Genomic DNA, 115,343 nt, shown 5'->3' on the forward strand with positions numbered 1-115,343 from the left:
CGCATTGTGAGTTCGTTTGTATCGATAAGATTTATATTAAAGTTCAGGGGCAGTAAAAATATCTTTATCGGACTATTGATAAACATGGTGTTTCCATATGATGCTTAAGGTGTCATCGAGCCATTTGTGGTAATTGCGTGCTTCTTCGTTTGAGTTATGAACAGAGAAAATAAAACCAGGATATCCACCAAATGCTGGTGGAGGTGGTAAAAGATGATTGGTTTCAAAGAAAATGATAGTTCTGGCGGTTTGAGGATGCTGTGCAACCTTATCTAGACCTAAAAATCCAGAAAACCGTCCATGACCACGAAGAGGAATAATATAATTTGCCGCCACTTTTTCAGCTGGGAGTATATCGGGAAGGTCTGGGGTTTGTTCAGCTAAAGCGGCATTCATACATAGTTTTGCAAATGAAATCCCTGTACCTTGCTCAACAATAAAATGGGAGACACCCGATCCACCTATACGAGCGCCAATCTCAATGATATAAGGTAAATTATGAGCATCTAGGCGTAGCTCTACATGGGCAGCACCTATATTTATACCAAGAGCTTTAACTCCAGAGCATGCAGCCTCACATAAAGCAATAATTAAAGGATCATCTATATCACAGCGTTGACGATAAATTGTTTCTTCAAACCATGGTCCCTCAGGCTGTCCCTTGTCTCCAACGGCCAGAACGTGTACACCTGCTGTATCAACAAAGCATTCTACGACAAACTCTTTTCCTGGCAAATACTGTTCTACGACTAAACCTACAGGTTTACTTTTATCATTAAAACGTGCCATGTCTTTATGCTGAACATTCCATACGGCTTTAATGAGATCAGGAAGTTCGGCGGAATTTTTAGCTAACATTACGCCTGTACTTGCCCATCCAGAGACGGGTTTAATAACGAGTGGATAATCCAAGGCTTGTGTTTGTGATAGGTCTTCTGGATGATCTATATAAAAGAATCCTGGTGTTCTTAAGCCTGCTTTAGCGAAAGCTTGACGCATGAGATATTTATTTCTGGTTAATGCTGCTACTTCTGGTTCAATACTTGGAGTATTGATTTTTTTTGCAGCCAAAGCTGTCCATAGGATGGCTTCTTCGCGAAGGGTCATAACCCCAGAAATATTGCGTTCTTTTGCTCCCGTTGCAAAAGTGTCTAGAGCTGCCTCTGGGTTATCAAAAACAGGAAGTTGCCAAGTTGAAGTTACTGCTGCAGGGTGTTGAGAGGGAACGCTTTCAGCGGTATCATAGATCATTACTAATTCGATATTAGCTGCTTGTGCTGCTTCAAATATAAATGGTAATTTTGCATTGCGCTGGCAAATTAACGCGAGTTTTTTCATTTTGTTTCCTCATTAAATTTGGAGTTTTGAGAATGGCGTTTATGTTGCCATGTAGATACCTTTGATGCATCTATAAATAAGAGTGTCATCCCTATAACAACTACAATCATAGCAATTATTTTGATCATATTGAGAGAAGGGCTCGAGCCGATTATCCATTCACATGCAATCACTGCAAAAGGGGATAATACGCCGATAGTGTTGGCGTATAATACGCCTCCTTCGGCTAAAACTTTTTGATATAATACGTAAACTGGTGCCGAGCAAACAGTTCCTAAAATCAATATTTTAAATATATCTTCTAACTTAAGATAGAAGAGTGGGGCAGGATCAAAAATAAATAATGGCATAAATGATGCTGCAGAAATTGTCGTGATCCAAGCCAGTGAGGTGAGCAAAGGTAGATTTTTAAGATAACGTTTAGACAATAAGCCATAAGCAGAGTAAGAAAGTGCTGCTGTTAAGGCAAGCACTACTCCTATCAGGTTATAATATCCACCTTCTCCACTATTTATATTGAATACTACAGCTGCTACACTGACAATTATCACTCCACTAAGCTTCAGCCATGAGAATTTAAGGACATTTGTCAATGCACCTAATATATAAGTAATTCCTGGAATAGTAGCGAGCACCATGGTTAAATCACTGGCTTTGAGTGATTTTAATGCACCAAAACTGCATACAAAATACAGCGAAAATCCTAACACTGAGAGAATTAAAAAAGAAGGTATCATGGAAAGCAATGGTAGGGATCTGAAAACAGCTTTCTCACGAAATATTGCAATCAGCCATAAGGTGGCAGCGGTGGCAAACAACCTAAGTCCAACCGCATGCATGACGGGTATATTGCTAACCAAATTCTTAGATAATAACCAACTTATGGAAAACAATGCTAGAATGGCAAAAGTAAATAATAATAATCGTCCTTTTATAAAACTCAATGATTTAATCCTCTAATCACTCGCTGTGCATAAGATGATGTTGAAAAATTAAATCGTGACTTTGAGGTCTGTGGTTTTCCAAGATTATTTTGGATATAATCTTTAGCTCCTGCCAAATAAGCGTCATCATCTAATGCTTCAAGTGCTTCTATATCTGCTATCATCAATATTATTACTTTTTCAAGACGCTCCAAATCAAATTGAAGATAACCTTGATTTGTTCCGCATCAATATTTCAAAAAGCAAGATCCCTGTAGCAGCATCGAATGTCATATGCTGATCAGAATCTTTTGGATAACGAAATATGCGTTCTAATAGGATAAATTCAGTTATTTCTTTCCAAAATTTTGGATGATTTTGTAGCATAATACGCACTGTAATTAAATCAACTTTAGTTTCTTCTAGAAGACCTGTAAACCAATTTAATTTTATATACAGATTTTTATCCAATGGCCGCGGTCCGGTATGATGTGCATAGTCATGATAATAGCCCCACAAACAGCAAGCATCGAAAATGTCTTCTTTAGATAAGTTACGACTATGCAATTGACCGAACAGGAATTTACTATCTCGACCGAGTAAACGTTCAGCTTCCACAATTGTTTGCTTGTTGTAAATATCAAAGAATTTACTGAAAAAAAACAAAGCAAATGCTTGCTTTGTTTTTTTTTGAGCAGCCGCTACAGATTCTGGGAATAGAACAATGCAATTGCCTTCTAAAAAACCTCTTGATGCTATTCCCATTTTTATACATTGAAAAGGTGATACATAATTATTTGTATATTTTGAGGCGTCAGCAAGATAGGCCGTTTCATGACGATATCCTGTAACTAATTCCAGCCGGAATCCTTCTGGATCAGGTCCATTTGTTGCACGCATTGGAGCCAAGAAAAACAAGGGAGCATCTGGTAATGGGGCTTTGAAAGCAGCCAAAGTGTTATCAAATTTAGGAGGGGTCGTTAAACCGCTGATTATCCACTGATGAAGATCATCAGAAATGGTCGCTAAAAGTTTTGGAGATAATCCGTCAAGAATATTGGCATGGTGGTTCAGCAGAGTGATCAATTCATTGATCATATTATTATCTGCTGAAGTTGGTTCTTTAATGCTCCCATCTCGTTCTTGGCGCATACGGAATTTGTCAACCAAGTTAACAATGGAAAGAAGCGCTTCAGATTTTTTCATGATTAGTTGACTTTAGCGAGTGGAGCAAAAAGGCCATTGGCACTTGTCCAAAATTTTCAACAATATTCAGCCTATAGCGATTTGCCGCAACCGATGTTGTGATACAAGAATCTTGCTTTTTCAGCCTTACAAAGAACGGCTGCATCAGCATTGCTGTTGGCAAATACTTTGTCATATTGATGAGCTACCAGAGATTGTGGGGCAGGATGAGTCGCTACGGTTTTAATTTCATCAATGTTATTGCGTTTAGCTAAAACCATAGAGTGAGTAGGCATGATAAAGCTGTCAAATAATTGCATATCATCTAAACGGGTAAATATGAGTGTATGCAAATCAGGGTAAGTAGTACGGCTTAGGAGATACCTATCTTTTTTTTGAGCAAGTTCATTAAATGCTTCTTCAAGAGTTGCGTATAAGATAATACGGGATCTCGAGTCAGTGGACAAAATATTTTTATTGTGATTGTTAAGCCACCATTATTCTGCAGTTGCACAGTTAGTATCTGCAGGGCCAAGTGTATAGATAAAAGTATTATTTTCAGATTGCATGATCTCTATTCTTTATAATTATGTGCCTAAATTTAAACTAGTGTAATATGTAGAGTATATAAAGAACAATGCGTTAAGTAATTTAGTGCTTTATAAAATCATGTATATGTGAAAGAAAATTTACGATAAATTTTGTCTTGTCATTATTCTATCATGCCGTAAAACATCGTCGTTTAGGGGAGTGATTGAGCAGGAAAAATTCTATGCAGGGTATTTATTGGATATGTTAGAGAATTATTGGAATGGTTAAGCGAAGGTGAATGACACGTAAACCGTACTGCTCTATCATTTTTTGGATGAGCAGCGTTTTTGAATCTATTCATATTGATAATACTATTGTAGATGAATAATAAGCAAATTGGTAAGGCGTGAACATCTTTGCTATAAAATTCAATATATTTAATTGCTTAATTAAGATCATACTTTTAAAAATTGTTTTACTATTATGATTGTATTGAATATATAAAAGGCAATCATCATTGTCTTGTTTGTAAAAGAAACATGAAATATAACTCTTAAATTAGAGTGGGGGGTGGTAAGGTCTTTTTTCTTCTTTGGAATCGTTAAGAAGGTCAGATTAAACCTTATTGAAGCTACAGAACCTAAAAAAACAGTCGTTTTTTTGAAAAGATCAGAGGTAAACAATATGCGTGAGATTTTGGATCGTTTTGATATACCATTGAATAAGAAGAGTTCTGTTCAAAAGATTCAAAATCTTTCATGCCAATCACACCCAAAACGGTTTTATAAGCAAGTGAAGATCGCTTGTGAGGAGGTCGGCTTTACGATTTTGTTGGATGAACGTCCCGTAAAAACGCCCGCAAGGCGTCATTTTCATGTGCCAACAGAAGTGTTTGCTGAATATGTTGCTCAGGAATTTGAGAACCAAAAGCACGTTGTTGATCCTGCAAAAATGCCGATGACGCGTTTGGTTAATACTGTTATTGATGGTATCGCTGATGATATGCAGGTGGTTTTTGAAGATTTATTGCGTTTCGTTGCATGTGATATGATCTTTTATCGTGCACAGACACCTAAAGAGTTGGTGCAAAAACAATCTGAGCAATGGGATCCTTTATTAGATTGGGCAGAAAAAAAACTGGGTGCAAGGTTTTATTTGACAGAAGGGCTGATGCATGTGGAACAATCACCAGAAGCACTTCAAGCTGTGAGTCATTATTTACGTAGCGTTGAGTCTGCTTATATGCTTGCTGCACTTCATATGATGACAACCTTAACGGGATCTGCTCTCATTGCTCTTGCTGTTGCTGCGGGAAACATTGATGCTGATCATGCTTGGTCTATTGCCCATTTAGATGAAGATTGGATGATGGAGCAATGGGGAATAGATAAAGAAACAATGGTACGTCGTGCTCATAAAAAAGTTGAATTTAAGGCTGCTGCTACAATTGTTACAACTTGTTTATAGGGGAAAATCTTTTATTTACGTGCATTCTTTTGGCTCAGAGTATTTTTGTGACTTTTTGAGGATTGGTTTTTACTTTATCAAGTCCAGGAAATAGTTCATTGGTTATGGTTAAGAGCGCTTCGTCATTACCACGGATAAAATACCATTGGTTATCGTGAAGTAGGGCAATAATTTCAGTTTGAATAGAGCATTTTTTTCCAGCATTTGTTGTGGTTACAAGCTCCACGGGTATAACAAAATAAGGGGTACCATTATCAAGGGTACCTTCACGTTTTTGTTTTTGATCAATGTTGATCGTTTCAATCTTGTAACTTTCTGCCAACCGTTCTATTTGGCTTTTCATGATTTGTAGAAATTGTGATTGATTAAGATTTTTTTTGGCGGTTAAGCGGTTGATGACTTGGGGAGGAATAGCATTTAAGATGGCATTTGCATCGGCATTTTTAAGTGCTTTACTATAAGCAGATGTTGCTTTCTCAAGAGTTGTAAGTTTTTGGTTGGTTATTGTATGTGCTTTAGTTGTTGATGTGATAAAGACAATGCATAAAAGAACGGGAACGAGAAAACAAATTCGCGGCATTAGAAACCTTTGTTAATTCATTTGAAGAGATTCAACACATTATAAAGGAAAAGCGGACGAGCAAAAAGCCTCTTGCGCTTTTGCATGAGAAGAATATCCACAAAAATGGAGGCTTTTGCCTCCATTTTAAAAATCAAAAGAATGCGTATTGATTGTTTAAACAGAATAGTACATATCAAATTCAACAGGATGGGGTGTTGTTTCGTAACGCAAGACTTCTTGCATCTTTACTTGAATGAAGGAATTAATCTGATCATCATCAAAAACGTCGCCAGCTTTAAGAAAGCCACGATCTTTGTCAAGTGCTTCAAGCGCTTCACGCAGACTTCCTGAAACAGTAGGGATTTCTTTAAGTTCCTTTAAGGGAAGATCATAAAGATCTTTATCCATAGCATGTCCGGGATGAATTTTGTTTTTGATGCCATCAAGACCAGCCATTAAAAGGGCTGCAAATGCCAAATAGGGATTTGCTGTTGGGTCTGGAAAACGCACTTCTACGCGTTTTGAATTTGGTGAGGAGCTCATAGGAATACGGCAAGATGCAGAACGATTACGTGCTGAATAGGCAAGAAGAACAGGAGCTTCATAACCAGGAACCAAACGTTTATAGGAGTTTGTGGATGGGTTTGTAAAAGCATTGATTGCTTTTGCGTGCTTAATAACACCACCGATAAAAAACAGACAGGTTTCTGATAGTCCGGCATATTCATTTCCTGCAAAAATGGGTTTGCCATCTTTCCAAATGGAAATGTGGACATGCATTCCAGAGCCGTTATCACCAAAAACTGGTTTTGGCATGAAGGTTGCTGTTTTCCCATAACTATTTGCTATTTGATGTACAACATATTTAAAAATTTGCATCTTGTCAGCCTCGCGAACAAGTGTATCAAAACGAATACCCAATTCATGTTGGCCTGCTGCTACTTCGTGATGGTGTTTTTCGACCTGTACGCCCATATCCTTGAGTGCTGTGAGCATTTCAGAACGCATATCTTGGCAGGAATCAATTGGCGGAACAGGAAGGTAGCCTCCCTTTATTCGTGGGCGATGCCCTAGATTTCCTGTTTCATATTCCGTATCATCATTGGAGGGAAGTTCACTTGAATCGAGTTTAAACCCTGTGTTGTAAGGGTCCGTTTTATAGCGCACATCATCAAAGATAAAAAACTCTGCTTCTGGACCTACATTGATTGTATCTCCAATGCCTAAAGATTTCATATAAACCTCAGCCCTTTTGGCGATAGAACGAGGATCTCTACGATAAAATTCACCAGAAACAGGATCAAGTACATCACAAAATATGACCAAAGTAGATTGAGCAAAAAAAGGATCAATGTGTGCTGTTTCTGGATCTGGCATTAAAACCATGTCAGATTCATTAATTGTTTTCCAACCAGCAATTGAAGAACCATCAAACATGACACCATCACTAAAAGTATCTTCGCTGATCTCTGCGATATCCATTGTAATGTGATGCAATTTTCCTCGTGGATCAGTAAAACGTAAATCAACAAAACGGATTTCGTTGTCTGTAATCTGTTTGATAATATCTGATGCGGTTGTCATATTCAATTTCCTTAATGTGGCGTTGAGGTGGATAAAAAAGTGAATTTTCTCGTTATTTATTAAAGGGCATCGATACCGGTTTCGTCCGTGCCTATACGAATTGCATCATCAATGGAAAAGACAAATATTTTTCCATCTCCTATATGTTTGGTTTGAGCTGCTTTACGTATTGCATCAACAGTTTGTTCCAGTTTTTCATCGGACACAACAATTTCAATCTTTACTTTAGGTAGAAAGTCAACAACATATTTCGTACCACGATAAAGTTCTGTATGTTCCCTTTGACGACCAAAACCTTTCGCTTCTGTTACTGTAATACCATGTAACCCAATTTTTTGAAGCGCTTCTTTCACTTCATCAAGTTTGAAAGGTTTTATAATGGCTTCAATTTTTTTCATGCTGAAATTATCTCCAACGTTATTTTGTCTTTTTAGACTGCATCACATTATATTGACAACTGTAAGATGTCCAACAGATACTTTGTGCACAAAAAGTCGCAAATAATGACACTCTAAGCTCTGTTAGGAGAGTTTCTTTTGTAGAATACAGCCAAATACTGTTTTTTGGGAAAAAACCTTACAATTCTTTTACAATAATTCAAATTATACAATAAAAGAGTTTTGTTTCTTTTTTTTTAGATAACACATTTACTAATAAGGATAATTAGACATTTTCCACATTAAATGAGAAACTCTAATAGCGTAGGATTTTCTCATTTTAGATCTTTTTGTCGTCAATCAATCAAAACAATACCTTTATATATCATAAATAGTACGAGTGTGTGGGTAACAACATTTGAAAAAAGAAATAAAATGTTTTTTATGAAAGCTTTCGATAACTAAAGGCTTTACAATATTAGGGAGTAGGGGAGATAAATATTGGAAAAGAGTGTGATGTTGCTGATTATGCTTCTTCATAAACGTAAAAATGGTGGTGTACAATAAATGAGTTTATCATTATAGCATTCATAGCTGCTGTTGTGAAATGGGCTTGGGAGCATTGAGAAATGTTTCTTTAAAACAGATGTGTGAATTGGCAATGCAAATATATTCCGTTTGGGGCGTTTTGTCCCTTCGTGAGGAATATGATCCCATTAAGGAACGCGATGAATAAAAGCGTGAAGCAATGGCAATCTTCATTATAAGATATTGCCGCGGATTCCTTTGAAATCATAAAGATAAATTAAGAAGTGATGTAAAGATAGGAACTTATTTATACCTTTAAAACTTCGTATTTTTCCCAGTTTAGGCTGTCTGGTCGTTTCAGGTATAAACAAAACAGAGAATAAATATGCAATTATGCGCGCATTCTTATTTGGCAATACGACAACTGAAACAGCTTATAAAGCGCTAAATTGTTTTTAGTCTTTGCTTCAAACGTGTTGCACTACTGGAATTAGGTGTTGGTTTACAGGTAATAGTAAAAGTACAGGCTTTGTTAGTATGCTGTATTTTACAATAAAAAGCGTTTCTAAGAATTGGAATTATAGAGAGATGGGCGTAGTAAAACATCTTTTAGAAATTTTCCCGTATAGGAAGCGGGAACCTTAATGATGTCTTCAGGGCGTCCAATTGCAACAATTTCACCACCGCGATCTCCACCTTCTGGTCCTAAATCAATAATCCAGTCGGCTGTCTTTATAACATCAAGGTTATGTTCAATGACTATAACTGTGTTGCCTTGCTCGACTAGTTCGTGAAGCACTTCAAGAAGTTTGGAAATATCATGAAAATGTAAACCTGTTGTCGGTTCATCCAAAATATAGAGTGTACGTCCCGTTGTTTTACGAGAAAGTTCTTTCGCAAGTTTTACACGTTGTGCTTCCCCACCAGAAAGTGTGGTTGCTTGCTGTCCTACTTTTATGTAACCCAATCCTACTTTAATGAGAGTTTCCATTTTATTATGAATAGCGGGAATAGCTTGGAAAAATTCTTCTGCCTTTTCAATTGTCATATCCAAAATATCGGCTATAGACTGTCCTTTGAATTTTATTTCTAGTGTTTCTCGGTTATAGCGTTTTCCTTTACAGACATCGCAAGTAACATAGACATCAGGTAAAAAGTGCATTTCAATTTTGATGACTCCGTCGCCTTGGCATGCTTCGCACCGTCCTCCTTTAACATTAAATGAAAAACGCCCAGCTTTGTAACCGCGGGCTTTTGATTCTGGAAGATCAGCAAACCACTCACGAATCGGTGTAAAAGCACCTGTATAGGTTGCGGGATTAGAGCGTGGGGTGCGTCCAATAGGGGACTGGTTGATATCAATGACTTTATCAAGAAATTCTAATCCTTCAATTTTGTCATAGCTGGCAGGGCTGTGATGAGAGCCCATGATATGATGTGATGCTGCTTTGAAAAGCGTTTCAATAAGAAATGTTGATTTTCCTCCTCCAGAAACACCAGTTATGCATGTGAAGGTTCCAAGAGGAATATTCGCATTGATATTTTTGAGGTTATTGCCTTTGGCGCCAATGATTTTAAGTGTTTTCGTTTTTGATATTTTGCGTCGCTTTGTCGGCATTTTAACAGCCATTTTTCCTGAAAGGTATTGGCCTGTGAGAGAGGCTGAATTTTCTATAATTTCCTGCGGTGTCCCTTGCGCTATGATTTCTCCACCATGAACGCCTGCGGCAGGCCCCATATCAACAACATAGTCTGCTGTGAGAATAGCATCTTCATCATGTTCAACAACAATAACTGTATTGCCAAGATTGCGCAAATGACGCAGCATTTCCAAAAGGCGTTCATTATCGCGTTGGTGTAAACCGATAGATGGTTCATCTAAAATATAAAGAACACCTGTAAGACCAGAACCAATTTGGGATGCCAACCGAATGCGTTGGCTTTCTCCCCCTGAAAGCGTTCCTGAATTTCGAGACAAGGTAAGATATTCCAATCCTACATGATTTAAAAAAGCCAAGCGTTCACGAATTTCTTTTAAAATACGTACGGCGATATTACGTTGTTTTTCTGTGAGATATTGATGAACATTGGCAAACCAATCATCTGCCTTTAGAATAGAAAGATCTGATATTTGCCCAATATGCATTCCGTTTATTTTTACAGCAAGTGCCTCTGGTTTTAAACGATAACCGTGACAAGCTGGGCAGGGCGAAGAAGACATATAACGTTCGATTTCTTCTCGAGACCAAGCAGAATCGGTTTCTTTCCAGCGTCTCTCCATATTAGGGATGATTCCTTCAAAGGGTTGGGTCATTTTATGCGAACCAGAATTATTTTTATAGATAAAAGAAATTTCATCTCTTTTTGTACCGTAGAGAATAGCCTGTTGTGCTTCACTAGAGAGTTCACACCATTGATCTGTGAGTTTGAAACCGTAAGCTTTTCCTAATGCTTCTAAGGTTTGACTATAATAAAGTGAATCCGATTTAGCCCAAGGAGCAATGGCTCCATTCTTTAGGGTAAGGTTTTTATTTGGCACAATTTTTAGTGGATCCATTGCCTTTTTGATACCCAATCCATCGCAGAGAGGACAGGCCCCAAAAGGATTATTGAACGAAAAAAGGCGTGGTTCAATTTCAGGAATAGAGAAACCCGATACTGGGCAGGAAAACTTTTCTGAAAAAATGAGCCGTTTGTGTGTATCATTTTTTGATTTATGAGCAGATTCCTTTGTCGTTTCTTTTTGTGCTAAGGGTTGGTCTGCCATTTCAGCTATGGCAAGCCCATTTGCTAGCTGTAAACAGGTTTCTATACTATCAGCCAAGCGAGAGGTGATATCCTTCTGTACAACAATGCGGTCTACCACGACATCGATGTCGTGTTTATATTTTTTATCAAGAGGTGGAATATCAGCGATTTCATAGAATTTTCCATCAACTTTAGCGCGTTGAAATCCTCTTTTTAAAAGTTCTGTTAGCTCTTTTTTATATTCTCCCTTTCGTCCTCGCACTAAGGGTGCCATAATAAAAATTCGTGTTCCTTCTGGTAAGGACATAATTTGATCCACCATTTGACTTACTGTCTGGCTTTCAATAGGAAGTCCTGTTGCAGGAGAATGAGGAATACCAATACGTGCAAAGAGAAGACGCATGTAATCGTGGATTTCAGTAACGGTACCTACCGTTGAACGAGGGTTGCGACTGGTTGTTTTTTGTTCAATGGAGATAGCTGGAGAGAGACCGTCTATGCGGTCGACATCGGGTTTTTGCATGACTTCCAAAAATTGGCGTGCATAGGCTGAAAGGCTTTCGACATAGCGACGTTGTCCTTCAGCGTAAATTGTATCAAACGCTAAAGATGATTTCCCTGATCCAGAAAGTCCTGTTATAACAATGAGTTTGTCACGAGGCAGATCAAGATCAATATTTTTAAGGTTATGCTCACGTGCACCGCGAATGGAGATATATTTTTGATGAGTCATACTTTATCCTTGGCATATGTGGCAAAAATTGAGCACCTAAAATGGAATAAAACTGTTTTTTTAGAATTACAATGTGTTTAACTGCTTTAATGCAAAAGGAAGGTATAAGTTTTGTGAAAAAAATACAAATGAGCAGCTTTTTATTCTCTCGTGGTGGAATAAACTATGTGTTTTTATCATCTTTTGGTATAATTACACTCAATACAGTATTGAGAAAGGATAGCATACCCATATTGATGGTCAATTGCGACATGTAAATTGAAGGTCAAGATGGTTATAACTGTTATAGAACAGAGTACTTTACGAATTAAAATTTTGGAGTTTATACGATGGCTGGTAGCCTTAATAAAGTTATTTTGATTGGTAATCTTGGTGCCGATCCTGAAATCCGCCGTTTGAATTCTGGTGATCAAGTGGCAAATCTGCGTATTGCTACTTCAGAAAGTTGGCGCGATCGGAATACAAATGAGCGAAAAGAACGCACTGAGTGGCATAGTATTGTTATTTTTAATGAAAACCTTGTCAAAGTTGCAGAGCAATATTTAAAAAAAGGCAGCAAAATTTATATTGAGGGGCAGTTACAGACACGAAAATGGCAAGATCAAAATGGAAATGACCGTTATACAACAGAGATTGTTTTGCAAAAGTACCGTGGCGAATTACAAATGCTTGATGGGCGGGGAGCTGCGAGCGGGGAGCAAGGAGCAAGTCAAGGGGGGAGTTATAGTGGTGGCTTTGCCGATAGTCACTCAAATCAGAGAAATACTTTTGGTCAAAATAATAATCAATTGGGAGAAAGTTTTTCACACAAATTAGATGATGATGTCCCTTTTTAAGAGTCTTTAAATTGCAGTATTATGATCATTTTATGGTTTGCTTGTTTCAGATTTTTGAAGTTTAGCGAAGTGAAAATTGTTAATTATTATTGGTAATTTAAAATATAAATTAATAACATCTTGAAAAATATTGTTAAATTTCTTTTTTGTCATGGGAGAGAAATTAGCATTTTGGTGTATTTTTCGCTATAAATAAAGTGAAATGATTCTTTTTTGAAAGTTTTGAAATTGTGACCGATCTTACTCCACACCCAGAACGTGATGTGCTAACCGGTATTGAACCAATCAGTATTATTGATGAAATGCAACGCTCCTATCTCGATTATGCGATGAGCGTGATTGTTTCACGTGCACTCCCTGATGTCCGTGATGGTCTTAAGCCTGTTCATCGACGTATCCTTCATGCTATGAATGAGATGGGGCTTTCTTTTAATAAGTCGTATCGTAAATCTGCTGGTGTTGTTGGTGAGGTTATGGGGAAATTTCATCCCCATGGTGATGCTTCAATTTACGATGCATTAGTGCGTATGGCGCAGGACTTTTCTTTAAGAAATCCATTAATTGATGGTCAGGGAAATTTTGGTTCCGTTGATGGTGATCCACCTGCGGCCATGCGCTATACTGAGTGTCGTTTAGAAAAAGTTTCAGAAGAACTTTTAGCTGATATTGATAAAGATACTGTTGATTTTCAGGATAATTATGATGGGCGTGAGCGTGAACCGGTTGTCTTGCCAGCGCGTTTTCCCAATCTTTTGGTTAATGGATCAGGGGGGATTGCTGTGGGAATGGCAACCAATATTCCTCCCCATAATTTTGGTGAAGTCGTTGATGGTTGTATCGCTTTGATTGATAATCCCGATATCACACTCGATAAAATAATTGAAATTATTCCTGGTCCGGATTTTCCTACAGGGGGCATTATCCTCGGACATTCTGGTGTTCGTGCAGCTTATGAAACAGGGCGTGGCTCAATCATTATGCGTGCTAAAGTTGAGATCGAAGAGATTCGCAGTGGTCGACAAGCAATTATTGTGAGTGAGATCCCTTATCAAGTTAATAAGGCAACGATGATTGAGAAAATGGCCGAATTGGTGCGCGATAAACGCATTGAAGGAATCTCTGATTTGCGTGACGAATCTGATCGTGATGGATATCGGGTCGTTATTGAGCTGAAGAAAGATGTTGTTGCGGAAGTTGTTTTAAACCAATTATATCGGTATACGCCGCTGCAAACTTCCTTTGGTTGTAATATGGTTGCTTTGAATGGGGGAAAACCCGAACAGATGACGTTGCTTGATATGCTTCGTGCATTTGTTTCTTTTCGGGAAGAAGTTGTCAGTCGGCGAACAAAATATCTTTTGCGTAAAGCGCGTGAGCGAGCACATGTTTTGGTTGGTCTTGCCCTTGCTGTTGCCAATATTGATGAAATTATAGCGCTTATTCGCAAAGCTCCTGATCCGCAGACAGCACGTGCACAGTTAATGGAGCGACGCTGGCCAGCGATGGATGTTGCGCCTTTGATTAAACTTATTGATGATCCTCGTCATATTATTCATGAGGATGGTACTTATAATCTCTCTGAAGAACAGGCGCGTGCTATTTTAGAATTGCGTTTGCAACGATTGACAGCCCTTGGGCGTGATGAAATTGCTGATGAATTGAATAAAATTGGCGTGGATATCGCTGACTATCTTGAGATCTTGGCATCACGCGTGCGGATTATGTGTATTGTTAAGGATGAGTTGAGTGCTCTTCGTGAGGAGTTTGCAACGCCGCGACGTACCGTATTTGGCTTTGGTAGCGCTGAGATGGAGAGTGAAGATCTGATCGCGCCAGAGGATATGGTGGTAACGGTAAGCCATAGTGGTTATATTAAGCGTGTGCCTCTTAATACCTATCGTGCACAGCGACGTGGTGGTAAGGGGCGTTCTGGTATGTCCACGAAGGATGAGGATTTTGTAACGCGGTTGTTTGTTGCCAATACGCATACTCCGGTTCTTTTCTTTTCATCACGTGGGATTGTTTATAAGGAAAAAGTTTGGCGACTGCCGCTGGGGACACCCCAATCGCGTGGGCGGGCTTTGATCAATATGCTTCCCTTACAACAAGGTGAGCGTATTACAACGATTATGCCTTTGCCTGAAGATGAAGCGAGCTGGAGTGCATTAGATATTATGTTTGCGACAACACGTGGAACTGTGCGTCGTAATAAATTATCAGATTTCGTTCAGGTTAATCGTAATGGTAAAATTGCGATGAAACTTGATGAAGAAGATGAAATTCTTTCTGTTGAAACCTGTACAGAACATGATGATGTTGTTCTAACAACAGCCAATGGACAATGTATCCGTTTTCCAGTTGTTGATGTTCGGGTCTTTGCTGGGCGTAATTCTGTGGGAGTTCGTGGTATCAATTTAGCTAAAGGCGATAAAGTCATTTCGATGACAATTTTAGAGCATGTCGAGGCGACGTCCATTGAGCGTTCTGCTTATATTAAACGTGTAATGAATGAACGGCGTGCTTCTGGTGCAGATGCTGATGTTGAAGATGTTATAACTCTTGATGAAGAAGATGGGGGTGCTGAAACAGAGTTAACAGATGAACGTTATGCAGAACTTCATGCACGTGAACAAATGCTTTTGACAGTGAGTGAGTTTGGTTATGGTAAACGTTCTTCTTCCTATGAGTTCCGGATTTCGGGACGTGGCGGAAAGGGGATTCGCGCAACAGATCCATCTAAAACAGCTGAAATTGGTAAATTAGTAGCGGCTTTTCCGGTGAAGGCGCAAGATCAAATTATGTTGGTATCAGATGGGGGGCAGCTTATTCGTGTCCCTGTTGAGGGAATTCGTACTGCTGGGCGCTCAACTAAGGGAGTCACAATTTTTAATACAGCCAAAGGTGAAAGAGTCGTATCGGTTGAACGTATTTCTGAACCTGAAGATGATACGAGTTCATTAGATGATGAAGGTGAGAAGCATTCTGATACAGTTGATATGAGCGAAGAAAAATAATTTTTAAGAGGAAGGAGTAAAGTCATGAAAATTGCTCTTTACGCGGGTTCTTTTGATCCTCTTACAAATGGTCATCTTGATGTTTTGAAAGGGTGTTTTGTGTTAGCTGATAAGGTGGTCGTCGCTATAGGGATACAGGCTGACAAAAAAACACTTTTTAGCTTCGAAGAGCGTGTTGATTTCATTACGCAGGTCGGGAAAGACTTGTTTGGTGCAGATTCTAATCGATTGCAGGTTCTTTCATTTAGCAACCTTCTCATTGAGAAGGCGCGTGAAGTTGGTGCTTCATTTCTCATTCGTGGATTGCGTGATGGTACTGATCTTGATTATGAAATGCAAATGGCCGGGATGAATGGCGTTATGGCTCCTGAATTGCAAACTGTTTTTTTGCCGGCAAGTGTTTCTGGGCGTGCGATAACTTCTACATTGGTACGCCAAATTGCCTCTATGGGAGGTGATGTGACACCATTTGTACCGCCCAATGTTGCACAAGCTTTGAGCTCGAAATTCCAATCTTTTAGGGGAGAATAATTGTGTCTCGTAGAATTTTTGCTGTTTTGATATGTGTGTTTTGTTTTTTTTCATTGTCCGCTGTCGCTGGTAATCCTAGACCAGCAAGCGATGCAAGCCTTCTTGTTTTATCTCTCAAAGATGGTGATGTCATTATTCGTCTGTGTCCTGATTTGGCGCCAAAACATGTTGCGCAAATCAAAAGATTAACAGAGGAGGGGGCCTATAATAATGTTGTGTTTCATCGCGTTATTCCTAATTTCATGGCACAAACTGGTGATGTAGAATTTGGAAAAAAAGGCAGTAGAGATTTTGATTTGAAACGCGTTGGTATGGGTGGCTCAAATTATCCCAATATACCGGCAGAGTTTTCAAAGCAGCCGTTTAAGCGTGGTACAGTTGGGATGGCACGGTCACAAGATCCGGATTCCGCGAATTCTCAATTCTTCATTTGTTTTGATGATGCTGCTTTTTTAAACGGTCAGTATACGGTTGTTGGAGAGGTTATAAAGGGGATGGATGTTGTTGATAAAATAAAAAAAGGTACGACAAGTAATAATGGATCTGTAAAAAATCCTGATGTTATTAATGCTGCTACTTTACAAGTTGAGAAATGAATCAAGGGAGCTTTCCATATGGCAGAGAATAAAAATCCAGAAAATACTTTAATTCTTGAAACAACAAAGGGCAGAGTTGTTATTGAGCTTTTTGCTGATTTAGCACCTTGTCATGTTGCACGTATTAAAGAATTGGTACGTGAAGGTGCTTATGATAATGTTATTTTCCATCGCGTTATTGATGGTTTTATGGCGCAAACAGGGGATGTGCAATTTGGAAAGAAGGATAGTGAAAAATTCAATTTATCACGTGCGGGTATGGGGGGGGCAGAAAAACCAAATTTAACAGCAGAGTTTTCAAATCTTTCTCATAAGCGTGGTACAGTTTCTATGGCACGGAGTCAGAATCCAAATTCTGCTAACTCTCAGTTTTTTATTTGTTTTGCAGATGCTCCGTGGCTTGATCGTCAATATTCCATATGGGGGCAGGTTGTTGAAGGTATGGAAAATGTTGATAAAATTAAACGTGGTGAACCTGTTTCAGATCCAGATTCAATTACCAAAGCCATTATTGCTGCGGATGCAAAATAGTATAAACTATACTGATTTTAATTGTAAGTTTCTAAGAAAAAAATACTCTTTTCTGATCAATAAAGGCACACAAAACTCTTTTGTAGTATCACGCTTACCTTTTATAATTTCGAGCTAAGCATTGTCCATATATTTCCTTCAATCGGATCTTCCTTAAGAATATAACGCAAAAGATTTGTACAAACACCTGTCAGAATAAGAAAACGCAAAGTCTGTTGTATTATGGTTGTTGTTTGGCAAAGTGTTTTATAAAAAATTTGGCATTTCTCTTCCATCCATTGTCGGTCTTAATGGTTTTATGATGTTACTTTCCTGAGAGAGAGTGTGCTTTTGTTTCTGCTTGTAAATCAACATCCAATCCTAATGCAGAAGCATGTTTGAAACACATATTAAGACGGATAAGAGCTTTACTCGCTCATCCAGTTTTCTTAGTAAGGTGGAAAACAAGCATTTATATATATTGGCGTAATCTTTAAAATAAGAAGACAGTTTAATCTTAGAAGAATATAATAAAGGCGCAGAAGTGAAACAAATGGCAAGTCTTGCCATCTCCTTTTTAATTCAGCTTTACTTTTTTAAAAGTATCTAATGCAATATCTTTTAAATAATGAAGATTATGCATGGACTTACGCTTTTATTTTTCTCGTTTTTTTATAGAGGAACGCTCCAAACGGAATACACTTGTGTTGCATATTTACGTGTTTTTTTAAGAAGCATTTCTCAGTACATATCAACATTCACTTCCACGATGACATTCATGGCATGTATAGTTTTAAAGCTATAAATAGTATAAAATATTATGCACCACCATCTTTAAAGCTTGTGAAGGAGCAAACGGGTACCATCATACGCTTTTTCAGCCTCTAATGTTACGATAGAGCTTTTGGTATTTGAGAATCTTTACAAAAAGCATTTTTAGTTTTTTAAAGTATTTTTATTTACACGTTAATTTCTTTTGTGAATTATCTCCAATGCCAAGAGCTATCTCAATATTGTGAGTGGATAAATGATTATGTTCATTTGCACTTTTATTAAGCGTGAGGATCGCTGTGCCCAGTAGATGAAAAATTTTTATCTGTAAAAGTTAAAGAATATTGTGAGCTGTACAATGCGTTCAAAATTTTCTTTTATGGGTACAAAGTTACTGCTTATGGAAGTATGTGAAGATGAAATTATTGTGATAATAATTTTGCAGTTCTGTTAAGGATAAGCGTAGGTATTTTGAGGTATGATATTATAAGGATTTTACTATTTTTCTAGAGTTAGATTATCACTTTTATTATGGTGATTTCTTAACAAGAAATGTTCTTTTATCTCGTTTAATTTTTGATGCTGGTTACAATATTGAGCGAATCAAAAATTAATTCATAAAGCTTATGACAATGCGCGTAAGGGGATATCTTTTTTCTTTCTATAGAGATATGCATTGATGGAATCAAAAAGACGAGAGTTATGATAAAGACATTTCATTATAGAAAAATTGCTCAAGATGGGTATGCACGTCGAGGAGAAATTATAACGGGGCGAGGATGTGTTCGTACACCCGCATTTATGCCTGTTGGGACGGCAGGAACTGTTAAGGCTATGTATATGGATCAAATTCGTGATCTTGGTGCAGATATCATTTTGGGGAATACTTATCATTTAATGTTACGTCCAGGAGCTGAACGTGTTGCGCGTTTGGGAGGATTACATGAATTTTCACGCTGGAGCGGACCTATTTTAACCGATTCTGGTGGATTTCAGGTTATGTCATTGGCGGGAATCCGTAAAATTACTGAACAAGGTGTGATTTTTCGCTCTTACATTAATGGAGCTTACTATGAAATGAGTCCAGAGCGTTCTATCGAAATTCAAGGACTTCTTGGTGCGGATATCCAGATGCAGTTGGATCAATGTATTGCATTACCAGCAACTGAAAAAGAAATGGAAGAAGCTATGGAACTTTCATTGCGGTGGGCGCTGCGTTGTAAAACAGCTTTTGGAGATCAGCCAGATAAAGCATTGTTTGGGATTGTTCAAGGTGGTGATAATATGAAACTGCGTGAACGTTCTGCTCAAGCATTAAAAGAAATGGATTTAAAAGGTTACGCTATTGGAGGGCTTGCTGTTGGTGAGCCGCAGAGTGTTATGACAGCAGTATTGGATACTACTTGTCCGATTTTACCAGAGGATAAACCACGCTATCTTATGGGAGTAGGGACACCTGATGATATTTTACAAAGTGTTGCACGTGGTGTTGATATGTTTGATTGTGTTATGCCAACGCGTGCAGGACGTCATGGTTTAGCTTTTACCCGCTTTGGTAGAATTAATTTGCGTAATGCGCGTTATGCAGAAGATCCACATCCTCTTGATCCACAGTCACTTTGTCCAGCAGCACATGATTATAGTTGTGCTTATTTGCATCATTTGATCAAATCTGGTGAATCTCTTGGGGGGATGTTGTTGACTTGGAATAATCTTTTTTATTATCAACAACTTATGCAGGGAATTCGTGATGCCATTGAGGAAGGCTGTTATGCTGATTTTTGCGCTGAAACGCGTGCTCTATGGGCACAAGGACGCTAAAATATTAATCGTAATATAACGCCTCATTTTTTTATTGAATTTATTCTCGCACTTACAAATTTAGTTAAAAATATGAAATTAGAAACATCTTCCAAAATTATAAAATTTCACTATCTTAAAATATAACAGTGCGGTTTTATAAGGGCACATATTCTGTTTCTAATTACTATATAAAAACAGAAACTGTTACTCCGGTACGCGCTACCTGATCCGGAGAAAAACAGTTTTTCTGTTTCTGATGACTGTTTACAGCAACAATGTTAATGAGGCGTTAGCGAACTCTTAAAGAAGTATGAAAATTGTATTTTTATGAGATATTTTGTGTTTTTTATTATTAAAGGTAAATAATGGATTATATACAATCGAACAGATAAATTTTTAGAAAATTAAAATAAAACTAAAATAAGATTACATATTTAAAATGTTATAATTTTATATTGTTATTATTTTTATATATTAAAATAAATATTATTTACATAGATTTATATAATATTATTAATATTGTAAAACTAAAAATTTATAGTTTTAATGTAATAAAAATTAAATATTAATCACAATAATTATCATATATTATAAAATATCAATATATATATTGAAACAAAACTTATTATATTTGTTTTCTGCTTTGTTTATAGAATTTATATGAAAATAATCATAATATATTTACGTGAATATTTTAATTTACAGATAGTGAGTTAGATATCTGATGCGATTCCTCTGTGAGGGAGGGGGAAAGATGCCTAAAAGAGGATATTTAATAAATCTAGAAACCAAGCACTATTATCATGAGAATTTTTTAAAGACTCTATAATAATTTATAAGAATGGCCTAAAGTTGAAATTATAGCTTATCGATTTGGGGGATCTGCATTTAGGTAGCAAAAATAAAGCAACAATAATTGGGGGAGAAGTTTTATCTTTGTATCAAGATAATGATGAGATATTGTTCACTTGTTTGAAATGCATTATTCAGCAAATTTTAGAATTATTTATAGGGTATAGTATATCGTTGTAAAATAAAGTTTTCACTGTAAAATTTCAACGGCTGAAAAGAGGAGACAAAGTTTATTATCTGGTATATCTGATAGAAATAGGTGAATGTGAATACGTCTATGACCTTGAGGTTTTCAAAGATTTTCCATTAAAGAATCTTACTTAAAACTCCATAAAATGCTTTATATATAAAAATATTTCTAAAACTTTATTGGGGACTATTGGGCATGCGTATAACAATGTTTTGAATTTTTGTTTGTGTGTATTACAGATATTTACAGTTAAAACTCCTATCCAGAAGTGATGATATGAGGGATTCTTATCAACAAAAGGTTCTTGCATTGGGAATTGATTCGAGAATACGACGTTTAATAATTTTAGCTCTTGCCGTGGGCAGTTTTGCTATTGGTACTGCAGAGTTTGTTGCAATGGGGCTACTGCCAGAGATGGCACGAAGTTCCTATGTTGATATTCCTACCGCTGGTCAATATATTTCTGCTTATGCATTAGGAGTTGTGATTGGAGCACCTCTTTTAGCTGTGGCAACAGCTCAGGTATCACGCAAAACTGTTTTGATAGGCTTGATGCTTTTTTATGCCTTAGCAAATATTGCTAGTGCCTTTGTTTCTGATTTTAGCATATTAGTAGTATTACGCTTTCTCAGTGGACTTCCCCATGGAATCTATTTTGGACTTGCGGCTATGGTTGCCTCTTCAATGGTAGAAATGAAAGAACGTTCTAAAGCTGTTGGATATGTTATGCTTGGCTTAACAATTGCAACCGTTTTGGGAGCACCCAGTGCTACTTGGATTGGTCAACTTATTGGTTGGCAGATTGCTTTTGTCCTTGTGGGGATGATCGCTTTATTATGTTGTTTGCTTATTTGGAATTTTTTTCCTTGTGATTCAAGTTTTCCAAAAACGAATCCTTTGCAAGAAATGGGTGCATTAAAGCAAAAGCAGGTGTGGCTTCTTTTGTTGATGGTGTCGGTGGGAGCGTCAGGATTATTTTCTGTTTTCACTTATATCAAGCCAACATTAATGCATATTTCTGGTGTTTCACTTGAGTTGGTACCATTTATTATGCCGTTAGTTGGATTGGGAATGGTGGTAGGAAATCTCTTGGGGCCTAAATTAGCCGTTAAAATTGGTATTTCGCCGATGATATTTTTTTCTATGCTTTGGAGCGTATTTGTTTTTTTTATTTTTTTATTTTTATCCTATGCTCCGTTAACAGCGGCAATAGGATGCTTTTTTGTTGGAACTTCTTTTGCTGCTATGCCTTCTATACAAACAAAAATTATGGATGTTGCACTACAGGGACAGATTTTGGCAGGAGCATTAATGCAGTCTGCTTTTAATATTGCCAACGCTCTTGGTGCAGAATCTGGAGCATTAGTTTTAAAATTGGGTTATAGTTATGAATATACAGCTGTTTTAGGAAGTGTTCTAACTTTGTGTGGATTAATGGTTTTTTGCGTCTCATGGTATATGGAGAAGCATGCTTAATGTTTTTCATTTTTAAAATGAAGAAGGTATTTTTATGTTTATTTAATTATTGGAATGTCCTGTTGGATTTTTTAACATGCAGTAAGAAATGCGCAGCGCTAATGGAATAGCAAAACAAAATAAAAAACCAATGAGCACTACAAGAAGAGTTTTTGCTGCTAAGATCATTCCTATTGTTCCTCCAGGATTAAAGAGTCCGGCAAGATTGGTGATAACTCCGGCTAGAGTTGCACTCAATGCAGCTGAAAATAGTTGTACGGAGGTAAGGGATTCACTGGCACGGAGAGCATCTTCATCATTTGTACATTGTAAAATTCGTGTGAGCAAATGTGGCCATGCTATGCCTGCACTGATTCCAATAGAAAATAGTGCTAAGCAAATAATAAAAATATATTCAAGCGTGGAAACTTCTGTTGGTATGAGCCATAAAAGAATCGCTATACCTAACAGTTTTAATAGGGGTGAGTATATAATGATGTTGCGAATTTTTTTTGTGGAGACAGCAGCACTTGAGAGGGCTCCACACGTCCACCCTAGGCTCATAAGTGTTGCTATATAACCGGCTATAAGTGGAGCTTGTCCATGAAGTTCTTGAAGAAAAAGTGGTAAATAAAGTTCTATACTGTACACGACTGTTGTCATAACGAGTATTAATGCGTAAACAGGAAAAATTTCAGAAGAGAAAGAAAAGGATTTGCGCGGCAACATAGGATGAAAGCTATATGATTCGATTTTTGCTAAAACAAAGAGAAGACTAAGTCCAATAACTAATCCGCAAATTTTTGCCATTGTTGTGTCCATAGCTCCTCCAACAGAGATGATAAAAATCAATAAGGTGAGTGTGAGAAGCTGGAGAAGAGGAAGGGGGGATGTTGGAACATAGTTTTCATTCTTTTTGGGTAAAATTTTAAAGGCTATGAGTGAGAAGAATATAGCTAATGCGCCAATGATCCAAAAGGATGCTCTCCATAGGCCATAATATACAGAAATTCCTCCGATTGCTGGTCCTAACAAGGTTGATATTCCCCACATTCCAGAGATAACACTTAATGCGTGTGACCATAAAGATGGGCTGAAAACAATACGTACCATGGAATAGGATAGAGATAACAAAGAACCACTTCCCAATCCTTGAATAAAGCGTCCTATTAAAAATAATGGCATAGATGAAGAAATGCTGCACAGGAAAGTGCCTAGGGTAAAGATAAGACCAGAGATAACATAAGCGTTGCGAGGACCTAATTTCCCTAATATTTTTGTTGCAAGTGAAGTACCAAGGAGTGAAGCTGTAATAAAGACAGTCGCCACCCAAGAATAATATTCATTGCCAATATGATTTATAAGGGAAGGTAAAATAGTAATAACAATATAAACATTGGTAGCGTGTAATATAACACCACCTGTAAACGTTAAAAAGCAAAGACCATTTTTACCCAATAAAAGCTCAGACCAGCTCTGTTGTTTCACTGTTTTTTGCTATTTAATAAAAATTTATCCTCTTTTTACTTATAAGGTACTTCTTTGAATTTGCCAAGAGAAATTCAAAGCTCTGTTTAGAGCTTTGAATTTTAATTTAATTAATAACTTAATTGCCCATTGCTTTTTTGAGATTCTCATCAATTTTATCGAGGAAACCTGTTGTAGAAAGCCATTTTTGTTTAGGCCCAATCAAAAGTGCGAGATCTTTAGTCATAAAACCTTCTTCGACGGTTTTAATACAAACTTCTTCCAATGTCGTGGAAAAGTTTTTTAATTTCTCATTGTTATCTAGTTTAGCACGGTGCGCCAGTCCACGTGTCCATGCGAAAATAGATGCAATAGAATTTGTTGATGTTTCTTCGCCTCTTTGATGCTGACGGTAATGGCGTGTTACGGTGCCGTGTGCAGCCTCTGCTTCAACAATTTTACCATCAGGTGTCATGAGAACAGAAGTCATGAGACCAAGAGAACCAAAGCCTTGGGCAACAATATCAGATTGGACATCACCATCATAGTTTTTACATGCCCATACGTATCCACCTGACCACTTTAATGCAGAAGCAACCATATCATCAATAAGACGGTGTTCGTAATATAATTTACGGTTTTCAAATTCAGTTTTAAATTCCATATCGAATATTTCTTGAAAGATATCTTTAAAACGACCATCGTAAGCTTTTAGAATGGTATTTTTTGTTGAAAGATAAACTGGAACATTCCGTTGTAGTCCATAATTAAAGGATGCGCGGGCAAAATCACGAATTGACTCATCAAGGTTATACATAGCCATGGCAACCCCTGCGCTTGGAGCATCAAAAACATCATGTTCAATAACTTGATTGTCATCACCTACAAATTTAATACTTAATTTCCCTTTTCCTGGAAATTTAAAATCTGTTGCCTTGTATTGATCGCCAAAAGCGTGACGTCCTATAATAATTGGCTTTGTCCAGTTAGGAATAAGGCGAGGGACATTTTTACAGATAATGGGTTCGCGAAAAATGACTCCTCCTAAAATATTGCGGATTGTACCATTAGGTGATTTCCACATTTTTTTTAGGTTAAATTCTTTAACGCGTGCCTCATCAGGTGTGATGGTTGCGCATTTTATACCAACCCCATATTCTTTTATAGCATTGGCAGAATCGATTGTTACTTGATCATTGGTTGCATCACGATTTTCGACGGAAAGATCATAATATTTTAGATCAATGTCGAGGTAGGGATGGATTAATTTATCTTTGATATATTTCCAGATGATGCGGGTCATCTCATCCCCATCAAGTTCAACAACGGGGTTTTCTACTTTGATCTTTACCATTAGAAATCCTTTTTCTTTTAAGCGATACTACTTATATAACACTTTCAACTTTATAATGAAAAGTAAAAACAAGGGAAAAAAGCATTCAAATATGAGCTTTTAGAATATATTATCAATAGAGTGTAAAATTTTGTTGGAGGGTTTAATCCTTGAAAAGAAGTGATGTGTTTATAAATCTATAAGTATTCTATGATTGATGAAGAATCTGTTTAATAGATAAGGTAGTTAGATCACCGAGGGACGGGGATTATGCGTTTTTATTATCAGAGATTCCATTTAATAAATTGATCGTATTCTGAATTATAGTTTCTTGATTTGTTGTGTGAGGTGAATAAGCATCTATTTTTTATATTGCTATTTCAACTCTAAGATTACGGTTTGTTTATTTATAAAAAGTTTAATGTGATAACAAAGGCACTGTAATTAGAAATGCTTCATATAAAATGCGTTTGGGATAAACTTCAGTTTTGAAGGTTGGAAAAAACGTATAAATGATGCGGCTGGTTTAATTTAAAAATTAACAGCATACGCAAGAATATGACTTATAAAATTACCGTATCGCGAGCTAGAATACTCTAACTCTTATATTTTATAGATTCTTATTGTTATAACTGTGCGCAGTAAAGCACTATCCTCGAAATGCAACAAAGAAATTAATCACCTAATGATTCTTGTATCCTTTTTACAAAGAGATTCCTTTTAATTTACGAAGAAATTCCTTTTAAAATCTTGTTCTCTCGTTTTTATTTATGCATCCCTCATTTTTAAAAACACAAATAAAATGAATATATTACACATAGAAAAAAGGAGGATGGTACGCCCAAGGGGAATCGAACCCCTGTTTCCGCCGTGAAAGGGCGATGTCCTAACCGCTAGACGATGGGCGCAAACCAATGATGAGGCTTATAGAGAGGATCTTTTTACTTCGCAAGCCCTCTGTGTCATTTTTTTTGAAAAAAGTGTGTTTTATTGAATAATTTTTGAGAAACTCTTGTTTGAATCATCTTATTTTCTAAGATTTTTTGTAGAAAAAATGTAAAGTTATCATCATTGATAGAAAGTTTTGATGTGGGTATCATCTCAGCAAATGATATTTGCATTTATTTTCAGTTTGAAAAGTAGGCAAAAATGATCAAAACAGCATTTTAAATGTATTTATTTTTTACATATTTTATCGTTTGTTATCTTTGTTGTCACATGAGAATATTATTTAACTTGCTTGAAAGAGCCTTTATACGGAAGATTTCTCATTTGAGCTTATCATAAAGCAAAAACTGTATAATTTATAAAGTAGAAATACAATATTTATTACCAAATAAACAAATAATACCAATCATACAAAAGTTTTTTTATGAATAATCCATAGATTACTTACAATTTAACAAAATATAAATAGATATCTGTATAATAAAAATGAAAATATTAAATCAATTTTTATAGAATATATTAAAAATATTTTTTATATTTACTTTTACATGTCTGTAAGAAATTTAAGATTAAAAACCCTTCATTTGCTCTTTTATATATTGAGAAGGTTCTTGATTTGAAAATGAATTAGCGTGGATAAAGGGTAGATTGAGTTTTTTTTCATTTCAATTCGCTAGTTTTTTAAAGAGGTGGCAATAAGTTGAGATAAAATATTCAAATTTTGAAACTTTATTCTCTATATTTATAATATTTCAGAATTATGGTGTGCGCATATTAAGTTTTGTTTTTTACTTTAATGTAAGGTTCTATTTTGATATATGAGTGCGTTAAGATTTTGCATTAAAGATTTATATTTAAAGCTATGGAATGGTAGGAAGAAATGTGTTATTATGTACTGATCTACTTTATTTTATCCATTCTCTTAATTTATCATATAAAAGAATGTTTTTTGTTCCATACTTGTTGATTTAGAAGAGATGTTTTATTCTTTCTTACTAAGTCTTCAATATTCTTTAACTTGTTATTGATTATTTTTTAGAACTTTTCTTTATGGAAACTTGCATTTATCAGTTTTACAGATTTTCATTCTGAATTAAATATTTTATAAAGATTCTGAAATCTTTGAAGACAATAAATATTATATTTTTAGGAATGTTGATTGAACAAGCGGGGATAATTCTATTGGAAAAAATGAAGTGAATAGAGCGGGGTATTTCTTTTGTTCTTATGGATGTAAATATTCTTTGTGTTGATTGGCACATCATTTAAACGATTTTTCAATGAAGATAGGGATCAGTGGTTAATAATGGCAGAAGCTTTAAAAGTTGGTGTTGCGGGACTTGGTACGGTTGGTACTTCAGTTGTTCGAGCTCTATGTGAAAAAGCGAATAGTTTAGCTTGTCAATGTGGGCGATTCATCAAAGTTGTTGCTGTTAGTGCGCGCGATAAAGGCCGCAATCGTGGACTTGATCTCAGTGATATAAAATGGTTTGATTCACCTGTGGAGTTGGCTGCTTCTGATGAGATTGATGTTTTTGTAGAGTTAATTGGTGGTGAATTGGATGTGGTGTATACCGCTGTTAAGAGAGCGCTTGAGGCGGGACATCATGTTGTAACAGCCAATAAAGCTCTTCTTGCTCGACATGGAGTAGAGCTGGCTATAATTGCAGAAAAAAAAGGTGTTTTTCTTCATTTTGAAGCAGCTGTTGCAGGGGGGATTCCTGTCATCAAAGCGATGAGAGAATCACTTGTTAGTAATCGCATATCGCGAATTTATGGTATTCTCAATGGAACCTGTAATTATATATTAACACGCATGTTTACGGAAGGTCTTTCATTTAAAGATTGTTTAGCAGATGCACAGAGACTTGGGTATGCTGAAGCAGATCCAACTTTTGATATTGAGGGAAATGATACTGCTCATAAATTAGCTTTGTTGACAAGCTTGGCATTTGGAACAGCTATTTCGTTAGATGATGTTTATGTTGAAGGAATTCATAATATTTCGCAAATTGATATTCGAGCAGCTGATGAATTGGGGTATCGGATTAAGCTTTTAGGGGTTGCATTAAAAACGGATTCTGGAATAGAGCAACGCGTTCATCCAACAATGGTACCAGCATCCTCAATGATTGCACAGATAAATGGTGTAACCAATGCTCTTTCTATTCAAAGTGATTTATTAGGTGAATTACTGTTTTCTGGTCCTGGCGCTGGAGGAAAGGCAACAGCATCAGCCGTTATTGGTGATTTGGCTGATATAGCAAAAGCGCGTTCTGGTTTTCAGTATGCACCTGTTTTAAGACGTCCAGCATTAGAACTTGCTCCTCATAAAAAAGCACGTATTTCGCATCATGCAGGTGGTTATTTTATTCGTTTAAATGTTCATGATCGTACTGGTGTTTTTGCCGCGGTCGCAAGGCATATGGCTGATAATCACATCTCATTGGAGTCGATTGTTCAAAGATCTTTTGTAGAAGATCAAATTGAAAAAACAATTATTTTAATTACGCATGAAACAACAGAGGTGAATGTACGACAGGCACTTGCAGAAATTGAAAAAGATGGACATCTTGTTGCAAAATCTCAATTTATTCGTATTGAACCTATGGCAAAGAATTGATAACTTTCTTGATAATAAAAACGCACGCTTGAGTTCTTTTATCTCTTGTGAAAAATTTTCATCTTTGCCAAAAAACTTTATTCTTAGTATTTAATAAGGACTCATATTTTTCTGGTATTCATTCGGTAGGATTTTTTCATATGCCCACAACTCAGAAGATTTTAAATGGACTTGATCGTATTTTGACGCTTGAATTGGTACGTGTTACTGAACGTGCTGCTGTTGCTGCTGCACGCTGGCGCGGACGTGGCGATGAAAAGGCAGCGGATCAGGCTGCTGTAGATGCAATGCGGCAAGAACTTAATCGATTGCCTATTGATGGTACAGTGGTGATTGGTGAAGGTGAGCGGGATGAAGCGCCTATGCTTTATATTGGAGAAAAAGTGGGTCTTCAAAGTGGATTGGCGATCGATATTGCACTTGATCCACTAGAGGGTACAACACTTTGTGCTAAAAATATTGCTAATTCTTTGGCAGTAGTTGCAATTGCTGAAAAGGGTAATCTCCTTTACGCTCCTGATGTTTATATGAACAAAATTGCTATTGGTCCTGGTTATCCAAAGGGAATAGTCGATATAGATGCTTCTCCTACCGATAATATACATGCTCTTGCGAAGGCTAAAGGAGTGGCTGTTAATCAGATTGTTGTTTGTATTATGGATAGACCTCGTCATGAAAAATTGGTTGATGAAGTACGAGCGACAGGGGCGTCGATTCGCTTGATTGGGGATGGAGATGTGGCTGCTGTTATTGATACAACTGATCCAGAAGAAACAGGTATTGATATCTATATGGGGATTGGTGGAGCACCTGAAGGTGTTTTAGCTTCTGCTGCTTTGCGCTGCATTGGAGGACAGATGCAAGGTCGTTTGCTGCTTGATACAGAAGAGAAAATTGCTCGTGCAGCTAAAATGGGGATTAGTGATCCCAATAAGGTTTATACAATGGAAGAAATGGCAAAGGGTGATGTTTTGTTTTCAGCAACAGGGGTGACAGATGGTAATATGCTTTCTGGTGTTAAATTTACACCTCACTACATTCAAACGGAAACTCTCGTAATGCGCGCCCATACGGGTACAGTTCGTAATATTAAAGCACAGCATAGAGATCATTCAAAATTTGATTAATGTTTTCTTTTTTTGTCACTAAAAATAAAAGGAGTTTTTTTAGGAAATACGCTCCCATGAAGCTACTTTCATGGAAGCGTTTATAGATATGGGAATACCCTTAATATTATGAGAGTTGCACAGAATGCACCCAGCCATTTTTATCTTCTATGTTCCCTTTTTGAATGCCAACCAATTGTTTACGAAGCTGCTTTGTGACTTCTCCAACTGTTTCATTTCCAATAATAAATTCTCCTCCTTTATATCTAAAACGACCAATTGATGTGACAACGGCAGCTGTACCACAAGCAAAGGATTCTTTAAGGTGTCCACTCTTTGCATCTTCTTGAAGCGCTGCAAAAGAATAAGGACGCTCTTCTATTTTTAATCCCATTTGTTTTGCCAACTCTAAGAGTGAATGACGTGTTATTCCTGGAAGGATAGTTCCATTAAGTGGGGGGGTTACAAGTGTATTATTGTCCATAATAAAGCAGACATTCATACCACCAAGTTCTTCAATCCATTTATGTTCAATCATATCAAGAAAGAGTACTTGGCTACAATTGTTTTCAGTTGCACTTTTTTGTGCAAGTAAGCTTGCTGCATAGTTTCCACCACATTTGGCAGCCCCTGTTCCTCTTGGACCGGCACGACTATAATCTGTTTCAATCCAGACGCTGACAGATTTTTCTTCTCCTTTGAAATAGGATTCAACTGGAGAGGCTATGATACAAAAAAGATATTCTTGAGAAGGGCGGACTCCCAAAAAGTTTTCATTGCCAAACATAAATGGACGGATATAGAGGCTAGCGTTGGGCTGATCAGAAACCCATTTTTGATCAATCTTTACTAATTGATGAACGGCATCCAGAAAAATATCTTTTGGCAATTCTGGCATAGCTAAACGCCTCGCTGATTCTATAAAGCGTTGTGCATTGGCATCAGGACGGAAGAGCAAGATGCGCCCATCTTTTGCACGATATGCTTTTAAACCCTCAAAAATTTCCTGTCCGTAATGTAAAACGGTACTTGCAGGGTTAATTTCTAAAGCTTTGTATTGAGAGATGATAGCATTGTGCCAGCCTTTGTCTTCAGTCCATTGAATAGTACACATGTGGTCTGTAAAAAATTGACCAAAACCGGGACTTTTTAAAATTTCTTCATATTTTTCTTCTGACAGAGGAGATGGGTGCTTTTCTATTTTAAAGGGAAGCGATGATATGGGAGATTTCATAAAAAACCTTTTGAGTATGTTTCATTTTTATTAATAAAAATAATGAAATATTTTGATTATAACTCTATTATTAACAAAACCTTTGTGTCAATGTTTTATTATAGAATACAAAGGGGTTTATTATAGAATTCAAAGGCTAGGGTAGGGTAGATATTTTAATTCTATCCTCGCCTCTTTTTCTCAACTTTATGAAGTAAGCTGGAACTTTTGTCTATAATTATCGTTTTCTCATAATAAGTATCTGAATAATTTCATATATGCATATTTTCTAGAAATTTAAAGGTAAGGGAATTGAGAAAAGGAATCCACTATGATTGAGAAAAATTATCACACATATGAAGAACGTATGGCCGCAGAAAGAAAAGGTCGTGAACAACGTGTTTCAATCGCTAAGGGTATTTTTGCTATTCTTCTTGCGATGGTTATTATCTGGTTTATTTTTGGTTTTTTAGGATCTTTTTTTGCAAAATCTCCTGAACATAGTTCGCGTTATAATACTCCAGAAACAAGCCAAAGTGTAACAACGCCAAAAAAAGATTTAAATTCACTTCCTCCTGTACCTTATACCTATAAGGGTACGGAGTGATTTTTTCATAAATATAATCTTTTAGATAGGGCGAAAATCGACGTAGATTAAGGAATAAAGTCAGCACAAAGACATAAAAAGATTGGAACGATTTTAATTTCTGAAGTTTTTGATAAGTAATTAAATGGTATGAAAATAAATCATGCAACGGTTTTAACAACCGTTGCATGTTTGGTTTAGCGTGTGATGAAGCAGCTTCCACCAGAACTTTTAATGGATTCACAAAGGATTATGGCTTCATTACGGTCTTGCGCTTGAATCCGAACACGGTAATAAGTACCTTTTCCTGGTATAAAAGCGGATTGAATATTTAAAGAACGGGTGCCGATAAGGAATCCAAATTTAGATTTCATATTTTTTAAAGAATTTCTAGCGAGCTCATGCGTTGGTTGAGATGCAAGTTGTACGTAATAACTTTCTGAATTTTGTGCTGCGACTCTGTTTGGTGATGTGGAGCGAGACGCGGCTGGTGTTTCAACTTGTGTATTTCTTTCTGCATGAGAAGGAATAGGGATAAATTTTTCTTCAATATTTGAGCTAGAATTATTTTCTGCAATTATTTTATCAATATTATTTTTGAGATCATGATCTCTTTCTTGGTCGTTTATATCAGAATCATGCGACGAAACAAGGGACGAATCTTGAAGTTCATTAGAAGCTTGATCAATGCTTTCTTCAGATTGAGCAGCAGTTTTGCTGTTTGTTTGATGCGCGGGGGCTAGTGTAACTGTACCATCTTGATTGACAATAACAGTTTGTACTTCTCGCATTGGAATAGTATGGTTTATGGCTTCTGTGACTGCAACTTCAACATCAGATTCATTTAAAGACGAGGAGGAAACGTTTGAAGATTCTTCAGGGTTTAATTCTTTTAAATTTTCAGGTTGTTCAGAGTTATCAATAAGAAATTGTTGTGTATTTTCTTGTTTCTCATTTTGTTCAGTTGTTTGTTTATAGATATCTAAATTATGTGCAACATCATTTTTCGTTTCAGTTGTTTCTGGTTTGAATTTAAAAGGCGTATTATCAGCGTGGATAATGACCGTTTCTTCATTTTTTTGTGATGGCATAAAAAAGTGAGAATAACCTGCAAACCCAATTCCTATTAAAATAAGTATAAAAAAACCTTTAATGAAAGTTTTACCAAAAATAAAACTTTTTAAGGGAGGAGGAGCTGATGGATGCGTGGGAACCTCATCTGAGCTTGTGTATGATGAATTCTCGCTAAAAGAGGGGAAATTATATTCCATATTGGCAGAAGAAGAATAGTCGGAATTTTGTTCTTTAGAGTTTATATAAACACCTTCTTTTGAATTTTGCATAGACTGATGAAAAACTTCACTAAAAACTTCATTCTTCTGTTGTTTTTGAGAAAAATTATCTGTTGGAACATTTCCTACATTGAGTACATCAGCAAATTCTTCTTCTAAACCACCATTAGTTGGCACATCATATTCTGGCGCTTCATACGGGACTTCTGGAACCATAATAGGACCAGTTTTTTCTACGATTTCCTCTGAAAATTTATAAGTATCAACATTGGGAGGGGGAGTATCTCTGTGCGTATAGTTATGGGCAAAAAAGCCATCCGTTTGTTTTATATTTAAAGAGGGTGATGAGGAAAGAAACTCATCTAAATTATTTTCATTATATGAAATTTTTCTATTTGGGTTAGAGGCACCTTCGGCATTATTGATGTATTGGGCTCGAGCCTCATCATATATCGGAACTTTTTCGCTATAAGTTTCTTGTTGTGAGGGGGGGGCTTCAAAAAAATGGGGATAATTGGTTGTATGATCTTCTTGTGAAGCCCCCTTTAAATAAGATTGTCTATCAACTGGTGGAGAATCTAAAGGTGAGGAGAAGGTACTTGTTGTTTGATTTATTGCAGTGTTTTGTCTTTCTGACACAAGATTAGAAGATGAGAAAAACTCATTTTCCTCTGTAGAAGAGGAGGCATCAGGATAATCTTTTTTAATCCAATTTTCTTGATCAGCTGAAATTTTATAGGGATGGTTTATAGAAGTGTCATAGAGGTTTGGATTGTCATCATAAGTTTTTTGTATATTCGTAGTCTCAGGTTGTTGTGAATTTATTTGTGAAAAACGATTGGTTTGTTCAACATCTTCTGGCATCTCTCTCTTATTTTCGTGCCTTTCAGATTTATCAAAAAAGAAATTTTCTGATTCTGATTGTGACATAAGATTACTTTTTTCAAGAAAAGGATCAGCACTGGTTGCTGTTGTTTTCTGTTGATGTGATTGATTCTTTGGGATTGGTAATGGAGAAAGCTCATCTAAAATTTGTTCTTCATCATGACTGCTAGGTGAAGAATATTTCTCTTCAGATAAATTATTTTGTTTTGAATGGTTGAAAGAAGCAGCTTGTGCAATATTTGAGGCTGTTGCGTTGCTGGTTGCATACAAGTCCCATTGTTTTTTTTGATCATCAAACGGTAAGTCATGTGCTAAATTATTTTCAAGTTCCTCTTCTAGAAAGGACAAATCAAAATCATCATCATGAGATGATATTTCGGGGTGAGATGTTGATCGATCTGTTTTTAAAGAAGATTGCTCATTTTGGTTTCCGCTTTGTTTGTGCGGATTAAAAATGCGCGTAAGCCTTTCTAAAGGATCATGGTGTTCATGATCGTGTTTTGTTTCGTGTAGATTTTTGCGATCGTTATCGCTCATAGCTTTTCTCACATGGTGGTTTGCACTTACGTGCAATCAATGGTTGATTTTGATTTGTTATATTAAAATTATAAATTTTCCCCCTCTCATGCAATGATACATGAAAAAGTTTATCAATAGAGTACCTATTGTATGTATTTATAGAACTTTTTCAACGCATTTCTATGGGTGCTTCGACTCCTATGATGGTAAGCCCTGATGATAAAATATTGATAACAGCTTGTATCAATCCTAATCTTGCAAAGGATAACTCTTTATCATCAGGTTGAATAAAGCGTAAATTGAGATTTTCACTCCCTTTATTCCAATGGGTGTGAAAATTGGAGGCAAGGTCATAAAGATAAAACGCTAATCGATGCGGTTCCTTATGAACTACGGCCTGTTCAATGATACGTGGATATTCAGAAAGTTTGCGTATTAACAATATTTCATGGTCATCTGTTAATCGATGAAGATGGGCAATCAATGTATCATTTGAAAAGCTTTTAATATGAAGCGCTTCTTGTGCTTGACGAAAGACTGAGTGACAACGTGCACTTGCATATTGTACGTAAAAGATGGGGTTATCTTTTGATTGTTCTGTTACTTTTGCAAAATCAAAATCAAGAGGTGCTTCACACTTACGGTATAGCATCATAAAACGCACAGGATCACGCCCAACCTCTTCGACAACATCCCGTAGAGTGACAAAAGATCCTGCTCTTTTTGACATGCGTACAGGATGACCGTTGCGAAAAAGTTTTACCAATTGACACAAGAAGACACTTAATTTAGCCTTATCCCCAGAAATTGCTTTTGCCATTGCCTCCAGCCGCTTTACATAGCCAGCATGGTCTGCGCCTAGAATATAAATCATTTCATCAAAATGACGATTAAATTTATCCCGAAAATAAGCAACATCAGCAGCAAAATAAGTGTAAGAACCGTCAGATTTGACTAAAACACGGTCTTGGTCATCACCGACATTTGTTGAACGGAACAAAGTTTGTTCGCTTGGTTCCCAGTCTTCTGTATTTTGTCCCTTGGGAGGGGGGAGTTTTCCTTTGTAGATATAACCATTTAAAGTGAGGTCGTTGATGGTGTTACGAATGGCGCGTGCATTATCAGCATAAAGCATTCGCTCAGAGAAAAAGATATCATGATAAATATTAAGAGCAGCCAAATCTTCGCGAATCATGGACATCATTGCATGAATTGCACGTTCTTTCACAAGAGATAAGGCTTCATCTTTATCCATCGTGAGGAGTTGGTCACCAAACTCTTGAGCAAGCGATTGACCCAATGGTATCAAGTATTCTCCAGGATAGAGTCCTTCTGGAATTTCATTAATTTTTTGCCCAAGAGCCTCACGATAGCGCAATAGTACAGAATGGGCGAGGACTTCGATTTGTTGACCAGCATCATTGATATAATATTCTTTTGTAATGTTATAGCCCGTAAATTGCAGCAAATTGGAGAGAACATCCCCAACAACCGCTCCGCGGCAGTGTCCTACATGCATTGGTCCTGTCGGATTTGCTGAGACATATTCAACATTGATGCGTTTTCCTTGTCCCATTGGAATACGACCATAAGAAGTGCCTAATTCAAGCATGGATTTTATAGCATCTTGCCAAAATAATTTTGTAAGCTTTATGTTTATAAAACCAGGACCGGCAACATCTATATTTTCGATAGAGGGATCATTTTTAAGAAGTTCTATGATTTTATCTGCAAGTGCACGTGGATTGATTCCAATAGATTTTGCAAGCACCATAGCAGCATTGGTTGATAAATGACCATGGGAGGAATCACGTGGAGGATCAACAGTGATTTTTGATAAATCTAGATCTTCTCCATTTTTTCCTTTTAGATCAGATAATTCAATTGATCTCTTAATTTTTTTTTCGAAGTTTTTAAAGATATTCATATTTAGCTTCCATGATGATGCCAAAAGCCATTAAACGAAATTATCTGTATGGTCAAATAAACGGTGATATTCACGTAGAGCGTAGTGATCTGTCATGCCTGAAAGAAAGTCAGCAATCAAACGTGCTAACTCTTGATTTTTTAAGTGCACTGTTTTGCTCTGCCAACTTTCAGGCATTGTATTTGGATTTTCATAATAACAATTGAATAATTTTTGTACAATGCATTTTGCTGCATTGCGACGACTAAGAACTTGTTCATGATAGTAAAGATTTTTAAATAAAAAGTTTTTTAGTTCTTTTTCATAAACGGTCATTGTTGGTGAAAAGGTGACAATAGTTTGTTTTGCTTGGTGAATATCGTTTATGCTTGTTGGTTTGATGCGTGCTAAATTTTTTTGTGACTGTTTGATAACATCTTCAACCATGGTTGTTATTTGTCTTCGTACAAGTGTGTAACCGCGACGCGTTTGGTCGAGATGGGGATGCTCATCTGTTATATCTTTTAATATTGCTGCTGTTAGTGAAACATGTTCAAATTGATCGAGTGTTAAAAATTGCGAACGTAGACCATCATCAATATCATGCGCATTGTATGCGATATCATCTGCAATAGCAGCACATTGCGCTTCTAGTCCTGCAAAACAATCGAGTGCAAGGTCTTGCTTTGCATTGTATTGTAAAATATCGATAGGAACCTCCTTATTCTTCGCGTGGGGACCTAAAAGGGGACCATTGTGCTTTACAAGTCCTTCGAGGGTTTCCCATGTAAGGTTAAGTCCATCAAAATTTGCATAGCGCTGTTCTAGTTTTGTTACAATGCGTAATGCTTGTGCATTATGATCAAAGCCGCCATAATGTACCATGGCTTCATTAAGAGCATCTTCTCCAGCATGGCCAAAGGGTGTGTGTCCAAAGTCGTGAACAAGAGCAATGGCTTCGGCAAGGTCTTCATCAAGACACAGGGCACGGGCTAATGTTCTTGCAATTTGAGAAACCTCTATGGAATGGGTTAGGCGAGTACGGTAATGATCGCTTTCATCAGCAATAAACACTTGCGTTTTATGTTTAAGACGTCGAAATGCATTAGAATGGATAATACGATCTCTATCTCGTTGAAAAGGTGAGCGTGTGGTGCTCATCGTTTCATGGTATAACCGACCACGGCTTGTTTGTGGATGAGCACTGTACACTGCTCGAGATTGGTAATTGAAGTTGATATTGCCTATATCCATTGCAAGCTGCCCATTATCATCTTAAAATCGAGAGTGGTTTATGACAAATAAACTGATCTTTGAGTGTGGGATACTCTTTCTTGATGGTTTAATGCAAGGATATATAAAATGAATGTGAAAATTTCAGATGTTGCTGCTAAAAAAATTGCACAGATACTTTTGCGTGAACCCGATAAAATAGCATTACGTATTTCTGTTGAAGGTGGTGGGTGTTCTGGTTTTTCTTATAAATATGACTTGGTTTCTGAAATGTGTGAAGATGACCTCGTTCTCAAAAAAGACGGGGCAGTTGTGTTTATTGATTTACTATCACTTCCTTTCATGGAAGGAGCTGAGATTGATTTTGTTGATGATCTTATGGGGCAGTCTTTTCAAATCCACAATCCCAATGCTGTTTCATCATGTGGTTGTGGTGTAAGTTTCTCAATTTAAAATGATGGCTGTGTGATATTGTTTCTTGAAAAAAAGATCATGTTGGTCAACAATGCAAAAATGGGTATTCTTATAAAAATAGTGCACCGATGTATATGGTTGTGCGTGGTGCTTGCTTTATTGACTTGGAGCCACTGTGCTTTTTCTGAAGCAGGAGAAGGGCAAGATCAGCAGCAGGGACAATCAAGGAGTTTTATTGTAAAGACTCAAGAGCAGGAAAACGAAAATTTAGCATCTCAAACACAACTCATTTTGAATGCTCGATTAACAAATAGTCATCCGGATATTGAAAAAGGGCTTGTCTGGCGGGTTTATGCCCCTATTCTAGGGATTGATAATAAATTACCATTAGTGGCAACCTATAAGGGGGGAAGTGCACGTTTTGATCTCGAACCAGGAAGTTATCTTGTTCATGTCTCATTTGGTCATATGAGTGCTGTGCGCCATATTCGTTTAGAAAATGGGCAGAGTCTTGTAAAAAACTTTAATCTTGAGGCTGGTGGTGTCATTTTAAATGCAACACTGCTCAATGGCGTAATGAATGAAAAGGAACTCCGTTTTACCATTTATGAGGATGAAAAAGAAAATGATGATACGGGAGTGATTATATCAAATGTTAAACCCCAATCAGTTGTGCGTTTAAAAGCTGGCCGCTACCATGTTGCTTCCCATTATGGTTCCATTAATGCGACGGCTCGTTCGGATATTCAAGTGGATGCTGGTAAAATAACAGAAGTTACTCTTGAACATCAGGCCGCTCAGATTGTCTTAAAACTGGTACGGCAAGAAGGAGGGGAAGCGCTTGCAGATACAAGTTGGTCTCTTGCCAATGATTCTGGTGATATCGTTTATGAAACAGTTGGTGCGTATGTTTCACTCGTGTTAGCGGAGGGAGAGTATATTGCAATTGCTAAAAATAAAGATAAAATCTATCAGAAAGTTTTTTCAGTCGTTTCTGGTCATGATGAAGATATAAGTGTGGTGGCGAATGAACAAAATATGCAACAAATTGATGAAGATGTGGATTGATTGTTGTTCATGGGGGGAAGCTATGATGAAAGACGGGGTATGAATTTTGATTGAAATTTCAACAGTTGGTGTGTTTTTTGCTGGGGCACTCTCTTTTTTGTCACCATGCGTTTTGCCATTAGTTCCTCCTTATTTGTGCTATATGGCAGGGGTTGGTATTGATGATTTTCGTTCAGAAAAGCCTGATGAGAAAGTCTTTATACGGTGGGCTTTACTGTCTTCTGTTATTGCTTTTGTTCTTGGGTTTACGACTGTTTTTGTTGCTTTAGGTGCCAGTGCTAGCACAATTGGGAAATTCATCGGTTATTATCGTGATTGGTTTGCTCTTGCTGCTGGAATTGTCATTATTATTTTTGGTTTAAATTTTTTGGGGATTTTCAAAATCGCTTTTTTATTTCGTGAAGCGCGTTTTCAGACCAAAAAAACACCTGCTGGTCCTTTAGGCGCGTATGTTATCGGTTTAGCTTTTGCTTTTGGTTGGACACCGTGTATTGGCCCTATTTTAGGTCCTATTATAACGCTTGCTGGAACAAAAGAAACTGTGGGAGAGGGAGCTGTTCTCTTAGCGGTTTATGCATTAGGTCTTGCTATTCCTTTTATGTTAGCAGCTTTATTTTCGAGCAGTTTTATGCGATTTTTAGGAGCTTTTCGTATTCATTTAGGAAAAGTTGAAAAAATTATTGGTGTTTTTCTTATTCTTACAGGGATTTTGTTTTTAACAGGTTCTATGCAGGATCTTTCATTTTGGCTTTTAGAACATTATCCTTCGTTGAGTTATATTGAAGATATTCGTTGGCACAATATTATGAATTTTTTTGGATTTTCTCGTTAGTCTTATGTGTTTTTATGGTTAGAAGTTGTCTTTCTATTGTTCTTGCCGCAGGTGAGGGGACGCGCATGAAATCGTCTCTGCCTAAGGTACTTCATAAAATTGCTGGATTGCCTCTTATATGCCATGTTCTAAAACAAATAGAATTGGCAGGCTCTTCACAATTAGCAGTTGTTGTGGGATTTGGTGCTAAGGAGGTTACGCACGTTGTTCAGTCATTTGTAAAAGATGTAATGATTTTTGAACAAAAAGAGCGTTTAGGAACAGCTCATGCTGTTTTGTCTGCTCGTTCAGCTTTGCAAAAGGAAGTGGATGATGTTCTCATTGTTTTTGGGGATACTCCTCTCATTCAGCAAGATTCATTGCACCAAATGCGTGCACAGCTTGCTGATGGAGCAGATGTTGTTTTTGCAGGTTTTCATACCAAAAATCCAACAGGTTATGGGCGTCTTCTCGAGAAAAATGGTCAATTAATTGCAATTTTAGAAGAAAAAGACGCTAGCGATGAAGAAAAAAAGATTTCTTTTTGTAACGGTGGAATACTCGCTATGCGTGGAAAACATGCACTTTCTCTTTTAGAGAAAGTTGGTAATAACAATGTGAAAAAAGAATATTACTTAACAGATATTGCTTCTCTTGCAACACGCAAAGGATTAGATGTGCGTGTTGTTGAAGTTCCTTTTGAAGATATTGTAGGAATTAACAATGGTCTTGAGCTTTCTGAGGCTGATTCTTTGTGGCAAAAACGTAAAGCGCGCGATTTAATGTTATCGGGTGTTACACTCTTAAAGCCAGAAACACTCTATTTTTCTTATGATACAGAAATTGAACCAGGAGTGGTGATAGAACCAAATGTTTATTTTGGGTTAAGCGTAAAAGTACAATCTGGTGCGGTTATTCATGCATTTAGTTATCTCGAAGGTGCTGTGGTTGGTAGAGATGCACAGATTGGTCCCTATGCACGTTTGCGTCCTGGAACAGAGTTGGCGAAGTCCGTAAAGATTGGAAATTTTTGTGAAGTCAAACAAGCTAAGGTAGGAGAATCTTCTAAAATCAATCATTTAAGTTATATTGGTGATGCTGAAATTGGTGCATATACCAATATTGGAGCCGGTACAATTACTTGCAATTATGATGGATTTAACAAATATAAAACCGTGATTGGTGATCATGCTTTTGTTGGGTCTAATACGGCACTTGTTTCCCCATTGATAATAGGGGATGGCTCTTATGTTGCTTCAGGAAGTGTTATTACTGAAAATATTCCTATGAACAGTATGGCTTTTGGGCGTGCACGACAGGTTATAAAAGAGGGCTATGCGACAAAATTTCGAGAGCGCTTGTTAGAAAATAAACAGAAAAAATGATTATTTTCAGCTTATTCTTTTGTTTCGTGTTAATCTAATGATGGATGGGAGGTTTATTCTTAAAGATTGCCGTACTCCATGTTTGAATTATTTTTATTATTTATAGTTTTAAATAAAGGCTGTTGGATTGTTTTATAAGATTTAAATCTTAAGATGTGGGTTGGAGCTTTTTAATGTGTGGAATTATTGGAATTCTTGGAAAGAGGTGTGTTTCGTCCTCTTTGGTTGAGGGGTTAAAACGTCTTGAATATAGAGGGTATGATTCATCTGGGGTGGCAACGGTCCATAATGGGCATCTTTATCGTGTACGTGCTGAGGGGAAGCTTGTTCATTTAGAAGAAAAATTAAAAAAAACACCTCTGGAGGGAAATTTAGGGATTGGTCATACCCGTTGGGCTACGCATGGAATTGCTGTTGAACGCAATGCGCATCCCCATGTGACTGAAAAGCTTGCGATTGTTCATAATGGTATTATTGAAAACTTTGTAGAACTGCAAAAGGAACTCATAGAGGATGGTTGTATCTTTGAAACAGAGACGGATACGGAAGTTATTGCACATTTAATAACGCGTGCATTAAAAGATGGTCTTTCTCCGCAAGAAGCCATACGCACCAGTTGGAAAAGGCTGCAGGGGGCTTTTGCTATTGCTCTTATTTTCGAAGGTGAAGATAACCTTATGATTGCGGCTTGTTCTGGTCCACCTCTGGCAATTGGTTATGGAAAAGATGAATTTTTTGTGGGGTCAGATGCGATTGCTTTGGCACCATTCGTTGATTATATTAGCTATATGGAAGATGGGGATTGGGCTGTTCTCACACGGGAGGGTGTTACAATTTATGATGCTAATAACCAACCGGTAAAACGTCCTGTGACGACATTACTTGAAGGGGCTTTATTGATTTCTAAGGGTAATCATCGTCATTTTATGCACAAGGAAATGTTTGAACAACCTGAAGTGATTTCTCATAATTTGGCGCATTATCTTGATCTTGGAAATTATGTCGTTCGACCCCTTGAGAATTTGATTGATTGGAAAAATATTCATCGTCTCCTTTTTGCGAGTTGTGGAACGGCGTATTATTCAACCTTAGTTGCGCGCTATTGGTTTGAGAAATTTGCCGCTTTAAGTGTTGATAATGATGTTGCTTCGGAGTTTCGTTATCGTGAACCTCCTATAACGTCTGATGTGTTATCGCTGTTTGTTTCTCAATCTGGTGAGACAGCTGATACATTGGCTTCTTTGCGTTATTGTCGTGAGCGGGGTGTAAAAACAGCAACAATTGTGAATGTAGAGCAATCAACAATGGCAAGGGAGGCTGATTTTATTCTCCCAACACTTGCCGGACCGGAAATAGGTGTTGCTTCAACAAAAGCTTTTACCTGTCAATTGGCAACGCTTGCTTCACTAGCACTTAGTGCTGCTAAACAACGTGGCTATCTTTCGGCTCAAATGGAAAAGAAACTGGTTCAACAGTTGGCAGAAGTTCCACGTATTTTAAATGAGGTCTTAAAACTAGAGAGCAAAATTGAATGTATTTGTCGTGATTTGGTAAATGCAAAAAGTGTTCTTTATCTAGGACGTGGAACTTCTTATCCGATTGCTTTGGAGGGAGCCCTTAAACTGAAAGAGCTTTCTTATATTCATGCTGAAGGTTATGCGGCAGGTGAATTAAAGCATGGACCAATTGCTCTGGTGGATGAGACAATACCCGTTATTGTTGTTGCACCGTATGATCGGTGGTTTGAAAAAACTTTTTCTAATATGCAAGAAGTGGTAGCGCGTAATGGTCGTATTATTTTAATAACCGATAAAAAAGGAGCAGAAGTAGCTTGTCTTAAGACTTTATCAACGATCACTTTGCCAGATGTTCCAGAATTTATTTCTCCTATTATTTATGCACTCCCTGTTCAGTTAATCGCTTATCATACGGCTGTTTTATTAGGAACAGATGTTGATCAACCCCGTAATTTAGCAAAATCAGTCACGGTTGAATAAAAGTATATTTCTGAATCTTTTGGAGAATAATCAAGTGTAAGAAATTGATTTATAATGAAACTTATTTTTTCATTTTTCTCTGTTGAACGAGAATACTGAAGAAAAGTTTTTTCTTTCTAAATCCTTTACGATAAAACGAAAAATATTTTCTTACCTGTCAAAAAATAGATCAGTTATGTGAATATAATGGTAAAAAAGACGCAATATTGCTTCTACTGTTTCAATGCAAGAATGATTCAGATTGAGAGAGAAGATAGTGCTGTTGATTTGTTATTCGTTCATGAAGCATAAAGATGCTAAGAGACTGCGTAGATCATTTATGGGTAATTCTAAGAGAGAAAACCATATTTGAACAGAGAGGTATTTAAGTTTTTTATTAGAGGGTCTTTTGTTATCCTGCTCGTAAGAGGCGTGCAGCATCGTTGTGTCCGAAAAGATAAAGGAGCAACCGTAAAGCTTGTCCTTGCTCAGAAGAAAGATGAGGATCGCGTTGTAAAAATAAACGAGCATCTTTTCTTGCCATTGACAAAAGATCGCTATGAACTGCAAGGTTTGCTATATGAAATTCAGGGACTCCGGATTGTTTTGTACCTAAAAGTTCTCCTTCGCCTCGTAGGCGCCAATCTTCTTCAGCAATTTCAAAACCATCTTCTGTATTGCGGATAATATTAAGGCGTGTTGCTGCTGTTTTAGTCAGTGGATCTTTATAGAGCAAAATGCAGGAAGATTTTTTATCGCCTCGTCCTACACGTCCACGTAATTGGTGCAATTGTGAAAGGCCAAAATGTTCCGCGTGTTCGATGATAATGATCGAAGCATCTGGAATATCTACTCCCACTTCAATGACGGTGGTTGCAACTAAAATACGTGTATTTCCACATTTAAAAGATGCCATAGCGGCTTCTTTTTCTGCTGTAGACATTTTTCCATGGATCATACCAACGTGTGCTCCAAAGCGCTCATGGAGAAATGCAAAGCGGTTTTCAATTGAAGTGAGATCAAGAGCTGTCGATTCTTCTACTAAAGGACAAATCCAATAGAGTTTTTCTCCTTTTTCTAATGCAATTGCGATTCTCTCTATAAGCTCATGAAGACGTTTCAAAGAAAGCGTTGCTGTTGTAATGGGTTGTCGTCCCATTGGTTTTTCGGTAATTTTAGAGACATCCATATCACCAAAAGCTGTTAAGACGAGTGTGCGCGGAATGGGTGTGGCGGTCATAACCAGCATATCAGCTTTATTGCCTTTTTCTGTAAGAGCGATACGTTGATGGACACCAAAACGGTGTTGTTCATCGATAATGGTTAAAGCGAGATTATTATAAGTAACGCTGTTTTGTATGAGAGCATGGGTTCCGATGACAATAGAAACTTGACCTGACAGAATATCATTCACGATATTTGTCCTCAACTTCCCTTTTTCTCGTCCTGTTAAAAGGGTTGTTTGTAATCCGACCTTTTCGGCAAGAGGAGCGATGGTGGCAAAATGTTGCCTGGCAAGCACTTCGGTTGGTGCCATTAAAGCTGATTGTCCTGAATTTTCAGCAATTTGTGCCATTGCCATCAATGCAACAACAGTTTTTCCTGCGCCTACATCACCTTGAAGTAGTCTTAGCATCGGTTCTGGTGAAGCAAGATCATTTGCGATATCTTCTACTGCTTTTTTTTGTCCGGTTGTGAGTTGAAAGGGGAGGATATTGAGCAATTTTTTAGTATAAATTCCTGTTGATGGTCGAGAAGTGCCAACAAGAGATTTAGTTTTCAAACGCACGAGTCCTAGTGCCAATTGACAAGCGAGCAATTCATCATAGGCAAGACGTTTGCGTGCTGTACTTTCTAAGGATAGATCGTCGGGGTTAATGGGCGCATGGATACGGCGTAAAGCAACAGAAAAAGAAGGAAAATTTTGCTGCTTTTTTACATTTTCATCTATCCATTCTGGGAGGAGTGGAACAAAATCAAGAGCGTTTTGTATGGCGCGTCTTAGTGTCTTTGCAGTTAGTCCTGCAGTAGAGGGATAGACAGGTTCGATGAGAGGTATCTGATTTGATTGTTCGCTCGGGGCAATATAGTCTGGATGCGCCATTGAAAGCTGTCCATTAAACCATTCAACTTTTCCTGATATAATGACTTTTTTTCCTTCGGGGAGTTGTTTTTTTAGCCAAAGAGGTTGAGCATGAAAAAAGACTAAATTTATTTTTCCTGTGTGATCATGGGCAATAACTCGATAGGGAATTCGGTTGTGACCACGGGGTGGTGATTGATGTTGATCGATGATAATTTCGAGCGTAACAGTATCTCCTTCTTTTGCACAAGCAATGTTGGGACGCATTCTGCGGTCTATAACGGAATGGGGCATTAATTGAAGAAGGTCAATAAGGGTTGCTTCTCGTTGTGTAGGATTAACATCTAAGAGTTTGGTCAATAAACCATAGACTTTAGGTGTAATACCAGAAAGAGTTCGAATAGAATTAAAAAGAGGGGTAAGAAGACTTGGAGGCATGAGCAAACTTAACCTGCCCTTTTTGTTTTTTCTAGACCTTTAGAAGAGCTTTTTGGGGATAAAGTCATAAAGAGGAGGTTGCTTTATTTACACATTGAACTTTAGGAAGAAAAATACAATTAAAGGGTCAAAAATTAAAGTGCTTAGATGAGATATATTGTTTTTCTTTTTATTTTAGGTGTTTATTTGCTGTGAATAGAAGCATTTTCTTGATAGAACTCTCTTATAAATATTAATAAAATTGGGATATTTCTCCTATGTATGATGATGAATTTATAGCTTTAAAGTTATGATAAACAGAAGTTTTTTCTTTTATAAGGGGTGCTGTTTAGCATTGATTTTGTAGTGGGAAATTGTGAGAGTGGTAAAAAATAAAATGCAAGAGAACAAAAATTCTCTTCCTCGCTTTATTCATTTGAGAGTGCATTCAGCTTATTCCTTGCTCGAGGGGGCTTTAAAAATCCCCCAAATTATTCAACAGGCGATTTCAGATCATGCACCAGCGGTTGCTATTACCGATACCAATAATTTATTTGGTGCTTTGGAATTTTCACAGCATTGTCTTTCTCATGGGGTCCAACCTATTATTGGTTGTCAGCTTACTGTTGACTTTCGTGATGAAAATGATCATTCACGTTTGGCTAAATGGCGTAATTCTTCTGATTTCTGCTCTATTGTTCTTTTGGCTGCTAGCAAAACCGGTTATGCTCATTTGGTTCGTCTTGTTAGCCGTGCTTATCTTGATAAATGTGATACTGATCCTCCTCATATTAAAGCTGATTGGTTGTCAGAACACAGTGAAGGAATAATCGCTTTAACGGGAGGAAAGGGAGGACCTATTAATCTTTCTTTGGCAGAAGAGAAAAAAGAACATGCTGTTGAGCGCTTAATTTATTTGAAAAAATCTTTTGCTGATCGTCTTTATGTGGAGTTACAACGGCATGGCTCTTATGATCAGAGAGTAGAAGCTGATCTTATTGAATTGGCTTATGCGCATGAAATTCCTCTTGTTGCAACAAATGAAGCTTTTTTTCTGAAGAGAGAAGGATATGAAGCCCATGATGCGCTGATGGCTGTTTCAGAAGGACAAATCGTCTCTAATCCAGATCGCAAACGTGTGACGCCAGATCATTATTTGAAGTCACAAGATGAAATGGTTACACTGTTTTCTGATCTTCCAGAAGCTTTGGAAAATAGTGTTGAAATTGCATTGCGTTGTCATATTGCCACGCCTCTTCGAAAACCGATATTGCCTCGTTTTATAGAACAATCTGCTAATTCAGAAAATACTTTAGAAATAGAAGATAGTGAGTTGTTAAATCAAGCTAAAGCTGGTTTGAAGATGCGGCTTGAAACAATAGGGTTGGCTGAAGGGTATACGATTGCAGATTATGAACAGCGGCTTGATTATGAAATTTCAGTTATTACGCGTATGCAATTTTCTGGATATTTTCTTATCGTTTCAGATTTCATAAAATGGGCAAAGGTTCATGATATTCCCGTTGGACCAGGACGGGGTTCTGGTGCTGGTTCACTTGTTGCTTATGCATTGACGATTACTGATGTTGATCCCTTACGGTTTTCTCTTCTCTTTGAACGTTTTCTCAACCCAGATCGTGTTTCGATGCCAGATTTTGATATCGACTTTTGTCAAGAGCGGCGCGAAGAAGTTATTCAATATGTTCAAAAAAAATATGGACGTGATCAAGTTGCTCAAATTATTACCTTTGGTAAGTTACAGGCGCGTGCAGTTTTGCGTGATGTGGGGCGTGTTTTAGAAGTTCCTTATCGTCAGGTGGATTATCTTACAAAATTAATTCCTGCCACGCCAGGAAGTCAGGTAGAATTGGCTGATGCTATTAAGGATGAACCTAAATTTGAAGAGGAAAAGAAAAAAGATCCCGTTGTTGGCCGCGCATTAGATATAGCACTTCAGTTGGAGGGACTTTATCGTCATGCTTCAACTCATGCTGCTGGGATTGTTATCGGAGATCGTCCACTTTGGGAGCTTGTCCCGATGTATCGTGATCCTCGTTCTGATATGCCTGTTACACAATTTAACATGAAATATGTGGAACAGGCGGGGCTGGTAAAATTTGATTTTCTTGGATTAAAAACGCTTACTGTTTTGAAAATGGCAGTCGATTTTGTTGCCAGAAAGGGGATTAAAATAGATTTATCAAATATTCCTCTGAATGATGAAGCAACCTACGCTATGATGGCACGTGGTGAAACGGTTGGTGTGTTTCAGGTGGAAAGTTCTGGTATGCGCAAGGCGTTGATTGGAATGAAGCCAGACCGTATTGAAGATATTATTGCGCTGGTCGCACTTTATCGTCCAGGTCCAATGGAGAATATTCCAACCTATAATGCACGCAAACATGGGGAAGAGGAAATTGCTTCTATTCATCCTAAAATAGATCATCTGATCAAAGAAACACAAGGTGTGATTGTTTATCAAGAACAGGTGATGCAGATTGCTCAGGTTCTTGCTGGTTATTCGCTTGGAGAAGCTGATTTATTACGTCGTGCTATGGGGAAAAAAATTCATGCTGAAATGCAAAAACAGCGTACGCGTTTTGTCAATGGAGCTGTTGCAGGTGGCGTGGATAAAGATCAAGCTGATATTATCTTTGATCTTTTAGCAAAATTTGCCGATTATGGTTTTAATAAATCGCATGCTGCTGCTTATGCAATTGTTTCTTACCAAACGGCTTATATGAAAGCAAACTATCCCGTTGAGTTTTTAGCTGCTTCAATGACATATGATATGACGAATACAGATAAGCTCAATGATTTTCGGCGTGAAGCATTAAGGTTGGGTATTGAAGTTATTGCACCTTCTATACAAACATCTCATCGTGTTTTTGAGGTTGGTGATAACTGTATTTATTATTCTCTTGCTGCCATTAAAGGTGTGGGAGAAACTGTTGTAGATCATATTGTTTCTTGTCGTGGGAATAAGATTTTTAAGGATTTGGAAGATTTTTGTGCGCGTGTTGATCCTCGTATTGTTAATAAGCGTGCGATGGAAAGTTTAGTTTGTGCTGGTGCTTTTGATTGTTTTAACATTGCACGTGAGGTTTTATTAGCCAATCTTGGAACCCTTCATGCGCGTGCACTTCGTATTCTCGATGACAATTCTAGCGGGCAGGTTGATATATTTGGAATGGCAGGCGGATTAAAAGAACCATTGATTTTATCGCAAACAACCCCTTGGTTGCCGGCTGAGAAACTTTATCGAGAATTTCAAGCTATAGGTTTTTACTTTTCTGCGCATCCTTTGGAGGAGTATCAAGCTATTCTAAACAAAAAACGCATTCAGACTTGGGGTAATTTTGCCAATGCCGTTAAAGGGGGAGCAACGGCTGCACGGCTTGCTGGAACTGTTGTGGCAAAAAACGTGCGCAAAACAAAATCTGGTAAAAAAATGGGAATTATTCATTTTTCTGATACAAGTGGACAATATGAAGCAGTTCTCTTTTCTGAGGCACTCTCGGATTATGAAGAGATGCTAGAACCCGGAAAATCTTTTATTATTACGGTGAGCGCAGAAAATCGTTCTGAAGGAGTTAGTTTGCGAATTGAAACAATTCAGTCTTTGGAAAATGAATCATTACAACAGCATAAAATGATGCGTCTCTTTATAAAAACAGTTGATATGCTTCCACAAATTGAACAAAACTTAAATCTTGGGGGGAATGGAGAGGTGGGGCTTATTTTAATTCAAGAGGATGGATTGCGAGAAGTCGAAATTGCGCTTCCTAAGCGATATAAGGTAAATTCACATGTCGCAAATGCTATGAAATTAATTCAGGGTGTTGTTGATGTAGAATTGAGTTAAAGAAAGATTAAAGATGGGAGCTGATTTTGAGTGGTGTTTTTGCTTTTAGGAGAGCTAAAAATTGAGCTTTTAAAATCGGATTGTAGGTTTCGAAAAATATTGCTTTTATTTGAGTAAATTATGATATTTTTTTAGTGTCATAAAATTAAAAAAAATCTCGTTCTTTCGTAATATTCAAAGTGTCGGAAGGATTTTATAAGTTTTTATCATTATTTTTTATAGAATTCATCGCATCATACATGTAAAGCCAATTGAGATCTGACATAATGCTCTCTGGTGTACGAATTTTCATCATGAGATTGCGTGCAATTGCTATGGGACCGGTTGCATGATAGGCTAATCTATTGAAATCTCCGCGTTTTTTTACTGCTGCAATACGGGGTGTGCGTGTTGTTTCGTAAAGCGAAAGTGCTTTCGTTAATGAAAAATCTTTCAATGAAAGTGCTTTTGCTAATGTGGCAGCATCTTCGATTGCCATAGCGGCACCCTGTGCTGCAAAAGGTAAGGTAGCATGTGCGCAATCGCCAACAAATACTTGTCTCTCTAAACCGATAAAACGATTTTGTTTCATTTGAAAGAGTGGCCAATAACTCCATTCATCAATATGATCGAAAATTTGTAAGATTTTTGAATTCCAATCTTTAAAAAGAGATTTGAGTTTTTCTTTATTTCCTTTATGGGCCCATCCTTCTTTTGAATTTTCTCCATGCGTAATGGCGACAAAATTAAAAATTTTTTCTGATGATTGAATGGGGTAGACAACAAGATGATTTTTTGGTCCCATCCAAGCCGTAATTGTCTTCATATTTTGCAATGAAGAACGAAAGTTTTGAGGAAGATTATCAAATGTTGTTGTTGCACGCCAAGCAATAAAGCCACTAAAATTTGCTTTTTCATGAAAAGGAGATTGTTGCCGTAATGTTGACCAAACGCCATCACATCCGATCAGGAGGGGCGTTGAATGAAGCTGTTCTGTTGCCGTATCTGTTTTTATTGTCGTGATTTTAATGTTGGTTGCAGATTGGGTAGAAGATACAATCGTTTCGCCTGCTTTGTATTTGATCAAAGGATTTTCAATCACTGCATTATATAAAATTTTTTGTAAAGCCGCGCGGTGAATCGTCATATAAGGGGCTTTCCAATATTTTTCTGTTAGATTAATAAGATGAGCCCGTAGATGTATTTTTAAAGATAATCCATCTTTTAACTCAAGAAAATATGGGATTGTCGCGACTTCAGAGAGTTTGTTAAGAAGTTTCCAGCGAGCAAGAATAGATGTTGCATTTGGTGTCAGTTGAATACCAGCGCCTATCGTTTCAAGTTGCTTACACTTTTCTATAATGGTGCTTGCAATTCCTTTATGAGCGAGTGCTAAAGCAGTGCTTAAACCAGCAATTCCTCCTCCAACGATGATGGGTGATTGTTCCACAAATGATTTCATATTAAACAAGCAGAATGAAAAGAGGGGTTATTAAGAAAGCCAAAAAACGCAATTATAATAGCTTTTCTGGATTATATAAGCATCCTGTTGGGTTTGTTTGATCGTATGATAGCGAGGGAACATAACGATAAAGGGTTGAGCAGTAAGGGCAAATTTTCTCATCTGCTGTTCCCATGTCGATAAAGATATGAGGATGATCGAATGGTTGTGTAGCGCCTACACACATAAATTCTTTCACACCAATTTCGATTGTTTTATATCCAAGGTCATTTTGGAAATGAGGAATATTGTGATCAGCCATGGCATACAAACTCCAGAATAAATTTTCTCATCAGCTATGATTGGGCTCTTCTATTTTATAGGCGTGAGTTTGTAATAAAGCGTATAATAATGCAAGATGCTTTTTAAGACAAATTTCTCTTCTTTTATGCTATATTAGAATAGTTGTCTTAGCTTTTAGTGCTTTGCGCATAGCAATAATTCCAAGTATTTTTAAATATTAAATGGAAAAATGATGAGGGAAGTTAAGCATTGATATATTATTATGATGATAACATATTATCAAATGTTATGTGAGATATTTCGTCAAGGATTTTAGAAAATATAAAAGAAAATTATTTAGGATATATGGAACAGAGGGTGGTAAATAAAATTTCTATATCGAATATAACAATGAAAAATCCGGTACGGTTTATTAATCGAGAGTTTTCATGGCTACAATTTAATAATCGTGTTTTGATGGAAGCGGCTAATTCGAAACATCCTTTATTAGAACGTCTACAATTTCTTTCTATTTCAGCTGCAAATCTTGATGAGTTTTTTATGGTTCGTGTTGCAGGACTAGCAGCTCAAATTCGTGCTCGCGTTACAGCGTGCAGTGCAGATGGGCACACTCCACAGGAACAACTTGATATTGTATTAGCTGAGATTTTAAAGCTGCAGGCTCACCAACTACGAGAATTGAATGTTTTACGTGATGAATTAAAAAAGAATGATATTGAAATTATTTGTTCTGATGATCTTTCAGAAATTGAAAAATTATGGCTTGAAAAATATTTTCTTGAGACAATTTTTCCTGTTTTAAAACCTTTGCCTGTTGATTCTACTCATCCTTTTCCATTTATTCCTAATTTAGGGCTTTCTATTGCGCTTCAATTGTCTGGAGAAACTGATCAGAACTCACACACAGTGTTGTTGTCTATTTCAATGCTTTTAAGGCGTTTTATTCTTCTTCCTCAAGAAGGCAATCATTTTCGTTTTATTGCATCTGAAGATGTTATTTGCCTTTTTATTAAACATGTATTTCCTAACTATGAGGTTAAAGGAATTGGTACATTTAGAGTAATCCGAGATAGCGATATTGAAGTAGAAGAAGAAGCTGAGGATCTTGTTCACTTTTTTGAAATTGCTCTTAAAAGGCGGCGCCGTGGGCAGGTTATTCGAGTTGAGTTTGACGCAAAAATGCCAGAGAGTTTACGTCAATTTATAGCGAATAGTCTCGCTGTTCCTGATAATTGTATTAATGTTCTTGATGGATTTTTAGCGCTTAATACGGTATCAGAAATTGTTTCTATTCCTCGTGATGATCTCAAATTTATTCCTTATATTTCTCGTGTTCCAGAATGTATTCGTAAACATAAAGGGGATTGTTTTGCGGCTATTCGTGAAAATGATATTGTGATTCATCACCCCTATGAGACATTTGATGTTGTTGTCCAATTTTTACGTCAAGCTGCTTGCGATCCTGATGTTGTGGAAATCAAACAAACACTTTATCGTACATCAAATGATAGTCCAATTGTTGGCGCTTTGATTGAAGCAGCTGAACAGGGAAAGTCTGTGACTGCTTTGGTAGAACTTAAAGCACGTTTTGATGAGGAAGCAAATATTCGTTGGGCCCGAGATCTTGAATGTGCTGGGGTTCAAGTTATTTTTGGTTTTATTGCATTAAAAACGCATGCTAAGATGTCATTGGTTGTGAGACGTGAGGGAAAACGTCTTTGCTCTTATGTTCATCTTGGGACAGGAAATTATCATCCCATTAACGCTAAAACTTATACCGATCTTTCTTTTTTTTCCACAGATGATGATATCGCTCATGATGTTGCGTTATTGTTCAATTATATTGCGCAATATGAGCGTCCAAATGAAACAATGAAGATTGCTTTTTCACCCTTAACATTGCGTGGTCGTATCTTAGAGCATATTGAGGAAGAAATTGTTTACGCACAACAGGGAAGGTTTGCTGCTATTTGGATGAAAGTTAATGCATTGGTAGATCCTGAAATTATTGATGCTTTATATCGTGCTAGTCAAGCAGGGGTGCAAATTGATTTGGTTGTGCGGGGGATATGTTGTTTACGTCCTGGTATTCTAGGAATTTCGGATAATATTCGTGTAAAATCAATTGTCGGGCGTTTTCTTGAACATAGTCGCATTTTTTGTTTTGGGAATGGTCAAGATTTGCCTAATGAAAATGCAATCGTTTACTTAGGCTCTGCTGATATGATGCCTCGTAATCTGGACTATCGTATTGAAATATTGGTTCCAGTTTTTAATAAAATAGTCCGTCAAAAAATTCTTTTACAGATTATGTTAGCTAATATCATTGATAATCAACAAAGCTTTGATATACTTAAGGATGGAACATCAAAACGTATTACACCGCAGATAGGTGAAAGTCTATTTAATGCGCAGGAGTATTTTATGGCCAATACAAGTTTTGCGGGGGAAAATGAGTCTTTTGAGTCTTCTGTTTCGCGCTTGGTTGCGTTGCATCGGCAACAAGCCGAAATACATAAAGACTGAAATCCAATGACATATAGAGATGCTCAAGGTCGGTTAAAAGGGTGTAAGCCTGTTGCTGTTATTGACATTGGCTCAAATTCTGTTCGGTTGGTTATTTATGAGGGGCTTGTTCGATCACCAACAGTTTTGTTTAATGAAAAGATTCTTTGTGGTCTCGGTCATGGTGTGGCAAAAACGGGATTTTTAGAAGAAAAATCGATGAAAATGGCGTTGCAAACACTGAAACGGTTTCGTACGCTTTGTCGACAGATTGGGGCAGATGAGGTCTATACTTTAGCAACAGCAGCAGCACGAGATGCACAGAATGGCGTAGCATTTATTCAGCATGCTGAAGATATTTTGCAAAATAAAATATATCTTCTTTCAGGAAGTGAAGAAGCTATGTATTCAGCATATGGAGTTGTGTCTACTTTTTATCAACCAAAAGGTATTTCTGGGGATCTTGGTGGTGGAAGTCTTGAGCTGATTGATATTGATCATTCTGATGTTGGTGAAGGGATAACTCTTCCGTTGGGTGGTTTAAGGCTACAGTATATGTCAAATAATGATAGTGCTGTAGCTACAAAAATTGTACATGAGCAATTTTATAAATCGTCTGTTGTTCGTACTCGTAAAGGTATAGCACGTTATTTTTATGCAGTAGGGGGGACATGGCGTAATTTGGCAAAACTCCATATGGCAATGAAACACTATCGGCTCCCTGTTATGCATGGCTATGAAGTTGATGCCGTTGAAATGGAGAACTTTTTACGTCTTGTAGCACGTGGCAATATTGATAATATGAGAGGGATTGCAGCGGTTTCTCAGAATCGTCGAAAACTTTTATCTTATGGGGCAATAGTTCTTATTGAACTCATTCAGTGTATGGAGTTTGAAAAGATAATCTTTTCTGGTGCTGGCGTTCGTGAAGGTTTTCTTTATTCACGTTTGCCGCAGGCGATTCGGCTTTCAGATCCTCTCATTGCAGCATGCACAGAAATGGCTATTTTACGGGCACGTTCACCAAAACAAGCAGAAGAACTCATTGATTTTACGACGAATGCTTTTGAAGTTTTTGGAATTTCAGAAACTGAAAATGAATGCCGTTATCGTCAAGCCGCTTGTCTTCTTGCAGATATTGGTTGGCGTATACATCCAGATTATCGAGGCAATGAAGCAGCAAATCAAATAGCTTTAGGATCTTATCCAGGAATTTCTCATGAAGGGCGCCTTTATGCAGCGCTTGCTGTTTTTTTTCGCAATACGAGTTTATTGGTTGATAAAGAATCTCTTCCCATTTTTCAATTAGCAACTCAAAATATAATTGAAAAAGCACGTATTCTTGGCGAAACTATGCGTATTGCTCATCTTTTTAGTGCTTCTGTTGCAGGAATTTTACCTCATTTATTGTGGCATAAAAAAGCAGATCATATTATCCTGCAGATCCCAAAGAATTACGCTGGGTTATTAGGAGAACGTCCTCTTGGACGATTACAGAAGTTATCAAAAATAATAAAACAACCTCTCGCTTTTGAAATTTTTTGATTTTTTTCTAATTTATTCGTGTTTTATGTCTTATAATAGGGCCATTGACAAGGGATAAACTAGGCAATCTATCATCACGAGCTGGACAATAGGACTTGTTCCATAACGCCCAAGCCAGACTCCATGCAAGGCATTTGTAATGCCCTGAGCATTCATAAAAGAAAACATAATTTTTTATTCTGTTATTTGCGTCACAGGATGGATTTTTCACTTCATAAGCTTCATGTGAAAATGAAAAGCCTTGTCCATTTTTACGTGAAAAGGTTTTCTTTTATGCTGCGTCGTTATAACGTTTCTGTTTAGCTTGCTCGATTATCTTGATAAGATTCGATTGTAACCAACGCGATAAAAAACAAAACTTTAAAGGTTTTGGAAGAGATCCATTGGTTACATGACGGCGGAATGTTGAAATACTCATATGAAACAGTTTTGCACTTTCACGGTCTGGCAAAAGAATATCATTTCAGTCATTATAAAATCCTTCCACTATAAAAAATAAAAATAAATCATAACTATTTATTAACCATGATTTTTGAATCCTTTGAAATGTGTTTAATCTATAAAAAAAACAGCGCTTTATAATATAATTTCTTATGTAAAACTTTATGAGTCTTATTGAGATGGAATGAGAGAAACTTACGATATTCGGGGGCTAATTTAAATATAAATAACGCTAGATTATCTTTATAAATAAATATATTGCCTTTGTTAGGTATTTTAGTTGTTATGCTGGATCGTTTTTGATTGTTAGATTGCAATCTCGGTAGTTTTTTTTAATACGATATGGTGACGTGAGGCATTATATCTTTGTTTGTTCCGATTGCTAGGCTACTATTTTTGTAATGAATACGCTTTTATTATCAGAGCTTTTTCTTTTTAAAACTTTTAAATGAGGAGCTGTCTGTTTTTTTAGATTTTCTTAATAAGATTGCTATTTGATTGATCTAATAAAGATTTATCTGTCATTTTTAATAAGAGTTTACTATTCAAGTTTTTAACTTTGTCAGAAGTAGGTTTTATTTATCCTATTTGCGTTGGCCTATAGGGCATACCAATTGATGTAGATTATATGTATCATAATGGATTTTTAAAATAAAAATGTAAATTAAAGCTGTTTTGTGCTTATTTTTCCATCGTTAAAGTAAAATCCTATCTGGCCCTTTAGCAGTTGTTCGGCTTTTTGACCAAATATTTCATAGCGCCAGCCATTCATAGCGGGAATATTTTTCTTTATTCCTCCATTGGCAATTTTTTCTAAATCATTAGATGTTGCAATAATTTTAGGGGCAATGCTGTTTTCATTTGCAACAATTTTTAATAACACTTTGAGTAGATCGATAACAGCGGCCGTCGTATCATTGAGTGGATTATGTTTAGGAATGGGGGGTAAAGTAGAAAGATCCACCTCTAATCCTTCGTGGACAGCTTTGATTAATGATTGAGAAATTGAGAGTTTATCCCAGTTCTTATTAAGACTGCGCAACCGCTTTAATGCAGATTCATCTTTTGGTTGTTGGGTTGCTATTTCTATAAGACATTCATCTTTTATGATATGACGACGTGGCATATTGTATTTTCGTGCTTCACGTTCCCGCCAAGCTGCTATCTTTTGTAATACAGCAAGTTCACGTGGCTTTTTAATTTTTCCTTTCACTTTTTTCCATGCTTCATCTTCTGGCATATCATAGGTTTTAGGATTTAAAAGGATTGTTATTTCATCGTCCATCCAGTGAGCACGTTGATTTTTTTCTAACCTTTTTTTCAATAACAGGTAAACATCTCTTAAGTAAGTTACATCGGCAAGTGCATAGAGCAGTTGTTTTTCAGACAAAGGGCGGTAACTCCAGTCTGTAAAGCGGGAGGATTTATCAAGATGATGCCCCGTGCAGCGTTGTACAATTTGATCATAGGAGATAGAATCACCAAATCCACAAATTGATCCTGCTATTTGCGTATCAAAGAGAGGGGAAGGAATAACACCTCCAAGATGATAAATTGTTTCAATATCTTGGCGCGCAGCATGAAAAACTTTTACAACTTTTTTATCGATCATAAGGTCAAAAAAAGGTTGTAAATCAATATCTGGTGCTATGGGATCAATCAAAACTGTGACATCTGGTGATGCGAGCTGGATTAAACACAGTTGAGGCCAAAAAGTTGTTTCGCGGATAAACTCAGTATCGACTGTTACAAAATCAGAGGTACGTAGAGCGTTAAGTGCAATTTCAAGATCTGTTGTTTGTGTAATAAGATTCATCATTTTATTATAATTCGATAAATTAAATTTGTGCTTTATTGACTTTATTTTTGAGTTTTTATTCTCATATCTTGACAAATGGTTATTAAAAAGCGTTTGTAGCGCATGTGAATATTATAATCAAAGGCAAAAAACATGCACCGTTATCGCAGTCATCATTGTGCGGCTCTTCGTAGATGTGATGTAGGAACACAAGTTCGTCTTTCGGGGTGGGTTCATCGTGTTCGTGATCATGGAGGGATTCTTTTTGTGGATTTACGTGATCATTTTGGAATCACACAAATTGTTGCTGATCCTGCTTCACCAGCTTTTAAAGTTATTGAAAAAGTGCGTTCTGAATGGGTTATTCGTGTGGATGGGGAGGTGTGTGCACGTTCTGATGAGGTTATTAATGCAACGCTTCCAACAGGTGAGATTGAAATTTTTGCACAAGAGGTAGAAATTCTTTCGAAATCTGATGAGCTTCCTTTACCGATTTTTGGTGAGCCTGATTATCCAGAAGATATTCGATTAAAATATCGTTTTCTTGATTTGCGTCGGGAGACTATGCACAAAAATATCATGCGTCGGACTGAAATTATTGCGGCTATGAGACGGGCTATGCAAAATAATGGTTTTACGGAATTTACGACGCCACTTTTGACAGCTTCATCGCCGGAAGGAGCGCGTGATTTTTTGGTTCCAAGTCGTGTTCATCAGGGAAAATTTTATGCGTTACCGCAAGCGCCACAGCAATATAAACAATTGTTGATGATGTCAGGTTTTGATCGTTATTTTCAGATTGCTCCATGTTTTAGAGATGAAGATCCAAGGGCCGACCGTCTTCCTGGTGAATTTTATCAATTAGATGTTGAAATGAGTTTTGTTGAGCAAGAAGATGTTTTAGCAACTATGGAACCTATTATGCGTTCTATTTTTGAAGAATTTGCAGATGGAAAGACTGTGACACAAAGCTTTCCTCGCATTTCCTATGATGAAGCAATACAAAAATATGGTTCTGATAAGCCTGATCTACGTAATCCGATCATTATGGAAGATGTTTCTCAGCATTTTTATAATTCTGGTTTCAAAGTCTTTGCTCAAATTTTAGCGAATGATGAGAATGCTCAAGTGTGGGCTATTCCAGCTAAAACGGGTGGAAGTCGTGCTTTTTGTGATCGTATGAATGTATGGGCACAAGGTGAGGGGCAACCAGGGCTCGGTTATATTTTTTGGCGTGAAGAAGAAGGAAAATTTGAAGGAGCAGGGCCTATCGCCAAAAATATTGGTGAACAGAGGACTGAAGCAATCCGTATACAGCTTGGGCTTGAAAGTGGGGATGCCTGTTTTTTTGTAGCTGGCGATCCAAAAAAGTTTTCATCTTTTGCCGGAGCCGCACGCACAAGGGTAGGAGAAGAATTAGATCTTCTTGATAGAGATAGTTTCTCTTTGGCGTGGATTGTTGATTTTCCATTTTTTGAATGGAATGAAGATGAAAAAAAGATTGATTTTGGACATAATCCTTTTTCTATGCCTCAAGGGGGAGAAAATGCCCTTGCCTGTCAAGATCCTCTTACTATTAAAGCTTTTCAATATGATCTTGTTTGCAATGGTTATGAAATTGCATCAGGTGGAATTCGTAATCACTTACCAGAAATGATGCTTAAAGTTTTTGAACTTGTAGGACTTTCTAAGGAAGTTGTGAAAGATCGTTTCGGTGGTCTTTATCGTGCATTCCATTATGGGGCTCCACCACATGGTGGTATGGCTGCAGGAATTGACCGCATCATTATGCTGTTGCAAGGTGTTAAAAATTTGCGTGAAGTTGCTTTATTTCCTATGAATCAACAGGCGCTTGATCTTTTGATGAGTGCTCCGTCTGATGTTTCTCCTACACAATTACGTGATTTAGGAATCCGCATGGCTCCTACTCACAAAAATAGCTCATAAAGTTGATAATGGATTGTTTTCATCTTTTCTACGTAGAGTGAAGTTTTGATGCCTTTCAAGAGCTATCGGTGTGTGTGGTTGTTTGTGAAATTTAGATAGGTAAAAACGCTAGTGTGTTGATTCTTTACGAGGCATTTTTATTCCTTGTTTCTATAGTGGCTCTTCCACTTGTGATAGGTGAGGAAATGATTATGATTGCTTGATCATGAATAAATTAGAAATGAAAGAACTCTATAATATTCGGGAGTCTCATTTTAGTTGAAAAAAATGAATTATCTTTATGTGTCAATATATTATTTATTTTTTATTGAAGTTTTTACAACGTTGTAGCAGAGAATTGTGTCTCTTCGTTTTTATGAAAATAATGTGATTTTCCATTCTATGGACTTACTCTAAAAAGTTTAAATTTCATAAGTTTTGAATATTTTTTAGTTTTTCATAGAAAAACTGAAGGGGATTGTTATACAATTTATTTTTATAATAAAAGACGATGTTTGAAAGGTGCTTTTGTCATTCCAGAAAGGATGAAATAACTCTTTGTGGGCAGTTAAATTATCGTCGGATTTGACAAAGCTTTCAATAAATTACTTAGGACAAGGGGGACGGACATGTATAAATTTTTCAAATTGATATAATTTTCTGTTCATGTTCTAATTGCAGCGTTTGTTTTTATGTAATTGACTTTTAATAAAAAAGCCGACTCATAGAAGATTTCACTAAATAAATCCTATAAAATAATTTCTTATTATTGTGGGAATTGTTGTTTTAATACTATGTCTGATAAAATGAATTTACCTTTTGATAAAGAACATATTGAACCAATAGAATTACGCTCTGCTTTACAGGAACGTTATTTGGCTTATGCACTTTCTACGATTACACACCGTGCATTGCCTGATGTACGTGATGGATTGAAGCCGGTCCACCGGCGGATTGTTCATGCGATGCGTCTTCTCAAACTAAATCCTGGACAGTCTTATGCGAAATGTGCGCGGATTGTTGGTGATGTCATGGGAAAATTTCATCCTCATGGGGATGCGTCTATTTATGATGCCTTGGTGCGCTTGGCTCAAAGTTTTGCTGTTCGTTATCCGTTGGTTGATGGGCAAGGCAATTTTGGTAATATTGATGGTGATAATGCTGCTGCCATGCGTTATACGGAAGCACGTATGACTGAAGTGGCTGCATTGTTACTTGAAGGAATTAATGAGAATGCTATTGATTTTCGTTTAACCTATAATGAGGAAGATGAAGAGCCGGTTGTTTTACCAGGAGCTTTCCCTAATCTTTTAGCAAATGGTTCTTCTGGTATTGCTGTTGGTATGGCAACATCTATTCCACCCCATAATGTTGCTGAGCTTTGTGATGCAGCACTCCATTTGATTGCGCATCCCGATGTAAATGATGAGGCATTAAATCAATTCGTTCTTGGTCCTGATTTTCCGACGGGGGGAATTTTAGTTGAACCTAAAAAAAGTATTGAGGAATCCTATCGTGTTGGGCGTGGATTCTTTCGCTTGCGTTCACGTTGGCATCAGGAACCTGGTAGCCGTGGTTCTTATGTGATTGTTGTGACTGAAATTCCCTATCAGATTCAAAAGTCACGTCTTATTGAAAAAACAGCAGAGTTATTGCTTGCACGCCGATTGCCAATGCTTGAGGATATCCAAGATGAATCAGCAGAAGATATCAGAATCGTGCTGGTTCCTAAAAATCGGTCGGTTGATCCGGAGCTCCTTATGGAGTCTCTTTTTAAATTGACTGACTTTGAAGTAAGATTTCCCCTCAATCTGAATGTTTTGTCTTTGGGAAAAATACCCAATGTTCTTTCTTTACGAGAAAGTTTGCAGCAATGGCTTGAACATCGTCAAGAAGTGCTTATTCGTCGCTCTCATTATCGGCTTGATCAAATTGATAGCCGATTGGAAATTCTTCATGGATATCTTATTGCCTATTTAAATCTCGATGAGGTCATTCAGATTATTCGTGAAGAGGATGAACCGAAAAAGAAGCTGATTAATCGGTTTGAATTAACAGAAAATCAAGCTGAAGCTATTCTTAATATGCGCTTGCGTTCTTTGCGTAAACTTGAGGAATTTGAAATTCGTAAAGAATTTGAAAGTTTGAAAGCTGAAAAAGAAAAACTACAGAATTTGTTAGCTTCTCCTATAAAACAGTGGAAAATAATTTCAGAAGAAATCAAAAAAGTTCGAAACACTTTTGGTCCTGAAACACTCTTGGGGAAAAGACGTACGACGTTTGAAGAGGCACCAAGACATGATCTTGATGATATTCAACAAGCAATGATCGAAAAAGAACCGATTACTATTGTTATTTCTGAAAAGGGGTGGATGCGCGCTTTGAAGGGACATTTGACCGATTATAAAGCGCTTTCTTTTAAAGAAGGAGACAGTTTAAAGTTAGCATTTCCGGCATTTACAACCGACAAGATTGTGCTGATCAGTACGGGTGGAAAGTTTTTTGCTATTGGTGCAAATAGTTTACCTGGAGGGCGGGGACATGGTGAACCTATTCGTCTTTTAGTTGATATGGATGATGAGCACGATGTTCTCACAGCTTTTGTGCATCGCGCCGAGGAAAAATTGCTCTTGGTTTCATCTCACGGTAATGGTTTTATTGTTTCTTCTGCAGAAGTGATCGCCAATACACGAAAAGGAAAGCAAGTGATGAATGTGAAAGCTCCTGATAAGGTAAAGCTTTGTGTTCCGGTAAATGGTGATCATGTGGCTGTAGTTGGTGAAAACCGTAAAATGCTTATTTTTTCTATTGAACAAATACCAGAAATGAATCGCGGTAAAGGTGTTCGTTTACAGCGTTATAAAGAAGGTGGTGTTGTTGATGCCAAGACTTTTAATTTATCAGAAGGCTTAAGTTGGCAAGATACAGCTGAACGAATCTTTAACCGTCAGGCGGACGATCTCTTTGAATGGATGGGAACGCGTGCGGGAGTTGGGCGTTTGGTTCCAAAAGGATTTCCAAAATCAGGAAAATTTATTAATTAAATGTATTTTATAAATGGGGAAAATTCCCTATAGTTTTATGATTGTTTAAGATATTAATTTATAAGGATAATTTATTATTTTTTATATTGAAAGAAAGACCTAAAGCGTAAGTTTTTCTCTTATTTCGATCTTGTTCAGGTTAAATCAATCAAAACTGTTTGTTTGCCTATCATGAGATGAGAGACCAGCCCGTCTTCATAAAAACTATTGAAGAAAAGAATAAAAATATTTTTTAATAAACCGTTTCACATACAAGAGTTGTTGCAACAATAGGTATGTTTGTTTTTTTACATTATACCATTTATGGGTGCTGTCGTGAAATGATTTGATATTTCGAGAGCTGTACCTTTAAACAAACAATGTGAATGTTAACACAAGAGTGTTCTATTTGGAGATGTTTTATTTTGTCTGATAGGTTTATCTTCTTATTGTTTCTTATTGTTCAAGAGAGATGTTATTAATCTTTCATAGTAATATTTATTCGTTAGGATTACTATGATATTGTCTAAAAAGATGACCACGTTCAGCCCATAAGACGAGAAGTATGGCAGTGAGACTCAGAAAGAAAAATCCTGCTGAGTTTGGGATGGTTGTTTCATCAAATTGTTGGGCAATAAAAAAGCTAAGTCCTGCACCGATAGATGTTTGAAGAAAGCCGGATACAGAAGAAGCTGTTCCAGCTATTTCTCCTACAGGTTCAAGAGCGAGTGTATTGAAATTGGCCATAATACCACCGCAGGTAAACATTAATATACAATATAACGTCATATAAAAAGGAAAAGGGATAACACCACCTGCTAAGATGGACCCAATAAACCAAATGCATGAAGCGGCACAAAAGAGCAAAAGCATAGTATGAGCAATACGCCGCATTCCAAGGCGTCCAACGAGTTGAGAGTTAAAGAATGATGATAGAGCTTGAAATGCAGCACCAACTGCAAAAGCAATAGGGAACCAAAGTCCTAGATTATAGATCCCTTCATATGTTTGTTGTGATGTATTAACGGCGGTAAAGATACAGCCTAAAATAATGGAAGTTGCAAGTGTATAGCAAAGTGTTGTGCGATTGGTTATTACAATCCATAAGTTGTGTTTAACTGAAAAAAAGGAAAGAGAGCGTTGCGTATAAAGAGTTTCAGGCAAGCGCAGTTGAATCCAAATCATCAGTCCTAAACCAATCATTGCCATGAAAATAAAAATATATTGCCAATGTCCGAGCAGTAAAATGATCTGTCCTGTTGCGGGACCAACCATTGGTGCAACAAGAAAAACCATCATAACAATAGACATAACTTCTGCCATTTTTCGACCACTGTAAAGATCACGTACGACGGAAACTGTAAGAACCCGCATAGCAGCCCCTCCAATACCTTGCAAGATACGTAAAATAAGCAAGAGAGAAAAATCAGTTACAAAGGCACAGCCAATCGCTGTAAATGAATAAAAAGCAAGCCCGAGAAGAATAAGTTTACGTCGTCCATACCTATCGCTTATTGGACCGAAAAATATTTGAGCAATGCCATAGCTAATAAGATAACTCGAAATGATATAATGTTGATCATTTTCATTGAGAATATTTAAGCCGTCTAAAATATTGGGCATAGCTGGCAGCATAATATCAACAGCTATAGCGTTAATAGCCATAAGCGAAGCAATAAGAATAACAAATTCTTTATAGCCAATTTTGTTTCTAATCGCATCTCTATGCGTTTGTTCATCGACTGAATATGACATATGGCATCCTTGAAATAAAAATTTCGTCTGAAAACAGCTCTTTTTAAGAGTCTGAATAAAATGAAAGATACCTATGATTGATTACAGGGAATATTTTTTTCGTTCAAAAGTTCCTGTAACTCATTGTTTTGAAACATCTCTTTAACAATATCACAGCCTCCGATAAATTCACCTTTGATATAAAGCTGTGGAATTGTTGGCCAATTTGAGTAATCTTTAATCCCTTGACGCAATTCGTTAGAAGTTAAGATATTAATCCCTTTATAATTCAATCCTAAATAATCAAGGATTTGAACCACTTGTCCTGAAAACCCGCATTGCGGAGCGTCAGGTGTTCCTTTCATGAATAAAATGACGTCGTTTGTTTTAATTTCGTTGTCAATAAAATCATGAACAGTGGTCATTTTTATCCCTCGATATTTCAGATTTTTATCAGTGTGTAATTTATATCCATACTGCTTTTAATCGTATTAAATGTGTGAATGCAAGAAAAAATTTTAGATTATTTTGGGACATTTGTTTGCAACATTAAGGCGTGAAGGTCATTTCCCATATTGCCTTTAAGGGCATCATAGACCATTTTATGTTGTTGAACACGGGTTTTACCACGAAAACTTTCAGAAATAACTTCTGCAGCATAATGTTCCCCATCTCCAGCAAGATCACGAATTATTACAGTAGCATCAGGAATGCCTTCACGAATAAGCGTTTCAATTGCATGGGCACTCATTGCCATCATTATTCTCCTATGTTGTTCATTTTTTTATAAAGGCTGTTTAAGAGAAAAAACAATTTTTATTCTTCACCCATAAATTGTGGAAACCAGTTTTCATAGGCTTTTGTGAGTTTGTCTACTGAAAGTGTTAATATCCCATCTATATTAAGGGAAGTACCCTCGACTTGACCTAGCTCTGTTAAAGAAACTGTATTGATTTGTGCACGCTCTTTAAGACTATTAAGAGAGTGAGGTTTGACGGCTAAAAGATAACGTCCTTGGTCTTCTCCAAAAAGTTCTGCATGATGGGGTGATTTATTGCTTAATTTTACTTTGATTCCTTTACCTGCTTTAATCACTATTTCAGCAAGTGCTATCGCTAATCCTCCGTCAGAAAGGTCATGGGCAGCGTGAACAAAACCACGATGTATGACATCTCGAACAAATTGACCATGCTTTTTTTCAAGTTGTAAATCTACAGGGGGGGGGGCGCCTGCATCAATATTTAAAATGTTACGTGCATAGATTGATTGTCCTAAATGGGAGCCGCAATTTCCTACTAAAACAAGAATATCTCCATTTTGCATACCACTTATTGTGACCATTTTAGACCAATCATTAAGAAGGCCTACACCAGCAATTGTGGGGGTTGGAAGAATGGCTTTCCCATTTGTTTCGTTGTAAAGAGAAACATTGCCTGAAACGATAGGAAAATCGAGGATTCTACAAGCTTCTCCTATACCTTTAATAGCAAAAACCAGCTGTCCCATAACTTCAGGTTTTTCAGGGTTACCAAAATTGAGATTATCTGTAGCAGCCAGTGGTGTTGCACCTGTCGTACTAATGTTTCGCCAGCATTCTGCGACAGCTTGTTTCCCCCCTTCATAAGGGTCTGCTTCACAATAGCGAGGTGTTACATCAGAAGAAAAAGCAAGAGCACGTTTGCTGTTGTTTCCTACACGGATAACGCCTGCATCACCTCCTGGACAAACAAGGCTATTTCCTTGGATAAGGGTATCATATTGTTCATAAACCCATCGCCGTGAACTTTGATTAGCAGAATTCAATAAGGTCAGAAGCGCATCACCAAGATTTTCAACTTTTTTGACGTCTTCTGCTTTCAAGGGTGTTTTTTTTGCCGGCTCACTCCAAGGACGATCATAAACAGGCGCTTCATCACCAAGCTCTTTGATGGGAAGATTGACAACTTCTTCCCCTTGATGAAATACACGAAAACGTAAATCATCGGTTGTTTTCCCAATGATAGAAAAATGTAGCCCCCACTTATGAAAAATTGCTTCTGCTTGCTTTTCTAGTTCTGGTTTAAGGACCATGAGCATACGCTCTTGACTTTCAGAAAGCATCATTTCATAGGCTGTCATGTTTTCTTCTCGAACAGGAACTGTATCGAGATTAAGCTGTATCCCTAAATTTCCTTTTGCTCCCATTTCAACGGCAGAAGAGGTGAGTCCTGCGGCTCCCATATCTTGAATAGCAACCACGGCTCTAAGTTCCATGAGCTCTAAACATGCTTCAAGGAGACATTTTTCTGTAAAAGGATCACCTACTTGAACAGTTGGGCGTTTTTCACTGATTGAATCATCAAATTCAGCAGAGGCCATTGTTGCTCCACCGACACCATCACGTCCTGTTTTTGCACCAAGATAAACAACAGGGAGTCCAATACCTTGCGCTTTAGAATAAAAAAGGGCGTTTGTCTTTGCAATACCGGCGACAAAAGCGTTAACAAGGATATTGCCATTATAACGCTCATCAAAATTTACTTCTCCACCAACCGTTGGAACGCCAAAAGAATTGCTGTAACCACCTATTCCAGAAACAACACCAGAAACAAGATGGCGTGTTCGTGGATGATCAGGAGCACCAAATCGCAATGCATTCATAGCAGCAACAGGACGGGCTCCCATTGTAAATACATCACGTAAAATACCACCAACACCTGTCGCTGCACCTTGATAAGGTTCAATATAAGAAGGGTGGTTATGGCTTTCCATTTTGAAAACAACACATTGTCCTTCGCCAATATCGACAACACCAGCATTTTCACCAGGTCCTTGGATGACACATTTTCCTTCTGTTGGAAGAGTTTTTAGCCATTTTTTAGATGATTTATAGGAACAATGTTCGTTCCACATTGCAGAAAAAATTCCTAGTTCAGTAAATGTTGGTTCTCTACCAATTAACGTTAGGATACGTTGATATTCATCTTCTTTTAGCCCGTGTTGTGCAATGAGTTCTGGTGTAATAGTGATGTTATTGCAAGGCTTCATGAGTATTTATCCGTCAAATTAATCGAAATTTAGCATTTTTATTTTTTTAACCTAGCAGCTTATATTATAAACAATAATGTTGTTTAATAATAAAAATATTTATAGACAGTAAGCTGAAGATTTTGTCCGTTTATTTGGTGGGATTTAAGACTAAAAATGGTCTTAAATAATTATGTGTTTAGAAAATAATATCCATTGTTGTTTGTGAAGAGCTTTGTTTATAGATTTACGATGCGAGAAATGGTATAAATCCTTGTTTTTTTAAATTATGGAGCGCGAGTATTTTTGCAGCATTATCCATTTACTAACTCTAAAGCACTTTGAAAAAGTAAACGACCGTCAGTACCTCCATGGGCGGGTTCAATAAAGTTTTCAGGATGGGGCATCATACCAAGAATATTACCAGTTTTATTAACAATACCAGCAATATCTTTCATTGAGCCGTTCGGGTTTGTATTTTCTGCATAGCGAAAAACAATTTGTTCATTGTCTTCCATTTGTTTCAATGTTTCACTATCAACAAAATAATTTCCGTCATGATGGGCAACAGGACAACGAATAATTTGTCCTTTAGAATAATATCGAGAAAATTTTGTCTTGGCGTTGACGACTTCAAGTTTGATTTCACGACAAACAAACTTTAAAGAAGCGTTACGCATTAAAGTACCGGGTAATAATCCTGCTTCCAACAAAATTTGAAATCCATTACAGATACCTATAATTGTCGTACCTTCTTGTGCTTTTTCACGAATGGCTTTTAAGACGGGAGTTCGCGCTCCAATCGCACCACACCTTAAGTAGTCGCCATAGGAAAAGCCACCAGGAATAATAATAACATCTACATCTGGAATTGTTGTTTCTGTTTGCCAAATTTTTAGTGGCTCAACTCCCGTTATATGATGTAATGCTGCAACCATATCTCGATCACGATTTAATCCAGGAAGTTGAATGATGGCAGTTTTCATGAGCGTTTCACTTAAAAAAGTTCGATTGTATAATTTTCAATGACAGTATTTGCGAGTAACTCTTCACACATTTGTTCAAGTTTTTTCTTTGCGGTTTCAGAAGGTAGTTCATCAAGAACAATATCAAAAACCTTTCCTTGACGAATGGATTGAATGCCTTCGAAAGCTAAACTTTTTAAAGCACCGACAATTGCTTCTCCTTGTGGATCAAGAACGCTTTCTCTTAAAGTAACTGTAATGCGTGCTTTCATTTTTTGCTTCCTGTTTTTAAAAGAACCTCTCCTTTGAAGAGGGGTATTTATATAAGGTAATGTTTTTTTACCTTGTTTTTACTTTACGAGAACGGGACCACTTGGTCGTGTTGGTTCATTTTCATTCATAATACCAAGACGTTTGGCAACTTCTTGATAGGCATTAATAAGCCCACCCATATCACGACGAAAACGGTCTTTATCCATTTTTTCTTGTGTGTGCATATCCCATAGTCGTGCAGAATCAGGAGAGATTTCATCAGCAAGAACAATGCGCATCGTTTCATCTTCCCACAGGCGACCAAATTCCATTTTAAAATCAATTAATTGGATGTTAACACCGGCAAAAAGCCCAGAAAGAAAATCATTAATACGAATTGAAAGTTGCATGATATCTTCTATCTCTTGTGGGACAGCCCACCCGAAAGCTGTGATATGTTCTTCCGTTACCATAGGATCATCGAGAGAATCATTTTTATAGTAGAATTCAATGATGGATTGCGGAAGCGGGGTTCCTTCTTCCAGCCCTAAACGCTTAGCAAGAGAGCCAGCAGCAACATTGCGAACAACAACTTCCAACGGAATGATTTCCACCGCTTTAATAAGCTGTTCGCGCATGTTTATACGTTTGATAAAATGTGTTGGGATGCCCAAACGTCCAAGATGGCTAAAAATATGTTCCGAAATTCGGTTGTTTAAAACCCCCTTTCCGTCGATAATTTCATGTTTTTTTGCATTAAAGGCAGTTGCATCATCTTTAAAAAATTGAATATAAGTCCCTGGTTCAGGTCCTTCATATAAAATTTTAGCCTTGCCTTCATAAATACGGTGGCGACGATTCATCATGATTCTCTATTTATCTTGAGAGGTTTTTAATAACATTGATAAATGATACTATCCTAATTGATAGAATTTCTCAATGATATTGCTATGATACTTTTATAATTTTTATCATTACACGTTTACCCAAAGGTGAAGATACATAAGCGATGAGAAAGAAGATCACCTCTTTTGGATCAAATTTTTGCAAGAAAGTGAGAGAGGACCATAAGCCCTTCAGGCCAAGGTCCGTGTCCGGATTCTGCGTTAATATGGCCAGAATACCCAGCATCAACAAAGAGTGATCCCCAATCATTGGCAATTTTTTCTGCTACTGAAAATTGACAAAACTCATCGTTGCGACTGGCTATGACAATAGAAGGAAAAGGAAGCTTTTGGCGATGATAGGGGCCAAATGTCATTAAATGTTTGGGACGTATTTTTTCATTGGCGACATCTGGAGGTGCAACAAAGAATGCGCCACAAATTTTTTCTGTATTTTGTACAGTTGCATGAATAACACTGGGAACTCCTAATGAATGAGCAATAAGCATAACAGGCCTTTGAGCTTTTGCGATGGCGGTTTTAACTTTGTTAACCCACTCTTCACAAACAGGCTTTGGCCAATGGAGTTGTTCAATGCGGCGGGCTGTCGACAATTTTTTTTCCCAGCGTGTTTGCCAATGATCTGGACCAGATCCTTTGTAGCCAGGAACAATAAGAATATCGAGTTGATTTGCTCTCATGAATTGTTTTCTTTGTTACAACAGATTTTTGATCATAGGTGGAATGGATTTTGGTTTTCTATGTCGCTTTATTGTTCTTCAAAAACACGTTTAAAAATCGTATTGATATGTTTGGTGTGGTAAGAAAGATCAAATTTTTCGCGAAGTTCTTCTTCACTTAAAGCTTTGGTAACATCTTTGTCATTGAGGAGTTCTTCTAAAAAATCTTTTCCTTGTTCCCAAACTTTCATCGCATTTCGTTGTACAATTCGATAAGAATCTTCACGACTAATCCCTGCTTGTGTGAGGGCTAAAAGAACCCGTTGTGAGTGAACAAGACCGCGGAATTTATTGAGATTTTTTTGCATATTTTCTGGATAGACAATAAGATTTTCAATGACAGATGTGAGGCGAGAAAGAGCAAAATCAAGTGTAATAGTCGCATCTGGAGCAATATAACGCTCAACAGATGAATGGGAAATATCACGTTCATGCCAAAGAGCTACATTTTCCATGGCTGGGAGTGCAAATGCACGTACCATACGGGCTAATCCAGTTAAATTTTCTGTTAAAACTGGATTACGTTTATGAGGCATTGCCGATGAACCTTTTTGCCCAGGTGAGAAATGTTCCTCTGCTTCAAGAACTTCTGTTCGTTGTAAATGGCGTATTTCTATCGCTAGCCTTTCAATAGAGGAAGCAATAACACCAAGTGTTGCAAAAAACATAGCATGACGATCTCTTGGTATTACTTGGGTGGAAACTGGTTCAGCACGCATCCTCAAGGCTTTTGCTACATGTTCTTCAACGCGTGGATCGATATTTGCAAAAGTTCCTACGGCTCCTGAAATCGCGCAAGTAGAAATTTCTTCTCGTGCTGCAAGAAGACGTTTGCGACAACGGGAAAATTCAGCGTATGCAAGAGCAAACTTGATTCCAAATGTTGTCGGTTCAGCATGAATGCCATGACTCCGCCCAATAGTGATTGTCTCTTTATGCTCAAAAGCACGTCTTTTTAATGCTTCAAGAAGTTGATCTATATCCTTTAGCAAAATATCACTCGCACGCATCAATTGAATGTTCAGCGTTGTATCGAGAACATCAGATGATGTCATGCCTTGGTGGATAAAACGTGCCTCTGGTCCAATGAATTCAGCTAGGTGGGTTAGAAATGCGATAACATCATGTTTGGTAATTGCTTCAATTTCATCAATGCGATTGACATCAAATTTAGCTGCTGCCCCTTGTTCCCAAATGACTTTGGCGGCTTCTTTCGGAATAATCCCTAAGTGAGCAAGGGCATCACAGGCATGGGCTTCAATTTCAAACCAAATACGATATTTTGTTTCGGGAGACCAAATTGTTACCATTGCAGGGCGGGAATAACGTGCGATCATCATTTTTTTCCTTGTTGTGAGAGGATTGCGGCTTGGCGCAATGCATTAATACGTGTTCTGTAAAGCTCTTTATTTCCATCTTTATAAATTGCAGAGCCTGCGACAAATACATTTGCACCAGCTTTTGCTGCTATCCCAATTGTATCAACGGTGATACCACCATCAACTTCAAGATCAATAGGGCGGTTTGTAATCATGCTTTTAACGCGCTTAATTTTATCTTTTATTTCTGGAATAAAACTTTGTCCACCAAAACCGGGATTGACTGTCATGATGAGAATGAGATCTAATTGATCAAGCAAATATTCAAGTACATGTTCAGGGGTGCTTGGATTGAGTGCGATTCCTGCTTTTTTTCCCATTTTTTTGATTGTTTGTAATGAACGATGAAGATGTGGACTTGCTTCAGCATGAATGGTTATAATATCTGAACCCGCTTTTGCAAAAGCTTCCAAATAAGGGTCTACTGGTGCAATCATCAGGTGGACATCAAATATTGCTTTTGTTAATGGGCGTAGAGCCTTGACTATTTCAGGACCAAAGGTGATGTTAGGAACAAAGTGCCCATCCATAATATCAAGATGAAGCCAATCTGCACCAGCATCAACAACATCTAACATTTCTTGTCCAAGTTTAGAAAAATCAGAAGCCAAGAGAGAAGGCGAAATGAGATGAGAATGGGGCATTAAAATCTCCTTGATTGGCAGTTTTTATCATATCGCTGTGTATACACAAATATCTTTTGTGTTATGACGGAAAAGAAAGAATATGTATTATAGATCTTTTTATGGAAAGATCGCTTGAAATTTTAAAGCTTTATAAGTGAAAGATATGTCGAATCATAAAACATATTTGATGCCTGAACTTCAACATAAACATACTATCGCGGTTTCTTCCCAAGAATATCGAGATGCCATGAGTCTTTTTGCAGGAGCTGTGCATATTGTGACAACAAATGGTATTAAGGGAAGACGCGGGGTGACTGTTTCGGCGTGTTGTTCTTTATCTGATGATCCTCCAACCCTTCTTGTTTGTCTCATGCGCCATAATTTAAAGAATCAGGTGTTTATGGAGAATGGAAATTTTTGTGTTAATAGCTTGGCAGGAAAGCATCGTTCATTAGCGGATGTTTTTTCGAGGCGTTGCAATTCTACACAAAATGAGCGTTTTGATGTTGCTCAATGGGGAGCTTTGCAAACGGGGGCGCCTAGTCTTTCAGACGCTCTAGCATCGTTTGATTGTCGTTTGATTTGTTGGCATGAGCACGCAACCCATTGTGTTTTGATTGGTGAGGTTGTTGCAATTAACTGTAATCAAGAAAAAGATGCTTTGATGTATTTGAAACGTGAATATCACACTTTGCCTTTATAAAGATTTTATTTTTTTGCATTGATGAAATGATTTATTGTTGCTTCATTTAGACTTTAAACAATGAATGAGAGAGTAGGGGAGGGATGGCTCTGATATCTGATTTCCTTCTTTTTAAAGTTTTTCAATAAGCGAGAAAAATGATTCTGGATGAGATTTGATCAAGAATCCAATCTACATAAAAAGCGATTAAACCTAAACAGTGCATTTAGACATATTCGTCAATTGTTATGAAAAGACATTTTACTCTTGTGTTGATGGGTATTGCACAATATATAGACCGCACATAGCATATGTGGAGGTTTTTTGTTGCATGAGCGAAGAGATTGATGGTCAATATCGCCCTAGTGAAGATGAGCCTTTTATGAATGAGCGGCAAAAGGCGTATTTTCGTGCTAAACTGGTTTCTTGGAAGAATGATATATTAAAAGAAGCTCGTGAGACTTTGGAAAATTTGCAGGAAGAGAATGTTGGTCAACCCGATTTGACTGATCGGGCTTCTTGTGAAACTGATCGTACAATCGAATTACGTGCTCGTGATCGTCAGAGGAAACTTATTTCAAAAATAGATGCTGCTTTAGAGCGCATTGATAATGGGACATACGGTTTTTGTGAAGAAACCGGCGAGCCCATTAGTATAAAGCGTCTTGAGGCTCGGCCGATAGCCGTTTTGTCATTGGAAGCGCAAGAACGTCACGAACGACGTGAAAGAGTTTATCGCGATGATTAAGGTCATTGAAATGATAAAAAACGAAATTCGTGGTGATAAAATTGTGTATTTTTATTTTTGAGGAGTAGGAATGAATAAAGATGGTTCTTGCCGCCCCTCAATTTCGGCGGTGATTGCTGAATCTTTTACCGCTTGATTCGTAAAAGGAGAGGGATTTTTATCCGATATGTTGTTTCTTTCTGTAGGGGCGGAATTTAGATGTGTGTGTGTTTCTCTCTTTTGTATTTTAGATGTACCTGTAATATCGGATTCTACAACCACATCTGTTAATCCGCCAATAAGGAGCAAATGTTCTTTATTATCGCAACGGACTAAAACAAGGCGGCGTGCTCGATCTATAGAAATTACTTCACATAATGCTAATCGTGATAGACTTTTTTTTCTATTAATGCTGAATCTTCTCGTACTTAAACGACGTAAAAACAAGATAATTATGGTAATAGCTGTGATTGTTATTATAAAAAACAAAGAGCTTATCGTTATTTTCGCAGCAGATACACCTATTTGCTCTGATAACCAGATATACATAGATTTTCTCCCATTTTTGTGTGAAAATATCGTTTTTTATCGAGATAAATTTATAAATACACCCTTAAAAGGCTCACTTAAATACAAGAAATAAAATTTTTAACATTAAGTGAGCTTTCTTAGAAAGATAATATCATAGTATATACTTTATAACAATGAATATAAAGGAAGTTTTGTGATATAAGAAACAGCTAAATCTAAGGCAATGAGAGATGGATAAAGGTTTTGATAATAATAAAAGATCAGTGTCTTCTGTTCATCGAAGAGTTGTGATTTTTGGTGTTGTTTTTATATTAGTTTTTCTTTTCATTGTGGGTATTTTAGGTTTTTTTTATCCACAAAGCTATTTGCAAAAGGCGATATCAATATCTTTTTTGATTCTAGCAATTATCGGTGTTGCAACACTCGTTTTGTGTGGAATGGGCATTTTAAGATATCATGTGTGGTCGCATGAAGATTTTGATTTTAGCATCTTTAATAGGAGCGATGATGCAATTGTAATCTCTGATCTTTCTGGTTTTGTTTATTATTCTAATCAAAACTATCAAAAAATTCTGACCTATAAGCCTGAAGTGTCTTGTTATATGGTTATTGCTGATCTTCCAGGAGCAGATGCACTCTCGTATCGCTTAAAGGTTGCTGCCTGTAATAATCTTGCAGCGCAAGAGGAATTGAGAGTAGAACAACCAATTTTTACCGATTCTACACCAAAAAAATCTGTTTGGTATAATATTTCCGTGCAGCCTATCACAAAACAGAAAAAAAAGCTTTTATTTTGGCGTATTACTGATATTTCGCATTTACAACAAACGCGAGAAGTTTTTTTCTCAAACCTTCAAGAGGCTATCAATCACTTGGATCAAGCCCCTATTGGTTTTGTATCCGTTAATAGACAAGGAACTATTCTTTATGCCAATGCGATTTTTGCCGAATGGTTTTCAATTGATTTAGCGAATTTCTCAATTGGTCAATATAATTTTGATTCGTTATTTGATAGCGTTGGCGCTAAGAGCTCATGGAGTGATATCTGTTTGCAAACCAACAGATATCAAAGTTCAGGTTACTCTTTACCTTATAGGTTTTCGTTATGTTTAAATTCACACACGACTTGTGAGAAAATATTCCATTGTCTTATATCTGTTTCTTCTCTCTTAGAAGAGGAGGCCATTTATCGTATTGTGATCATTCCACAACAAATACAAAAAGAAGAGGACGATCAATTAAAATTACCCAGTATATTAGGAGAATATTTTGATGCGAGTCCTTTTGCAATAGCCGTGGTGGATCATGCAGGGCAATTGATTCATATGAATAAAGCTTTTTCATCACTCACGGGATGTATGGACAAAGCTGTCAATTTTTATGATGTTATTTCTCGTCGTGATTGTGTGCAGTTAGAGCGTTCTTTTCAGAGAATTGCGACAAATAAAAATTATTTTGTTTCTCTAGAAACTGTTTTAGAAAAAAATGAAGAATGCCATTTACGACTCCATATTATGTCTGTACCGCCTTATCATGGTGATGCATTGCAAGATTTGCTTATTATCTCTGTCATTGAAACAACCGAACAAAAAACACTTGAAGACAAAATGATGCAAAGTCAGAAGATGCAAGCTGTAGGACAATTGGCTGGCGGCATTGCTCATGATTTTAATAATGTTTTAACAGCAATTTTAATGTCGTGTGATCTTCTTTTAAATACGCATCGTAGTTCTGATCCTGCTCATGCTGATCTGATCAATATTAAAAATAATGCTAATCGAGCAGCTGCTCTTGTACAGCAATTATTAGCTTTTTCTAGAAAGCAAACACTTCGACCTGAAGAAGTTGATTTTACTGAATTTTTATCAGATATCCGCAATCTTATTTTACCACTTTTGGGGAATAATATTCAGTTAAAAATTATCCATGGAAGAGATTTGTGGAGCGTTGAAGTTGATCAAGCATCTTTCCAGCGTGTTATTATGAATTTGGTTATTAATGCGCGTGATGCCATGTTAGATGGAGGTATTGTTACGATTGCGACAAACAATATTACAAAGCAACAAAGTGCTGAATTTAATCATCTTGGTTTAGCAATTGGCGAGTATGTGCAATTGACTATTTCAGATACAGGGGCTGGTATATCTGCTGCTATACAAGAAAAAATGTTTGAGCCATTTTTTACAACAAAAGAAGTTGGAAAAGGAACAGGACTTGGTTTATCAATGGTTTATGGAATTATCAAGCAGAGCGGTGGGTACATTTATTGTGAAAGTAAAGAAGGTGAAGGAGCAACATTTCATATTTTTCTTCCCCGTTATATCCCCAATATAAAAGGAGAAATTTCTCAAAAGATTGAAAAAGATGAAGAGAAAGATAAAAATATAGACTTAACAGGATCTGCGACTGTTTTATTGGTTGAAGATGAAGATGCGGTCAGAATGGGGGGGGTAAGAGCTCTTCAAATGAGAGGATATACGGTTTTAGAGGCAGCAAGTGGGGTGGAAGCACTCTCTATTCTTGAGGAACAAAAAGGAGAAGTTGATATTATTGTTTCCGATGTGGTGATGCCAGAAATGGATGGGCCCACTTTATTGAAGGAAGTCCGTAAAAACTATCCTGATATCAAATTTCTTTTCGTTTCTGGATATGCAAAAGATGCCTTTGCTAAAAATCTTCCACAAGATGCTGTTTTTGGTTTTTTATCTAAACCTTTTACACTCAAACAGTTAGCTGTAACAGTTAAAGAAACACTTTCGTCATAAACAAAAATTTATGCAATAGAAAATTGCGTATTTTAAGATTTTTTAGGCGAAATACGAGAGTATTTTGATAAATAGAGCTTATGATAATGTCATAGAATTGAATAAAGAAGAAAAATTTTAAAAATGAACTAAAATTCAAAAAATTACATATTTTGTGCAAAAATTTATGAAGAGATGGACTCTATTATGTCAATATTTCATAGAGATTTTCAATTGTAGATACTGAGCAAAAACTATGTGTAAAGCATTGAAATATGCTGATTAATAGATTGTTGATACACTCAAAAAGATAAAAGCTGTTGTTGCGTATCGACCATTTTGCTCTTCCCTTCAATAAATGCTTTTAAGGCTTCGGGATAGAGTTTATGCTCTGCTTTAAGAACTCTTTGTGCTAAGCACTCAGCAGTATCATGGGGATAGACTGGAACGGCTGCTTGGGCAAGGATTTTTCCTGCATCCATGTCTTCTGTAACAAGGTGAACAGTGCAACCCGTGATTTTTACACCTGCTTGTAAAGCTTTTTCATGTGTGTTTAAGCCTTTAAATGAAGGCAAAAGAGAAGGATGAATGTTTAAAATTCGTCCTTCATAAAGTTTTACAAAACGTGGTGAGATAAGGCGCATATACCCTGCAAAGCAGAGAAAATCCGGTTTATATTGATTTAAAATTGTAAAAATATTTTCTTCATGCTCTTCTTTTGTTTTGTAAATTTTACGATCAACAATATGAATAGGTAAGTTATGGTTTTGCGCTTTTTCAATACCGTTGGCACGCGGATTATCGCAAATAACCGCAACGATTTCAGCAGGATATGCCGTTTGTTGACTAGCTTGAGCAAGGGCGACCATATTGGATCCATTACCAGAAATGAAAACGACGATTTGTTTTTTCATAAATGCAGTACCCCTTTATAAAGTATTCCTTTATTTTGATCTTGGCATTTTGTTAAAATGCCAAGGGGAGTTACAGTCTCTCCTTTTCTTTCAAGAGCTTGTGTAATTGTTTCAGCTGCATGCTGTGCTACGATAATGATCATGCCAATACCACAATTAAATGTTCTTAACATTTCTGTTTCTTCTATTTTACCTTGTTTGGCAATCCATGAAAATACTGCTGGAACATTGATGCTAGAAAGATTAATTTCAGCGCAGAGAGAGGATGGAAGGACGCGTGGAATATTTTCAGGAAAACCTCCACCCGTAATATGAGCAAGAGCTTTAATCCCTTCATATTTTTGCATGATGGGAAGAAGCGATTTTACATAAATGCGTGTTGGTGTAAGAAGTGCTATACCAAGGCTGCTTTCAGGGGAAAAAGGGGCAGGGTCATTCCATTTGAGATAATTTTGCTGGATGATTCGTCGAACAAGCGAAAAGCCATTGGAATGAATTCCAGAGGCGCTTAGACCTAATATAATATCACCTTCTGTCAAATCTTTTGAAGGGAGTAGCTTGCTACGTTCGCATGCTCCAACAGCAAAACCAGCTAGATCATAATCTCCCTCTGCATACATTCCTGGCATTTCTGCAGTTTCTCCTCCAATAAGAGCAGCACCGGCTTGTTTACATCCTTCTGCAATACCGGAAACAATCGCAGCTCCTTGTTCAGGGTCAAGCTTTCCAGTTGCAAAATAATCCAGAAAAAAGAGAGGTTCAGCCCCTTGTACGAGTAAATCATTGACACACATAGCTACAAGATCAATACCTACAGTGTTATGGTGACCTACTTCAATGGCAATTTTTAATTTTGTTCCCACACCATCATTGGCTGCTACTAGGATAGGATCCGTAAAGCCTGCTGCTTTTAAATCAAAAAGTCCACCAAAACCGCCAATTTCTGCATCTGTTCCGGCTCGTTTTGTTGCGCGTATAAAGGGTTTAATTTTTTCTACCATGGCATTACCCATATCGATGTTTACACCGGCTTTTGCGTAGGTAAGACCAGCTTTGGATTTATCCCCAGCCTTGGATTTATTATTTGTAAGATCTTGATTGCTCATTGGAGCCTTCCTTTAATGGAAAATCAGGTTTTGATATTATGCAATGCCATGATAGAGTTCTCTCTGCAAGAGATATTGATAAGAAAATAAGCAACTTTTCTTGTACCTTATTTTGAAGTTGTTTATAATTTTTTGTGAAGAATTTTTTAGGATATTTTATGAGCAAGATATCAGATAATCACGGACAGTCCTCTTGGCAGCTTATGAGAAAGAAAGTGAGTGAGAATACATCTCGTGATCGTTATAAGACTTATGTGCCAGCGTATACTCAATTACCTTTGCCGAATAATATGAAAAGGCAAATCTTTTTTTGGCTTGGTACGCTGATTTTTTTCATTTTTTTTATGTTTGTTTTTGGATCAATTTTGCTTCCTTTTGTGGCAGGGATTGTGTTGGCTTATTTTCTCAATCCCATTGTTCAATTACTTGAAAAATTTGGTATTCGTCGTGTGTTTGGGACTGTCCTTATCACCCTATTTATTGTTATTACCTTTGTTGCTGCTTTAATTATTTTGATTCCTGTTATTAGTTGGCAAATACAGCAATTTATGAGTGATGGTTTACCTGTTTACATTAATCGTATTCAAACCTTTTTTGTTGAGCATGATTTTGATTGGTTAAGGCGCTATTTTGGAAGTGATCCAAATGAATTACGGAATAATATTAAAGGATTTTTGGGAGAAGGTTCGGATTTTATTACGTCTCTTTTGAATTCACTTTTAAAGTCAGGAAAATCAATCGTTAATCTCGTTAGCCTATTTGTTGTGGCACCTGTGGTGGCATTTTATATGTTATTAGATTGGCCACGTATGGTAACAGCAATCGATTCGTTAATACCGCGTGATCATCTTGAAACTGTTCGTAGTATTTTTCATGAAATGGATAGAGCTATTGCAGGCTTTGTTCGTGGACAAGGAACAGTTTGTCTCATATTGGGAGGCTATTATGCTATTGGTTTAACGATTGCAGGACTCAATTTTAGTCTTTTGATTGGTATGTTTATTGGTCTTATTAGCTTTGTTCCTTATATCGGCACAATGAGTGGCTTGGTCCTTTCTGTTGGTATTGCATGGGTCCAGTTTTATCCCAATAATTGGGGGGGAATCATCGTTGTGATGGCACTTTTTTTAATTGGTCAGTTTATTGAAGGTTATATCCTTCAACCCAAGCTTGTAGGTTCATCAGTGGGATTACATCCCGTATGGTTGATGTTTTCACTTTTTGCTTTTTCTTCACTCTTTGGTTTTACTGGTATGCTTGTTGCTATTCCTGCGGCCGCGGCTGTTGGCGTTTTAGTTCGTTTTGCTCTTCATACTTATCTGAGTTCTCAGATGTATTCGCGAAGCGGAAATTCGGAGCCGCTAAAATGAATGGGCGTGAAACGCAATTATCTTTAAATTTTCCCTATGATCCGATTTTTCAATTTGAGGATTTAGTGGTAACGGAAAGCAATCGTATGGCTTTTCAGCTTATTGATCACTGGCCCAATTGGAGCTTACCTATTGCAGTTTTGGTTGGTAAAGAAGGCTCTGGAAAAACGCACTTTTCTAATATATGGCTCCAAAAAGCAGATGCTTTCAGGATTCAGCACAATGAAATTGATCAGGCTATTACTATGGCTTCTTTAGGCAGATCATTTTTAATAGAGGATATTGATACAGGTGAAATCAATGAGACAGAACTTTTTCATTTAATTAACAGTATTAAGCAAGCAAATCTTGATGCACGACAGGCTACTTTATTGATGACGGCACAAACACTTCCTTCCGCTTGGAATTTAATGTTAAATGATCTAAAAAGTCGTCTTAATTCGGTGATGTTCGTTGAAATTAATCAGCCTGATGATGCATTGTTAACAGCTGTTGCATTTAAGCTTTTTTCAGATAGGCAACTTATTGTACATCCAGATACGGTTTATTATCTTGTAAGTCGTTGTGAACGTTCTTTATTTTCATTGAAGCGTGTTATTGATTCTGTTGATCAGTTGGCATTACAAAGAAAAAGAAAAATAACACGTTCTGTTATTGCTGAAGTTTTGAATAGAAGAAATCCGTAAATACTCCTTATCATGGCTTACTTATTCTGTCCTTCTACTATCGTTTCAATACGTGGAAAGACAAGTCATTTAAATTTTCTCCTTTTTGGATATCTATATAAAAGTAAAAAATAATATTTTTTACTTTTATCATGTGTTTATTTTAAATAGCTTTGAGATTTTATTGTATGATGTTGAATTCTTTCCATCTTCGCATTTGAAAATTTTTCTAAAAAGAGCGCTTTATTTTATTTATAATAAAATCTTTGTGCTTTGAAAAAATGTTTGTTGTTTATGGATTTGGATTGTAGAAGATTCTAGAATTTTTAATAAAAGCGTCTTTGGGAAGATAGAAAAAGAGAGGAAAAAGCTTAATACAGCTGAATTTTTTGGCTTATGTGCTCTTTGGGAAAGTTTTTCTATGATATTTAAGTCGTTTTTTTCTAAAATTGTATCTGTGGAATGCGTTTTGATACAGTGAGAGCTTGCTTAAAACAGGACAAAAATTATGAAGTCCTTATAGAGAAATTCATTCTTTTTTAATATAGATTGGATTTTCTACGGAGGTTATTTTCTACTACTTGTTAATAAATCTGTTATTGAATAGGGAAAAAGATTTAAAAATGTGCTTTTTTGTAAAGAAATGCAACAAAATTAAAAAAAAGTGTGTTTTTCTCTTGCACTTCTGTTGTGAAAATTTTAGGAAATGTGCATCAAGTAAATGTAAATGGCGGAGCGTAGCGCAGCCTGGTAGCGCACCTGATTTGGGATCAGGGGGTCGTAGGTTCGAATCCTATCGCTCCGACCATATTTGATTGAGTGTGTGAGAATGACCCAATTGGGTACGTGTGGTGAGAAACTATCATTCAAGCGTTGTGTAACTGAAGGAAAAAGGCATGATCGCACGTATTTATAGTCCTGCTAAGACAGCTATGCAGTCAGGTAAGGGGAATACTGGTTTTTGGATTCTAGAGTATGAGCCGGTGAAAGCGAAAATGCTTGAACCTCTTATGGGGTACACGGCAACGTCTGATATGAATAATCAGGTAAGAATCCGATTTAATAGGAAGGAAGAAGCGATTGCTTTTGCGCGTAAGAATGCTATCTCTTACCGTGTAGAAAAGAAACATACGTCGATTCGACGTGCTATTTCTTATTCTGATAATTTTCGCAGTGATCGGCAGCATTCTTGGACACATTGAATTAAAGATGCTATTTTGAATTGAGAAAATAATCAGTTGGGTCCCGTAGCTCAGCTGGATAGAGCAACGGCCTTCTAAGCCGTGGGTCACAGGTTCGAATCCTGTCGGGATCACCATGTTTAAATGATATTAATAGGCTATAAAAAGTTAGAGAGTTTTCCTTTTATTCTATTAGCTTATTTTTCTGTAAACTCCCGAACCTTTTTGATGTTTTTTGGTTGATTTTGTTTATAAACGTTTTCTGTTGACTGTTTTAGTATAAAATGATGCTGTTTTCTCTTTTTTCAGTAAAAATTGCTTTTGATTGCTGAAACTTTAGCATTGCATATTCTTGCCGCGTGTTGCTACTATATCACATGCTTTAGGAAACAGATTGCAAAAACTCTTTTTTACGAGCTTCTTTTCATCTTTCTGAAAATGAATATTTTATTTCTTAGATTAGATTTAAGCATTGCGGCTAATGCTGGTGAAATTGCCAAAAAACATCTATTGTGATTTTTTTTATTTTTTATGAATAATATTATTACGTTTTTCAGCATGATCTTTGGTAAGATCGATTTTGATTAGATACAAGGCATGATGGATTCGATTTAGAACTGTTTATGATGAGAATTTACAGACGGCACAAGAGGTAGGGAATATCTTCTTGTCTTGGAAGCTGTGATTCATAACGAATTACTTCTTTATGGTTTTTTCGTATAAAAAGTTGTTATATGTGCCGTCCAGATAAGATATTGTTTTTTTCAATGAGAGACACTTGCGGACAATTTGATTTAACATGATTGTCACTGTTTCTCAGGTAGGGTTATAGGTTGCATCAATGTTTAGGTTTTCTTAGTCTTATAGGTTTAAGAATGTATACTGTGTATTTATATGAATGAAGATAGATTGTATCTTAGAGTTAAATTTTTAGATTTCATATTTACATTTTCAAATGTTTTTTCTTATTTCTTTATAGTTTGTACATCATGTTAGAAGTATTTTAATATTGGATAACAATCACATTAAAATGTTATACAGATGAGATCTGAAGATCTAAACTCACACGGTTCAAGGTGATCATTATTTCAATAAGAATATAGTGTGAGGAGAATGCCATTTTACAGGCTTTGTTTTAAGAGATATCTCTTAAAGCTCACTTTACGCTGGCGCTCGTGAATGGTACAATGATAAATCCATTGAGCTCCATCATCTTTACACTTATGAAGAAATAAGCTGACGCTATCATATACTTTGCCTATTTGTCAGCCTCCGATGTTGCAATAGATTTTAGCACTTGAGGCATTTATCGGCATTTTTGTGCTTTTTTATACAATTTTTACTTAATACTAATTCCTCTTATGACGTGTAAGAGAGACGGTTTTGTTTGATTCAATATAAATAGGTTTGAAATGAGAAAACATTACGATATTCGGATTTCTCATTGAACATGGCAAACAATAAAACATGATTATAAATCAATGTATTTTTAGAATGAAAAAATTTGCTTTTATCGTGTTTTTTTACTCTTTTTGATATTTTATTATAATTTGTAATTGGTAAACTCAAAATACAGCTCTAAGGTTAAGTGTTTTATATCTATCGAAGTGACTGTGGTTATATCTAACTGTTTGGACAACAAGTGTATACCAATAGACATGAAAGAATTAAGAAAAACAGGGGATAGATCAGGAAATAAACAATATTTTTTAGAACAGAAGCCTATGCTTGTCGAAAGAATTTTAAAATCCAACTTCTAATCTGTTGCAAAATGATGTTGTTATTACGTTTGTGATACTTTTAGATGGCTTCCCCCAAGAGGCGCTATCAGAACGTAAAAAATATTAGAAACACTCCCTAAGGCATGCCCTTTGTAGAGGCATGTTGCAAAATCTTATTTCCGAACCTTTATTTACGCATCCCGCACCTTGGAAGAATACGATAATTCAATAATTTATTTATACTATAAAGTTGAATGGTGGGCGTGACAGGGATTGAACCTGTGACCCCTACGATGTCAACGTAGTGCTCTCCCGCTGAGCTACACGCCCATTCATTGATGTTGCATACACCATATAGAATGCCAAACGTCAATGCCTAATTTCATTTTCTCTTTCAACAGATGCAAATAACTTTAAAAATACTTTTTAAGCAGCGATAAGGATCTTTTCAACTTCATTGACGAGTTCACGTAAGTGAAATGGCTTAGAGAGAACCTTTGCATCAGGAGGGGCATCACTATTTGAATTGAGTGCTACTGCTGCAAAACCTGTAATGAACATTACTCGTAAATCAGGGTCAATCTCAGTAGCACGTCGTGCAAGTTCGATTCCGTCCATCTCTGGCATCACAATATCAGTCAGGAGAAGGGAAAATGGCTCTTCTTGTAAACGTTCATATGCGCTAATACCATTATCGAAATCGGCGACTTCGTAGCCTGCACGTTCTAAGGCTTTTACGAGAAAGCGACGCATATCGTTATCATCTTCTGCGAGCAGGATTCGTTTCATGATTATGTTCCAATGGCTCCATTTGTCAGAGTTTTGCCGCATCAATTATACAATATAGAGTATTTAGAAAAAAGATGGTAAAATGCTCATAATTGAAATGAATGGCAAAATGGTTAATTCTTACATTCTTATTCAGAATACAGCATATTCGTTGTGAGTTGGTTAAATTCGAAATATATGTGATTTTGAAAAAAGAAGGGGGGCTCTAAAACTTCTAAGATGATTCATTGCTATCTTTTCTTTTAAATTTGCTGATTATTATCAGAATTCCATTAAAAAACTTATGAAAACCATTATTGTAGGGACTTCCTATATCGAGAAATTAAAAGAATATTATGTTAATTTATTGTTTTTAAAAAGTTCTCCTAAGAAATAGAAATTTTATAGTTGTTTGTTTTTATAGAGATTTGTAATAAATATTATAAATGCGCTTTATTTCCAGTTTTTTTCCTTAAATAGATGAAAAATATTATTTTTCTAGATATAATATTAAATGAGTATTTTATAACAAATCAAAAATAGTATTTTGATGCTTTATTTATAAATATGTATCATGTTATATTAAGATAGATTTATTATTTTTATTTATATAAATAGTTTTTTATTAAGTTATTTTTTATGATATAAAATAATATTGTTTAATGTAATGATATACTTTGTATATTAGTTTTTTTATTAGAATGCGTGGTGAATATTTAGGTCATGGCTTGTCTGTAGAGGCTAGAAAACGAATCATATGAGTGGTTGGAAAGTAAAATCCATTATATTAAAAAGTGTTTGTAGATCCAATGCTCGTAGAAAATTTCTTTTTTGATAGGGCGGAGCGGAATTAAGGTTTAGTGTTATTTTACAGATACATTATCGGGAATAAATGCATCAAATGCAGCCCAAAATTGCTTTTTATAATCTTCGTTAACCATAATTGTATCCAGTTCAGCGCCTGTAATAGTAATACTTTCTGTCAGACGTGTGTGTTGGCATAATTGCTGCACTTCAATGTTGTTTGCAATATTATTTTGATTGGCAAGAATAAAGAGTGTTGGGATTCGTAAATCTCCATGAAGTACATTTCTCTTCACAGAATCAATCGCATTAAATACTGATGCTATCCATTGGGATGTTGGGGGCTTAATGGAAGAGAGCGGCACTTTATGTATGTGTCCCAATTGTATATTTTTTTGTTTTGTTTTGTTTAATTTTTTACCATCTTTCGCTGGTATAAAGCCAAGACCTATATCAGAAAGAAATTGTGTTAATTTATGTTGAAAACCATTTGTTTTATTGCCGAATGGAGCAAAAAGGGGAGAAACACAGAGCAATCTATTAAACTGATGATTAATGAGATCTAATCCGCTAAGTGCTATCAATCCACCTATGCCGTAGGCAAGCATAGAGTAAGGTGGCGGACAATTAGGATAAACAATATTTTTAAGAAATTTATATAAGTCATTAATATCGTTATTTATATCAAAATAATGATGTCTGTTTTGTTTTCTTATCTTGAGGGATGTTTTTTCTTGATCAAACCAGTCAAATATTGCTGTATGAAAACCGCGTTTAGAAATTTCATTTATTAATAAAAAATATTTTTCTAAAGCATTTGCGTAACTTTTGAGAATAACAATTGTTCCCTTAGATTTTTCCACCTCAGGATATGTTATAGCAAAACGAATTTCATGATCTATTGCTATTTTAAGAGTACCATGATGGACATTAAGAGGAGTGGCCCCCCAGTCTATGGGATAAAGAGGTGTTTCCAATTGAAATCCTTTACAATGTATTTGCTGCTTAGTGCTTTGACATTTATGTAATGAAGAAAAAGGATTTAAAAAGGGGTATATTGCTTTTTAGATAGTTTTTATCAATTTAGGTCCCAAAGAGTTGAAATAAAGAAAAACGATTACTAGATAATATAGTGCGGTTGCCATGATGGGGCCGCAGGTTCACAAGTAAGTTTGCCATGTGGGAACTTTGTGAATTAGTTATAAATTATAGTCGCTCTAGAGGAGGGCAATATTATGCGTCAAGTAGATTTTTCACCATTTTATCGTTCCACAGTAGGTTTTGATCATCTTTTTAACTGGTTTGATTCTAGAACACAACCAGACGAAGTTTCTTCTTATCCCCCTTATAATATCGAGCGTTTAACTGAAGATTCTTATAGAATTTCTATGGCTGTTGCTGGTTTTTCTCAAGATGAAATTGATATTGAAACGCATTGTAACCAGCTGATCGTTAAGGGAGACAGAAAGTCTAAAAATGATGATGAAGAGCGAGAATTCCTTTATCGAGGTATTGCTTCGCGTGCTTTTGAACGGCGTTTTCATTTAGCTGATCATGTTAAGGTTATTGGGGCAGAACTTGGAGATGGACTTCTTCATATTCAGCTTAAAAGGGAAATGCCAGCTGAATTAAAACCTAAAAAGATAACCGTACAGATGTCACCATCCATTACAAAAAATGATAACAGCGACATTATCGTGTAAAGAAAATTTAGAAAATATGAGATCGAATAATTATAAATTTTTCTGAAGAATAAAAAACGCGAGACAAAAGGTCTCGCGTTTCGTATGTGTTTTCCTAAGAAGAAGCGCATTTAAATAAAACAGCTTATCTCGAATTTATGATAAAATATCATTGCACATTATTCTATGTTGAAGAAAAATTTCATGTGTGTGCAATTGAAATGCATAATCATTCACTTTTTAAGTAAGCTTATTTTATAGCATTTTAAAAATGGTCGGAGCGGCGGGATTTGAACCCACGACCCCTTGACCCCCAGTCAAGTGCGCTACCAAGCTGCGCTACGCTCCGAGTTTGTGTAAAACGATTAAATGACTGTTTCTTTAAAGGCAAGAGAAAAAATAAACAGAATAATCTAAAATGCTCTTGCACTTAGAGCTTTTGAAAGTAAAAATTTTGGACATCAATATTTTGTTGTTAATTCAAGATAAATAACGAATTTGTAAAATTCTTTGTGATCATTAAATTTTTAGCACTATAGTTAATAGATGTATGCATTTAATTACTTTTGAGATTGTGAGGGGGTAAGATTGGTGACTTTAGGGGTATGAATTGGAGCAAATGAGTGCGGAAGGTATATTTTTTTTCTTACCTAATCGTTACTTTTCTAAAAAGATAAAGATTTTCAAAAGAAGAGGAGTGAATGTATGGTTTTGAAAAGTTTTCGTTTTTTTAGAGTTTTTATAGATGAGGTATTTTGCATTTTATGTGGACAAAAAATTGTAAGTTCTGGATTATATAATCACAAATCTCATTTTACGGGTATGTATTTTTATCCAAATAAACAAGGTCAGAATGCTTTAATTTATGTTTTGTTTTTTTTCTGAAATATCAGATAAAATATTATAGAGGAAAAACTTTCAAAGTGTCTATTGAACTAAGAAAAGAGTAAACTATGAGCCGTTTTTCGGTAATAAATTTGACGCAAGCAGCAGTGGATCGTGTTAAAGCGATTATGGATGCAAAAGATGCACAGGGTATTCTTGTTGGTATCAAAAAAGGTGGTTGTGCAGGGATGGAGTATACAATTACTCTTGTCAAAGAAAAGGGGATAGATGCGGATGTTGTTGAAGTGAATGGTGCCCGTGTTTTTGTAGCACATGATGCGGTATTATTTTTATTAGGGACGCAGATGGATTATGAAGTGACAACGCTGCGGTCTGGTTTTATCTTTAAAAATCCTAATCAAGTTTCAGCATGCGGGTGTGGAGAATCGGTGGAACTTCGTCCTGCTACGCAGGATCAATATAAAACAAATTGAGCTGAGCTAAATTATAATTTAGTAATTTTAGAGGGGCTTGTTCTTTTAGGTAGAAGAAATCTACTATTTTTTATTGTTCATTTTTAGCTTGCTTCCAAAGTGCTTCCATTTCATTCAAGGATGCGTCAGTGAGTGTTTTAGATTGAGTGGATAGCTTTTCTTCAATATAGGCGAAACGATTTCGAAATTTTATATTCGTTTTTTTTAATGCTTTTTGTGAATCAATCGCTAAGTGGCGCGCGAGGTTAAGGAGTATAAAGTAGAGATCTCCAAACTCTGCTTCTATCTCTGAGTTTTGTTTATTTTTGATGGCTTCTTTGAGCTCTTCGAGTTCTTCTTCTATTTTTTCAAAAACTTTATCACTTTTTTGCCAATCAAAACCTACTTTAGCTGCTGCTTCTTGTAAAGCAAGTGCCTCTTGGTTTGCTGGCTGGATTTGTTTTACTTTTGCGAGTATGCTTGTGGAGGAATTGTTGTTTTTTTCTTCGCACATTCTTTTTTGTTCAACCTGTTCTCTTTTTTTTATATATTCCCACTCCTCTTTTATAAATCCTCGTTTTTTTTGCTCGGCATTTCCAAAAACATGAGGATGGCGTCGAATCATTTTTTCCGTGATTGCATAAACAACATCTTCAAAAGTAAAGCTGCCTTCTTCTTGTGCTATGGTAGCATGATAGACAACTTGTAAAAGAAGATCCCCAAGTTCTTCACAGAGATCCTTTCGATTCTTTCGTTCAATGGCATCGATGACTTCGTAAACTTCTTCGAGCATATAGGGTATGAGGGATTCAAAAGTTTGTTTTTTATGCCAGATACAACCATTATCAGAGTTTCGTAATGCAGTGATAATTGCAGTGAGATCTTTGATATCTTTTGAGGCTAACATTTTGCACTTCCTTTGTAAGTAATAGAGCTTATGTTAGATGTCCCAACGCCTATGTAACCACATCCATTGTCCAGGATATTCACGGACCCAAGATTCAACAATATCATTTAATTTTTGCGTAGAAGCAGCTATATCGATATCATTTTTTTCATCACGTGGAAGTTCTACATGTTCATATAACTCTAAACGATGACGTCCACTAGGCAAACGAATACAACGTGCTGGATAAATATCACAGTCATATTGTCGAGCAAGTTTTATAATTAAGGGGTTTGTTTTAAGAGGTCTGTTAAAAAATGTTCCCATGATACCGCGGCGAAATTTTTGATCAACGAGCATACCAACATTTTCACCTTCTTCTAATTTGGCTGCTAATGCCCATGCTGCTCCGGCCTTGGAGGGAACAAGGTGTCCCATAGAAGTTTGTCGTGCTTTAAGGATTCGTTTGGCAACATAGGGATTATTGGGTGGTCTAAATAATACCGTAACATTAAGATCAAAACTTTGTGCACAAATAGGCAGAAGTTCAAAATTTCCAGTATGTGCGGTGAAAAAAATATGTGGTTTTTTTTCATTTTTTAATCGCTCAAATATTTCAATACCTTTAACCTCAATGAAACCTGGCTCATCTGCATGAGGATCAAAATCAAAAATTTTATCAAGAAAAATATATTCGGCTAGGAAACGTCCTATATTTTCCCACATTTCTATTGCAATCGCACGGAGTTCTTGCTCTGTTTTTTCTGGATATGCACTCCTAAGGTTTGCAAGTGTGATTTGATGACGATGTACAAGGGGACCAATTTTTTTTGCTAACCAAGCAAAAAAAGAAATTCCCATTTTGGCTGGAAAACATTTTAGAATAAATAAAGAACCAAAGAGCAGATATGCCCATAACAAGTAGGATATTTTTTTAGCTATAATTTTAATACGATATATGAGATTTTTAAGAGAAAGCTTCATCATGATTTAATCGATTTTAAGGATAATTTTACCAAAAACATCACGGCTCTCCATTCGTTTTAAAGCTGTATCAATTTCATCCAGCCCAACAATTGTATCAATGACAGGGTGTACGGCTTTTTGTGCCATTTTTTGCATGGCATTTTTCATATTTTCCATACGGCAGCCAAATGAACCGAATATCTTAAGCTGTTGCTGGAATAATTGCATGAGATTTATTGGTGCTGAAACACCAGAGGTAGAACCGCAAGTCACTAAACGTGCTCCTTTTTTCATACATAACAGAGAACCGTTCCATGTATCTACACCAACATGCTCAAAAACAACGTCAACACCTTTTTTTTGGGTTAATTTACGCACTACACCTTCAAAACGATCTTTACGATAATTAATCACATGATCTGCCCCAAGAGAGTGTGCTTTTGCAATTTTTTCATCTGAACCTACAGTTGTGATAACTGTACAGCCCATGTGTTTTGCAAGTTGAATGGCTGCAGAACCAATACCTGAACCACCAGCCTGTATCAGGATTGTTTCTCCTGCTTGTAGTTTTGCGTTATCGAAAAGCATATGTTCTACGGTACCAAAAGTAATTGGAGCAACTGCTGCTTGCAATTCATCACATTGGAGAGGGGCTGGAACTAATAAACGTGCTGGCAAATTGACAAGCTCACACGCAAATCCATCAAGGTGAAAACCGTAGACTCCCTTTACCTGACTGCAAAGATTATCCCGTCCTTCATGACAAGCTTGGCATACTCCGCAGGTTTGTGCACCATAAATTGAGACAATCTGTCCAAGTTGGAGATGTTCAACGCCATCTCCTATTTGTATAACCTCACCAGAGGCTTCTGCACCAATGATGAGTGGCATTTTTCTTTTCGCAAAAGCCATGCCACGCCATCCCCATACATCAATATGATTAAGAGCAACGGCTTTTATCCGCACAGTTACTTCACCTATACTAGGTGAAGATGGCGGGGAAATATTGGTGATTTCAAGCCGACGATCATCGAAGAGTTGCAGTGCACGCATTATCATCCCCCTTAAATATATTATTAGGTTAGCGTTATAAAATTTTATTATTAAAGGATTATCCTTTATATGCAGTGATAACAAGACTCATATTTTGACCACCAAATCCAAATGAGTTTGACAAAACCGCATTGACACAGGCCTTACGGCTATGATGAGGAACAACATCTAAAGGGATCGCAGGGTCAGGATTATCATAATTTATTGTCGGTGGAAGTATCCCCGATTGAATGGTTAAAAGCGAAAAAACCGCTTCTATTGCACCAGCAGCAGTTAATGTATGCCCAATCATTGATTTATTAGAAGAGACTGGAATATGCTTTAAAAGATCACCGAATACTGTTGATAATGCAAGATATTCCATTTTCTCATTTTCAGGTGTTGAAGTTCCGTGGGCATTAATATAATCAATTTCATTGATAGTTATTTTTGCATCGTCTAAAGCTTTGCGAACGGATTCAATTGCTGGTGATGCATCGGGTTTTGAACGTGTACGGTGAAAGTCATCAGCGGTTTCTCCACAGCCAGCTAAAATTCCTAAAACTATAGCATTACGGTTTAATGCGCTTTGAAGAGATTCAAGAACAAGAGCGCCTGAGCCTTCTGCCATAACAAAACCATCTCGATCACGGCTAAAGGGTTTTGCTGCTTTTTCTGGAGGCTCATTCTGAGTTGAAAGAGCAGATAGTAACGAAAAACGGATGAGAGATTCTGCTGAAACTGATCCATCTGTCGCAATTATAAGAGCTCGATTTGTTTCTCCCCGTCTAATAGACTCAACACCTAATTGAATTGCTGTTGCACCAGATGCACAGGCAGTGGAAAGTGTAACAGGAAGTCCTTTTGTGCCAAATGTTTTTTGAAGTTTTTCTGCAATTGCACCAAATTGTGTGGCTTCAAAAAGCGTCTCATGGAGTTTATCCTTACAGACTTTAAGAAGATGTGCATAAGAAGGCTCATTATTGAATTCTTCCTCTTGATCAAGACTAAAACGTGCTTTCCATTCAAGTTCAACAGGAGGAGCAGCTAGAAAGAGTGGTCCATTAAATTTTTTTTTATCAATAGCAGCTTGTTCTAAAGCTTCTTCAGCAGAAAGATGTGCAAGCTTCTCAGAGAGAGCTGAAGCACCAAGTGTACTTTCTTTAAGAAAATCAATTGTTCCAGCAATATATGTATTTAATCCCTCAACGGGAAAACGTGTTATTTTGTGGATACCACTTACACCACTTGTTAATTTTTGCCAATTTTCATGTTTCCCTTGTCCCAGTGATGTGACAATGCCTGCACCAGTTATTGCTACAAGTGGACGCCCAAAATGATCATGATATTTCACTATAGAAATTCCCCTTCAAACAGCTGTAAGACGCACAATACCTTCAGCTCTTTTTATACCAATAGTTGTAACAAATATTTCACGTACTTCTTTAGAAAAAGGTTTTTCATGAGGACTTAACGCTGGAAAACAATGTTTTTTTTCAATTGAAAGTGCTGCAAGAGCTAGAGCTAGAGGAAATTGTGCTTCCCTCATATAACCAAATAATGTTGTAATGCCACGATAAGATAGATCAGCATTATCAAGAGCATTTTGTTCTGCTTTTGTTGCTTCGTGAGCTCCTGAGGCTGCTGAAATGGCTAAGGCAGATTTAGCGCCAGCAGTTTTTAACATTGTTGCAATTGACTCTCTAAGTGGAATTTTGGTTCTATCTGTTTGGTCTGTAATAATTTGGTTAATTTCAGCATAAGCACGTGCGTTGCGTTTTTTGGCATGTTCTCCACTTTCAATAACTAGGAAGATACCACCAGAACCGGCTATGATACCGCCGCCGGGGTGGATTTCACGATCCCACACTGGGCTCCATCCATTATGGGTTAAAAGACCACCAAGCTCATGCGCCAACAACATATCATAACTTTGTGCATTATAGGAACTTCCTACAAGAGCATGGGTGCTTTGACCTGATTTAATACGAGCTACAGCAATTTGAAGTGCAGAAAGACCACTGCCTTCTTCTCCCATAAATGTACGAGATGATCCAGTGACTTTATGAACAATTGAAATGTTTCCTGCCAAAAGGTTTGAAAGTTGTGCCAAAAATAATGTTGGGCGAAGTTCAGTTGAAAGAGCAACATTTAACATAGAGGCATGATCGGCAACTGCGCGCGCTTTAGAAAGAATCTGTGTATCAACAGTAATATCACGTTCTCCCCCACTTGCAGCTACGATCATATCCATTGTTGAAGTGAGTTGTTCATTATTTTTCATGCCGGCATCATCAAGAGCAAGACCAGCCGCATAGGTACCAAGACGCTGCCATGTTCCCATTTGCCGTTGATCACTTTTTTTAGGAATTTGTAAACTCCAATCAATTTCGGGCAATTTATGAACCGTGTAGGGTGAAAAAGTTGTATAATCTAGGTTTGGTGTACGGATTGGATCATTTAAGAGATTCCAATGTTGATCAGTTCCTTCCCCCAGAGAGCTTATGAGACCTATACCAGTGATGAATACAGATTGATCATGCATGGCGAAAAAACTACTCCGCCTGTTTTAAGGCAACGAGATTATCAATTTTTGCACAAAGGTTTTTAAGAACAAAGTATTCTTCTGTTGCAACGGTACCTTCGTTGACTTCTTGTGTCCATTGTTCTAGAGGAACTTTTATTCCGAAAGCTTTATCAATAGCGAAAACAATATCAAGAAAATCAAGACTGTCGATTCCTAGATCGTCAATTGTATGACTTTCAGGTGTAATTGTATTGCGATCAATTTCACTGATTTCTGCAATGATATCAGCAACTTTATCAAACGTGGAAGGCAATGTACGGATTCCTTATTATAGAGTTAGTAAATTCAAAATACATTTAATATTGTTCTTCTAGCCTTTTTTCTCTTTTAAAAAAAGACTTAATCCAGAATATAGCTGTCTTTATCTATAGAGAAAAGAGGTTTACAGTACATGAAATACTATATCTCAATATTTAAAAAACTTTGAAATTTTATTACGCATTTATTTTACGAGACTATTTTTTCTATTGGCAGCAAGGACAGCAAGGGCTGTTATATTAACAACTCCCCGGGAAGTTACTGAAGGTGTTAAGATATGGGCGGGACGTGCTGCCCCGATTAGAATAGGACCAACATGGAGTGCATTTGTGAGGCTTTTAACAGTGTTGAGCGTGATATTGGCTGAATCAAGTGTTGGAAAGACAAGCAAATTAGCTTCACTTTTAAGACGAGAATTAGGAAAAACACGATCACGAAAAACTTTGGAAAGGGCAGCATCAGCATGCATTTCACCATCTGCTTCTAAATCAGGGTGTAATTTGGCAAGAATTTCTGTTGCACGTCGCATTTTACGCGCACTTTCTGTGTTTTTAGAACCAAAGTTTGAGTGTGATAATAAGGCTGCTTTTGGTGTTATTCCAAATGCTTCAACTTCTTGAGCTGCCAACACAGTCATTTCAGCGATTTCTTCTGCAGAAGGATTTTCATTGACGTAAGTATCTGTAAGGAAAAGAGTACGTTGTTGAGAGATAAGCAAACTCATAGCAGAAAAACGGTGAACATTAGGATCAAGACCGATAATTTGTTCAATCAATTCAAGTTGGCGTTCAAAGCGTCCTTCTAAGCCGCAAATCATTGCATCTGCTTCTTCACGCATAACGGCAAGGGCAGCAATAGCCGTTGTTGATGTTCTCACTACTGTTTTTGCCATTTCAGGCGTAACACCACGCCTTCCTGTATAATGAAAAAATAAATTAACATAATCACGAAAACGTGGATCATCTTCAGGGTTTGTTAATTCAAAATCTATACCGGGACGAATTCTTAAACCAAAGCGTTTTAATCTTGCTTCTACGACATGTGGACGGCCGATAAGGAGGGGCGTTGCTGTTTGTTCTTCAATGACAACTTGTGCTGCACGAAGGACGCGTTCATCTTCACCATTGGCATAGATGACGCGTTTACGTTTTGCTGTTTTTGCTGCAGCAAAAACAGGTTTCATTGTTAAACCAGAAAGAAAGACAAACCGATTGAGGATATCATAGTAGGCTTCCATATCTTCAATGGGACGAATGGCGACACCTGTTGCCATTGCTGCTTTAGCAACAGCGGGAGCAATACGCAGTATTAAACGCGGATCAAAAGGAGAGGGGATCAGATAGTCTGGTCCAAAATTGGGTGGTTCTTTTGAGTATGCACGTGCTACAACATCTGAAGTTTCTTCACGTGCAAGGGCAGCAATCGCATGAACAGCGGCCATTTTCATTTCTTCATTAATTGCACTAGCACCTACGTCTAATGCACCACGGAAGATATAGGGAAAACAAAGGACATTATTAACTTGATTGGGATAATCAGAGCGTCCTGTGCAGATCATTGCATCTGGTCGTATAGAGCGTGCTTCTTCAGGCATAATTTCTGGTACTGGATTAGCTAGCGCTAAAATGAGTGGATTTTGAGCCATTCTTTTAAGATATTCAGGCTTTAAAACACCACCCGCAGATAGGCCTAGAAAAATATCCGCATCATCAATAATATCAGATAAAGTTCGTGCGTCCGTTTTTTGTGCGTAATTGATTTTCCAACGATCCATAAGGGTCTTGCGACCTTCATAAACAACTCCCTCTAAGTCACTAAGCCAAATATTTTCAACTTTTGCCCCAAGACGAACCAAAAGATTAAGGCAAGCGAGGGCAGCAGCACCTGCACCTGAGGTAACTATTTTTGCATTTTCAATTTTTTTTCCTGAAAGATTTAAGGCATTTAATACAGCAGCAGAAACAATAATGGCAGTTCCATGTTGGTCATCATGAAAAACTGGAATTTTCATTTTAGCACGAAGCTTTTCTTCGATTTCAAAACATTCAGGAGCCTTAATGTCTTCAAGATTAATACCACCAAATGTAGGTTCTAAGGTCGATATTGTTTGTACCATTTGTTCTATATCGGATGCATCAATTTCAATATCAAAAACATCAATATTCGCAAATTTTTTAAATAAAACGGCCTTGCCTTCCATAACTGGCTTGGAAGCGAGTGGACCAATGTTTCCTAAACCAAGAACAGCAGTTCCATTGGATATAACAGCGACTAAATTAGCACGGGAGGTATATTGAGCAGCAAGATTGGGATCTTCATGAATCGCAAGACATGGTGCTGCAACGCCTGGAGAATAAGCAAGAGCTAAATCACGTTGATTATCAAGAGGTTTTGTTGCTTGTATTTCCAATTTTCCAGGTTTTGGGTGTTGGTGATAAAAAAGTGCGGCACTGTCAAGTTCAGCTTTTGGTGAACTGAAATCACTATTTCGTTCTCTAGACATTTTTATGATATCCAAGTTAGCGTATGTGTATATGAGATGTTCCATCTACGATAAGGTTTTGTCCACTAATAGATCCTCATTTCTCTGAATATCAAAATGCATGAGTATGAGAAAACTCTTCTGGATCGTAAAACCAGTTTGATGATTCTTTTTGTTTGTGCACAATGAATAATTTCATTGATAGCAGCACGATTAGCTTTTTCTTTCCTTAATAAAACGCGTAAAAATTGATTAGTCTACAAACAAATAAAATATTACTAATGATTACATTACCAAGCCATTATTTTTTTTGCAATGCTTACAAATTAAGGAAAAAAAAGAAGAGTGTTTTCTATTAACTTCATCTTCTTTATTTAAATTTCTATAGGGAGATAGAAGAAATTTTAAATAACAATTTGCAATTTATAAATTGTTTTTGCAGCTATTTAAAAGGAAACTGGAACTTTAAAAATGAAAGTCATTTTGTTTATTATTCAATTGAACTCTTAATAATGCGAGCTGTATATTTTTAATATACTTACAAATCTGTGTTTTAATAAACGAAAAGTATATCCGAAACAGCTGTAATTGCATGTTTTATACCTAAAGTTCATATATTCCGTATAATGCGTTACTTTATAATTTATAATGAATCATCTCGTATGTTGAATAGAAAATTTGAATACAATAAGCTTCTTTTATTTCAAATTCACCTAATATAATAAAAAAACATTTACTTACATAATTCAAACGAGAGTAATATGTGGATAAAAACATTAAAAAAATAAATAGAAGTGTTTCTATAAGCTATTTTAATACAAAAGCATGAATTTTTTTCACAATTAATAAAAATAATTATTACCGATTTTGTACCTTTATGAAACTATGAAAAATAAAGAAGTTAAGAAAAAGATAAGGAAATAGAAAACATGCTTTATCATTCTTAGAATGATATGTTGTTTGATAAGCCATTACGCTTCTTTAGGGTTATTGCTTAGGATATCAAAGAAAACTCGCATGCCAATTATCCCAACCCTTGAAGTACAAAGCTACAGTTGAAAGAAAAGTACTCTATGATAAGCCATTAAAACAACTGGAGAGAGAGAGAAAGTGGAAAAAATATTTTTTCCACTTTTCTTATTTGTTATTGGATTCGACCACTTGCATGAGCAAGCATAGTGTAAACTTTTCCGGTATCTGATATCAAGTACTTGCGAACTGAGTTGGAAGAGCCAGAACTGCGCGATATATCACGTAAGAGCTTTTCGAAATCTGTAACATATTGATTCACTGAACGTTTAAACCCAAAATCGCTCATATATTTTTTCTTAATCATTTCAAATATTTTTTGTCCATTTAAGGTATAAAGGCGTTCTGTTACGATGTTTTTTTGTCCACGTTGATAATGATCCCATAGCTCAACAATGGCATTGTGATTAATAGCTTGCACTATACCAGAAGCTAATGAATTAAGAGAGCAGTTTGCAGGAGATGGTTTTGTTTGCACTGATGTTAAAACATCATCACTAGGGGGAGCATCATAAAATGTTTCTTCACGTGAAGCTCTTTCTAAGAGATTTGATACCCATTTATTTGGTCTTTTTTTGCTTTGATCTTGTTGCAAGATAGGCTTAGGTGGCACAATCTTTTTAACAGACTCAGTGGAACTGTCACTTTTTTGATTAAATATTGATGATGTAGGAAATGCTGATATTAGCTGTTTTTGTACGCTCTTTTGATCATTTTGTATAACACTGACTAAATCTTGTAACGCTGTAATCTGTTCATTCAAAGCTGTGCGAATTGTTTGCGTTGTTTCTTTTGTTTTTTCTGGAAGTTTTTTTACATTTTCATTGATATCATTATTAATCTTTGAAAGCTCTAAACGAACTTCATCAGCGGAGCGACGTATATCTTCTGCTGCTTCTGAAAAACGCGTTGATGCTTCACTAACAAGCTTATTAAGTGATTGTTGGAATGAATTTGTAGAATTACGCGCATTCTTATCAGAGCGTTCAAGTGCTAAGTTGAAGATTTTTTCATAATGCCCAATCATTTGATTAATTTCATGAGACTTTGAAACAAGAGCATCGCTTAATACAGAAAGCGTATTATGTTTTTCTTCAAGTGTTGCACTAAGTGAATTTTCAGACTGTTCAAGAACATGAATAGTTTGGGAAAGTGTCTTTGCATGTTCACCAAAACTGCTCGTTATATGATTAATTTGTTCAAAGGTACTCTTTGAAAGTCCTTGCAGAATTTCAACATTAGTATTGAGCGCTTGATTTGAGGCTGACAAACGCTCTGCTACTTGGTCCGTGTTGCGGAAAAAATTATTCGTACTCTCATTAAACTGCCCATCAATATTTTGAACAGCCGATAATAAAACATTACTATTTTCGTGAAAATTGTGAATTGATTGATTCAACTGTGTTAAGATGGATGAGACATTATTAACAAGTTCTTCCTTCATAATCGTTATTGTTTGAAGTGTTTCAGAGTTGGCTTTGGTTAAGCTATTCACTAAAGATTCATTATGTGCATAAATTCTTTGTTCAGCATCTTGTGTGGAAAGAGAGAGTTGTTCACCGATATGCTGTGTTAAAGAATCAATTGATTCTGTCGTATTTTGCGCTGCTTGATTTAAGTGATTTGTAAGCTCTGTTATTTTTCCAACATGTTGTGAAATTTGTGTTGTTGTTTGATTTCCAGCATCTTCCAGACGGCTCGTGACATCAGAGAGCTGATATCCTAAATTATTTTTAAGATTTTGCATAGAGTGATGAAGAACATCACAGCGTTCATTAAGGACTTGCTCTATTGCTGTTGTTGATGTGTGAATAGTTTCATTCAATAATGCTTGTGCATTATGACTGGCTGTTGCGAAAGCTTCAACAGTATGCGCTGTTTGTTCAGACAGAACGGACAGAACTTTTTCACTGGTATCATAAACAGTTTTTTTGACATTTGATACAATGCGATTGCCTGATTCTGAGAGAATATTTTCTGCTTGTGCAGTAACATTTGTAACAGATGAAAGAATTTGTTCACTCGTAGAAGAAAGAATATCAGAAGCTTTTATAATCTTATTATGCAGGTTATCTGTAACTGTATTAACAGAGTCTTCTAAGGTTACACGCATATTGTCAACACTACTTTCCAGCGCTTGTTGAATTATCTGACTTTGCTCATTATTAAGAATGAGAGACGTTTTTAACGTGTCAGAACGTTCCTCAATAACAGATGTTTGCATATCAATGGCTTCACAGATTTGGCTGAATTTTTCAGATAATGTTTCCTCTAGCGTTGTTGTTCGTTCAAAAATTTTGTGTGCACGATCTTCTAGATCTGTATCAAATGATTCCATACGTGTTTCAAGGGTTTCAAAGAAAACACCACTCGATTGAGAAAGAGTATTCTTTAAAATTTCGGCATGGTTTTCAAGGTTTCTGATATGATCTTGAACCGTTTCAGTAATGTTTTTATTATTGGCGACAATTGCACTCTCAACTAAATCTATTTGTTGTTTCAATGCAACATCGACACGTATATCACTTTTTGCAATGAGGTTATGGATTGTTTCCATGCGTTGCTCAAGTGTGCGTGCTTGATCGGCAAGAACTTCATTGAGAGAAAAACTATTAATCGCTAAAGAGTCGCGCAGAGCATCGGCACGGATATCAATATTTCTCGCCTGTGCTTCTAAAGCATCTTGGGTTGTATTGCAGCTTTGTACAATGACATCTTGTAGCTTTTCAGTGCATTGAATGATGTTTGTAATATGATTTTCAGCTTGTTTATCAACGACTTGAACATTATCAGCCAAAACTTTTTCAATATGAGAAGTATTTTGGGACAAAACATCAATTTGATTTCTTAATGTATCCGCAATTTTATTTTTCTCGTTATCGAGCATGTCTGCCATAAGAGCTCGTTGATCAGAAAGTTGTACTTTAAAATCTTGTGAACGTTCTTGTATGATATCAACAATGGCATTGTCGACATATTGAATTTCTTCTCTCAGACTTTCTTTACTTTTATCAATTGCAGAAAGAATGGCTTCACGTCCATTTGTAAATGCATGGGTAATGTCTGCTGTTTTTTCTTGGAGGTTCTCATTTATTTTCAAGACATGAGCTTCCAAGAAATTACCAAGTTTTTCAGCATTATCCTCTAAAGCCTGACTGCGTTCTATAAAGGAATCAATGATGGAATCACTATGTTCTTTAAGAGAAAGATCAACAGTTGCTAAACGTTGTTCAAAGGCTCCAATTGCTTGCGAGGTTACGTTATCAAATTTAGAAGAGAGTTTATGTGCTTGGTCGTCGAGCTTTAAGATCTTCTCATCAAAATTCTGTAGAGATTGATTATTACGATCAATAAGAGCTTTATCCAAGGCTTTAAACTTTTCATCGACAGCGTGCAAAGTTTGATCTGTTACTGCTTGTATATGTGTTGCAATTTTAGCAACATGTACTTCCGCTTTTTCAGCTGTTTCATTAAAGGTTTTTTCTATTTGTTTTTCATTATGATCAAATCGTTTTGCAAAACCATCAAAGTTTTTTCCTAATTCATGAAAAAATTCCGTGTTTTTCTGCTGAATTTGTGTTGTTGTTTTGTTAAATTTTTCAACAAGTTGATTTGTTACGCCATCACCGGCATGGGAAAGTTTTTCAACAAGGTCTTCACCTTGTTTTTGTAAAGTTTGAGAAAGGGTTTGTGCAAGCTTTTCAACATTGGTCACAATGTTAGAGGTAACCAAACCAAATTCATCACTCAGTTGTTCTTGGGTTCCTTTAATTGTTGATTGTACGCGATCTGCGTGATTCAAAATGGCTATGCGTTCATTACTCAATTCTTTGATTAATGTGTGAATGCGTGATTCATTCTCAGCATAGGCTTGTTCTAGATTGTGAACTTCACCTTGTATGATTGCTTCAAGTTCAACAGCACGTCCGAGGGTACGTTCAATACCTTCGTTCATTGCCGCTACTTCTTCACGAATGGTTTGCCCTATAGCAATAGCTTGTTTTTCAGATAGATGTTGTGGTTCACTAAGGCGCTGTGCAGCATTGGTCATAAGAAGCGCAATATTATGCAAGTCGTTTGAACGTTTTGTTAATTGAGCAACGCCCCAAGATATAAGGATAGGAATTGCTGTTCCGGCTGCTACAGCAAGTCCTGTTGGGGATGTAACAAAAGTGCTGATATTGGATAAGGAGCTGAGTCCGGTAGGTGCGAGCTTATGCGCAATAAAAGCTCCTCCCGTTGCCCATAAAGCACTAAGCGCTGTTGTATACCAGTAGACTCGAGAGGAAGAACGCTGCTTGAATGGTCCAAAATTTACAGGGGTTGTTATATCATCATTTGCAGGAAGAAGTTTTGTAGGCAATAATGTATTACGAACAGTTCCACCTGAAATATCAGGTGAAGGTTTTGGAGCAAAAAGCTGTTCAACAACGGATTTATCAATAACAGCTTCATCATGAATATTAGAAACAAAAGTTGACGTACCGTTTTCAGCAAAAAATTCTTCTTCTGCCATTGCAATTTTTTGAATCAGATCATCGACATTAACAACATTTTCAGAATTATTGGATGATATCGTTTCAAATCCTGTGTCATCGAAATCAAAGTTCATAGCTTTTGTGAGGGCTTCTTCAACTTCAACTTCAAATGTTTGCAATTTGGTTCTGCGTGCCATACTCGCCTCGTACTCTTACAGCCGGAAAAGGGATACGTCCTCTTCCACATAATTTCTATATACTAGCTGTTAATTATTTAGAAAGGAATATGCTTAGGGAAAAATTTTAAAAACTTATCAAGATAAAGTTAACGCAGTTTCTTATACCCTGTTTAAAAATGTTATAAAATATAGTAAAAACAATTTATTATTTAAATCTAACAAAAACAAAAATACTGTTTACAACTTGTGTTTATAAAAAGCTTTATAAGCCGGCAGTCTTTGAAATAAGGACAATTTAATAGCAGTTATATATACAGTAAGGTGCGAACGCTTCTCTTTAATACCGATAATCGTTAATAAATGTTGTTGTCCGCTTACTTTTATTGATTCTAAACGAAGCAGTTTCATCATCACATATAGTCTGTAATAGCTTAGCACGTATAAAAGTATGCCTTTGAATTGTAAGCTCATAAAAAAGTAAACGTGGAAAAATTTTTAATTTAGTATAGCTTTTCGTAAGCTGTACTTTATTATTGCCTTAAAGAGCCGTTTTTTCTCTAATTTCAGTTGTTTGTTGCTGAATTTTGAAGCTTCTACGTTGACAATTGGATATTTTTCAGTCGATATGCATGCACGAATATTTTATGCAATCTAGATAAAGGTGTAAGAATAATGGCAGAGCGATCACAACACCTACAAGATGTGTTTTTAAATACGGTGCGTAAGCAAAAAATTTCCCTTACAATTTTTCTTGTCAATGGCGTTAAACTCACGGGTATTGTAACTTCATTTGATAATTTTTGTGTTCTTTTACGCCGAGATGGACACGCGCAATTGGTTTATAAGCATGCTATTTCTACGATTATGCCTGGGCAGCCTGTACAGATGTTTGAGGGTGAAAGTCCTGAGTAAACATATCATTTTAAGATAGACCTCTTATCCCATTTTAAAAGTACTTAGATTGCTATGATAAATGAAAATGAGAGATTAGGAGGGGTATTTGCGCAGAACACAGGACAGGTGCGCGCACTTGTTTTGATACCGTTTTTTCAAGAAAATAGAAGTGAAAGCTCTTTGAGAGAGTGTTCTGTATCTTCTCGTGTTAAAGAGTCATTAGGGTTAGCGCGTGCTATAGGGTTAGAAGTTGTTAATTATGAAACGATTAATATTGCAACGCCTCGCTCTGCGACTCTCTTTGGAAAAGGTAAAGTAGATGCGTTAACCTGTTATATAGATGAATATTCTATTGAGCTTGCGATTGTAGATCACTTTTTAACGCCAGTACAGCAGCGTAATTTAGAAAAATTATGGAATTGTAAAGTTATCGATAGAACGGCTTTGATTCTTGAAATTTTTGGGGATCGTGCACGAACAAAAGAAGGAGTTTTGCAAGTAGAGTTAGCGCGTTTGTCCTATCAAAAAGGGAGGCTTGTGCGTAGTTGGACACACTTGGAAAGGCAACGGGGAGGGCGTGGCTTCCTAGGTGGACCTGGTGAGACGCAAATTGAAGCAGACAGGCGTCTTTTACAAGAGAAAATTATTCGTATTCGCCGCGAATTAGAAACGGTTATTAAAACACGTGCACTTCATAGAGCACAAAGGAAAAAAACATCTTATCCTGTTGTGGCACTGGTAGGATATACGAATACAGGAAAGTCAACTCTCTTTAACCGTTTAAGCGGTGCAGATGTTTTAGCAAAAAATATGTTATTTGCAACGCTTGATCCGACTTTGCGCAAAGTTGTCCTTCCCCATGGAAAAACTATTCTTTTGTCTGATACTGTAGGGTTTATTTCTAATTTGCCAACAAATTTGATTGCAGCTTTTAGAGCAACCCTTGAAGAAGTGGTTGAAGCGGATCTCATTCTTCATGTAAGAGATATGTCAGATCTTGATCATCGAGCACATGCTCAAGATGTTTTAGAAGTGCTTTCAAGTCTCGATATCGATATTGATGATATGGAGCATATCATAGAAGTTTGGAACAAGATTGATATGTTGGATGGGCAAGCATTGAGTGTTTTACAAACAAGCGCAAAAACACGATTAAATCCTGCTCTCATGGTATCAGCACTTAAAGGGGATGGACTTGATCAATTATTAAGAGCCATTGAAGTGCGAATTTTTGGAGAGGTGCAAAGCATTGAATATCTTTTACAGCCTCATGAAATGTCGCTTATCGATTGGTTTTATGAAAACTCTGCGGAAATAGTGCAAGAAGGACATGATGATGGGTCTATTACCATTAGAGCCGTTATTACTTCTGAAGCAAAAAAGCAATTAGAGAATATCAAAAAAAATATGAATTAAGTTCTTTAAAGCTATTGTTGAACATTTATGCTTAAATTTTATGTTTTTCTTATCTCAAAATAATATGACAGCAAATTAAGAGGATAGTTACTACTTTCTCTTAATAAAACAATATGAAGAAGTATTTTGCTGGTTAAAATAAAGATGAGTCTTAAGTGTAATAAAAGACTATTCGTACGTACCGTATGGCGAAGCATTTTGATTGTTTTGCTATTACAAATGCTATGTGTATCTTTGATTTGGTTGTATTATTTTGTCCAGCCCCGTGGTTACCAAGCAACTTTAGTATTTTCATTATCTGATTCTGTAGGAAAACCATTACCAATTAAAAAGCAAGACGATGTTATCGCTTTTTTGTTTTCACAGCCTATGTTCTTCAATGATTCGAATTTTTCTTTAAGTGCTTCTTATAAGAAAAAAAATCATGAAAATATCCATTTATCGCGTCATGGTGATTTTATCGATCTTACTTTTGAAGCCGAGACACTTGAAGCAGCTCAACGTGGTTTGGAAATTTGGTTTTCCGCATTTTCACAAGCAATCATAAAACAGAAACAATTTTTGTTAAATGATAAATTAGAAGACAAACAATATGATAATACTGCAATCGTTAATATCGTGCAGGAATTTCGTAAATCTGTTGATTCTTTTATTCAGCATGGTGTAAAACAAACAGAGCTTCATGATCTTTCGATGCAATTAACGCAAGCAACTTTAAAGCGTATTCATTTAACAAGTTTGAATTCAACAATTAATATGATGCGTGAAAATGGGCAGTCTTTACTGTCTTTATCGTTTATTGCAGGCAATTCAGCAATTGTTTCTCTGGAATCTAAACGTGACCTCTTGGAAACACAAAGAGCACATATGGCTGCGCAATTGGGGTGGACACATCCTCAAATTAAAGCGATGACTGCAGAATTAGAGACAGTTTCTCATCAATTAAAAAATAAAATTTTACAAATCGTTTATCAAGTTCATTCAGATGAGGTTATTGCAACGGAATTAGAAAAACAGCTCAAAAAAAGAATGAACTTTTTTGTAAAAGATCAATCCCAATCTTTGAATGAAATATTTAACGAGTTTGAAAATAAAATAAAAGCAGCAGTCGATGCACAAAATGAAGCGATGAGCAAGTCTGCTCAACGAAGAGAAAAAAATATTGATTCATATCGGAGATTGAGTGATGATCCTCTTCTCTTACAAAATGCAAATATCCACGTGGTTATGCCAACAACGTTAGCACCAATTTCTTTTATGGCTCTTTATGGAAAAAATATTCTTGTGAGTGCATTGGCCAGCTTCCTTACTCTTTTGCTAGGAATATTGTTATTTTATCCGTGCTTTAAAAGCAAAAAAGACCAACTTTCAGAAGAGGATTTGATATCAAAAGAAAATGCTCTTAAGAAGAATGAGAGTATTTTAGTCTCTCAAGAAATGAAAAATTTTGAAGCTTTTATTACGATAGAGGGATTATCTGATGTTTTGAAATGGCGTGCTTCAACCATTGTTTCAATCATTGGACCAGAGGCAGCACGGACAGCGGCAAAGCTTTCACTTCATCTCACAAAAGAGAATAAAACAATTTTGTTGGTCGATATTTCTGGTCAACAAATAGAGAAAGTCATTGGCCCACATCGCGGACTGAGTGATATTTTAACGGGCAATGCCAAGTTGCATGATGTTATTTACCGTGATTATGATACGGGGGTTGATATTCTTCCTCAGGGGTTAACAAGTGCTATTTCTGCACAAGATTTTTCAAATGATATTTCTCATATATTACAAGAATTTAAAAAAGAATATGATTTTATCATCCTAGAGATGGCAAGTGAACCAAAATATGGATTTGAGCAATTTGCAGAGCTAACAGACTATTATATTTGTAATACTGTTCTTAATGAACAAGAATGGATGATGCGGATGGTAGACAGCTTTCCAAAGACTGTTTATCGCATTGTTGCATCATAAGCTTCGTAAAAAAAGAAATATGTATCGCATGTTATAGTGGTATGCTTGTTTTTTGCTAAAGTTGTAGTACATACTAAAATAGACAAAGAGTTAATGTTTAAATTTTAAAATGCATTTTAGTTGGAGAGAAGCGTGGGGCAATCAGAGATGGCAGTAAAGAGATTAAACAATAGCATTTTAACATCTGTGCAAAAGAAAAATAGAAAACAAATACAGGTGTGGCTTTACTCTATTTTATTGCTTTGTTTGGCAATTGTCTTAGTGGGTGGCGCTACTCGTTTGACGGGATCAGGATTATCTATAACGGAATGGAAGCCAATACATGGCGTTATTCCACCGATTGGTGCGGATCAATGGCAAGAGGAATTTTTAAAATATCAACAGATAGCACAGTATAAGCTGCTTAATCCTGATATGACTTTAAGTGCTTTTAAGGTCATTTTTTGGTGGGAATGGGCGCATCGTTTTCTTGGGCGTCTTGTTGGTCTTGTTGCTTTATTGGGGCTCATTTGGTTTTGGGCGACTAAGCGTGTTGAAAAAAATATCTTACTTCCGCTTATTGTCGTGCCTATTCTTATCGCCTTTCAAGGCTTTATTGGTTGGTGGATGGTTGCTTCAGGGATTGGGCAAAGTAATTTAACAAGTGTGAGCCAATATCGTTTGGCATTTCATCTTATAACGGCATGTTTTGTTATTGTTTTTGTTACTTATTTATCTCGAGGACTTGCAGAATACTCAGAAAAGCCAGCAAATCAAAAGGTGCAATATTTTGCGGCTTGGCTTGTTATTCTCGTCTTGATAGAGATTTATTTCGGAGCTTTGGTTGCAGGGCTTCATGCTGGAAAAGTCTATAATACATGGCCGCTTATGGATGGGCAGATTATTCCTGATGGATTGTTGCAACATCATCCTGTTTGGCTCAATTTATTCGAAAATTCCTTAATGGTTCAATTTATTCATCGGTTTTTTTCTTATTTTTTATTTATTGTCTCAGTTGTTCATGCTTTCTACGTACAAAAAAATGTTCCACATTCAACCCATTCTCGTCGTGCATTTCTTATCTGTGTTATGATTATTATCCAAGCACTCTTGGGTATCTTAACACTGTTACATGAGGTTCCGATAAGTTTAGGGCTCATTCATCAAAGTATGGCACTAGCAGTGTTATGTTTTGCGGTTGCGCACTGGCGAGCAACAAAAGGGGCATATCGCGTTGTTGAATAAAAGTTTGTGTTTAAGGAGGTTTAGTCGCTTGAAAGCATTAAATCGAGGTTTTGTATAGCCGCAGCTGATGCGCCTTTTCCTAAATTATCGAATATGGCGCTGAGATTAAAAATACCTTCACGATCATTTCCAAATACGAACAGTTTCATATCATCTTTATTGGCTAAACACTCTGGATTAAGTCTTTGAAGTGAAGCAGTTTCTTCTTGTGATGCAACTAAAATGGTATTTTGTCCATCGTAATGGTTTGCGAGAATTTCGCGCAAATCAGAACAGTTTGCTGATTTTGTGAATAAATGGCGGTGCAGAGGAAGATTCACAATCATTCCCTGAGAAAAACGACCCACACTTGGTATAAAAAGTGGGGTTTGATTGATTTGTCCATAGATTTTGATTTCTGGCACATGTTTGTGTTCAAGATTAAGACCATAGATAAAATAATTGTCCTGAATATTTTGTTGAGATTGATTTTCCATTTGTAAAATCAACTGTTTCCCACCACCAGTATAGCCGGAGATTGCATTAATCGAGATGGGATAATAGGCGTCTAGTAGTCCTGCTTCACGGAGGGGGCGAATCAAACTAATGGCCCCGGTAGGGTAGCATCCGGGATTGGTTACATAATGTGCAGCTTGGATGCGCTTTCTTTGTCCTGCTGTCATTTCAGGAAAACCGTAAACCCAGTCTGGTGCAACACGGTGGGCTGTCGAGCTATCAATAATCCTAATGTTTTTATTTTTTTTAAGCCAATGAACTGTTTCGCGTGCAGCATCATCTGGAAGACACAAAATAGCAATATCGGCTTGATTAAGATAGTCTTGTCGCAGATGAACATTATGGCGATCTTTATGAGCTAGAGAGAGTAGTTTTAAATCTGTACGCCTTTCTAAGCGTTTTTGTATTTGTAGTCCGGTTGTGCCATGTTCACCATCAATAAAAACTTTGGTTAGCATTCTTATTTGCCTTCGTATTAACTTTGCCTATTATATTCAGCTTTTCACATTATAAATTATTTCTAATCATTAAATTATTGAATTTCTTTAAATTATAGATATTTTTTGTAAAAGGTGTAAACAAATTAAGAGTGTAAAAAAAAGAAATGTAATCTCATTTTTTACCATTCTTGAGAGGGAAGTTTTTCGCTGTTTTTATAACAAAGAATAAGATAAATATTTGCTTCATTATTTTTGAGTGTAAGTGGTTTAAAATGTTTGGTTTGCATGGTTTGCTGTGTTATCGTTTCTTGACTTTATTTTTTTATGTTAGGAATGTGTTTTATGACTCAGCAAGAAAATGACGCACAAAAGCGCTTTTTTAATGATAGTTTACAAACTGTTGATGGTGCAATTTTTGATGCAATTAGAGGGGAGTTTGAGCGTCAACAACATGAAATTGAACTGATTGCTTCAGAGAACATTGTTTCAAGAGCGGTTCTTGAAGCGCAGGGGTCTGTTTTAACTAATAAGTATGCAGAAGGTTATCCAAGAAACCGCTACTATGGTGGATGTCAATTTGTTGATGTCGTTGAAGATTTAGCCATTGAAAGGGCAAAACAGCTTTTCGGTGCTGCTTTTGCGAATGTACAGCCTAATTCTGGTAGCCAAATGAATCAAGCTGTCTTTTTAGCTTTACTGAAGCCTAATGACACATTTATGGGATTAGATTTAAATGCTGGTGGTCACCTTACGCATGGTTCATCTGTTAATATGTCAGGAAAATGGTTTGATGTTGTTTCCTATGGTGTACGTAGAGAAGATCAGATTATTGATATGGATGAAGTTGAGCAGCTGGCAAAAGAGCGTAAGCCCAAACTTATTATAGCGGGTGGTTCATCTTATCCACGGCTATGGGACTGGAAGCGATTCCGTGAAATTGCAGATGAGATTGGTGCTCATCTACTCGTTGATATGTCTCATATTGCTGGTCTTGTTGCTGGTGGCGTGCATCCTTCACCTGTTCCACATGCGCATATTGTAACAACAACAACACATAAGTCGCTTCGAGGTCCTCGTGGTGGTTTAATATTGACAAATGATGAGGCTTTATCCAAAAAAATTAATTCTGCAATTTTTCCTGGTCTTCAGGGTGGTCCTTTAATGCATGTGATTGCCGCAAAGGCTGTTGCGTTTGAGGAGGCTTTGCGTCCCTCTTTCAAGAGTTACAGTGCCAATGTTGTCGCTAATGCGAAAACTTTAGCAAAAACATTACAGAGTAATGGTTTTAATATTGTTTCTGGTGGTACAGATAATCATTTGTTGTTGGTTGATTTACGTTCCAAAAATCTAACAGGTAAACGTGCTGAATTGGCTTTGGGACGCGCTCATATTACCTGCAATAAAAATGGTATTCCTTTTGATTCTGAAACGCCATCTATAACATCGGGAATTCGTTTGGGATCACCTGCTACCACAACGCGTGGTTTTTTAGAAAAAGAGTTTATTCAAGTTGGTCATCTGATTTCAGAAGTTCTTGATGGTCTTCGGAGCGCAAAAAGTGATGAAGATAATCATGCTGTTGAAATGGCTGTTGAGAAAAAGGTAAAAGATATAACGAATCAATTTCCTCTTTACTCTTATCTTAGCACTCGTTAAGGATACAAAGGATGCGCTGTCCTTACTGCCAATATGAGGATACACAGGTTAAAGACTCACGTCCAGCAGAAGAGGGGGCAGTGATTCGCCGCCGTCGTGTGTGTTCCGTTTGTGGTGGTCGTTTTACAACTTTTGAACGTGTTCAGTTGCGCGAGCTCTTGGTTGCTAAAAAAAGTGGACGATGTGAACCCTTCGATCGTGATAAGTTAATGCGATCAGTTGATGTGGCTGTACGTAAGCGCAATATTGATCCTGATCATATTGAACGAGCAATTTCTGGCATTGTACGTCAGCTTGAAAGTTTGGGAGAACCAGAGATTTCTTCAGAAAAAATTGGACGTCTTGTGATGGAAGCATTGAAAAGAATTGATGATATTGCTTATATTCGTTTTGCTTCTGTGTATCGAGATTTTCGTAATGCAAGCGATTTTCACGATGTTATAGATGAATTGTCAAAGGGTATCGCGGATACAGAATCTCGTTTTGATGAATAAAAAAGTGCAAGATGAACGGTTTATGGCTGCAGCTATTCGTTTAGCAGAACGTCATGTCGGTCTTACAGGTGGGAATCCTTCTGTTGGTACGTTAATTGTGCAAAACGATAATGGTGCGGGAGCTTTTATTGTTGGCTATGGCGTAACAGCTATTCATGGGAGTCCTCATGCGGAAGTGCAAGCTTTACACATGGCAGGTTCTTTGGCTCAAGGAGCGACTGCTTACGTTACTTTAGAACCTTGTGCGCATTATGGAAAAACTTCGCCATGTGTGAATGCACTTATTGATTCAGGTGTTTCTCGAGTTGTTGTTGCGCTGACTGATTGTGACAAGCGTGTTGATGGTCATGGTATTGCTCTTTTACGAGCGGCGGGTATTGAAGTGGTTGAGGGCATTTTAGCTGAAGAGGCTTTTGAATCCTTATGGACGCATTGGTGCATAAGGAAGATACAACGCTGTGCGGTTACTTTTAAAATGGCAATTTCTGCCGATAATGGTGTTGGAAAAAGAGAGAAGGGCAGCGTAAAAATTAGTGGAACACTTTCTCATGCCCATACGCATATTCTACGTGCTCAAAATAATGCTATCCTCGTTGGTATTGGTACTATATTAGCAGATGATCCACAACTCAATTGCCGCTTGCCAGGGATGGAGATGCGCTCACCAATTCGTATTATTTTGGATGCAGATTTATCTATCCCCCTTGATGCAAAAGTTGTCCAAACAGCCATAAAAATTCCTACATGGGTTATTTGTGATGTGGATCTTTCAAAGAAAAGCAAAAAAAATGCATTGGAGCAATATGGTGTGTCTGTTTATTCGGTCGAGATGAACAATGGTTGTGTAGAACCCTTTGCTCTTTTACAGATGCTTTATAAACATGGGATTAATAGTGTTTTATTGGAAGGGGGCGTCAAGACAGGGGAAAAATTTTTGAATGCTGGTTGTGTTGATCATTTGATATGTTTTCATACCCCCATTGTTTTAGGCAAAAATCGTATTGAAGCCCCTCATTTTGGAAATTATCTCTCGCAGTTTCATGAGATTGAGACAAGAATGTTTGGAAATGACCGTTTTTATAAATGGAGACGTAAGACATTATGTTCACAGGAATTATAACGGATATTGGTTGTGTTGAAGATGTTCAACCTTTAAAGCAGGGGATGCGTTTAAAGATTTCTACCCGCTATGCTATAGAAAGCTTAGCAATTGGCGCGTCAATTGCTTGTTCAGGAATTTGTCTGACAATTGTAGAACGAGGATTAAAACAAGAAGATTCCAATTGGTTTGTTGTCGAGGCGTGGGAAGAAACATTACGTTTAACGAATCTTGCACAATGGATAAAAGGAACTTTTGTTAATTTGGAACGTTCGCTTCGATTGGGTGATGAAATGGGAGGACATTTGGTTTCTGGTCATATTGATGGTTTGGCTGAAATCATTGATCAAAAAAATGAAGGGGATGCAATTCGTTTTTATTTAAAAGTTTCAAGACAATTTATGCCTTTCATTGTTAATAAGGGATCTATTGCTCTTAATGGGACATCTTTAACTGTTAATTGTGTTGAGGACTGTGTTTTTGATGTTCTTATTATTCGCCATACACTCGAAATGACAACGTGGGGACAAGCTAAAATTGGAGATCGGGTCAATTTGGAAATTGATCAACTTGCTCGTTATGCTGCAAAAATTTTAGCTTTAAAAAGAGAAGATGAATAAGCCAAAACTTTCTTGATCGTTTTCAGAATTTTATGCTTTATAACCCTGATTTTTTTGATTCGTTTTTTGTGGAATTCCATTATGATGAAAGAGATACGTAAAAAGCCTCACGTATTGATTGTTGAAGCACGTTTTTATGAGGGGATTTCTGATGCGCTTTTGAGAGGTGCAGTGAATACTTTGCAAAAAGCTGAAGCAAGTTATGATGTTGTAACGGTTCCTGGAGCATTAGAAATACCAAGTGCAATAGCTTTTGCTGAAAAAAATAAGATATCGTATGATGGTTATGTTGCTCTTGGTTGTGTTATTCGGGGTGAAACATATCACTTTGAAATTGTTGCTAATGATTCTTGTCGTGCATTGATGGATTTAACTGTTCATCAGCACTTGGCTATTGGAAATGGTATTTTGACTGTTGAAAATGAAGAACAAGCATGGGTGCGTGCAAAACTAGATGATAAAAATAAAGGTGGTTTTGCGGCTGAAGCTGCTTTATGTATGATCGCTCTAAAAAAGAGATTTGGAGATAATCGTTAAATATGGCTGATATAAAAAGCAGACATTTTCCGCGTTCAGCCAATAAACGTGGAGCAGCAAGACTCGCTGCAGTTCAAGCACTCTATCAAATGGATATCGTGGGTTCGGGGGTGTTGGAAACGGCAGCTGAGTATGAGGCTTATCGCTTGGGAAAAGATATTGATGGAGAGCAGTATCTTGAAGCTGATTTTCAATGGTTTTTGGCGATTATAACGGGTGTTGTAAAAGATCAAAAGCAGCTTGATCCTCTGCTTCATCAACAGCTTTCAGCAGAGTGGTCTCTTTCACGTCTTGATTCTATATTGCGAGCAATTTTACGAGCAGGTTTATGGGAGTTGATCAACCGTAAAGATGTCCCCGTTGCGGTTGTCATGAATGAATATGTTGACATAGCAAAGGCGTTTTTTGAAGGTGATGAACCAAAACTTGTTAATGCAGTTCTCGACAGTATGGCAAAAAAAGTTCGCCTCTAAGAGCTACAAATTCCCCTATTATTAGGTCTGATAGTATCAGACCTATAATATTGAAACGGTATGTAGACTATATGATTTAGTTATGGCGTGGCAAATTCGCAGGGCCTTTTATAATTTGAATTAAGAAAGGATGTTCTTTCGTTACAGTTGGCGTTGTTTGTGTAATAAAATCAAACACTTGACCATCTTGTAAACCGTAATTTGCAACTTTTGCAACCTGATTATTTTTATTGAAGTAAATGGCTAAAACTTTGCGATCAATAATCTTTGTTTTCATAAACTGCATCCCACGATAACGTGTCTGTGAGATGTAATAAAAAACTTCATTATCATATTTTGTTTTTAATGAAGGGGTCCCTAAAGTTAAAAGAACTTGCTCTTGACTTGAGCCAATAGAGATAGAACTTAAAGCATTTTTATCAAGAACATAGCCTTCTCTATAAATTTGGCTCGAACCTGAAGAATCAAGAAGACTACACCCAGCAAGAATTCCTATGCTTGCTATTGATAGACCAATTAATAATTTACGTTTGATTAAGGCTATTATGTGAGGCATTTGAAACAATGATATCTCCTTTTTATACTGAGATGTAGGACAAGAAGGCAACCTCAAGTTTTTTCTAATTTTAACTTAATCTACCGTAGCTTACACTGAGTTTCCCTGTTATAAAGCAAATTATGCCATATAGAATTTCTTTAGAAAAGAAAAAAATGCATAAATACTTGAGATAAATAAAAACACAGTGCTTTATGCGTTTTTATGTTTGGGAGTTGTCAATGAATGTTCAAAATGTTCCTCAAATGACATTTGCTTTGGCTTATCCAATATCCGTACGTTCTCTACCTGCTAAAGGTATAAGGGTTCATCTTTGTGCAAATAAAAAAGAATGTACACATTTAGCCCAGAACCATAATTTAATTGAAGTAAAATCTTGTGAGGGAAAATTCCATATTTTCCCGTGGAAAAAACGCGGAGTGCGTATAAAAGGTCTATTGCAAGCGCGTATACTGCAGTTATGTGTTGTTACATTAGAACCATTAGAAAATATCCTTTGTGAAAATATTGAGGTTGTTTTTGTTCCTGAAGATTCAAATTTGATGAAGCCTAAAATATCAGAGGATACAGGAGAATTGTTTTTAGATGTGGAGGGGCTTGATACTCCTGAAGTGTTTTATGATGATAAAATTGATATTGGTGCAATCATGGAAGAGTTTTTTGAGTTGTCTATTAATCATTATCCACGTAAAGAGGGGATACAGATGAATATGGTTGAAAATTTAGAAGAAGCAGAGCAAAAATTCTCTCCATTTTCTGTTTTGAAAAATTGGAAGTGATTGTAAAAACATACAAAAAATATCTATTTGTATGCTAAACGGCATTTCTGCGGAGCGATATTTTTGCAAGATGTGCTGTGTGAGTGTTCAGGAGCCAAAAATCATAATATGTATTTAAAAATGAAAAGATGTGGGATATGCAAGCGTGATTAGAATTTCTGTGGATGTCATGGGCGGTGATTACGGTCCAGAAGCAGCTATTGCAGGAGCAGCAATTGTACAAAAATATTTATCAAATATTTATTTTCTGTTTTATGGAGTAGAGGAGGCTGTTCGTCCGGTTTTAAAAAAATATCCCTGTTTGGATTCTGTATCGCGCTTTTGCCCTACAGAAAGTTATACACGCATGGATGAAAAGCCAAGCCAAGCACTTCGTAATGGACGTGGT

General features: G+C 36.7%; 85 protein-coding genes, 5 tRNA genes and 1 pseudogene (1 of these 91 only partly in view). 43 read left to right on the forward strand and 48 right to left on the reverse strand.

Translation table 11 applies throughout. The annotated features are described in order from the left end of the window. Positions 1-72: 72 nt before the first annotated feature. The 5 genes from ACFILL_RS02665 to ACFILL_RS02685 form a co-directional block, all read right to left on the reverse strand. Complete coding sequence (locus tag ACFILL_RS02665) at positions 73-1,338, reverse strand: acetyl-CoA carboxylase biotin carboxylase subunit family protein (protein ID WP_375643208.1); 1,266 nt, start codon at positions 1,336-1,338, stop codon at positions 73-75. Then, positions 1,335-2,282: a DMT family transporter gene (locus tag ACFILL_RS02670; protein WP_375613117.1), complete on the reverse strand. Its 948-nt coding sequence runs from the start codon at positions 2,280-2,282 to the stop codon at positions 1,335-1,337. The genes ACFILL_RS02665 and ACFILL_RS02670 overlap by 4 nt, the downstream gene beginning before the upstream one ends. Then, entirely contained in the window at positions 2,279-2,476 is a 198-nt protein-coding gene (locus tag ACFILL_RS02675) for a hypothetical protein (protein WP_375631305.1), read from the reverse strand. Before ACFILL_RS02675 ends, ACFILL_RS02670 begins: the two co-directional genes overlap by 4 nt. A 1-nt stretch (position 2,477) precedes the next feature. Continuing rightward, positions 2,478-3,467: a DUF6421 family protein gene (locus ACFILL_RS02680; protein WP_375631306.1), complete on the reverse strand. Its 990-nt coding sequence runs from the start codon at positions 3,465-3,467 to the stop codon at positions 2,478-2,480. Positions 3,468-3,538: 71 nt separating this feature from the next. Beyond that, positions 3,539-3,913, reverse strand: a complete 375-nt coding sequence (locus ACFILL_RS02685) for a hypothetical protein (RefSeq protein ID WP_375643206.1) — start codon at positions 3,911-3,913, stop codon at positions 3,539-3,541. Positions 3,914-4,661: 748 nt separating this feature from the next. On the opposite strand from ACFILL_RS02685, the gene ACFILL_RS02690 reads away from it, so the two are divergent. Further along, positions 4,662-5,444 (forward strand): ATP12 family chaperone protein, encoded by a 783-nt coding sequence (locus ACFILL_RS02690; RefSeq protein WP_273791495.1) that lies wholly within the window; start codon positions 4,662-4,664, stop codon positions 5,442-5,444. Between the two features lie 34 nt (positions 5,445-5,478). Here ACFILL_RS02690 and ACFILL_RS02695 read toward each other — a convergent pair whose 3' ends face one another. The 4 genes from ACFILL_RS02695 to uvrA all read right to left on the reverse strand — a co-directional run bounded on the left by ACFILL_RS02695 (position 5,479) and on the right by uvrA (position 11,976). After that, positions 5,479-6,024: a hypothetical protein gene (locus ACFILL_RS02695; protein ID WP_375621407.1), complete on the reverse strand. Its 546-nt coding sequence runs from the start codon at positions 6,022-6,024 to the stop codon at positions 5,479-5,481. A 156-nt stretch (positions 6,025-6,180) separates the two neighbouring features. Then, positions 6,181-7,590 (reverse strand): type I glutamate--ammonia ligase, encoded by a 1,410-nt coding sequence (glnA, locus tag ACFILL_RS02700; protein ID WP_273791493.1) that lies wholly within the window; start codon positions 7,588-7,590, stop codon positions 6,181-6,183. Positions 7,591-7,649: 59 nt separating this feature from the next. Continuing rightward, positions 7,650-7,988: a P-II family nitrogen regulator gene (locus tag ACFILL_RS02705; RefSeq protein WP_015856528.1), complete on the reverse strand. Its 339-nt coding sequence runs from the start codon at positions 7,986-7,988 to the stop codon at positions 7,650-7,652. Positions 7,989-9,060: 1,072 nt separating this feature from the next. Then, on the reverse strand, positions 9,061-11,976 hold the full coding sequence (gene uvrA / locus ACFILL_RS02710) for an excinuclease ABC subunit UvrA (protein WP_375643205.1): 2,916 nt from the start codon (positions 11,974-11,976) through the stop codon (positions 9,061-9,063). A gap of 329 nt (positions 11,977-12,305) precedes the next feature. Between uvrA and ssb the strand changes: the two genes are divergently transcribed. The 7 genes and pseudogenes from ssb (at position 12,306) to ACFILL_RS02745 (ending at position 22,555) form a co-directional block, all read left to right on the forward strand. After that, the gene (ssb, locus tag ACFILL_RS02715) at positions 12,306-12,812 is read left to right on the forward strand and encodes a single-stranded DNA-binding protein (RefSeq protein ID WP_273791491.1); all 507 of its coding nucleotides are present in this window, start codon (positions 12,306-12,308) and stop codon (positions 12,810-12,812) included. 230 nt (positions 12,813-13,042) lie between these two features. Next, the gene (gene gyrA, locus ACFILL_RS02720) at positions 13,043-15,826 is read left to right on the forward strand and encodes a DNA gyrase subunit A (protein ID WP_375643203.1); all 2,784 of its coding nucleotides are present in this window, start codon (positions 13,043-13,045) and stop codon (positions 15,824-15,826) included. Between the two features lie 24 nt (positions 15,827-15,850). Continuing rightward, positions 15,851-16,370 (forward strand): annotated as a pseudogene (gene coaD, locus ACFILL_RS02725) (pantetheine-phosphate adenylyltransferase). Next, a complete protein-coding gene (locus ACFILL_RS02730) occupies positions 16,360-16,953 on the forward strand; it encodes a peptidylprolyl isomerase (protein WP_375643202.1) in 594 nt (197 codons plus the stop codon). The pseudogene coaD and the gene ACFILL_RS02730 overlap by 11 nt, the downstream one beginning before the upstream one ends. An 18-nt stretch (positions 16,954-16,971) precedes the next feature. Beyond that, a complete protein-coding gene (locus ACFILL_RS02735; protein ID WP_273791487.1) occupies positions 16,972-17,484 on the forward strand; it encodes a peptidylprolyl isomerase in 513 nt (170 codons plus the stop codon). A gap of 1,452 nt (positions 17,485-18,936) precedes the next feature. Continuing rightward, positions 18,937-20,055, forward strand: a complete 1,119-nt coding sequence (gene tgt, locus ACFILL_RS02740; RefSeq protein WP_273791486.1) for a tRNA guanosine(34) transglycosylase Tgt — start codon at positions 18,937-18,939, stop codon at positions 20,053-20,055. Between the two features lie 1,300 nt (positions 20,056-21,355). Continuing rightward, positions 21,356-22,555 carry an MFS transporter gene (locus tag ACFILL_RS02745; RefSeq protein WP_375631313.1) on the forward strand — a complete coding sequence of 400 codons (1,200 nt, stop codon included), beginning with the start codon at positions 21,356-21,358 and terminating at the stop codon, positions 22,553-22,555. Between the two features lie 42 nt (positions 22,556-22,597). On the opposite strand, the gene ACFILL_RS02750 is transcribed toward ACFILL_RS02745, so the two are convergent. The 3 genes from ACFILL_RS02750 to ACFILL_RS02760 all read right to left on the reverse strand — a co-directional run bounded on the left by ACFILL_RS02750 (position 22,598) and on the right by ACFILL_RS02760 (position 26,242). Continuing rightward, complete coding sequence (locus tag ACFILL_RS02750; protein ID WP_375631314.1) at positions 22,598-24,022, reverse strand: MFS transporter; 1,425 nt, start codon at positions 24,020-24,022, stop codon at positions 22,598-22,600. A gap of 118 nt (positions 24,023-24,140) precedes the next feature. Beyond that, entirely contained in the window at positions 24,141-25,355 is a 1,215-nt protein-coding gene (locus ACFILL_RS02755; protein WP_375631315.1) for an NADP-dependent isocitrate dehydrogenase, read from the reverse strand. Between the two features lie 812 nt (positions 25,356-26,167). After that, positions 26,168-26,242 (reverse strand) — tRNA-Glu (locus ACFILL_RS02760). A 1,346-nt stretch (positions 26,243-27,588) separates the two neighbouring features. Here ACFILL_RS02760 and ACFILL_RS02765 point away from each other — a divergent pair. Both ACFILL_RS02765 and glpX read left to right on the forward strand, forming a co-directional pair. Further along, positions 27,589-28,905 carry a homoserine dehydrogenase gene (locus tag ACFILL_RS02765; protein ID WP_273791204.1) on the forward strand — a complete coding sequence of 439 codons (1,317 nt, stop codon included), beginning with the start codon at positions 27,589-27,591 and terminating at the stop codon, positions 28,903-28,905. A 140-nt stretch (positions 28,906-29,045) separates the two neighbouring features. Next, positions 29,046-30,032 (forward strand): class II fructose-bisphosphatase, encoded by a 987-nt coding sequence (glpX, locus tag ACFILL_RS02770; RefSeq protein ID WP_273791203.1) that lies wholly within the window; start codon positions 29,046-29,048, stop codon positions 30,030-30,032. Positions 30,033-30,138: 106 nt separating this feature from the next. Here the strand turns inward: glpX and ACFILL_RS02775 are convergent, their stop codons facing one another. Then, the gene (locus tag ACFILL_RS02775; RefSeq protein WP_375643201.1) at positions 30,139-31,245 is read right to left on the reverse strand and encodes a branched-chain amino acid aminotransferase; all 1,107 of its coding nucleotides are present in this window, start codon (positions 31,243-31,245) and stop codon (positions 30,139-30,141) included. 310 nt (positions 31,246-31,555) lie between these two features. Between ACFILL_RS02775 and ACFILL_RS02780 the strand changes: the two genes are divergently transcribed. Beyond that, positions 31,556-31,831: a hypothetical protein gene (locus ACFILL_RS02780; RefSeq protein ID WP_375643200.1), complete on the forward strand. Its 276-nt coding sequence runs from the start codon at positions 31,556-31,558 to the stop codon at positions 31,829-31,831. Between the two features lie 176 nt (positions 31,832-32,007). Here the strand turns inward: ACFILL_RS02780 and ACFILL_RS02785 are convergent, their stop codons facing one another. The 3 genes from ACFILL_RS02785 to ACFILL_RS02795 all read right to left on the reverse strand — a co-directional run bounded on the left by ACFILL_RS02785 (position 32,008) and on the right by ACFILL_RS02795 (position 37,666). Further along, positions 32,008-34,524, reverse strand: a complete 2,517-nt coding sequence (locus ACFILL_RS02785; protein WP_375643198.1) for an SPOR domain-containing protein — start codon at positions 34,522-34,524, stop codon at positions 32,008-32,010. A gap of 151 nt (positions 34,525-34,675) precedes the next feature. Further along, a complete protein-coding gene (argS, locus tag ACFILL_RS02790) occupies positions 34,676-36,433 on the reverse strand; it encodes an arginine--tRNA ligase (RefSeq protein ID WP_375637463.1) in 1,758 nt (585 codons plus the stop codon). Between the two features lie 30 nt (positions 36,434-36,463). Continuing rightward, positions 36,464-37,666: a deoxyguanosinetriphosphate triphosphohydrolase gene (locus tag ACFILL_RS02795; protein WP_273791198.1), complete on the reverse strand. Its 1,203-nt coding sequence runs from the start codon at positions 37,664-37,666 to the stop codon at positions 36,464-36,466. A 108-nt stretch (positions 37,667-37,774) separates the two neighbouring features. On the opposite strand from ACFILL_RS02795, the gene ACFILL_RS02800 reads away from it, so the two are divergent. From ACFILL_RS02800 to glmS, 5 genes are all read left to right on the forward strand, one after another. Continuing rightward, on the forward strand, positions 37,775-38,098 hold the full coding sequence (locus ACFILL_RS02800) for an iron-sulfur cluster assembly accessory protein (RefSeq protein ID WP_273791197.1): 324 nt from the start codon (positions 37,775-37,777) through the stop codon (positions 38,096-38,098). Between the two features lie 39 nt (positions 38,099-38,137). Then, a complete protein-coding gene (locus ACFILL_RS02805; RefSeq protein ID WP_375631277.1) occupies positions 38,138-39,127 on the forward strand; it encodes a carboxypeptidase regulatory-like domain-containing protein in 990 nt (329 codons plus the stop codon). 43 nt (positions 39,128-39,170) lie between these two features. Beyond that, a complete protein-coding gene (locus ACFILL_RS02810) occupies positions 39,171-39,959 on the forward strand; it encodes a cytochrome c biogenesis CcdA family protein (RefSeq protein ID WP_375643228.1) in 789 nt (262 codons plus the stop codon). A gap of 14 nt (positions 39,960-39,973) precedes the next feature. Beyond that, complete coding sequence (gene glmU / locus ACFILL_RS02815; protein ID WP_375643197.1) at positions 39,974-41,323, forward strand: bifunctional UDP-N-acetylglucosamine diphosphorylase/glucosamine-1-phosphate N-acetyltransferase GlmU; 1,350 nt, start codon at positions 39,974-39,976, stop codon at positions 41,321-41,323. A 173-nt stretch (positions 41,324-41,496) separates the two neighbouring features. Further along, on the forward strand, positions 41,497-43,320 hold the full coding sequence (glmS, locus tag ACFILL_RS02820) for a glutamine--fructose-6-phosphate transaminase (isomerizing) (RefSeq protein WP_375643195.1): 1,824 nt from the start codon (positions 41,497-41,499) through the stop codon (positions 43,318-43,320). Positions 43,321-43,711: 391 nt separating this feature from the next. On the opposite strand, the gene recG is transcribed toward glmS, so the two are convergent. Beyond that, a complete protein-coding gene (gene recG / locus ACFILL_RS02825) occupies positions 43,712-45,820 on the reverse strand; it encodes an ATP-dependent DNA helicase RecG (RefSeq protein WP_375643194.1) in 2,109 nt (702 codons plus the stop codon). A 376-nt stretch (positions 45,821-46,196) separates the two neighbouring features. Here recG and dnaE point away from each other — a divergent pair, with 376 nt between their 5' ends. Then, positions 46,197-49,664, forward strand: coding sequence for a DNA polymerase III subunit alpha (gene dnaE, locus ACFILL_RS02830; RefSeq protein WP_375637490.1), 3,468 nt, complete (start codon positions 46,197-46,199; stop codon positions 49,662-49,664). 193 nt (positions 49,665-49,857) lie between these two features. Here the strand turns inward: dnaE and ACFILL_RS02835 are convergent, their stop codons facing one another. Then, positions 49,858-51,105: an FAD-binding protein gene (locus ACFILL_RS02835; RefSeq protein ID WP_375643193.1), complete on the reverse strand. Its 1,248-nt coding sequence runs from the start codon at positions 51,103-51,105 to the stop codon at positions 49,858-49,860. A 52-nt stretch (positions 51,106-51,157) separates the two neighbouring features. Next, entirely contained in the window at positions 51,158-51,406 is a 249-nt protein-coding gene (locus tag ACFILL_RS02840; RefSeq protein WP_273791191.1) for a zinc-finger domain-containing protein, read from the reverse strand. Positions 51,407-51,732: 326 nt separating this feature from the next. Here ACFILL_RS02840 and ACFILL_RS02845 point away from each other — a divergent pair, with 326 nt between their 5' ends. Beyond that, complete coding sequence (locus ACFILL_RS02845; RefSeq protein WP_273791190.1) at positions 51,733-53,913, forward strand: RNA degradosome polyphosphate kinase; 2,181 nt, start codon at positions 51,733-51,735, stop codon at positions 53,911-53,913. 6 nt (positions 53,914-53,919) lie between these two features. Then, complete coding sequence (gene ppx / locus ACFILL_RS02850) at positions 53,920-55,437, forward strand: exopolyphosphatase (RefSeq protein WP_273791189.1); 1,518 nt, start codon at positions 53,920-53,922, stop codon at positions 55,435-55,437. Positions 55,438-55,708: 271 nt separating this feature from the next. On the opposite strand, the gene ACFILL_RS02855 is transcribed toward ppx, so the two are convergent. Further along, a complete protein-coding gene (locus ACFILL_RS02855) occupies positions 55,709-55,894 on the reverse strand; it encodes a helix-turn-helix transcriptional regulator (protein ID WP_375643226.1) in 186 nt (61 codons plus the stop codon). Between the two features lie 648 nt (positions 55,895-56,542). Further along, positions 56,543-57,697, reverse strand: coding sequence for a ribonuclease D (gene rnd, locus ACFILL_RS02860; RefSeq protein ID WP_273791188.1), 1,155 nt, complete (start codon positions 57,695-57,697; stop codon positions 56,543-56,545). 132 nt (positions 57,698-57,829) lie between these two features. On the opposite strand from rnd, the gene aspS reads away from it, so the two are divergent. Both aspS and parC read left to right on the forward strand, forming a co-directional pair. Continuing rightward, positions 57,830-59,623: an aspartate--tRNA ligase gene (gene aspS, locus ACFILL_RS02865; protein ID WP_375643191.1), complete on the forward strand. Its 1,794-nt coding sequence runs from the start codon at positions 57,830-57,832 to the stop codon at positions 59,621-59,623. Between the two features lie 773 nt (positions 59,624-60,396). Then, entirely contained in the window at positions 60,397-62,646 is a 2,250-nt protein-coding gene (gene parC / locus ACFILL_RS02870; protein WP_273791186.1) for a DNA topoisomerase IV subunit A, read from the forward strand. Positions 62,647-63,123: 477 nt separating this feature from the next. Here parC and ACFILL_RS02875 read toward each other — a convergent pair whose 3' ends face one another. From ACFILL_RS02875 to rpe, 10 genes are all read right to left on the reverse strand, one after another. Then, positions 63,124-64,380, reverse strand: coding sequence for a multidrug effflux MFS transporter (locus tag ACFILL_RS02875; RefSeq protein WP_375643190.1), 1,257 nt, complete (start codon positions 64,378-64,380; stop codon positions 63,124-63,126). Positions 64,381-64,451: 71 nt separating this feature from the next. After that, positions 64,452-64,784, reverse strand: a complete 333-nt coding sequence (gene grxD, locus ACFILL_RS02880) for a Grx4 family monothiol glutaredoxin (RefSeq protein ID WP_273791184.1) — start codon at positions 64,782-64,784, stop codon at positions 64,452-64,454. A gap of 98 nt (positions 64,785-64,882) precedes the next feature. Further along, positions 64,883-65,116, reverse strand: a complete 234-nt coding sequence (locus ACFILL_RS02885; RefSeq protein WP_375643225.1) for a BolA/IbaG family iron-sulfur metabolism protein — start codon at positions 65,114-65,116, stop codon at positions 64,883-64,885. Between the two features lie 59 nt (positions 65,117-65,175). Then, the gene (purL, locus tag ACFILL_RS02890) at positions 65,176-67,386 is read right to left on the reverse strand and encodes a phosphoribosylformylglycinamidine synthase subunit PurL (protein ID WP_375643188.1); all 2,211 of its coding nucleotides are present in this window, start codon (positions 67,384-67,386) and stop codon (positions 65,176-65,178) included. A 293-nt stretch (positions 67,387-67,679) separates the two neighbouring features. Further along, positions 67,680-68,351: a phosphoribosylformylglycinamidine synthase subunit PurQ gene (gene purQ / locus ACFILL_RS02895; protein ID WP_375637470.1), complete on the reverse strand. Its 672-nt coding sequence runs from the start codon at positions 68,349-68,351 to the stop codon at positions 67,680-67,682. Positions 68,352-68,362: 11 nt separating this feature from the next. Next, on the reverse strand, positions 68,363-68,602 hold the full coding sequence (purS, locus tag ACFILL_RS02900; RefSeq protein WP_273791180.1) for a phosphoribosylformylglycinamidine synthase subunit PurS: 240 nt from the start codon (positions 68,600-68,602) through the stop codon (positions 68,363-68,365). A gap of 78 nt (positions 68,603-68,680) precedes the next feature. After that, entirely contained in the window at positions 68,681-69,445 is a 765-nt protein-coding gene (gene purC / locus ACFILL_RS02905) for a phosphoribosylaminoimidazolesuccinocarboxamide synthase (RefSeq protein WP_273791179.1), read from the reverse strand. A 173-nt stretch (positions 69,446-69,618) separates the two neighbouring features. Next, entirely contained in the window at positions 69,619-70,167 is a 549-nt protein-coding gene (locus ACFILL_RS02910; protein ID WP_375643187.1) for an RBBP9/YdeN family alpha/beta hydrolase, read from the reverse strand. A 68-nt stretch (positions 70,168-70,235) separates the two neighbouring features. Then, positions 70,236-71,543, reverse strand: coding sequence for an adenylosuccinate lyase (purB, locus tag ACFILL_RS02915; RefSeq protein ID WP_375643224.1), 1,308 nt, complete (start codon positions 71,541-71,543; stop codon positions 70,236-70,238). Next, positions 71,543-72,229: a ribulose-phosphate 3-epimerase gene (gene rpe / locus ACFILL_RS02920; RefSeq protein ID WP_375643186.1), complete on the reverse strand. Its 687-nt coding sequence runs from the start codon at positions 72,227-72,229 to the stop codon at positions 71,543-71,545. The genes purB and rpe overlap by 1 nt, the downstream gene beginning before the upstream one ends. 145 nt (positions 72,230-72,374) lie before the next feature. Between rpe and ACFILL_RS02925 the strand changes: the two genes are divergently transcribed. Continuing rightward, entirely contained in the window at positions 72,375-72,914 is a 540-nt protein-coding gene (locus ACFILL_RS02925; protein ID WP_273791175.1) for a flavin reductase, read from the forward strand. Between the two features lie 310 nt (positions 72,915-73,224). Next, complete coding sequence (gene dksA / locus ACFILL_RS02930; protein ID WP_015856486.1) at positions 73,225-73,641, forward strand: RNA polymerase-binding protein DksA; 417 nt, start codon at positions 73,225-73,227, stop codon at positions 73,639-73,641. Positions 73,642-73,692: 51 nt separating this feature from the next. Here dksA and ACFILL_RS02935 read toward each other — a convergent pair whose 3' ends face one another. Beyond that, entirely contained in the window at positions 73,693-74,169 is a 477-nt protein-coding gene (locus tag ACFILL_RS02935; protein ID WP_273791174.1) for a flagellar biosynthetic protein FliO, read from the reverse strand. A gap of 212 nt (positions 74,170-74,381) precedes the next feature. Here ACFILL_RS02935 and ACFILL_RS02940 point away from each other — a divergent pair, with 212 nt between their 5' ends. After that, positions 74,382-76,916, forward strand: a complete 2,535-nt coding sequence (locus tag ACFILL_RS02940) for a response regulator (RefSeq protein ID WP_273791173.1) — start codon at positions 74,382-74,384, stop codon at positions 76,914-76,916. A gap of 281 nt (positions 76,917-77,197) precedes the next feature. Here ACFILL_RS02940 and purN read toward each other — a convergent pair whose 3' ends face one another. Next, on the reverse strand, positions 77,198-77,809 hold the full coding sequence (gene purN / locus ACFILL_RS02945; RefSeq protein ID WP_375613082.1) for a phosphoribosylglycinamide formyltransferase: 612 nt from the start codon (positions 77,807-77,809) through the stop codon (positions 77,198-77,200). Beyond that, the gene (gene purM / locus ACFILL_RS02950; protein ID WP_375643184.1) at positions 77,806-78,915 is read right to left on the reverse strand and encodes a phosphoribosylformylglycinamidine cyclo-ligase; all 1,110 of its coding nucleotides are present in this window, start codon (positions 78,913-78,915) and stop codon (positions 77,806-77,808) included. The genes purN and purM overlap by 4 nt, the downstream gene beginning before the upstream one ends. A gap of 158 nt (positions 78,916-79,073) precedes the next feature. On the opposite strand from purM, the gene ACFILL_RS02955 reads away from it, so the two are divergent. The 5 genes from ACFILL_RS02955 (at position 79,074) to ACFILL_RS02975 (ending at position 82,268) form a co-directional block, all read left to right on the forward strand. Next, the gene (locus ACFILL_RS02955) at positions 79,074-80,285 is read left to right on the forward strand and encodes an AI-2E family transporter (RefSeq protein ID WP_375643183.1); all 1,212 of its coding nucleotides are present in this window, start codon (positions 79,074-79,076) and stop codon (positions 80,283-80,285) included. After that, entirely contained in the window at positions 80,282-80,971 is a 690-nt protein-coding gene (gene hdaA / locus ACFILL_RS02960) for a DnaA regulatory inactivator HdaA (protein ID WP_375643182.1), read from the forward strand. The genes ACFILL_RS02955 and hdaA overlap by 4 nt, the downstream gene beginning before the upstream one ends. A gap of 710 nt (positions 80,972-81,681) precedes the next feature. Then, positions 81,682-81,758: transfer RNA gene (locus ACFILL_RS02965), tRNA-Pro, on the forward strand. A gap of 88 nt (positions 81,759-81,846) precedes the next feature. Beyond that, positions 81,847-82,152, forward strand: coding sequence for an ETC complex I subunit (locus tag ACFILL_RS02970; protein ID WP_273791168.1), 306 nt, complete (start codon positions 81,847-81,849; stop codon positions 82,150-82,152). 39 nt (positions 82,153-82,191) lie between these two features. After that, positions 82,192-82,268: transfer RNA gene (locus ACFILL_RS02975), tRNA-Arg, on the forward strand. A 1,839-nt stretch (positions 82,269-84,107) separates the two neighbouring features. Here the strand turns inward: ACFILL_RS02975 and ACFILL_RS02980 are convergent. The 3 genes from ACFILL_RS02980 to ACFILL_RS02990 form a co-directional block, all read right to left on the reverse strand. Then, positions 84,108-84,182, reverse strand: a tRNA-Val gene (locus ACFILL_RS02980). Positions 84,183-84,278: 96 nt separating this feature from the next. Next, a complete protein-coding gene (gene cpdR / locus ACFILL_RS02985; protein ID WP_005773448.1) occupies positions 84,279-84,641 on the reverse strand; it encodes a cell cycle two-component system response regulator CpdR in 363 nt (120 codons plus the stop codon). Between the two features lie 842 nt (positions 84,642-85,483). Continuing rightward, a complete protein-coding gene (locus tag ACFILL_RS02990; RefSeq protein ID WP_375629406.1) occupies positions 85,484-86,401 on the reverse strand; it encodes an alpha/beta hydrolase in 918 nt (305 codons plus the stop codon). 258 nt (positions 86,402-86,659) lie between these two features. On the opposite strand from ACFILL_RS02990, the gene ACFILL_RS02995 reads away from it, so the two are divergent. Continuing rightward, on the forward strand, positions 86,660-87,127 hold the full coding sequence (locus tag ACFILL_RS02995; RefSeq protein WP_273791398.1) for an Hsp20 family protein: 468 nt from the start codon (positions 86,660-86,662) through the stop codon (positions 87,125-87,127). 251 nt (positions 87,128-87,378) lie between these two features. Here the strand turns inward: ACFILL_RS02995 and ACFILL_RS03000 are convergent. Further along, a tRNA-Pro gene (locus ACFILL_RS03000) sits at positions 87,379-87,455 on the reverse strand. A gap of 604 nt (positions 87,456-88,059) precedes the next feature. On the opposite strand from ACFILL_RS03000, the gene ACFILL_RS03005 reads away from it, so the two are divergent. Continuing rightward, positions 88,060-88,425 (forward strand): iron-sulfur cluster assembly accessory protein, encoded by a 366-nt coding sequence (locus ACFILL_RS03005; RefSeq protein ID WP_273791397.1) that lies wholly within the window; start codon positions 88,060-88,062, stop codon positions 88,423-88,425. A 70-nt stretch (positions 88,426-88,495) separates the two neighbouring features. Here ACFILL_RS03005 and mazG read toward each other — a convergent pair whose 3' ends face one another. The 8 genes from mazG to ACFILL_RS03045 all read right to left on the reverse strand — a co-directional run bounded on the left by mazG (position 88,496) and on the right by ACFILL_RS03045 (position 102,319). Continuing rightward, a complete protein-coding gene (mazG, locus tag ACFILL_RS03010; RefSeq protein ID WP_375637474.1) occupies positions 88,496-89,311 on the reverse strand; it encodes a nucleoside triphosphate pyrophosphohydrolase in 816 nt (271 codons plus the stop codon). A gap of 33 nt (positions 89,312-89,344) precedes the next feature. Then, complete coding sequence (locus tag ACFILL_RS03015; protein WP_273791402.1) at positions 89,345-90,274, reverse strand: lipid A biosynthesis lauroyl acyltransferase; 930 nt, start codon at positions 90,272-90,274, stop codon at positions 89,345-89,347. Positions 90,275-90,280: 6 nt separating this feature from the next. Beyond that, the gene (locus ACFILL_RS03020) at positions 90,281-91,309 is read right to left on the reverse strand and encodes a zinc-binding dehydrogenase (protein ID WP_375631262.1); all 1,029 of its coding nucleotides are present in this window, start codon (positions 91,307-91,309) and stop codon (positions 90,281-90,283) included. Positions 91,310-91,367: 58 nt separating this feature from the next. Then, complete coding sequence (locus ACFILL_RS03025; RefSeq protein ID WP_375643180.1) at positions 91,368-92,642, reverse strand: beta-ketoacyl-ACP synthase; 1,275 nt, start codon at positions 92,640-92,642, stop codon at positions 91,368-91,370. Between the two features lie 15 nt (positions 92,643-92,657). Continuing rightward, complete coding sequence (locus ACFILL_RS03030) at positions 92,658-93,833, reverse strand: beta-ketoacyl-ACP synthase (protein ID WP_375631264.1); 1,176 nt, start codon at positions 93,831-93,833, stop codon at positions 92,658-92,660. Positions 93,834-93,843: 10 nt separating this feature from the next. Continuing rightward, positions 93,844-94,128, reverse strand: coding sequence for an acyl carrier protein (locus ACFILL_RS03035; RefSeq protein ID WP_375620202.1), 285 nt, complete (start codon positions 94,126-94,128; stop codon positions 93,844-93,846). Positions 94,129-94,317: 189 nt separating this feature from the next. Next, positions 94,318-96,636: an NADP-dependent malic enzyme gene (locus ACFILL_RS03040; protein WP_375643179.1), complete on the reverse strand. Its 2,319-nt coding sequence runs from the start codon at positions 96,634-96,636 to the stop codon at positions 94,318-94,320. Between the two features lie 1,123 nt (positions 96,637-97,759). Beyond that, on the reverse strand, positions 97,760-102,319 hold the full coding sequence (locus ACFILL_RS03045; RefSeq protein ID WP_375643177.1) for a hypothetical protein: 4,560 nt from the start codon (positions 102,317-102,319) through the stop codon (positions 97,760-97,762). A 654-nt stretch (positions 102,320-102,973) separates the two neighbouring features. Here ACFILL_RS03045 and hfq point away from each other — a divergent pair. The 4 genes from hfq to ACFILL_RS03065 all read left to right on the forward strand — a co-directional run bounded on the left by hfq (position 102,974) and on the right by ACFILL_RS03065 (position 107,806). After that, on the forward strand, positions 102,974-103,213 hold the full coding sequence (hfq, locus tag ACFILL_RS03050; protein WP_005773461.1) for an RNA chaperone Hfq: 240 nt from the start codon (positions 102,974-102,976) through the stop codon (positions 103,211-103,213). Between the two features lie 54 nt (positions 103,214-103,267). Continuing rightward, the gene (hflX, locus tag ACFILL_RS03055) at positions 103,268-104,611 is read left to right on the forward strand and encodes a GTPase HflX (RefSeq protein WP_375643176.1); all 1,344 of its coding nucleotides are present in this window, start codon (positions 103,268-103,270) and stop codon (positions 104,609-104,611) included. Between the two features lie 144 nt (positions 104,612-104,755). Beyond that, positions 104,756-106,582, forward strand: coding sequence for a hypothetical protein (locus ACFILL_RS03060; protein ID WP_375643174.1), 1,827 nt, complete (start codon positions 104,756-104,758; stop codon positions 106,580-106,582). Between the two features lie 147 nt (positions 106,583-106,729). Next, entirely contained in the window at positions 106,730-107,806 is a 1,077-nt protein-coding gene (locus tag ACFILL_RS03065; protein WP_375643173.1) for a COX15/CtaA family protein, read from the forward strand. A gap of 20 nt (positions 107,807-107,826) precedes the next feature. On the opposite strand, the gene argC is transcribed toward ACFILL_RS03065, so the two are convergent. Further along, on the reverse strand, positions 107,827-108,759 hold the full coding sequence (argC, locus tag ACFILL_RS03070) for an N-acetyl-gamma-glutamyl-phosphate reductase (RefSeq protein WP_273791387.1): 933 nt from the start codon (positions 108,757-108,759) through the stop codon (positions 107,827-107,829). A 324-nt stretch (positions 108,760-109,083) separates the two neighbouring features. Between argC and glyA the strand changes: the two genes are divergently transcribed. The 6 genes from glyA to nusB all read left to right on the forward strand — a co-directional run bounded on the left by glyA (position 109,084) and on the right by nusB (position 113,620). Further along, positions 109,084-110,397, forward strand: coding sequence for a serine hydroxymethyltransferase (glyA, locus tag ACFILL_RS03075; RefSeq protein ID WP_375631269.1), 1,314 nt, complete (start codon positions 109,084-109,086; stop codon positions 110,395-110,397). A gap of 11 nt (positions 110,398-110,408) precedes the next feature. Beyond that, positions 110,409-110,891: a transcriptional regulator NrdR gene (gene nrdR / locus ACFILL_RS03080; RefSeq protein WP_273791385.1), complete on the forward strand. Its 483-nt coding sequence runs from the start codon at positions 110,409-110,411 to the stop codon at positions 110,889-110,891. Continuing rightward, positions 110,884-112,011 (forward strand): bifunctional diaminohydroxyphosphoribosylaminopyrimidine deaminase/5-amino-6-(5-phosphoribosylamino)uracil reductase RibD, encoded by a 1,128-nt coding sequence (gene ribD / locus ACFILL_RS03085; protein ID WP_273791384.1) that lies wholly within the window; start codon positions 110,884-110,886, stop codon positions 112,009-112,011. The genes nrdR and ribD overlap by 8 nt, the downstream gene beginning before the upstream one ends. Next, the gene (locus ACFILL_RS03090; protein ID WP_375643171.1) at positions 111,993-112,610 is read left to right on the forward strand and encodes a riboflavin synthase; all 618 of its coding nucleotides are present in this window, start codon (positions 111,993-111,995) and stop codon (positions 112,608-112,610) included. The genes ribD and ACFILL_RS03090 overlap by 19 nt, the downstream gene beginning before the upstream one ends. Before the next feature lie 81 nt (positions 112,611-112,691). Further along, positions 112,692-113,147, forward strand: a complete 456-nt coding sequence (locus ACFILL_RS03095) for a 6,7-dimethyl-8-ribityllumazine synthase (protein ID WP_273791382.1) — start codon at positions 112,692-112,694, stop codon at positions 113,145-113,147. Positions 113,148-113,149: 2 nt separating this feature from the next. Then, positions 113,150-113,620 carry a transcription antitermination factor NusB gene (nusB, locus tag ACFILL_RS03100; protein ID WP_273791381.1) on the forward strand — a complete coding sequence of 157 codons (471 nt, stop codon included), beginning with the start codon at positions 113,150-113,152 and terminating at the stop codon, positions 113,618-113,620. A gap of 76 nt (positions 113,621-113,696) precedes the next feature. Here nusB and ACFILL_RS03105 read toward each other — a convergent pair whose 3' ends face one another. After that, on the reverse strand, positions 113,697-114,176 hold the full coding sequence (locus ACFILL_RS03105) for an outer membrane protein assembly factor BamE (protein WP_375643222.1): 480 nt from the start codon (positions 114,174-114,176) through the stop codon (positions 113,697-113,699). Between the two features lie 221 nt (positions 114,177-114,397). On the opposite strand from ACFILL_RS03105, the gene ACFILL_RS03110 reads away from it, so the two are divergent. Continuing rightward, entirely contained in the window at positions 114,398-114,955 is a 558-nt protein-coding gene (locus ACFILL_RS03110; RefSeq protein WP_273791380.1) for a DUF177 domain-containing protein, read from the forward strand. 145 nt (positions 114,956-115,100) lie between these two features. Then, a protein-coding gene (gene plsX / locus ACFILL_RS03115; RefSeq protein WP_273791379.1) for a phosphate acyltransferase PlsX crosses the window boundary here: on the forward strand, positions 115,101-115,343 show its 5' end (the start). The gene runs 828 nt beyond the window's last position; the window shows 243 of its 1,071 coding nt (coding positions 1-243); it begins with the start codon at positions 115,101-115,103; the stop codon falls past the right edge of the window.

This window comes from Bartonella sp. AP20NXHL, from assembly GCF_042196165.1.
Classification (GTDB): Bacteria; Pseudomonadota; Alphaproteobacteria; order Rhizobiales; family Rhizobiaceae; genus Bartonella.

What these genes read in the sequence shown, in the direction of transcription:
- dnaE (WP_375637490.1), top strand. Translation starts at nt 46,197, where the DNA reads ATGCAAGAGAACAAAAATTCTCTTCCTCGCTTTATTCATTTGAGAGTG.
- ACFILL_RS03020 (WP_375631262.1), bottom strand. Translation starts at nt 91,309, where the DNA reads ATGCGTGCACTGCAACTCTTCGATGATCGTCGGCTTGAAATCACCAAT.
- ACFILL_RS02835 (WP_375643193.1), bottom strand. Translation starts at nt 51,105, where the DNA reads ATGAAATCATTTGTGGAACAATCACCCATCATCGTTGGAGGAGGAATT.
- ACFILL_RS03105 (WP_375643222.1), bottom strand. Translation starts at nt 114,176, where the DNA reads ATGCCTCACATAATAGCCTTAATCAAACGTAAATTATTAATTGGTCTA.
- recG (WP_375643194.1), bottom strand. Translation starts at nt 45,820, where the DNA reads ATGCCTCCAAGTCTTCTTACCCCTCTTTTTAATTCTATTCGAACTCTT.
- ACFILL_RS03060 (WP_375643174.1), top strand. Translation starts at nt 104,756, where the DNA reads ATGAGTCTTAAGTGTAATAAAAGACTATTCGTACGTACCGTATGGCGA.
- ACFILL_RS02800 (WP_273791197.1), top strand. Translation starts at nt 37,775, where the DNA reads ATGAATGTGAAAATTTCAGATGTTGCTGCTAAAAAAATTGCACAGATA.
- ssb (WP_273791491.1), top strand. Translation starts at nt 12,306, where the DNA reads ATGGCTGGTAGCCTTAATAAAGTTATTTTGATTGGTAATCTTGGTGCC.
- purS (WP_273791180.1), bottom strand. Translation starts at nt 68,602, where the DNA reads ATGAAAGCACGCATTACAGTTACTTTAAGAGAAAGCGTTCTTGATCCA.
- nusB (WP_273791381.1), top strand. Translation starts at nt 113,150, where the DNA reads ATGGCTGATATAAAAAGCAGACATTTTCCGCGTTCAGCCAATAAACGT.
- cpdR (WP_005773448.1), bottom strand. Translation starts at nt 84,641, where the DNA reads ATGAAACGAATCCTGCTCGCAGAAGATGATAACGATATGCGTCGCTTT.
- ACFILL_RS02765 (WP_273791204.1), top strand. Translation starts at nt 27,589, where the DNA reads ATGGCAGAAGCTTTAAAAGTTGGTGTTGCGGGACTTGGTACGGTTGGT.
- ACFILL_RS03005 (WP_273791397.1), top strand. Translation starts at nt 88,060, where the DNA reads ATGAGCCGTTTTTCGGTAATAAATTTGACGCAAGCAGCAGTGGATCGT.
- hfq (WP_005773461.1), top strand. Translation starts at nt 102,974, where the DNA reads ATGGCAGAGCGATCACAACACCTACAAGATGTGTTTTTAAATACGGTG.
- ACFILL_RS02955 (WP_375643183.1), top strand. Translation starts at nt 79,074, where the DNA reads ATGAGCAAGATATCAGATAATCACGGACAGTCCTCTTGGCAGCTTATG.
- ACFILL_RS02705 (WP_015856528.1), bottom strand. Translation starts at nt 7,988, where the DNA reads ATGAAAAAAATTGAAGCCATTATAAAACCTTTCAAACTTGATGAAGTG.
- ribD (WP_273791384.1), top strand. Translation starts at nt 110,884, where the DNA reads ATGAATAAAAAAGTGCAAGATGAACGGTTTATGGCTGCAGCTATTCGT.
- tgt (WP_273791486.1), top strand. Translation starts at nt 18,937, where the DNA reads ATGATAAAGACATTTCATTATAGAAAAATTGCTCAAGATGGGTATGCA.
- ACFILL_RS02840 (WP_273791191.1), bottom strand. Translation starts at nt 51,406, where the DNA reads ATGGCTGATCACAATATTCCTCATTTCCAAAATGACCTTGGATATAAA.
- ACFILL_RS02795 (WP_273791198.1), bottom strand. Translation starts at nt 37,666, where the DNA reads ATGGATATAGGCAATATCAACTTCAATTACCAATCTCGAGCAGTGTAC.
- glyA (WP_375631269.1), top strand. Translation starts at nt 109,084, where the DNA reads ATGACTCAGCAAGAAAATGACGCACAAAAGCGCTTTTTTAATGATAGT.
- hflX (WP_375643176.1), top strand. Translation starts at nt 103,268, where the DNA reads ATGATAAATGAAAATGAGAGATTAGGAGGGGTATTTGCGCAGAACACA.
- purN (WP_375613082.1), bottom strand. Translation starts at nt 77,809, where the DNA reads ATGAAAAAACAAATCGTCGTTTTCATTTCTGGTAATGGATCCAATATG.
- ACFILL_RS02775 (WP_375643201.1), bottom strand. Translation starts at nt 31,245, where the DNA reads ATGAAATCTCCCATATCATCGCTTCCCTTTAAAATAGAAAAGCACCCA.
- glmS (WP_375643195.1), top strand. Translation starts at nt 41,497, where the DNA reads ATGTGTGGAATTATTGGAATTCTTGGAAAGAGGTGTGTTTCGTCCTCT.
- ACFILL_RS02995 (WP_273791398.1), top strand. Translation starts at nt 86,660, where the DNA reads ATGCGTCAAGTAGATTTTTCACCATTTTATCGTTCCACAGTAGGTTTT.
- nrdR (WP_273791385.1), top strand. Translation starts at nt 110,409, where the DNA reads ATGCGCTGTCCTTACTGCCAATATGAGGATACACAGGTTAAAGACTCA.
- ACFILL_RS03110 (WP_273791380.1), top strand. Translation starts at nt 114,398, where the DNA reads ATGAATGTTCAAAATGTTCCTCAAATGACATTTGCTTTGGCTTATCCA.
- purQ (WP_375637470.1), bottom strand. Translation starts at nt 68,351, where the DNA reads ATGAAAACTGCCATCATTCAACTTCCTGGATTAAATCGTGATCGAGAT.
- rnd (WP_273791188.1), bottom strand. Translation starts at nt 57,697, where the DNA reads ATGATGAATCTTATTACACAAACAACAGATCTTGAAATTGCACTTAAC.
- ACFILL_RS02735 (WP_273791487.1), top strand. Translation starts at nt 16,972, where the DNA reads ATGGCAGAGAATAAAAATCCAGAAAATACTTTAATTCTTGAAACAACA.
- ACFILL_RS03040 (WP_375643179.1), bottom strand. Translation starts at nt 96,636, where the DNA reads ATGTCTAGAGAACGAAATAGTGATTTCAGTTCACCAAAAGCTGAACTT.
- aspS (WP_375643191.1), top strand. Translation starts at nt 57,830, where the DNA reads ATGCACCGTTATCGCAGTCATCATTGTGCGGCTCTTCGTAGATGTGAT.
- ACFILL_RS02885 (WP_375643225.1), bottom strand. Translation starts at nt 65,116, where the DNA reads ATGGCAATGAGTGCCCATGCAATTGAAACGCTTATTCGTGAAGGCATT.
- ACFILL_RS02665 (WP_375643208.1), bottom strand. Translation starts at nt 1,338, where the DNA reads ATGAAAAAACTCGCGTTAATTTGCCAGCGCAATGCAAAATTACCATTT.
- argC (WP_273791387.1), bottom strand. Translation starts at nt 108,759, where the DNA reads ATGCTAACCAAAGTTTTTATTGATGGTGAACATGGCACAACCGGACTA.
- glmU (WP_375643197.1), top strand. Translation starts at nt 39,974, where the DNA reads ATGGTTAGAAGTTGTCTTTCTATTGTTCTTGCCGCAGGTGAGGGGACG.
- ACFILL_RS02695 (WP_375621407.1), bottom strand. Translation starts at nt 6,024, where the DNA reads ATGCCGCGAATTTGTTTTCTCGTTCCCGTTCTTTTATGCATTGTCTTT.
- mazG (WP_375637474.1), bottom strand. Translation starts at nt 89,311, where the DNA reads ATGTTAGCCTCAAAAGATATCAAAGATCTCACTGCAATTATCACTGCA.
- ACFILL_RS03030 (WP_375631264.1), bottom strand. Translation starts at nt 93,833, where the DNA reads ATGCATGATCAATCTGTATTCATCACTGGTATAGGTCTCATAAGCTCT.
- ACFILL_RS02940 (WP_273791173.1), top strand. Translation starts at nt 74,382, where the DNA reads ATGGATAAAGGTTTTGATAATAATAAAAGATCAGTGTCTTCTGTTCAT.
- rpe (WP_375643186.1), bottom strand. Translation starts at nt 72,229, where the DNA reads ATGCCCCATTCTCATCTCATTTCGCCTTCTCTCTTGGCTTCTGATTTT.
- ACFILL_RS03090 (WP_375643171.1), top strand. Translation starts at nt 111,993, where the DNA reads ATGTTCACAGGAATTATAACGGATATTGGTTGTGTTGAAGATGTTCAA.
- ACFILL_RS02805 (WP_375631277.1), top strand. Translation starts at nt 38,138, where the DNA reads ATGTTGGTCAACAATGCAAAAATGGGTATTCTTATAAAAATAGTGCAC.
- ACFILL_RS02745 (WP_375631313.1), top strand. Translation starts at nt 21,356, where the DNA reads ATGAGGGATTCTTATCAACAAAAGGTTCTTGCATTGGGAATTGATTCG.
- purC (WP_273791179.1), bottom strand. Translation starts at nt 69,445, where the DNA reads ATGAATCGTCGCCACCGTATTTATGAAGGCAAGGCTAAAATTTTATAT.
- ACFILL_RS02910 (WP_375643187.1), bottom strand. Translation starts at nt 70,167, where the DNA reads ATGAGAGCAAATCAACTCGATATTCTTATTGTTCCTGGCTACAAAGGA.
- ACFILL_RS02875 (WP_375643190.1), bottom strand. Translation starts at nt 64,380, where the DNA reads ATGTCATATTCAGTCGATGAACAAACGCATAGAGATGCGATTAGAAAC.
- ppx (WP_273791189.1), top strand. Translation starts at nt 53,920, where the DNA reads ATGACATATAGAGATGCTCAAGGTCGGTTAAAAGGGTGTAAGCCTGTT.
- argS (WP_375637463.1), bottom strand. Translation starts at nt 36,433, where the DNA reads ATGAATATCTTTAAAAACTTCGAAAAAAAAATTAAGAGATCAATTGAA.
- parC (WP_273791186.1), top strand. Translation starts at nt 60,397, where the DNA reads ATGTCTGATAAAATGAATTTACCTTTTGATAAAGAACATATTGAACCA.
- ACFILL_RS02690 (WP_273791495.1), top strand. Translation starts at nt 4,662, where the DNA reads ATGCGTGAGATTTTGGATCGTTTTGATATACCATTGAATAAGAAGAGT.
- grxD (WP_273791184.1), bottom strand. Translation starts at nt 64,784, where the DNA reads ATGACCACTGTTCATGATTTTATTGACAACGAAATTAAAACAAACGAC.
- ACFILL_RS02970 (WP_273791168.1), top strand. Translation starts at nt 81,847, where the DNA reads ATGATCGCACGTATTTATAGTCCTGCTAAGACAGCTATGCAGTCAGGT.
- hdaA (WP_375643182.1), top strand. Translation starts at nt 80,282, where the DNA reads ATGAATGGGCGTGAAACGCAATTATCTTTAAATTTTCCCTATGATCCG.
- ACFILL_RS03095 (WP_273791382.1), top strand. Translation starts at nt 112,692, where the DNA reads ATGATGAAAGAGATACGTAAAAAGCCTCACGTATTGATTGTTGAAGCA.
- ACFILL_RS03065 (WP_375643173.1), top strand. Translation starts at nt 106,730, where the DNA reads ATGGCAGTAAAGAGATTAAACAATAGCATTTTAACATCTGTGCAAAAG.
- ACFILL_RS02925 (WP_273791175.1), top strand. Translation starts at nt 72,375, where the DNA reads ATGTCGAATCATAAAACATATTTGATGCCTGAACTTCAACATAAACAT.
- purB (WP_375643224.1), bottom strand. Translation starts at nt 71,543, where the DNA reads ATGATCGCACGTTATTCCCGCCCTGCAATGGTAACAATTTGGTCTCCC.
- ACFILL_RS02935 (WP_273791174.1), bottom strand. Translation starts at nt 74,169, where the DNA reads ATGTATATCTGGTTATCAGAGCAAATAGGTGTATCTGCTGCGAAAATA.
- ACFILL_RS02680 (WP_375631306.1), bottom strand. Translation starts at nt 3,467, where the DNA reads ATGAAAAAATCTGAAGCGCTTCTTTCCATTGTTAACTTGGTTGACAAA.
- dksA (WP_015856486.1), top strand. Translation starts at nt 73,225, where the DNA reads ATGAGCGAAGAGATTGATGGTCAATATCGCCCTAGTGAAGATGAGCCT.
- purL (WP_375643188.1), bottom strand. Translation starts at nt 67,386, where the DNA reads ATGAAGCCTTGCAATAACATCACTATTACACCAGAACTCATTGCACAA.
- uvrA (WP_375643205.1), bottom strand. Translation starts at nt 11,976, where the DNA reads ATGACTCATCAAAAATATATCTCCATTCGCGGTGCACGTGAGCATAAC.
- purM (WP_375643184.1), bottom strand. Translation starts at nt 78,915, where the DNA reads ATGAGCAATCAAGATCTTACAAATAATAAATCCAAGGCTGGGGATAAA.
- ACFILL_RS02845 (WP_273791190.1), top strand. Translation starts at nt 51,733, where the DNA reads ATGGAACAGAGGGTGGTAAATAAAATTTCTATATCGAATATAACAATG.
- ACFILL_RS02780 (WP_375643200.1), top strand. Translation starts at nt 31,556, where the DNA reads ATGATTGAGAAAAATTATCACACATATGAAGAACGTATGGCCGCAGAA.
- glpX (WP_273791203.1), top strand. Translation starts at nt 29,046, where the DNA reads ATGCCCACAACTCAGAAGATTTTAAATGGACTTGATCGTATTTTGACG.
- ACFILL_RS02755 (WP_375631315.1), bottom strand. Translation starts at nt 25,355, where the DNA reads ATGGTAAAGATCAAAGTAGAAAACCCCGTTGTTGAACTTGATGGGGAT.
- ACFILL_RS03015 (WP_273791402.1), bottom strand. Translation starts at nt 90,274, where the DNA reads ATGAAGCTTTCTCTTAAAAATCTCATATATCGTATTAAAATTATAGCT.
- ACFILL_RS03045 (WP_375643177.1), bottom strand. Translation starts at nt 102,319, where the DNA reads ATGGCACGCAGAACCAAATTGCAAACATTTGAAGTTGAAGTTGAAGAA.
- ACFILL_RS02785 (WP_375643198.1), bottom strand. Translation starts at nt 34,524, where the DNA reads ATGAGCGATAACGATCGCAAAAATCTACACGAAACAAAACACGATCAT.
- glnA (WP_273791493.1), bottom strand. Translation starts at nt 7,590, where the DNA reads ATGACAACCGCATCAGATATTATCAAACAGATTACAGACAACGAAATC.